Here is an 82,392-nt window from a genome sequence, read left to right as displayed (position 1 = left end):
GGTTCGGTCGGATCGGCCCGGGTCCGCGACGCCCGGATCGGCACCTCGCCACGATGTCGGACCATCCGGGTACGCCCGGTACGCGGGTGGTCCTCCGCCGTGCGACACACCGCACCGGACGCCGCGGCCCGTCCGACCCGGTCCGAACGAAACCCTCACGAAACCCTCTGGACGACTCCGCGCCCGCAGGCGGCGTTGTCGGTGGAGTGGTCCACCATGGGCCCATGAGCGATCATCGTGGATCCGGCACGGAGCCCACCCGCATCCCCGCCCCCGACGGAATGGCCCCCGCGGCCCACTGCAGCCACGTCGTCTCGGCGGCCCGCCGCCTCGTCGCCGTCTCCGGCCGGCTCCCCCTGGACGAGCACGGCGGACTGGTCGGCGCGGGTGACCCCGCGGCCCAGGCCCGCCAGGTGTTCGAGAACCTCAGGCGCTGCCTCGCCGCGGCCGGCGCCGGCTTCGAGCACGTGGTGAAGCCGACCTGCTTCGTCACCGGCACCGCCCACCTCCCGGCCATCCGCGGGGCCCGGGCCGCCCACATACCCGACGACCGCCTCCCGGCGTCCTCCGCCGTCCAGGTGGCCGCGCTGGTGGCCCCGGAGTTCCTGATGGAGATCGAGGCGCTCGCGGTGGTCGGCGCATGAGCTCCCTGACCGTCCGGGAGATGAGCCTCGCCGACTGCGACCGTGTCTCCGAGATCCGCATCCGAGGCTGGCAGCACGCCTATCGGGGGCTGATGCCGCAGGCGTACCTCGACGGCCTCGGCGTCGCGCAGGACGCCGAGCGGCGCCGGACCTGGTTCGCGCGAGGGGACGGGTCCGTGGTGAACCTGGTCGCCGAGCGGGCGGGCGAGATCCTCGGCCGGGCGGCGTACGGGCCCTACCGGGACGGTGAAGTGCGCACTGCGGACGCGGAGTTGTACGCGATCTACGCAGATCCGGCGCACCTCGGCCGCGGGGTCGGACGGGCGCTGCTGTCGGCGTCGCTCGAGCGGTGCGCCGACCGTCCCCGCATGTTCCTGTGGGTCCTCAGGGAGAACGCCGCCGCCCGACGGTTCTACGAACGCGCCGGCTTCCGCACGGACGGCGCCGAGGAGCCGTTCGACGTGGACGGGGTGCCCGTGCCGGAGGTGCGCTACGCCAAGGAGCTGAGCGGCTGACCGCCCGTCAGGTCACCTCCGTGCGCTGCTGGGGGATCCGCCAGAGTGCCCGCGCCGCCGCCCGGGCGAGGGCCGGGTGGGCCAGGGCCTCGGTGAGGACGCGGCGGGCCCGCGGATCGCCGAGGGCGCCCAGGCCCTCCACGCAGGCGAGGGCGACCCGGCGGTAGGGGTCGTGCGGGCGCAGGCGGCGTTCCAGGGTGGTGATCAGCGCGGGCACGGACTCCGGGGCGCGCAGAGCGGTCAGCAGCCGTACCGGCTGCAGGGCGTAGGCGACGCGGAGTTCGTTGGTGGCGAGGGCCGCCGCCGCGCGGGCCGTGCGGGGGTCGCCGAGGCGGGCCAGGGCGTGGGCGGCGGAGGCGCAGCGCGGGGGGTCGCGGTGGTTGAGCAGCAGCACCAGGGACTCGAAGGCCCGCCGGTCGCCGGCGCGGCCGAGCCGGAACGCGGCCAGCTCCCTGGCCCACAGCGGCTGTCCGGGCGCGGTGAGCACCTCCGCGAGTTCGTCGTGGTCCTCGGTCGCCAGCAGCCGCTCGAACGCCGCCGAGCCGCGCGACTCCTGCCGTAAGCGCTCCGTGAGTGATCGCAACTCTTCGTCCACGAAGTCCAGCGTATGCGGGTGCGGGGACCCGAGGGAGCTACATCACAAACTCCGGCCGGACTCAGGGCTGGCGCGCTCGTTACTGGCAAGTTAAGCTCAGACGAGCGAGTTACCCACTCGCATCCGCTGGCGACGGTTTGGTGACGCGGCCGTCGCGAGCTGGTCGGTTCGGTACGGACGTGTACCGCTGGTACGACCCGGCTCCGGGACAGGGCCGGTCGGAGTTCCTGCCGTTTGCCGCTCGCGGGCGATGTGCATCGCCCGTGGCATCCGGCAGCACCGGGCGTGTGCGCTCGCAGCCCGGCAACACACCCGCACCCTTTCCGCCCCGTGGTGCGCCCCTCGGCGCACCCGGCGCGCTCCTCGTCGTCACCCTCTTTCCTGGAGTCCCGCGATGGCCACTCCCCTGTCCCCCCAGTCCGGCACCCCGCAGCCCCTCAAGACGATCGCCGTCGTCGGCCTCGGCACCATGGGCACCGGTATCACCGAGGTCCTCGCCAAGGCGGGCCGCGAGGTGATCGGCATCGACATCAGCGAGGCCCAGGCCGCGAAGTGCGTCGCCACGCTGGAGACCCGCACCGCCCACTGCGTGGAGCGCGGCCGGCTCACCGAGCAGGAACGCGCCGACACCCTGGCCCGGATCCGCACCGGCACCGACCTCTCGGCGGCGGCCGAGGCCGACCTCGTCATCGAGGTGGCCCCGGAGTCGTACGAGACCAAGCACCAGATCTTCCGCGAGCTGGACGGCATCGTCCGCCCCGGGACGATCCTCGCGACCGGCACCAACGCCCTGTCCGTGACCCGCCTCGCCGCCGACTCCGCCCGCCCCGAGCGCGTGCTCGGCCTGCACTTCTTCAACCCGGCGCCGGCGATGAAGCTGGTCGAGGTCGTCTCGTCGGTGCTGACCGCGCCTGGCGCCGTCGCCGCCGTGACCGACCTCGCGATCGAGCTGGGCAAGGAGCCGGTCGCGGTCGGCGACCGCCCCGGTTTCGTCGCCGACGGCCTGCTCTTCGGCTACCTCAACCAGGCGGCCGCGATGTACGAGGCCCGCTATGCCTCCCGCGAGGACATCGACGCGGCGATGCGGCTGGGCTGCGGTCTGCCGATGGGCCCACTGGCGCTGCTGGACCTGATCGGCGTCGACACCGCGCGTACGGTCCTGGAAGCCATGTACGCCGAGTCCCACGACCGGCTGCACGCCCCGGCCCCGATCCTGAAGCAGCTCAGTGAGGCCGGCCTGACCGGCCGCAAGGCCGGACGTGGCTTCTACACCTACGCGGGGCCGAACAGCGCCACCGTCGTGCCGGACGCGCTGACCCCGGCCGAGGGCGGCTCGGCGGGCTGCGGACGCGAGGTCCGCTCGGTCGGCGTCGCCGGCTCCGGCACCATGGCCTCCGGCATCGCCGAGGTGTTCGCCAAGGCGGGCTACGACGTCGTGCTGGCCGCCCGCAGCGAGGAGAAGGCGCAGACCGCCAAGGCCCGGATCGGCAAGTCGCTTTCGCGCTCTGTCGACAAGGGGCGGCTGACCGCGGAGGCCGCCGCGCAGATCCTGGACCGGATCTCCCCGGCCGGGTCCTACGACGACTTCGCCGACGTGGACCTGGCCGTCGAGGCGATCGCCGAGGACCTGGAGGTCAAGCGGCAGCTGTTCGCCACACTGGACAAGGTCTGCAAGCCCGGCGCGGTCCTCGCCACCACCACCTCCTCGCTGCCCGTCGTCGCCTGCGCCCGCGCCACCTCGCGCCCGCAGGACGTCATCGGCATGCACTTCTTCAACCCCGCGCCCGCGATGAAGCTGGTCGAGGTCGTGCGCACCGTGCTGACGGCCGACGACGTCCATGCCACCGTCCGCGAGGTCTGCGCGAAGATCAGGAAGCACCCGGTGGACTGCGGCGACCGGGCCGGCTTCATCGTGAACGCGCTGCTGTTCCCGTACCTCAACAACGCGATCAAGATGGTCGAGGAGCACTACGCGTCCCTGGACGACATCGACGCGGCGATGAAGCTCGGCGGCGGCTACCCGATGGGCCCCTTCGAGCTGCTGGACGTGGTCGGCCTGGACGTCTCGCTGGCCATCGAGCAGGTGCTGCACCGGGAGTTCCGCGATCCGGGCCTGGCCCCGGCCCCGCTGCTGGAGCACCTGGTGGCCGCGGGCTGCCTCGGCCGCAAGACCGGCCGCGGCTTCCGCGAGTATGCCCGGCGTTGACGGCGCCGGCGACTGGTCGCACGCGGAGACGGACTGGGGCGGACTGCTCGGCCCGGCGGACACGCCCCCGCCCTCCTGGGGCGGGGCGGGCCCCCGGGCCGGGCGAAACCCCTCACCCGCGCACCGAACTGCGCACATGCAGTACGTTCGGGGCATGTCCCAGCCCGCCAAGTCCTCACGTACACCAGCCACGCCCGACGCGCCGGAAAGTGCCGCAGGCAGTCGCGCCGCCGCCCAGCGGCTCAAGATGCGCCGAGAACTGGCGGCGGCAGCGATGGAACTCTTCGCGACCAAGGGGTACGAGGCGACCACCGTCGACGAGATCGCGGCCGCCGCAGGGGTCGCCCGCCGTACCTTCTTCCGTCACTTCCGTTCCAAGGAAGAGGCGATCTTCCCGGACCACGACGACACGCTGATCCGCGTCGAGGCGGTCCTCAACGCCGCTCCCGCGCACGAGCATCCGCTCGACGCCGTGTGCCGCGGCATCAAGGAAGTCATGAAGATGTACGCGGCCGCCCCGGAGGTCTCGGTCGCCCGCTACAAGCTCACTCGCGAGGTGCCCACCCTGCGGGAGGCGGAGATCGCCTCGGTGGCCCGCTACGAGCGGCTGTTCACCCGCTACCTCCTCGGTCACTTCGACGAACGCGCGCACGCCGACGACGCCAACGACGACCCGCTGCTGGCCGAGGTGGCCGCCTCCGCCGTCGTCACCGCCCACAACCACGTGCTGCGGCGCTGGCTGCGCGCGGGTGGCCAGGGGGACGTGGAGGCGCAGCTGGACCACGCCTTCGCGATCGTCCGCAGGACGTTCGGCACCGGGATCGGCGCGGGACGCGGCACCGCGCCGAGGCCGACCGCCTCCGCGACGTTCGGGCAGGGCGAGGTGCTGGTGACGGTCGCCCGCACCGACGCGCCGCTGCACGAGGTCATGCGCACCATCGAGCAGGCGCTCAAGGAGCGCTGACCCCGGTCTCACCCCTGTGACAACGGCCACCCCCCGGGTGGCCGTTTTTGCGGCTCGGCGCACCTTTTCACCCTCTCCCGGACGCAGGCATGATCGATCATCGCTCATCTGTCAAGTAAAGAATTCATCTGAGAGCAACATCTGGCACTCAGTGCCTTGCCACCTGACACGCGGTGTCATACGTTGAAGGTGTCCGGGCGGCCGGCGAGCAGAGACCGATCGCTCGTCGGCTGTCCCCAAGGGTCATTGGCCCGAGCGCCCGGACGCCTGCGTCACAGGCAACCTCCCGCGCCACAAAGCGCTGCCGAAGCACCACCGAGCCGAACCGACGGCACACCCCGAAACCCTCAGCAGCACTCACCGCAGCACCGACGATCCCTCAGCGCTCCTCCCTCAGGGCGCTCACCGCCGGAGGCAACACCGTGACCGTGAAGGACATCCTGGACGCGATCCAGTCGCAGGACGCCACGTCCGCCGACTTCGCCGCCCTGCCGCTCCCCGAGTCGTACCGCGCGATCACCGTGCACAAGGACGAGACGGAGATGTTCGCGGGTCTGGAGACCCGCGACAAGGACCCCCGCAAGTCGATCCACCTCGACGAGGTGCCCGTGCCCGAGCTGGGCCCGGGCGAGGCCCTGGTGGCCGTCATGGCCTCCTCGGTGAACTACAACTCGGTGTGGACCTCGATCTTCGAGCCGCTCTCCACCTTCGGGTTCCTGGAGCGCTACGGCCGCACCAACGAGCTGGCCAAGCGCCACGACCTGCCGTACCACATCATCGGCTCCGACCTCGCGGGCGTCGTCCTGCGCACCGGCCCCGGCGTCAACGCCTGGAAGCCCGGCGACGAGGTCGTCGCCCACTGCCTGTCCGTCGAGCTGGAGTCCTCCGACGGCCACAACGACACGATGCTCGACCCCGAGCAGCGCATCTGGGGCTTCGAGACCAACTTCGGCGGCCTCGCGGAGATCGCCCTGGTCAAGTCGAACCAGCTGATGCCGAAGCCGGACCACCTGAGCTGGGAGGAGGCCGCGGCCCCCGGCCTGGTGAACTCCACCGCCTACCGCCAGCTGGTCTCCCGCAACGGCGCCGCCATGAAGCAGGGCGACAACGTGCTCATCTGGGGCGCGAGCGGCGGCCTCGGCTCCTACGCCACGCAGTTCGCGCTGGCCGGCGGCGCCAACCCGATCTGCGTCGTCTCCTCCCCGCAGAAGGCGGAGATCTGCCGGTCCATGGGCGCCGAGGCGATCATCGACCGCAACGCCGAGGGCTACAAGTTCTGGAAGGACGAGCAGACCCAGGACCCGAAGGAGTGGAAGCGCTTCGGCAAGCGCATCCGCGAGCTCACCGGCGGCGAGGACATCGACATCGTCTTCGAGCACCCCGGCCGCGAGACCTTCGGCGCCTCCGTCTACGTCACGCGCAAGGGCGGCACCATCACCACCTGCGCCTCGACCTCGGGCTACATGCACGAGTACGACAACCGGTACCTGTGGATGTCGCTGAAGCGGATCATCGGCTCCCACTTCGCCAACTACCGCGAGGCCTGGGAGGCCAACCGCCTCATCGCCAAGGGCAAGATCCACCCGACCCTGTCGAAGGTCTACTCCCTCGATGACACCGGCCAGGCCGCCTACGACGTCCACCGCAACCTGCACCAGGGCAAGGTCGGCGTGCTGTGCCTCTCCCCGGAGGAAGGCCTGGGCGTGCGCGACCCCGAGATGCGCGCCAAGCACATCGACGCCATCAACCGCTTCCGCAACGTCTGAGAGCCGCAGATGACAGAGCGTCAGCCTTCGGGCAGCCGGAGGGAAAAGGACCGTCCGTGGCTCATGCGGACGTACGCCGGCCACTCGACGGCGGAGGCGTCCAACGAGCTGTACCGGCGCAACCTGGCCAAGGGGCAGACCGGTCTGTCGGTGGCGTTCGACCTGCCGACGCAGACCGGTTACGACCCCGATCACGTCCTCGCCCGCGGCGAGGTCGGCCGGGTGGGCGTACCCGTGTCCCATCTGGGCGACATGCGCCGGCTGTTCCAGGACATCCCCCTGGAGCAGATGAACACCTCGATGACGATCAACGCCACCGCCATGTGGCTGCTGGCGCTCTACCAGGTCGTCGCCGAGGAGCAGGGCGCGGACATCACCGGGCTCCAGGGCACGACCCAGAACGACATCGTCAAGGAGTACCTGTCCCGGGGCACCCATGTGTTCCCCCCGGGGCCGTCGCTCCGCCTGACGACGGACATGATCGCGTACACGGTCTCCCACATGCCGAAGTGGAACCCGATCAACATCTGCAGCTACCACCTGCAGGAGGCCGGGGCCACGCCGGTGCAGGAGATCGCGTACGCGATGTCCACCGCGATCGCCGTCCTGGACGCCGTGCGCGACTCCGGCCAGGTGCCGCAGGAGCGCATGGGCGACGTGGTCGCCCGCATCTCCTTCTTCGTGAACGCGGGCGTCCGCTTCATCGAGGAGATGTGCAAGATGCGGGCGTTCGGCCGCATCTGGGACCAGGTCACGCGCGAGCGGTACGGCATCGAGAGCCCCAAGCAGCGCCGCTTCCGCTACGGCGTCCAGGTCAACTCGCTCGGCCTGACGGAGGCTCAGCCGGAGAACAACGTCCAGCGGATCGTGCTGGAGATGCTCGCCGTGACGCTCTCCAAGGACGCACGCGCGCGTGCCGTGCAGCTGCCGGCCTGGAACGAGGCGCTGGGCCTGCCCCGCCCCTGGGACCAGCAGTGGTCGCTGCGCATCCAGCAGGTGCTCGCCTACGAGAGCGACCTGCTGGAGTACGACGACCTCTTCGAGGGCTCGAAGGTGATCGAGGCGAAGGTGGACCAGCTGGTCGCGGACGCCCTCGCGGAGATCGAGCACATCCAGGAGATGGGCGGCGCGATGGCCGCCGTCGAGTCGGGCTACCTGAAGTCGCAGCTGGTCGCCTCGCACGCCGAACGCCGGGCCCGGATCGAGTCCGGCGAGGAGAAGATCGTCGGCGTCAACATCTTCGAGGGCACGGAGCCGAACCCGCTCACGGCGGACCTGGACACCGCGATCCAGACGGTCGACCCGGCGGTCGAGGCCCGCGTCATCACCTCGCTGCAGAACTGGCGCGACGCGCGCTACCAGCCGCCCTTCAACCACCCGCGCCCCTGCAAGGCCCTGGAGCGGCTGAAGGAGGCCGCCAAGGGCACCGAGAACCTGATGGAGGCCACGCTGGAGTGCGCCCGCGCCGGCGTCACCACCGGCGAGTGGGCGGCGGCCCTGCGCGAGGTGTTCGGGGAGTACCGGGCGCCCACCGGAGTGTCCTCCGCGCCGGTGGCCGTCACCGCCGAGCCGGGCTCCGCGCTCGCGGACGTGCGGGCCGGGGTGGACGCCACCGCCCGCGAGCTGGGCGTGGGCAAGCTGCGCTTCCTGGTGGGCAAGCCGGGTCTGGACGGGCACTCCAACGGTGCCGAGCAGATCGCCGTACGCGCGCGTGACGCGGGCTTCGAGGTGGTCTACCAGGGCATCCGGCTGACGCCCGAGCAGATCGTGGACGCGGCCCTCGCCGAGGACGTGCACGCGGTCGGCCTGTCGATCCTGTCCGGATCGCACGCGCAGTTGGTCCCGGACGTACTCCAGCGGCTGCGTGTGGCCGGTGCCACAGATATACCGGTGATCGCCGGTGGCATCATCCCGAATGGTGACGCCGAGCAACTGAAGGACGCCGGAGTGGCCGCCGTCTTCACCCCGAAGGACTTCGACATCACCGGAATCATCGGCCGCATCGTCGACGAGATCCGGAAAGCGAACAAGCTCGACCCTCTGGAGGTCCCCGTATGACGACCGTCAACCGCCTTCGCCCGCGGCGCTCCTGCCTGGCCGTACCGGGCAGCAACCCGCGCTTCCTCGAGAAGGCGCAGGGCCTCCCGGCGGACCAGGTCTTCCTCGACCTGGAGGACGCCTGCGCGCCGCTCGCCAAGCCCGAGGCGCGGCACACCATCGTCAAGTTCCTCAACGAGGGCGACTGGACCGGCAAGACGCGGGTCGTGCGGGTCAACGACTGGACGACCGAGTGGACGTACCGTGACGTGGTGACGGTCGTCGAGGGCGCCGGCCAGAACCTCGACTGCATCATGCTGCCGAAGGTGCAGAACGCCCAGCAGGTCGTCGCGCTGGACCTCCTGCTCACCCAGATCGAGAAGACCATGGGCTTCGAGGTCGGCCGGATCGGCATCGAGGCGCAGATCGAGAACGCGCAGGGCCTGAACAACGTCAACGAGATCGCGCAGGCCTCGCCGCGCATCGAGACGATCATCTTCGGACCGGCCGACTTCATGGCGTCCATCAACATGAAGTCCCTGGTCGTGGGCGAGCAGCCGCCCGGCTACCCGGCGGACGCCTACCACTACATCCTGATGAAGATCCTGATGGCCGCCCGCGCCAACGACCTCCAGGCGATCGACGGCCCCTACCTGCAGATCCGCAACGTCGACGGCTTCCGCGAGGTGGCCGGCCGCGCCGCCGCCCTCGGCTTCGACGGCAAGTGGGTGCTGCACCCCGGCCAGGTGGACGCCGCCAACGAGGTCTTCTCGCCCTCGCAGGAGGACTACGACCACGCCGAGCTGATCCTGGACGCGTACGAGTACTACACGTCCGAGGCCGGCGGCAAGAAGGGCTCCGCGATGCTCGGCGACGAGATGATCGACGAGGCCAGCCGCAAGATGGCCCTGGTCGTCGCGGGCAAGGGACGCGCCGCCGGCATGCAGCGCACCAGCAAGTTCGAGATCCCGGAGGCCTGAGCGCGATGCAGTTCGGACGCACCTACGAGGAGTTCGAGGTCGGTGCGACGTACAAGCACTGGCCGGGCAAGACGGTCACGGAGTACGACGACCACCTGTTCTGTCTCCTCACCATGAACCACCACCCGCTCCACATGGACACCAACTATGCGGAGAGGACGACGGACTTCGGCAAGAACGTCGTCGTCGGGAACTACATCTACTCCCTGCTGCTCGGCATGTCCGTCCCGGACATCTCCGGCAAGGCGATCGCCAACCTGGAGATCGAGTCGCTCAAGCACGTGGCGCCGACCTTCCACGGCGACACGATCTACGGCGAGACGACCGTGCTCGACAAGTGGCCGTCGAAGTCGAAGAACGACCGCGGCATCGTCCACGTCGAGACCAAGGGCTACAAGCAGGACGGCACACTCGTCTGCGTCTTCCGCCGCAAGGTCATGGTGCCCACCGAGACGTACATCAAGGAGCGCGGCGGCGAGCAGCCGGGCCGCCCGGAACTCGAGCAGCAGGAGAAGTAGGACATGGCCCGTCTCGCCCAGACCGCCGGTCTCACCGACGTCCAGCAGGAGATCCTCTCCACCGTCCGGGACTTTGTCGACAAGGAGATCATTCCTGTCGCGACCGAGCTGGAGCACCGCGACGAGTATCCGCAGCAGATCGTGGACGGCCTGAAGGAACTCGGCCTGTTCGGTCTGATGATCCCCGAGGAGTACGGCGGGCTGGGCGAGTCGCTGCTCACCTACGCGCTGTGCGTGGAGGAGATCGCCCGCGGCTGGATGTCGGTGTCCGGCATCATCAACACCCACTTCATCGTCGCGTACATGCTCAAGCAGCACGGCACGCAGGAACAGAAGGACCACTTCCTGCCGAGGATGGCGGCCGGCGACATCCGGGGCGCCTTCTCGATGTCGGAGCCCGGTCTGGGCTCCGACGTGTCGGCGATCACCTCCAAGGCGGTCAGGGACGGCGACGAGTACGTCCTGAACGGCCAGAAGATGTGGCTGACGAACGGCGGCACCTCGTCCCTGGTGGCCGTTCTCGTCCGCAGTGACGAGGGTCACCCCGAGGGCACGGCCCCGCACAAGTCCATGACGACCTTCCTGGTCGAGAAGGAGCCGGGCTTCGGCGAGGTCCGGCCGGGCCTGACCATCCCGGGCAAGATCGAGAAGATGGGCTACAAGGGCGTCGACACCACCGAGCTGATCATGGACGGGCTGCGGGTGCCGGCCGATCGGGTGCTCGGCGGCGTCACCGGCCGAGGTTTTTACCAAATGATGGACGGCGTCGAGGTCGGCCGGGTCAACGTGGCGGCGCGCGGCTGCGGCGTCGCCCAGCGCGCCTTCGAGCTGGGTGTACAGTACGCCCAGCAGCGGCACACCTTCGGCAAGCCGATCGCCCAGCACCAGGCCATCCAGTTCAAGCTGGCGGAGATGGCGACCAAGGTCGAGGCGGCCCACGCGCTGATGGTCAACGCGGCCCGCAAGAAGGACTCCGGCCAGCGCAACGACCTGGAGGCCGGCATGGCGAAGTACCTGGCCTCCGAGTACTGCAAGGAGGTCGTGGAGGACGCCTTCCGGATCCACGGCGGCTACGGCTTCTCCAAGGAGTACGAGATCGAGCGCCTGTACCGTGAGGCGCCGATGCTGCTCATCGGTGAAGGTACCGCCGAGATCCAGAAAATGATCATCGGTCGCAGACTGCTCGAAGAGTATCGATTCCAGGGCTGAATGTCCGGATACGGGGTGTTTTCTTCGAGAAGAAGATCACACCCCGTAGATACTCTTCGGCCGCCGACTCGGCTTCCCAGCTTGCCCAGTTGCGGCCCGCGACCGGTACGATCCCGGAAAGCCGCCGTCCCCCGTCCTGCGCGGCATCATCCGCTACGAAGGTCATCCATGCCCCACAGCCAAACCTCTGCACCTCGCGACAGCCGAGCCGGCGTACGCCTCGCGCGCGGAGCATCGCCGTGGCTTCTCCCGACCGTCGCCACCGCAGCCCTCAGCCTGGCCCGCGCCCGCCGCTCCGGCACGGCCAAGGCCCTGGCCGTGCCCGCCACCGCACTCGCGGCGGGCATGCTGTGGTTCTTCCGCGACCCCGAGCGCGAGATCGGCTCCGGCCGGGTGATCTCGCCCGCCGACGGCGTGGTGCAGAGCATCATGCCGTGGAAGGACGGCCGCACCCGCGTCGCGATCTTCATGAGCCCGCTGAACGTCCACGTCAACCGCGCGCCCCTCGCGGGCACGGTGACGTCCGTCGAGCACATCCCCGGCGGCTTTGTTCCAGCTTTCAACAAGGAGAGCGAGAACAACGAGCGCGTAGTCTGGCACTTCGACACCGAACTCGGCGACATCGAGATGATCCAGATCGCCGGCGCGGTGGCCCGCCGCATCGTGCCCTACATCCCCCGGGGCACGAAGGTCGAGCAGGGCGACCGAATCGGTCTGATCCGCTTCGGCTCGCGTGTCGACCTCTACCTGCCCGAGGGCGTGGAGGTCGCGGTCGAGGTCGGACAGAAGACCGTGGCTGGGGTGACTCGCATTGACCGTGATTGATCCGGAGACCCAGGCGGGCTGGGTGCCCGAGGCCGACGAGCTGGACGACGAGGAGGAGATGCCCCTCTCGCTCCGGCTGTCGATAGCGGACACGCTCACCCTGGGCAACGCCACGTGCGGGTTCATGGCGGTGTACTTCACCACCACCGGCATCCTGATCCCGCATCTGACCGGGAACGACGAGTCCGCGGGCATGGCGCGGCACAGCGCCGCCACGGCCGTCATCCTGATGCTCTGCGCGGCCGTCTTCGACCTGTTCGACGGCCTCGTGGCCCGCAAGCTTCGCTCCTCGCCGATGGGCGCGGAGCTGGACAACCTCTCCGACCTGATCAGCTTCGGGCTCGCGCCCGCCTACTTCGTGCTCGTCTACGGCATGGTCGCGGACGACGCGCACCAGAGAGTGGCGGCGCTCGGGGCGATCGTGGTGCTCCTGGCCGTCGTCCTGCGCCTGGCGCGCTTCTCGTGCGTGACGATGAAGGACGGCATGTTCCAGGGCATGCCCTCGCCGTTCGGCGCGCTGACAGTGGTCTCCATCGTCCTGCTGGAGCTGCCCTTCGTGGCGACACTGCTGGCGATTCTCGGCACTGCGTGGCTGATGGTGAGCCGCGTGGAGTACCCGAAGCCGCGGGGCCGGCTCGCCGTGGCCATGCTCACCTGGATCGTGCTCTCCATGGGCCTGCTGGCGGCCTGGGCCTTCGACGCCCCGAGCGGCCAGCTGCTTCTCCAGACGGGCTGTGCGCTGCAGCTGGTCATGGGCGCGGTGATCCCGCTGTTCGCCACGGCCCGGCGCGTGAACAACTTCCGGGACAACCGCCGCGAGGCGCGGGCGGCGCAGCTGCCGTAGCGGTGCTTGCCACGAAGGGCCCCCGGACCGTTGCCCGGTCCGGGGGCCCTTCGCTGCGATGACCGGCCCGGGGGCTCAGCCCAGGCAGTCCTCGGCGATGCGCGCGGCGACCCGTTCCAGGATGGGCCCCGCGTCAGCGATGCACGTGGCGACGTCCGGCTCGACGGACGTCAGGGGGTACGCCCGTTCGATCCCGGCCCGGATCAGCGCCTCCGGCGACAGGGCCAGCCGGCCGCACACAGCCACCACGGTCTTCCCCGCGGCGCGCGCCGCCGCGGCCACACCGGCCGGCGCCTTGCCGTGCAGCGTCTGCTCGTCCAGCGAGCCCTCGCCGGTGATCACCAGCGAGGCCCGGTCCAGCGCGGGCGCGAAGCCCAGGACGTCCAGCATGACCTCGATGCCGGGCCGGAAGCGCGCGCCGAGGAGCAGCGCGCCGTAGCCGATGCCGCCCGCCGCGCCCGCGCCCGGCGACGCGGCGTACTGCGCCGCCTCCGGCCCGACCTCGGCCTCCAGCACCTTGGCGAAGTGGGCCAGCGCCGCGTCCAGTGTGTCCACGTCGTCGGGTGAGGCGCCCTTCTGCGGCCCGTACACCGCCGGTGCGCCCTTCGGCCCGGTCAGCGGGTTGTCGACGTCGCTGGCCAGTACCAGCTCGACGGAGGACAGCCGGGGGTCGAGGCAGGACAGGTCGCACCGGGCCAGATCGGCCAGCCCGCCACCGCCCGGCGACACCGGCTCACCGTCCTCGTTCAGGAACCGGGCGCCCAGCGCGGACAGCATCCCCGCGCCGCCGTCCGTCGTGGCACTGCCGCCGACGCCGAACACGATCGTCCGCGCCCCAGCGTCGAGCGCGGCCCGCACCAACTCGCCGGACCCGTACGTGGAGGCCGTCAGGGGCGCGAAGACGCCCGCCGGAAGACGCTGGAGACCACTGGCCTCGGCCATCTCCACCACCGCGGTGTCGCCGCGCAGCGCGAACGCGGCGGTCACCTCCTGACCCAGCGGGCCGGCGACCCGTACCTCGCGCCGCTCGAAACCGGCCGCCACCGCCGCGTCCACGGTCCCGTCGCCGCCGTCGGCCACGGGCAGCGCCTCGACGTGAAGGTCCGGCGCGACCCGGCGCAGCCCGGCCGTCACCCGCTCGGCGACCTGCACGGCCGTCAGCGAGCCCTTGAACTTGTCCGCGGCGATGAGCACCCGACGGGTCTCGTTCACTGCAGCGTCCGCCACCTTGCTTTCCCCTTGCTCTCCGGGCCCCGCGCACGTCGGGGCCAGTCGCGCCGCTGCGACCCTAGCCGGAGGACACCCCTGCCGTCATGCCCCGACCGCAGGCTGGGAAGGACCTGGGAACCTGCTGGGAAAACGGGTAGACCCCAGCCATGACCACCACAGGACCGGACCTCGCCGACCGGATCCACGGCGGCTGGCTCGGCCGGATCGCGGGCAACATGCTCGGCAAGCCGGTCGAGCAGGGCGAGGTGTGGACCCCCGCGCGCATCGACCGCTACCTGCGCGCAGCCGGGGCACTGCCGCTCACCGACTACCTGCCCGAGCCCGCCGACGCGGCCGAGGCGGCCGTGCTGCGTCCCGAGTGGCGCGGCTGCGTGCGCGGCCGGATCCACGGCAGCGTCCGCGACGACGACGTCGACTACGCGATCCTCGGCCTGCACCTGCTGGAGACGCACGGCTTCGGCTTCAGCACCGAGCAGGTCGGCGACCTGTGGCTGCTCAGGCTGCCGTACCTGCAGACCTTCACGGCGGAACGGGCGGCGTACCGCAATCTCGCGAACGGGCTGAAGCCGCCGCTGACGGCGACGTACGACAACCCGTACCAGGAGTGGATCGGCGCGCTGATCCGCGCCGACGTCCACGGCTGGACCCGTCCCGGCGATCCCGTCGGCGCCGCCGCCCTCGCCCGCCGTGACGCCATGCTGTCGCACACCGGCAACGGGGTGTACGGGGCCATGTGGGCCGCCGCGCTGATCGCGGCGGCCTTCACCTCCTCCACCGCGCGCGGCGCGCTCGACGCGGCCCTCGGTGTGATCCCCGCGGGCAGCAGGCTCGCCCGTACCGTACGGCGCGTGACCAGCCTGCACGACACGCGGCTGCCCTGGGAGGAGACCCTGGCCACGCTGGCCGCGGAGACCGCCGGGTTCGGCTGGATCCACACCGTCTCCAACGCCGCCGTGCTGACCGCCGGGCTGCTCTACGGCGAGGGCGACTTCACCCGGACCATCGCGCTGACCGTGCGCGGCGGCCTGGACACCGACTCCAACGGGGCGACGGCGGGCTCCGTGGCCGGGGTGCTCACCGGCGCGGACGCGATCCCGGCCCAGTGGAGGGACCCGCTCCAGGACACGGTGAGGAGCGCGGTGTTCGGCTTCGACGGCGCACGGATCAGTGCGCTGGCCGAACGCACCCTGCGCCTGGCGACGACCGCCACCCGACCGTGCCGCCGCTGGTTACCCTTCCCCAATGACCACGACTCCTGACTTCGCCACGTACATCGCGAGCCTGCCCCGGGTCCTCGCCGGTGCCGCCGTGCTCTTCCGGGACGCCGAGGGGCGTGTGCTGCTGGTCGAGCCCAACTACCGCGAGGGCTGGGCGCTGCCGGGCGGCACGATCGAGTCGGACGACGGGGAGACTCCGCGCCAGGGCGCGCGCCGGGAGACGCTGGAGGAGATCGGCCTCGACCGGGAACCGGGCCGGCTGCTGGCCGTGGACTGGGTGCACGGCGCGGGCCGTCCGCCGCTGGTGGCGTATCTGTACGACGGCGGAGTCCTCGCCGAGGCCGACCTGAAGGCGGTCCGTCTGCAGGAGGAGGAACTGCTCTCCTGGCGCCTGGTCCCCCGCGAGGACCTCGCCGCCCACCTGCCCGAGGCCCTCGGCCGCCGCGTCCTGACCGCCCTGGACGTGCTCGCGGACGGCTCCGGCACGGCGGAACTGGAGAACGGCCACCGGGTGGCGTGACCGGCCCGGCCCCGGCCGGTGCCTCAGACCAGAACCAGGACCGCGACGATGGCGATGAGCGTGACGACCGTGCTGGCGATGACCATTCCCATGCGCGCCGGCGCGTAGAGCCCGAGGTCGAGTTGGCGACCCACGGAGCGGTAACGGACGGTGCCGTACGCACCGACGAGCAGGCCCGCCAGCAGCAGGATGGCCCCGGAGACCACGGCGCGGATGCCGCGGTCCGGAGCGAACTTGGCCACGGCGACACCCAGTGCCGCCATGCTGATGCCGGTGCGCAGCCAGGCGAGGTAGGTCCGTTCGTTGGCCAGGTGGTCCCGGGCGCGGCTGCCGGTGTTGGGAGTCGCGTCCTTGCGCGGGTCACCGCTCACGGATTCAGGCCCTGTGTACGGCCGGGGGCCGCCCGCTGCCGTCGAGGGCCTCGGGGCGGGGCGCGTGCAGGCGCATGGTGACGCCGAGCGGGCCCGAGGGGGCGGGCAGCCAGTTCGCTCGGCGGCCGGCGCCGCAACCGGCCCGGCTGACGAAGAGGTCGAGAAAACCGTCGGCGTGGTGGGTCAGCGGGTCGCGGGCCAGGCAGAGGTAGGCCTCACGGCCGAGGATTCGCAGGTCATCGGCCAGTTTCGCCATGACGCCGCTCCTGTCTCCGGACGAGCGTGAGGGGACGTGCCCCTTCTCAGGCTGGCACCGTCCCGGCTCATCGGCGACGCGAGGCACCGGCAGGAACCCGCCCCGCATCCCCGTCCCGCGGGCGATATCCGCTCGCCCCGCGGGTACCGGCGCCCTACTGTCGGTCCCATGGACAGGCCTCTCGTAGCCATTCTCAGCGGCGCAGGCATCTCGACCGATTCCGGGATCCCCGACTATCGCGGTCCGAACGGACTGTGGCGGCGGGATCCGGAGGCGGAGAAGCTGGTCACGTTCGACTACTACATGACGGACCCGGAGATCCGGCGGCGGTCCTGGCAGATGCGGCGCAAGAACCGCACGCTGAGGGCCGAGCCGAACGCCGCGCACCGGGCGGTCGCCGAGCTGGAGGGGTCCGGCGTCCCGGTGCGGGTGATCACCCAGAACGTGGACGGGCTGCACCAGTTGGCCGGCATGCCCGCGCGCAAGGTGCTCGAACTGCACGGCAGCGCACGCGGTGTCGTGTGCACGCGGTGCCATGCGCGCGGGCCGATGGAGGACGCCCTCGCCCGCGTCGAGGCCGGCGAGGAGGATCCGCCGTGCCGGGAGTGCGGCGGCATCCTCAAGTCCGCCACCGTGATGTTCGGCGAACGGCTGGATCCGGTGGTCCTCGGCGAGGCCATGGCCATCTCCAAGGCGTGCACCGTCTTCGTCGCCGTCGGCAGCAGCCTCCAGGTCCAGCCCGCCGCGGGACTGGTGGGCATCGCCGCCGACCACGGCGCCCGCCTGATCATCGTCAACGCCGAACCCACGCCGTACGACGACCGGGCCGACGAGCTCATCCGCGTACCGATCGGCACCGCGCTGCCCGCACTGCTGCGTACGCTGAGCGGCGGAGCCGACGTCCGAGAACGGTGACGGGAGTTCGTGGGGCCTGCCCCTGGCGGTGGGCGGCGCAGGGGATCACTCCCTCGGCGCCCGGCAACCCGGCTGCCCGCAACCGCTGTCCGCATGCAGGAGCGCGGACTCGGGCGCGCCGGGGCGGGTTGGCGAAAGGCTCACCCGGGGAGGGTGGAGCGGCGGCCGTCCGACCCGGATGGCCGTGGCTGGAACAGTGCCGCAGCCCGTTCGAAGTCCAGCAGGCGGCGTTTGCGGTCCAGGCCGCCGCCGTACCCCGTGAGGTCGCCGTTCGCGCCGACGACACGGTGGCAGGGGACGATGATGCCGATCGGGTTGCGGCCGTTGGCGAGGCCGACCGCACGGGACGCCCCGGGGTTGCCGAGGATGGCGGCGAGTTCGCCGTAGCTGCGGGTCTCGCCGTAGGGGATGCGGGTCAGCTGGTCCCAGACGCTGCGCCGGAACGGTGTTCCGTCCAGGCGGAGTTCGAGGGTGAACCGCGTCAACTTCCCTGCGAAGTAGGCCGACAGCTGCTCCTCGGTCTCCGCGAAGGGGGCGTCGTCGCGGCTGCCGAAGGTCTCCTGCGGCGGCCGGTGGCGCTGGTCGGTCATGTAGAGGCCGCACAGGACGCCGTCGTCGGCGACGAGGGTGAGCGGGCCGTAGGGGCTGTCGATGACGGTGTGCCGTTTCGTCGAGACATCCATGATCGAGAAAAGTCCTCACACGGGAAGGAAGTTGATCGGGTGACCGTCGGTCGCCCACAGGTACTGCACGGCGTACGCCCGCCAGGGCCGCCACGTCTCGGCGCGGGCCGTCAGCGCCGCCGGGGTGGCGGGCAGGCCCAGTTCCGCTGCCGCACGCCGGATGCCGAGATCGGTGGGGAGGAAGGCGTCGGGGTCGCCGAGGGCGCGCATGGCGATGACGTCGGCGGTCCAGGGACCGAAACCGGGCAGGGACAACAGCCGGGCACGGGCCTCGGCCCAGTCGGACTCGACCCCCAGCTGGAGGGTTCCTCCGGCCAGTTCACGGACGAGAGTGGTGAAGGTGGTGCGCCGGGTGCGGGGCATCGCCAGGGTCTCCGGGTCGACGGCGGCGAGGGACTCCGGGGACGGGAAGAGGTGGGTGAGGCCGCCCTCGGGGTCGTCGAGGGGCTTTCCGTGCGCCGTGACCAGGCGGGCGGCGTGGGTGCGGGCGGCGGCCGTGGACACCTGCTGTCCCAGGACGGCGCGGACGGCGAACTCGGCCTCGTCGACCGTGCGCGGCACCCGGCGGCCGGGCGCCTTGTCGACCAGCGGCGCGAGCAGCGGATCGGTGCGCAGACGGTCGTCCACGGCGACCGGGTCGGCATCCAGGTCGAGCGCACGGCGGCAGCGGCTGATCGCCACCGGCAGGTCGCGCAGGTCACTGAGGGTGAGGCGGCAGGCGATGTGGTCGGGGCAGGGCGTGAGGGAGACGATCCCGTGGCCGTACGGCAGGCGCAGCGTGCGCCGGTAGGCACCGTTCCGCCATTCCTCGACACCGGGTACGGCCGTGGCGGCGAGGTGCCCGAAGAGATTGGACGGGTTGAGCGGAGCGCGGAACGGCAGCCGCAGGCCGATGCCGGCCGGGGTACCGGCCCCGGACCGCGGCGCGCGGGCGCGCAGGTCGCCCGGGGTCAGGGCGAACACCTCGCGGACGGTGTCGTTGAAGGCGCGGACGGAGGCGAAGCCGGCCGCGAAGGCGATCTCCGCCATGGGCAGGACGGTGGTCTCGATGAGCAGCCGCGCGGTCTGGGCGCGCTGGGCGCGGGCGAGGGCGAGCGGGCCGGCGCCGAGTTCGGCGAGCAGTTGCCGCTCGACCTGGCGGGCGCTGTAGCCGAGGCGGGAGGCGAGTCCGGGCACGCCCTCGCGGTCCACGACCCCGTCGGCGATGAGCCGCATGGCGCGGGCCACCAGGTCGGCGCGCCGGTTCCACTCCGGGGAGCCGGGGCTGGTGTCCGGGCGGCAGCGCTTGCAGGCGCGGAACCCGGCCTGCTGGCAGGCAGCCGCGCTCGGGTGGAACGTCATGTTCTCGGGCTTGGGAGGGACGACGGGACAGCTGGGACGGCAGTAGATCCGGGTGGTCAGGACCGCCGTGAAGAACCATCCGTCGAACCGGGCGTCCTTGGACTGCACGGCACGTACACAGTGCTCCCGGTCGAGGTGCGTCGCTGTCCGCATGCGTCCAGCATCGACCGGGCGGCCCCTCGTGTGCTGGCGGGAATCCGACATCAGCGTCCCGGGGCCCGGTGAGGTTCCGTTCCGGGAGCGGCGGGCGCCCTCACCGGGTGGGCGTCCCGGCGCCGGCGCGCCGGAAGGCGGCTGCCCACTCGGCGGTGTGCTGCAGCCCGCCGAACGTGTAGAAGTGCACCTTGACCACGCCGTGCCGCTCGGGGTCGTAGCGCTGGGCGAGCGCGTGCAGGAAGCGGTCGGGGCCGGTCGTGGCGACGAGGTTGGTGAGCGAGAAGCCGTACTTGCGGGCGACTGAGGCGCCGGTCGCGACGCCGAACCGGCTGGCGTAGCCGAGCAGCCGGCGCACCCCCGCCGGTCCGGGCACACCGATGCGGACGGGCAGGTGCACGCCGCGGGTGCGGGCGGCCTCCAGCCAGCGCAGGACGGGGTCGACGTCGAAGCCGAACTGGGTGACGACGTCACCGCCGAACCGGTGCGCTCCGATCACCGCCGCCTTGTCGGTGAGCGCCGACCACAGCACGCCGTCGGCTATCGCGGGGTGGCCCTCCGGGTAGCCGCTGATGCCGATGTGGCGGACGCCGTGCCGCTGGAGCAGGCCGGAGCGCAGGACGGCGAGCGCGTCCTCGTAAGGGCCCTCGGGGCGGGCGGGGTCGCCGCCGACGACGAAGACGTTCTCGGCGGTGCCGTCCTCGGCGAGCCCGCCGAGGAACTCCTGCAGCGCGGCGCGTGAGGGCAGCCGGCGTGCGGAGATGTGCGGTACGGGCACGAAACCGAGCCGTTTGACCGCACGGGCGGCCGCCAGGCGCATGCCGAGGTCCTCGCCGGCCAGGAAGGTGATGTTGATCCGGGTGCCCAGCGGAATGATCCCCCGCGCCTCCTCCAGCCGGGACACGTCCTTGCCGGTCATCTCCAGCGAGAAGTCGTCGAGCAGTGTGGCACCGACCGCCGGGCTGACGGTGAGACCGGAATTCATCGCGCTCCTCGTACGACGGCGTGCCTGACCTCGGCCGATGATGTCACGAGGGGATACGGGCGCACGGCCGGGGGGACGCTGGCGCCGACACGGGCAAGGGGCGTTCGCAGGACGGAGGGCCGAACGGGCCGGGGCCGCTCGGCCGGACGTCGGCGTCGGTGCCGACCGGGCGGTCGCGGCGGGGCCGACCGACGAGTTCGCGGGCGAGGGGACGACGGCTCGGTGCACGCCGGACCGGCCCGACGCACCCCCACCCGGCCCCGAAAACGACACCGCACACCCCGAACGCCGACGTCCCGCCGAGCGGCCACGACACCGGACACAACGGAACACCGACACGCAGGCGGCGGTCAGCCGGTCAGCGCCGGGACAGACCGACGCGGCCCCGGGAGCGCCTGCCGCCGGGCTCGACGTCGCCGGCGGTATCGGTCTCGCCGCCGGCGTCGGCGTTCGCGCCGGAAGCTACGGCGCCGGATTCAGCGGGTCGTCCAGCATGCCGGCCAAACGGTCCGCATCGGTGGTCGCGGCGAGGGCGGGGTCAAGTCCACCGGCGGCGGTCGTCAGCGCGGTCAGGGCCGGGACCAGGCCGACGCGTTCCGCTGTGGGCAGGCGTCCCACCAGGGCCCGGATCTCGGCTCGGCGATGGCTCAGCACCCGCTCCACCAGTTCCTCCCCGGCGGGGGTGAGCCGGAGGACGACCTCGCGCCGGTTGTCCGGGTTGACCCGCCGGTCGGTGAGGCCCTGGCCCTCCAGGCGCTCGGCCATGCGTAGTGCTGTGGACGACGTGACACCGAGCGTGGCGGCCATCGCGGCGAGTTTGATCGGGCCGCAGGTGTGCAGGGCGACCAGCGAGCGCAGCTGAGGCAGGGTCAGCGGCGCGTCGACGGAGGCGAGGGCACGGGCGGAAAGGGCGACGATCAGCCGGGAGGCGGCCATCACCGCCGCGGTGACCTGCTCGGCCTCCCGGTCCAGGGCCGCCTCCGACGCCGCGTCACCCGTCCCGCCGGAGGAGTCCGCCTGCCGGTCCCACGGCTCTCGCGGCGGCGACGGACCCGCTGCCGGGGTCCGCCGTGGACCGCTGTCCTGCTCGGCCATGCGCTCCTCGTTTCCCTCTCTCCTGCGTTCTTCTGTCCACGATTCGGACACATTTCCTCACCCAAGGTGACCATTGCAGAATGCAATGATATGCTTCGGAGCACCGGGCCGAGCGGGCGCGACCGGCTCCGGTACCGAAGGTGATGTCGATGAGTTCCGAGCCGATACGCGAAGCCTATTCCTTCGTGTGCCTGCGTCGCGGGCACGCCTGGGACGGCGTCCACGAGATCCGGCACGTCCGGACGCCCGAGGATGCCTGCGTGCCGAGTACCACGTGCGCGGCGGGTTCCGGGTGCCGTCCCCGCTCACGGTGAACACCTGCCGGGTGCACCGCGGGCACCGCGTACGCATCCTGCGCCCGGGACGCGTCGCCTCGGCCCGCACCGTACCCCGGTAAGGGCAGCCGCACCCGTCCGACCTTCCTTCTCCCCTTCCCGTCCCACGGGCAGCATCGCCCGTGACCACCGCCGCTCGGGCCGTCGCCCGCGCATGCCCCGGCCTGCGCACCCCGAACGCCCGGCGGCGCCCCGCCCCCTGCCGCCTCACGCGACCCGGAGCATCCATGCCCACGTCCGCCGGTCCCTCGGCCCCCGGCCACCATCGCCCCGCTCTCAAGATCCCGCACCTGGGCGACTTCCACGTACCCCCGCGGGTCGTCATGATCACGGCGCTGGCCGTTCCGGTCGGCGCCGTCGCCGCGCTCGTGGCCGCGGGGCTGCTGAAACTGATCGCGCTGATCACCAACCTCGCCTTCCTCGGCCGCCTCGGTTTCGGCTCCGCCGTGCCCGGGGACACCCCGCACCGCTGGCTGCTGGCCGTGATTCCGGTGGTGGGCGGACTGCTCATCGGCCTGATGGCCCGCTACGGCTCGGAGAAGATACGCGGCCACGGCATGCCCGAGGCGATCGAGTCGATCCTCGTCGGCGGCAGCCGCGTGCAGCCGCGGGTGGCCGTGCTGAAGCCCGCCTCGGCCGCGATTTCCATCGGCACCGGCGGGCCGTTCGGCGCGGAGGGCCCGATCATCATGACCGGCGGCGCCGTCGGCTCGCTGCTGGCCCAGTTCCTCAAGGTCACCACCGACGAGCGCAAGGCCCTGCTGGTGGCGGGGTCCGCCGCCGGCATGGCCGCGACCTTCAACGCGCCGCTCGCCTCCATCCTGCTCGCGGTCGAGCTGCTGCTCTTCGAGTGGCGGCCCCGCTCCTACCTCCCGGTGTCCGTCGCCGCCGTGACCGCCACCCTGGTGCGCGGCCCCCTGCTCGGCACCGACCCGCTCTTCGGCGGGGCGCACGTACCCGGCCACATCGGCCTGCCGGCGTACGGGCTCTGCCTGGTCGCGGGCGCCACGGCCGGACTGCTCGCGCTGGGCGCCACCGCGCTCGTCTACCTCTCCGAGGACCTGTTCTCCCGGCTGCGCGTCCACTGGATGTGGTGCCCCGCGATCGGCGGCGCGATCATCGGCGCGGGCGGCCTCCTGGAGCCGCGCGCCCTCGGCGTCGGGTACGGCGTCATCGGCGCGCTGCTGACCGGGCACGCCACCGTCGGGCTGATCGTCGGCATCCTCGTGGTGAAGACCCTGATCTGGGGCCTGTCGCTGGGCTCGGGCACCTCCGGCGGCGTGCTCGCCCCGATGTTCATGGTCGGTGGCGCGCTGGGTGCGGCGGAGGCCCTGGTCTTCCCGCACGTCAGCCCGGGATTCTGGGCCCTGGTGTCGCTCGCCGGGGTGCTCGGCGGGGTGATGCGCTCCCCGCTCACGGGCATCGTCTTCTGCCTGGAGCTCACCCATGAGATCAACGCCCTGATCCCGATGGTGATCACCGCGTCGGCGGCCTATCTGCTGTCGGTGGTGCTGCTCAAGCGGTCGGTACTCACCGAGAAACTGGCCCGGCGCGGTCTGCACCTCACCCGCGAGTACTCCGTCGACCCCCTGGAGGTCCACCTCGTACGGCAGTTGGAGACGCCCGCCGGGGTCACCTTCGCCGCCGGCCGCGCCGCCGGCGAGGTCACCGCCCTGCTGCGCGCCGCCCACGAGGCGGGCGATCCCGACGGGCTGCTCGCCCAGCGGCTGTACCCGGTGCTGGACGCGGACGGCGGGCTGACCGGCGTGGTCACGCGCGGCGCGCTGATCCACGCCGACCCCGCCGACACGACTCCACTCGGTGAACTGGCCCGCCCGGCGGTCGTCGCGCACCCCGACGAGACCCTGCGGGCGCTCGCCAACCGGATGGCGCAGCACGATGTCACCCGGCTGCTGGTGGTCACCCGCGACCCGCGGCCCCGCGTCGAGGGCATCCTCGGCCTGCGCCATCTGCTGACGGCGCGCCGCATCGACCTGCACGAGGAACACCACGCCGAACGCGTCCTCACCCTGCGCGCCAGGCGCGCCCCGGCCCCCGCCACGAGCTGAGGACGGGCACGACGACCGGCAAAAGAGGCAGCAACCATCGCAAAGAGGGAGAAAAACTCCCGTCTAAGCACCCTCAACAGCCCATGGTCGTCCGTCTCCGGAACGCGACCGGGCCCCAAGCTGGGTGAGCGCAGGACGCCCTGACGCCTGACCGCAGCGTCGTCCTCCGCACCGGCGGGGCCCCAACGGCACGGCCCCGCCGGGAGCGTCGGGCGCACGACACAATCGTGCGCTCCACGCACGGCGTGAACCGCACCGGCTCGTGCTCGTGAAAGGTGTACGTCACGGACGGCCGCTCGCCCGGGAGCCCCGGGAGACGGACCGCCCGTGGACCGGCCCGAGCACGAGCCGCACAGCTGTGGGCGCGTCGCTCGCGGTTATGGACCGATGACATGCACCCGGTTTGGCCCTGGTGACCGGACCACGATCGCGGAAGGGTGGGACTCCCGAACCCGAGGAGGTCCCCGACCATGCGATTCCGGCACGCGGACACCATCTGGGCCACGTTCCCCGCTCTGGCCTCCGGCGCGCTGTACGCCACCGGCGTCGACGACCGTGTGGACACCGGGCCGCGCGCCGCCGCGTACACCGCCCGCGCCCTGGCCCGCCTGACCGGCGCCACCGAGGGCGAGTTCCCCGAAGTGCTCGCCTGGCGGCGGACGTTCAGCCGGCTGGGAGTGAAGCCGACGCAGTACCGGTGTGCCGCGGAGTCGCTGCTGCGGCGGCTGCGGAAGGAAGGGGCGCTGCCCCGCATTCACCCGCTGGTCGACCTGTGCAACGCGCTGTCGGTGGCGTACGCCGTCCCGGTGGCGGTCCTCGACATCGACCGGATCGCCGGGCCGCTGCTGGAGGTGCGGGCCGCCGCCGGCGAGGAGACGTACACGGCGTTCGGCGGGGCCGTCGAGCGTCCCGCACCCGGCGAGGTCACCTTCGTCGACTCCGCGGGGCGCGCGCACGCCCGGCGCTGGACCCACCGGCAGAGCGGCCACTCGGCGGTCGGCGAGCACACCCGCCGGGTGCTGGTGGTGGCGGAGGCCATGCACGACGGCGGCGCGCAGATCGTCCCCGAGCTGCTGAAGGCGGTCGAGGAGGAGGTGGCGGCGCACTGGGGGGCCGTCACGCAGCAGGCCGTCCTCAGCCGGGCGGCTCCGGACTTCGTCTTCGGCGGCTGAGCGCCCGCGCATGACAGCATGACAACGGTGGACGAGAAGCGACAGGCACGGGGCGCCGCGCAGGAACTTTCGGGCCGCGGCTCGGACTTTCTGCAACTGGCGGCCGGTGATGTACCGCCCGGCGGGAAGGCCGAGTGGCTGGCGGACCGGCTGCGGCAGGCGATAGCGGACGGCCGCCTGGCCGTGGGCAGCCGGCTGCCGCCCACCCGGGTGCTGGCCGCCGAACTGCGTGTCTCCCGCGGAGTGATCACCGAGGCCTACCGCCGGCTCGCCGAGGACGGCCACCTGGAGGGCCGCCGCCGCGGGGGCACGGTCGTGGTGGCGGCACCGTTCGCTCCGGCAGGGGGTGCCGGCGGGGGCTCGGCGAGCGGGCCGGCCACGGGCGTACCGACGGCGAGGGCCCGTGCCGCCGGCGCCCGGTGGGACGGGCCGCCGAGGGACCCCGGGCACACCGCACCCGGCAGCACCCTCGGCCACGCGCCCCGGACCGGCTCCCCCGGCACGCAGGGCACGTGCACGCCGGGCGCCGCGCCGCTCGGAACGCCGGGCACGCGCGCGTCCCTGCCCACGCCGTCGGACGCATCCGGCACACGTGCACCTGCGCCGACGCCGCCCGGGACCGCAGGCACCCGCAAACCCCCGGCCACGCCACCGGACGCACACGGCGTCCGCACGCCCATGACCACCCCGGCCGGCATCCCGGGCACGCACACGCCCCGGACCACGCCGCCCCAGACACCGGCCACCCGAACGCCCACCATCACGCCACCCGGCGCCTCGCGCACCCGCAGGCCCCGGACCGTACCTGCGGATGCGTCGGATGCGCTGCGGTACGGCGGGGCGCCCGCCCCACCGGCGCCCCGTCCGTCCCGCCACCTCTCCCCCGCCGTCCCCGCCTCCCCTTTCCTGCACGCGCCGAGCGCCGACGTCTTCGACGTGCTGCGCAACGCGCCTGCCGGTGTGGACCTCACTCCCGGGCGGCCGGATCTCGCCGCGTTCCCGCGTACCGCCTGGCTGCGGGCCGAGCGGGCCGTGCTCGCGGAGCTGTCCGCCGAGCACTTCGGCTACGGCGATCCACGGGGCGCTCCCGCGCTGCGGCGGGCCGTCGCCGACTGGCTGGCGCGGATGCGGGGCGTGCGGGTCGAGCCGGACGACGTACTGATCGTCGCCGGCACCGCGCAGGCGCTCACGTTGCTGCACCAGGTGTTGCGGGCGGACGGCATCGACGCGGTCGCGGTGGAGGACCCGGGCTCGCTCGGCGGCCGTCAGCATCTGCGCACGGGCGGCCTGGACACCCCGCCGGTGCCGGTCGACGCGGACGGGGTGCGGGTGGACGCGTTGCGGGCGACCGGAGCCCGAGCGGTGCTGCTCACGCCGGCCCACCAGTTCCCGACCGGGGTGGTGACCAGCGGCGAGCGCCGGCGGGAGCTGCTGGGCTGGGCCGGGGACGGCGGGCTGATCCTGGAGGACGACTACGACGCCGAGCACCGGTACGACCGCCCGCCGGTCCCCGCGCTGCGGGCGCTGCTGGCAGACCGGGTGTGCTACATGGGAAGCGTGTCGAAGCTGCTCGCGCCGGCCCTGCGGATCGGCTGGCTGGTGGCCCCGCCCCGGTACCGCGAGGAACTGGTCGACGCCAAGCGGTTCAACGACCTGGGCAACGCGGTGCTGCCGCAGCTGGTGCTCGCCCGGCTGATGGAGTCCGGCGGCCTGGAGCGGCAGTTGCGGCTGTTGCGGCGCCGGCACCGTGACCGCCGTGACGCCATGATCGCCGCCCTCGCCGAGCATCTGCCCGGCGGCACCGTGCACGGCGCTGCAGCGGGGCTGCATCTGACGGTCACGTACACCGCCGACGTGCCCGACACGGAGGTCGCCGCCGTCGCGCTGGGCCGGGGCGTGAAGTGCCAGCCGCTGTCCTGGCACCGGCAGTTGCCCGGCCCGCCCGGTCTCGTCCTCGGCTACGCGGCCACCGCGCCGGGAGCCATCGCGGAGGGCGTGGCGCTGCTCGGCCGGGTCCTGGGCGAACTGTCCTGACGGCCCGGCACCGACCGACCGCCTTTGATTTCAGCCGACTTGGCGGGCGAACGCGTCGTACGCCCGCTGGTCGAAGAGGACGAAGCGCACTTCCTCGACCGCCGTGTCCGCGCCGCGCACCGTCTCCACGGCGATCCGGGCCGCGTCGTCCATCGGCCACCGGTACACGCCGGTGGAGACGGCCGGGAAGGCGATGGTGCGGGCGCCGAGTTCGTCGGCCACCCGCAGGGACTCGCGGTAGCAGGAGGCGAGCAGGTCGGAGCGGTCCTCGCTCCGGCTGTGGACCGGGCCCACCGTGTGGATCACCCAGCGGGCGTCGAGATCGCCGGCCGTCGTGGCCACCGCCTGTCCGGTGGGCAGGCCCTTGCCGTACCGGGAGGCGCGCAGGGCGCGGCACTCCTCCAGAACAGCGGGGCCGCCGCGCCGGTGGATCGCGCCGTCGACGCCACCGCCACCGAGGAGGGAGGAGTTGGCGGCGTTGACGATCGCGTCGGCGCTCTGCCGGGTGATGTCTCCCTGGACGAGGGTGATGGTGGTCATGACTGCCTCAGTCTTCGCCAGACGGCCTTGGCCGCGTTGTGCCCCGACATGCCGTGCACGCCGGGCCCCGGCGGGGTGGCCGAGGAGCAGATGAAGACGGCCGGATGCGGGGTGTGGTACGGGAACAGGGACAGTCTGGGGCGCAGCAGCAGCTGGAGTCCGGACGCCGCGCCGCAGGCGATGTCCCCGCCGACGTAGTTGGCGTTGTGGGCGGCCAGTTCGGCGGGCCCGGCGACGGCGCGGGCGAGGACGCGGTCCCGGAAGCCGGGGGCGAAGCGCTCCAGTTGGCGTTCCATGGCGTCGGTGAGATCGCCGGACCAGCCGTTCGGGACATGGCCGTAGGCCCAGAAGACCTGCTTGCCCTCGGGGGCTCGGGTGGGGTCGACGATGCTCGGCTGCACGGTGATCAGAAACGGTCTGTCGGGGGCGCGGCCCTCACGGGAGGCGGCGCGCAGGGCGGTGGAGATCTCGGCCTTGCTCGCGCCGATCTGCACGGTCGTGGCGGCGCGGGCCTCGGGCGCGGTCCAGGGCACCGGGCCGTCCAGCGCGTAGTCGATCTTGAAGACGCTCGGGCCGTAGCGGTAGTGCGCGTAGGTGTCGCCGAAGCCGGCGATGCGGGCGAGTGCGGTGGGCGAGGTGTCGAACACGTACGCCCGGGCGGGCGGCAGGTCGTCCAGGCGCTTGACCTCGTAGTCGGTGTGCACGGCGCCGCCGAGGTCCTTCAGGTACCCGGCGAGGGCGTCGGAGATCGCCTGGGAGCCGCCGCGGGGCACCGGCCAGCCGCGGGCGTGCGCGGACAGGGCGAAGACCAGGCCGATGGCGCCGGTGGCCAGGCCGCCGAGCGGTGCGATCACATGCGCGACCAGACCGGCGAACAGGCCTTTGGCGCGCTCGTCCTTGAAGCGGCGCAGCAGCCAGGTGGACGGCGGCAGCCCGGCCAGGCCGAACCGGGCGAGGGTGACGGGGTCGCGCGGGAGCGCGGTCAGCGGCAGGGACATGAAGTCCCGCACGAGGGTGTCCCAGCGAGGGAGGAACGGCTCGACCAGTCTGCGGTACGCGCCCGCGTCGCGCGGGCCGAAGGAGGCGGCCGTCCGTGCCACCGAGCGGGACAGCACGGCCGCGGTGCCGTCGGGGAAGGGGTGCGCCATCGGCAGTTCGGAGTGCAGCCACTGCAGGCCGTAGCGGTCGAGGGGAAGGGCGCGGAACGCCGGTGAATTGATGCCCAGAGGGTGAGCGGCCGAGCACGGGTCGTGCCGGAAACCGGGCAGGGTCAGCTCCTCGGTGCGGGCGCCGCCGCCGACGGTGGACCTCGCCTCGAACAGCGCGACGGAGAAGCCGCGGCGGGCCAGCTCCACGGCAGCGGTCAGTCCGTTCGGTCCCGCACCCACCACGACCGCATCGAGCATCGACGGCACCTTCGGACCCCTTCGTCAGCCGATGGCCACTCAGGGTCAGGATATGCCGGAGGACTGACACCGCCCGGGCTGGGTGGCCGGGGACCCGGCGGCCGGGGGCCGGTGGGACGCAGCGGGCGCCCCGGCACGGCACGGCCGCGCAGGGCCTCTGACCGTCCGGCCACGGCGCGCCGGGGCCGTCAGGACGCCGTGCGCAGCAGGTCGGCCACGCGGCGGGCGGTCCTCGCGTCCCGGGCCGCGGTGAACGGCAGGGCGTTGCCGCCGGTCACGCGGAACGGCTCGCCGGCGCGGGTGAGGTGCGCGCCGCCCGCCTCCTCGACCAGGAGCAGGCCGGCCGCGTGGTCCCAGGCCGCCTCCCACGAGAACGCGACGGCGTCCAACTCGCCCCGGGCGATGGCCAGATACTCCAGGCCCGCCGAACCGCAGGGCCGCGGGGCGAGGCCGTCGGTCCACAGGACGCTCAGCGCCCGCTTCTCCTCGTCGGTGGTGTAGTCCGGGTGGGACGTGGCGACGGCGAGGTCCCGGCCGGGCTCGGGTGAGCCCGCGCGCAGCCGCTCTCCGTCGAGGAAGGCGCCCCGGCCGCGGATCGCGGTGGCGAACCTGTCGCGCGCCGCGGCATACGTCCAGGAGGCGAGGACGACGCCCCGGTGGGCGAGCGCGACCAGGGTGCAGAACCCGTCGTCGCCGTGCACGAACTGGCGGGTGCCGTCGACCGGGTCGACGATCCACACGGGTGCCTCGTCCTGGAGCGCCGCGTAGGTGGCCGGGTCGGCGTGCACCGCCTCCTCGCCGACCACGACCGAGCCGGGCAGCAGGGTGCCGAGGTCCTCGGTGAGCCGCAGCTCGGCGAGCCGGTCGGCGTCCGTCACCAGGTCGTGGGGGCCGTTCTTCTGGTCCACCTCGTGCGCGGCGAGGCGGCGGAAGCGGGGCAGGATCTCGGCCGCTGCGGCCCTGCGGACCGCTTCCTCCACGTGGGCCGAACAGCGGGTGAGAAACTCGTCGATGGTTTCCGTCGTTGCTTCGATCATGTCCCTATGAGAGCACGTCCCGCTGACAATCCCCGCCCGTCCGGTGCACACCGGGTGGAATCGGCATGAAGAACGGGTGCCGGAGACCGGTCAGCGGCCCACCGCGTACCCCTGCATTCCGCGCGGGTTCGCCGCGGCCGACAGGACGCCGGTCCGCGGATCCCGTGCCACCGCGCACAGCCGCCCCTCCGACCAGGCGGGGCCGAGGGTGACGTCGTGCCCGCGCCGCCGCAGCTCCTCGACCACCTCGGTGTCCATGCGCGACTCCACGGTGACGCTTCCGGGGCGGCGGCCGCGCGGGTGGAAGGAGCTGGGGAAGCTGTCGTTGTGCCAGCTCGGGGCGTCGATCGCGCCCTGCAGGTCCAGGCCGCCGCGGACCGGGGAGCGCAGGGCGGCGGCGAGGAAGAAGTGCAGCTGCCACTGGTCCTGCTGGTCGCCGCCGGGCGTGCCGAACGCCAGGACCGGCACGCCGCCCCGCAGCGCGAGGGACGGGGTGAGGGTGGTGCGGGGGCGGCGGCCCGGGGTGAGGGAGTTCGGCAGGCCCTCCTCCAGCCAGGTCATCTGCAGCCGGGTGCCCAGCGGAAAGCCGAGTTCGGGCACGACCGGGTTGGACTGCAGCCAGCCGCCGCTGGGCGTGGCCGCGATCATGTTGCCCCAGCGGTCGACGACGTCCAGGTGGCAGGTGTCGCCGCGGGTCGTGCCATCGGTGGCCACGTGCGGCTCGCCGGGGATCTCCGCGACCGTCGGTTCGCCCGCGCCCATGGGGTCGAAGGCCCGGTCACCGCTCTCCACGCGCGCGTACGCCTGCGCGGGCAGTCGCGGGACGCGCCCGCCGGGGCTGCCGGGCCGCAGCTCCCAGGAGGCCTTGGCGTCCACCAGGGCCCGCCGGCCGGCGTTGTAGTCGTCCGAGAGCAGCTCGGCCACCGGGACCTCGACGGCGTCGCCGTACCAGGCCTCGCGGTCGGCCATGGCGAGCTTGCAGCCCTCGATGAGCAGGTGGACGTACTCGGCGGAGCCGTGGGCGGGCAGCTCGTGCGGGAGCAGGGCAAGTTGCTGGAGGAGGGCGGGGCCCTGGCTCCAGGGGCCGGCCTTGCACACGGTCCAGCCGTTCCAGTCGTACGTCACCGGGGTCTCGTAGCCCGCCGACCAGTCGGCGAGGTCGGCCTCGGTGAGGGTGCCGGAGTGTCGTTCGCCGCTGGTGTCCATGGTGGACCGTCGGGACTGCCGTACCAGGGCCTCCGCGATGAAGCCGCGGCGCCACACCTCGCGCGCGGCGTCGATCCGCGCCTCCCGGTCCCCGGCGCCGGCGGTCTCGGCCAGCAGCCGCTTCCAGGTCGCGGCGAGAGCGGGGTTGCGGAACAGCTCGCCCGGCCGGGGCGCCCGGCCGCCGGGCAGATGGACCTCCGCCGACGAGGTCCACTCGGTCTCGAACAGCTTCCGTACCGTCTCCACGGTGGCACCGAGCTTCTCCACGGGCGGGTGCCCGTGCTCGGCGTATCCGACGGCGTACTTCAGGACGTCGTCCAGGGACCTGGTGCCGTGGTCGCGCAGGAGCAGCAGCCAGGCGTCGAAGGCGCCGGGCACGGCGGCCGCGAGCGGTCCGGTGCCGGGTACGAGGTCCAGTCCGAGGCCGCGGTAGTGGGCGACCGTGGCGCCGGCCGGGGCCACGCCCTGCCCGCACAGCACGCGTACCGCGCCGCCCGCCGGTGCGAGCAGGATCGGCACCTCGCCGGCCGGCCCGTTCAGGTGCGGCTCCACCACGTGCAGCACGAACGCGCCGGCCACCGCCGCGTCGAAGGCGTTGCCGCCGTCCTCCAGGACCGCCATCGCCGACTGGGAGGCCAGCCAGTGGGTGGAGGACACCATGCCGAAGGTGCCCTGCAGGGTGGGCCGGGTGGTGAACACGGGCGCCTCCTCGGCTGGGGTACGTCGTCCGGGTGATCGTACGAGCGCGATCACCGCCGGGGAACACGGCGACGGCCCGCGCCGTTGATCCCGTGCGGGAGGGCGGCAGGAACGGAGACCCAGGCAGTGCACGGTGAGTACAAGGTGCCCGGCGGCAAGCTCGTCGTCGTGGACGTGGACGTCGAGGACGGCGTGCTGCGGCACGTGCGCGTGGCGGGCGACTTCTTCCTGGAACCGGACGAGGCACTGGACGCGGTGAACCGCGCACTGGAGGGCGCCCCGGCGGACGCCGACGCCACGGGGCTGGCCACGCGGATCGAGGCGGCCCTGCCCGCGGGCACGGTCATGTACGGGCTGACGGCGGAGGGCGTGGGGATCGCGGTGCGCCGGGCCCTCGCGCACGCCACCGACTGGACCGACTACGACTGGCAGCTGATCCACGAGGGCCCGCAGCCGCCCGCGCTGCACATGGCGCTGGACGAGGTGCTGACCGCCGAGGTCGCCGCGGGCCGCAGACCGCCGACGCTGCGGGTGTGGGAGTGGGGCGCGCCTGCGGTGGTCATCGGCAGCTTCCAGTCGCTGCGCAACGAGGTGGACCCGGAGGGCGCCGCGCGGCACGGCATCGAGGTGGTGCGGCGGATCTCCGGCGGCGGCGCGATGTTCGTGGAGCCCGGCAACACCGTCACCTACTCCCTGTCAGTGCCCGAGTCCCTGGTGCAGGGCCTGTCCTTCCAGGACAGCTACGCCTATCTGGACGACTGGGTGCTGGGCGCCCTCGGCGACATGGGCATCCGGGCCTGGTACCAGCCGCTGAACGACATCGCGACCGACCAGGGCAAGATCGCGGGCGCGGCGCAGAAGCGGGTCGTCGGCCCCGGCGGTGGTCCGGGCGCCGTCCTGCACCACGTGACCATGTCGTACGACATCGACGCCGACAAGATGACCGAGGTGCTGCGCATCGGACGGGAGAAGCTGTCCGACAAGGGGACGACGTCCGCGAAGAAGCGGGTCGATCCGCTGCGCCGGCAGACCGGGCTGCCGCGTGAGGCGGTCATCGACCGGATGATCGCCTCGTTCCGCACGCGGTACGGCCTGGTGCAGGGGAAGGTCACGGACGAGGAGCTGGCGCGGGCGCGGGAGTTGGCGCAAACCAAGTTCGGCGCGTCGGACTGGACGGCGCGGGTTCCGTAGCCGCGGGTCCCTCGGGGTCCTGTTCAGCATTGGGTCAAGGGTTGCCCTGCCGTCCGTCAAGCAGCTGTATGGGTTCCGTGCACACCCGGCAACAGGTCCCGACATGGCTGGATTCGCCCTCTTGCCCGGTGGCTACGGTGGTCGGGCCCGATCGGCCACGTTGACGCACGGGGAAGAAGGTGACGGCGATGGGGGCGCCGATTCGATCACGTCTGCTGGATTTCGCTGAGCCCGGTCCGCCCGGGACGGACCTCCCGCAGCGGACTCCACAGCCGCCCCGCTCGGCGCTGCGGGACTTCGCGGAGGCCGCGCCGCCGCCACGAGCGGCCACGGACGCCCGGCCCGGCCCCAGGCCCGGGATCCCCGCGTACCACACGCCGGTGTGCGTGCCGGCGCATCCGCGGTCCGTCGCCGGTACGGGCTCGGACGGCCGCCCCGCGCGCGTGCCCTTCATCGTCCTCGAACTCTTCCGGCACCCCGAACACGGCACCGTGGCCTTTGCGTTCACCTCGCCGGCCAGGCTGGTGGAGGCGCTCGGCGAGGCACAGCCGTGGATCGCCGCCTCCCTGGGCCCGCTGGCGGAGGGCGTGCGGGAGCAGGGCGTCACGGTCCTGCTGGACCCCCGGGTCGCGCCCGGAGAACCCAACTGGCGGCCCGAGGACCTGGCCGCGTACGCGCTGGAGGTGCGCCGGTGAGCGACTTCAAGGCGGTCTACGACGACCTCGCCGCCATGACGAAGACCTTCCACGCGCAGGCCGACGACTACCGCGGACTGCGCCCCGACGTGGCACCGCCCGTGGTCAGCGGGGGCGACCCGGGCCTGGACTCGGCCATCAAGGAGGTCGCGGACCTCATCATCGCCCTGCACACCGGCATGGCCGACCGGCTGGACGACCACGGGGACAAGGTCGCGTACGCGCGGGACTCCTTCCACCGCCATGACGTGGACGTGCACGGCGTCTTCGAGGACCTGATGGGATGAGAGCCGATGGGTGACAGCTGGGTCGGCGGCGACATCGGCGGACTGCGCACGATGGCCGAGACGTACAAGAACGCCAAGGACAAACTCGACGGCGTGGTCAAGCCGCTCAGCGGCGCGGTCGACAAACTGGTCGGCGACGCGGGCTGGAAGGGCGAGGCGGCCGAGAGCTTCCGCGCCAAGTGGAGCGAGGACGCGCTGACGGCCGGCGGCTTCGCCGAACTGGTGCACGCGGCGGGCGAGATCCTCGAGACCCTCGCGAACGCGCTGTCCACGTGCGAGGCGTCCCTGCAGAACGCGCAGCACGTCGCGGCCGGCAAGGGAGTCTCCACGGACGCCAAGGGGGCGACGCTGCCGATCATGACGGCGAATCCCCCGAGCGCGGACGACCAGAAGACCATCTCCGCGATGAACGACTACGCCAAGGCGCGTGACGAGATCCTGCACACCGCGCAGCACGCGCGGCTGGTGGCGGCGAAGGATCTGCAGAGTCTGTACGACCAGGTGGCGAAGGGCGATGCGACGTCCACCGGGGACAAGGTCACCATCGCCGACTATCTGCGCGGCCTGTACGCGTACGACGCCGAGGACGCCCGGGCGGGCGGCATCGAGGCCCGCAAGCACATCGACGCGGCCAAGGCCGAGGCGCAGGCCGCCAAGAAGGAGATGCGGGCGGAGCGCAAGGCGTACCAGAAGGCGGGAAAGGCGCTGCCGAAGGACCTGCCCGCCAAGAGCGCCTACCGCGACGCGGTCACCAAGGTCGACTCGCTGGAGCAGGACCTCGCGCGGGCCGACCACGGCAGCACCGCGTTGCCCTACGACCGCGCCCTCAACGTGAAACTGGCCGACGCCGCGGACGCGTTGCGCATGGGGGAGGGCCTGGAGAAGGTCCCGGACTTCCTCAAGGAGGTGCCGGTGCTGGACGTCGCCGCGGCGGGTGCGTGCGGGCTGCTGGAGGCGTCCGACGACCATGACAAGGGCTGGTCCTGGCAGCACTCCATCGCGGTCGACGGCGGCGCGAACATCGCGGGCCTGGCGGCCGGCACCGCCGTCACGGCGGGTCTCGTCGCGCTCGCTCCGGTCGATGTGCCCGTCGCCGTGGTGGCCGGGGTCGGCGGTGGCATCGTGATCGGCGCGACCGGCATCATCGACCACTCCTTCCACGAGCACTGGAGCGAGGACATCCACGACCACGGAGTGGTCGGCGGCATTCTCCACGGCTCGGGTCACGTCCTGTCCGAGACCGGGGACGACTTCGTGCGACTGAAAGACGACGTGTGGCATGGCATCAAGAGCATCTTCTGAGGGCGCGGCTTCCACGGCCCCCGTCCGGATTCCCGCGGTGCAGGGACTCGGCACCACCTGGTACGAGCGCGGCCCGCGCTACTGGCTGCGCCGGTGCCTGACCGCCGTGCTGTGGCTCGCGGTGCTGGCCTTCTGCTGCTACATCGCGCTCGTCCTGTACGGCAGCTTCCGCAGCGAACTGCCGTCGGGCGTCCGTATGGTGTGGGACTGGGCGCAGGTCGTGGCGTCCGTCGGAGCGCTGGTGTGGGGGTGGCTGGTGCAGCGCCGGGACCATCGCAGGAAGCTCCTCGACCCGCCCGCCCCGGACGAGTTCCGTGCCGCCAAGCGTGACCAGAGCCGCCGTACCCCCGGTCTGGTCGTCGCCGGCCGTGTCCTCTGGCTGGTCGCGGCGCCCGTCGTCCCCGCGCTGGCCGCCTGGGTCGTCGGCTGGAGCGTCGCCATGCTCACCGTCCGCGAGTACCCGAGCGAAGTCGGCGCCCGCCACTGGCTGGAGGGGCAAAGCGGACAGAAGGGGGCGTCGTGAGCGTGGTGCCGTAACCGGCCGCGCACGCTGCGAGTTTCCGCTTCCGCCCCACAGGGAGTCGTGTGACACTGGCGTACCACGTCCACCTGCGGGCCCCTTCCGCACCCCCTCCCCCACGAGAAGTGCGCCGTGCGATCCCTTCCCCTGCCGCTCGCCCTCACCGCGCGGATCTCGCCGGTCGCGGTCCTCGCCTGTGCCGGCTGGGCGCTGACGTCCGGCCCGGCCGCGTCGTCGACGTCCGCCGGGCACCAGTCGGTCCAGAGTTCGTCCGGCCGGTCCTCGTCCTCCTCCTCGTCCTCCGGTCCGTCGTCCGCGGCGGCGGCGAAGGCGTACAGCACCGCGCCGTCGCCCTGCACCAGCGTGCCCGCGGCGACCGTCAAGTCCCTCGTGCCCGGGGCGAAGACGGACGGCAAGGAGATCCCGTCCACGGACGCCAAGCTGCGCCGCACCTGCTCCTGGAACGCGCTGCACGGGTACAGCTACCGCTGGCTCGACGTGTCGTTCGAGATCAGCGACTCGCAGCAGGAGGCGACACAGGAGTACCAGCAGCGCGTGAAGGAGAAGAGCGGCGGCGGGGACGTGCCGGGACTCGGGAACAGCGCCTACTCCGTCGTCAACCTCACCACGGAGGACAAGCAGCAGACCCGCGAGGGTGTCGTCGTGGTGCGGGTGTCCAACGCCCTGGTCGTCGTCACGTACAACGGAAGCGACTTCGACACCAAGAAGGCGCCCGGCACGGACGAGATCAACAAGGGCGCCATCCAGGCGGCGCGCGCCGCGGTGGGCGCGCTCGGAGGCGGGCAGTCGCAGGCCGGCTGACCACCCGCCCCCGGTGCCCTCAGACCGCGGCCCGCCGGGAGCCGGTCAGCAGGGTGAGCGCCAGGTACAGCACCAGGGAGGTGCCGAGGCCCACCGCCCAGCCGTAGTCGGCGAGGGAGGACAGGGCGGGGACGGGGCGGCCGTCGATCAGCGGCTTGAAGCTGGCGCCGCCGATCGCGAGGACGCCGCCCGCGAGGAAGGCCACGACCGCCCGCCAGTTCCAGCCGGCCGTGTACCAGTAACGGCCGCCGGTGCGGTAGAGGTCGGCAAGGTGCAGCCGGGTGCGGCGCAGCAGCCAGTAGTCGGCGACGAGGATGCCCGCGACCGTGCCGAGCAGGCCGCCGACCAGGCCGAGCCAGGTGAAGATGTAGCCCTGGGGATCGGAGTACAGCTTCCACGGGAAGATCAGCACCGCGAGGACGGCGGTGATCAGGGCGCCGGCGCGGAAACTCACCTTCCGCGGCGCCACGTTGGAGAAGTCGAATGCCGGCGAGACCAGGTTGGCCGCGATGTTCACGGACAGCGTCGCGACGAGGACGGTCACCAGCGCGTAGAGGAGGCCCACCACGTTGTCCGTCTTGGCGGCGAGCTGCACCGGGTCCCACACCGGCTCGCCGTACACCGCCTGGGAGCCGGAGGTGACCAGGACGGACAGGAAGGCGAACAGGGTCATGGTGGTGGGCAGGCCGAGGGCCTGGCCCCAGGTCTGCGCCTTCTGGCTCCTGCCGTAACGGGTGAAGTCCGGGATGTTCAGCGACAGGGTGGACCAGAAACCGATCATGCCCATCAGGGACGGCCAGAAGAGCTTCCAGAAGCCCTGGCCCCAGCCGAGCTTCGACGGCTGGTCGAACAGTGGACCGACCCCGCCCGCCTTGCTGCTCATCCACCACAGCATCACGAACGCGCCGACGAGGACGAAGGGCGCGGCCCAGTTCTCGAAGCGGCGGATGGTCTCCATGCCCCGGTAGATGACGGCGACCTGGATCGCCCAGAAGATCGCGAAGGACAGCCACATGGTCCAGGCGTAGCCACCGATGTGCGCCGCGTTCGACCAGCTGTCGCCGATGAGTTTCCCGGCGAGGAAGTAGATGGCCTCGCCGCCGATCCAGGTCTGGATCCCGAACCAGCCGCACGCCACCAACGCCCGTACGACCGCGGGCAGGTTGGCGCCGCGCACGCCGAAGGAGGCACGGGCGAAGACCGGGAAGGGAATGCCGTACTTGGGGCCGGCGTGCCCGGTCAGCAGCATCGGCACCAGCACGACGAGGTTGGCGAGGCCGATGGTGAACACGGCCTGTTTCCAGTCCATGCCGACGGCGATCAGGCCCGAGGCCAGCGTCCAGGAGGCCGTGTTGTGGGCCATGCCGACCCACAGGGCGGAGAAGTTGTACGTGGTCCAGGTGCGCTTTTCGGCCGGGACCGGGAGGAGGTCCTCGTTGGCGTACGGACCAGTGGGCGGCGGGGTGCCAGGTGCGAGTTCCACGCGCCCGTCGGGCAGGGTGACCTGGTCGGACAGGGGTATGGCCGTGGGAGCGGTGTCGGTCATGGGCTGGCCAATCGGGTGAGAGGGACCGGGGGTTGCCGTGCGGGCACCAGCCCCCTCCCCGGGGAGGAACGGCGGGGAGGGGAGACCAAGAGGGGCGTGGGGGGCTCGTGGACCGGGCAGGGACTCAGGCGTTGACGGCGGGGATCACCGTCGCGCCGTAGGCGTCGATGGTGGCCTCCTGCGCGTCGTGCATGTCGTACACCGCGAACTGGTCGACGCCCAGCGCGCGCAGTGCGGTCAGCTTCTCGATGTGCTTCTCGGCCGGTCCGATGACGCAGAACCGGTCGACGATCTCGTCGGGCACGAACCGGGTGTCCGGGTTGCCGCTGCGCCCGTGGTGGGCGTAGTCGTAGCCCTGCCGTGCCTTGATGTAGGCGGTGAGTGCGTCGGGGACCTCGGCGGAGCGCTCACCGTACTTGGCGACCAGGTCGGCCACGTGGTTGCCGACCATGCCGCCGAACCAGCGGCACTGCTCACGGGCGTGGGCGAGGGCCCCGGGCGAGTCGTCCTCGGTGACGTACGCCGGAGCCGCCACGCAGATCGTCACCTCCGCGGGGTCGCGGCCGACGGCGACGGCCGCGTCCTTGACGGCCTTCACCATGTACTCGGTCAGATACAGGTCGGACAGCTGGAGGATGAACCCGTCGGCCTCCTCGCCGGTCATCTTCAGCGCCTTCGGGCCGTACGCGGCCATCCAGACGGGCAGTCGGGCGCCCGGCCTGACCCACGGGAACTTCACGACCGTGCCGCCGCCGAGGTCGGCGGACTCGCCGCCGGCGAGCGCCCGGACGACCTTCATGGCCTCGCTGATGCGCGCGAGGGTGTTGGGTTTGCGGCCCGCGACCCGCATCGCGGAGTCGCCGCGGCCGATGCCGCAGACGGTGCGGTTGCCGAACATGTCGTTGAGAGTGGCGAAGGTGGAGGCGGTGACCTCCCAGGTGCGGGTGCCCGGGTTGGTGACCATCGGGCCGACCTTCAGTTTCGTGGTGTTCGCGAGGATCTGGCTGTAGATCACGAACGGCTCCTGCCAGAGCACGGCGGAGTCGAACGTCCAGCCGTACGTGAACCCGTTGCGCTCGGCCCGTTTCATCAGGCTGATGACGCGGGAGGCCGGCGGGTCGGTCTGCAGGACGAGTCCGAAGTCCATGGGCGCTGCTCCTAGTTGAGGTATTGACAGGTGGAGCGCGGGGTGAAGACGCCGTGGCCGGCGTGCCCGGTGTACTCCCGCTCGGTGATGACGGGTTCGCCGCGCGAGAGGACGGTCTCGACCCGGCCGGTGGTGCGCTTGCCCTCGTAGGCCGAGTAGTCGACGTTCATGTGGTGGGTCCCGGCCGACATGACCTGCTCGGCGTGCGGGTCGTAGATCACGATGTCGGCGTCGGCGCCCGGCGCGATGGTGCCCTTCTTCGGGTAGAGGCCGAACATCCGGGCCGGGGTGGCGCAGGCGATCTCGATCCAGCGGCGGCGGGAGATGTGCCCGTCGACGACGGCCTGGTGGAGCAGGTCCATGCGGTTCTCCACGCCCGGCAGGCCGTTGGGGATCTTGGAGAAGTCGCCGCGGCCCAGTTCCTTCTGGCCGGTGAAACAGAACGGGCAGTGGTCGGTGGAGACGACCTGCAGGTCGTTCGTCCTGAGCCCCTGCCACAGCTTGGCCTGGTGTTCACGCGGCCTCAGGGGCGTGCTGCACACGTACTTCGCGCCCTCGAAGTCCGGCTCGGCGAGGTTGTCGGTGGACAGGAACAGGTACTGCGGGCAGGTCTCGCCGAAGACGTTCAGCCCCTCGTCGCGGGCCCGCGCCAGCTCTGCCACGGCTTCCATCGCCGAGACGTGGACGACGTACAGGGGGGCACCGGCGACCTGGGCGAGCCGGATGGCGCGGTGGGTGGCCTCGGCCTCCAGGAGGGCCTTGCGGACCTCGCCGTGGTACCGCGGGTCGGTCTCGCCCCGGGCGAGGGCCTGCTCGACCAGGACGTCGATGGCGATGCCGTTCTCGGCGTGCATCATGATCAGCCCGCCGTTCTCGGCGGCACGCTGCATGGCGCGCAGGATCTGCCCGTCGTCCGAGTAGAAGACGCCCGGGTAGGCCATGAACTGCTTGAAGGACGTGACGCCCTCTTCGACCAGCAGGTCCATCTCCTTGAGCGTCTCCTGGTTCACGTCGGAGACGATCATGTGGAAGGCGTAGTCGATCGCGCAGTTGCCCTCGGCCTTGGCGTGCCAGGCGTCCAGGCCCTCGCGCAGGGTCCCGCCGACGCTCTGGACGGCGAAGTCCACGATCGTGGTCGTACCGCCCCAGGCGGCGGCGCGGGTGCCGGTCTCGAAGGTGTCGGCGGCGGTGGTGCCGCCGAACGGCATCTCCATGTGCGTGTGGCCGTCGACGCCGCCCGGGATCACGTACTTCCCGGTGGCGTCGATGACCCTGTGTGCGGTGAACGCCTCCGCGGCCGGGGTGCCGGAGGCGGCGAGGGCGGCGACACGGCCGTCCTCGACCAGGACGTCGGCGTGGGTCTCGTCGGACGCGGTGATGACGAGACCGCCGCGGATGATTGTTCGGCCGGTCATGGGGTCCTCTCCTTCGTGGTCCGCTGCGGGTCGTCGGTTGTCGCCACCGCCGGCGCGGCGGTAGCCGCATGGCGAGCACGGTCCCGCGCCCTTTCGGGGCGCGCGGGCGCAGTGCGTCCTTCTACGGCGCCGTCAGAGGGCCGTACGCCCCCGGCGCCCGGTCCCGGTAGAACTGCCAGCGGTCGCGGACCTCGCGGAGTTTCGCCAGGTCCAGATCGCGGACGACCAGTTCGGTCTCCTTGTCGCTCGCGACCTCGCCGACGAACTGGGCCTCCGGGTCCACGAAGTACGTCGTGCCGTAGAAGTCGTTGTCGCCCAGGTCCTCCACGCCGACCCGGTTGATCGCGCCGACGAAGTACTCGTTGGCGACGGCCGCCGCCGGCTGCTCCAGCTGCCACAGGTAGCGGGACAGGCCGCGCGAGGTGGCCGAGGGGTTGAAGACGATCTCGGCTCCGGCGAGGCCCAGCGCCCGCCAGCCCTCGGGAAAGTGCCGGTCGTAGCAGATGTACACGCCGATCCGGCCGACGGCCGTGTCGAAGACGGGCCAGCCGCCGTTGCCGGGGCGGAAGTAGAACTTCTCCCAGAAGCCCTGCACCTGGGGGATGTGGGTCTTGCGGTACTTGCCGAGGTAGGAGCCGTCCGCGTCGATCACGGCCGCGGTGTTGTACAGGACCCCCGGCTGCTCCTCCTCGTACATCGGCAGGACCAGGACGATGCCCAGTTCGCGGGCGAGGGACTGGAAGCGCCGGACGGTCGGGCCCTCGGGAATCCGTTCGGCGTACTCGTAGAAGGCCTTGTCCTGGACCTGGCAGAAGTAGGGGCCGTAGAACAGCTCCTGGAAGCACAGGACCTGGGCGCCCTGCGCGGCCGCGTCGCGGGCCGCCTGCTCGTGGACCTGGATCATGGATTCCTTGTCGCCCGTCCACGCAGTCTGGAACAGGGCGGCTCGGATCACTCGGCTCATCGGGACCTCCGGTAGCTCGGTGTGCCGTGAGCGTAGAAAGCCCGCGAGGGCCGGTTGAGTGGCAGCGTGTCACGTCTGCGGGCCATCGGCGTGTCACCGTGTCACGTGTGCGTAGTTCCATGTTTCACCGCCGTTTTCCCAGGTCGTCGCATGTTTCATCGCCGTTGCGCGTCGTGCGCGAGGAGCGCGATGTGCACGGAGGCCGCCTGTTCGAAGTCGTCCAGGTCGACGCCGAGCCGGGCCTGTATGGCCTCCAGGCGGCGGTAGAGGGCGGGCCGGGAGACATGGTGGAGCTGGGCGGTGCGTGACTTGTTGCGGCCGGTGGCGAGGTAGGTGCGCAGGACGTTCAGCAGCTCGGGCTCCGCCTCGCCCAGCAGCCCGTCCAGTTCCCGTTCGGCGAAGGACTGCACGTGCGGGTCGTCGCGCAGCAGCCGGACCAGCCCGCGCAGGTGCACGTCCTTCAGGCGGACCACGGCCGGGAGGTCGAGGACGGCCGGGGAGTCGGCGACGGCGTCGGCGACGTGGCGGGCCTCGCGCAGGCCGGCGGGCACGTCGTCCCAGGCGGTACGGGGGTCGCTGGCCGTGACCACGACCCGTGCCCCGGAGCGCAGGCGGGCCGCGAAGTGGGCGGTGAGCGCCTCGGCGTCCTGGTCGCGCGGGAGGCTGAGCAGTACGGCGGCCCGGCCGTCGGCGAGTTCGGCGACCAGCCCGGCGAGCCCCAGCAGCCGCAGGACGCGGTCGAGTTCGTCGGGGGTGCGGCCGAGGACGACGAGCGGGACGAAGGTGCGCCGGTTGACCGGCAGCCCGGCCGCCCGCGCCCGGGGCAGCAACTGCCGGGCCGGTACGGCGCCGGAGACCAGGTCGGTCAGCAGGCTCTGCGCGGACTCCTCCTCCCAGGAGTGCGCGGAGCCGCCGCCGAGCATGCGGTGCAGCACCAGGGCCTCGGCGGCCCGGTCGGCGAGCAGCCGGCCGGTGGCCGCGTCACCCCGGTAGCCGCACAGCAGCAGCCGGCCCCACCGCTCCCCGCGCCCGCCCAGCTCGGCCCGGATCCAGCCGTCGTCCGCCCGGGCCGAGGCCTGCCGGGCGATCCGCTCCCAGTCGCGCAGCACGTCGTCCACCGCGGACCGCTCCCCCGCCGTGGCGAGGACGCGGTGGGCGAGGTTGGTGAGGACGACCGGGCAGCCGCCGTGCCGGGCGACGTCGTCGAGCAGGCGTTGCAGGGGGGCGCCCGCGGTGATCAGGGCGGTGAGTTCGGTGCGTACGGTCTCCGAGAGGCTGACCGCGGCGAACTTCCGCCGCACCAGCCGGGACTGGACCTCCTCGGTCAGCTCGGCGAACGGGAAGGGCCGGTGCAGGACGACCATGGGCAGCCCGCACCGCTCGGCGGCCCGGCGCATCACCTCGGGCGGCGCCGGGAAGGCCCGCCCGAGGCCGAGCACGACGGCGGAGGCCTCCGCCCGGTGCAGCGACTGGATGTATTCGGCCTGCTTGGCCTCGTCGCCGGTCAGCAGCACGCCGGTGGTGAGCACCATCTCGCCGCCGCTGAGCATCACCCCGACGTCGGCGGCCTCGGCGACGTGCACCCAGCGCACCGGCCGGTCGAGCTGTCCGGCGCCGGCCACCACCTCGGGTTCCCCGGCGAGAACCCTTTCCAGGGTGAGCACCTGGCGGACGGAGAGGGCGGGTTCCCAGCCGTACCGGGACTCCAGGGTGGTGGTCATGGCCGTACCGCCTTCTCTAGTGCCGCGGCAGGCAACGTTTGCCCGTCAAGGAGCGGCGTCCGGTGCGTGCTCTCGGCGTGCCGGGTACAAGCCCTCGTACTGGATGTACGTGGGTTTGTGCCCGGTGCGGCGAGTGGGGGCACCTCCCACGCCCTTGAGGCAGTGGGGAAGCGTGCCGGGCGTCGCGACGGGGCGAACGTTGCCTGTTGCGGCACTAGTACGTACTCCTGAGCGCCCGTTCCAGAATGGCCGCGCCCTCCTCCGCCTCCGCGACCGTCAGCGACAGCGGCGGGGCGATCCGCAGGGCGCTGGTGTTGTGACCGCCGCCCTTGCCGATGAGCAGCCCGCCCTCGCGGGCCGCCTCCAGGACGGCGGCGGCCGCCTGGGGGTCGGCCTGGTCGGTGCCGGGCTTCACCAGCTCGACGCCGATCATCAGGCCGCGGCCGCGGATCTCGCGCACGCCGGGCAGCTGGGCGGCGACGGCGCGCAGCCGCTCGATGAGCAGGCCGCCGACCCGGCGGGCGTTGCCCTGGAGGTCGTGTTCGAGAAGGTAGGTGAGGTTGGCCAGGCCGGCGGCCATGGTGAGCTGGGTGCCGCCGAATGTGGAGATGCTGCCTGCGTCCAGGCAGTTCATGATCTCGGCGCGGGCGATCACGCCGCCGATCGAGGTGCCGTTACCGATGCCCTTGGCGAAGGTGACGATGTCCGGCGGGCCGCTGCGGGCGTGCGCCTGCCAGCCCCAGAAGTGGTCGCCGGTGCGGCCCCAGCCGGTCTGCACCTCGTCGGCGATCCACAGGATGCCGTGCTCCTTCAGCACCTCGCGGAAGGCGGCGTAGAGCCCGTCGGGCGGGGAGGTGAAGCCGCCGACGCCCTGGACCGGCTCGGCGATCAGCGCGGCGGGCGGCCGGGTGTGCCCGAGGACGTCCTTGAGGTCGGCGACACAGGCGTCGGTGAACGCGCGGTCGTCCAGGCCTGCGAACGGGCCCCGGGTGCGCACGCCGCCGTGCACGTACAGGGTCTGGAGCGGGGACAGGGAGGTCGGCGACCAGCCGCGGTTGCCGGTGATGCCGACCGTGCTGAAGGAACGCCCGTGGTAGCTGTTGCGCATCGCGAGGATCGTGTTGCTGCGCCGGTAGGAGGTGGCGAGCAGCAGGGCGGTGTCGTTGGCCTCGGTGCCGGAGGTGGTGAAGAAGACCCGGGCGTCGGGGATGCCGCTCACCTGGGCGATGCGCTCGGCGAGTTCGACCATCGGACGGTTGAGGTAGAGGGTCGAGGAGTGGATGATCCGCCCGGCCTGCTCGCCGACCGCCTTGGTCACCTCGGGCAGCGCGTGCGCGGTCATCGTGGTCAGGATGCCGCCGAAGAAGTCGAGGTACTTGTTGCCGGCGGAGTCCCAGACGTGGCGGCCCTCGCCGTGGGTGATCTCGATCGGCTCGTCGTAGTAGAGGGCGAGCCAGTCGGGCATGACCTGACGGTGGCGGGAGTAGAGGTCGTTCACGGCTGTACCAGCCCTTCGTAGGCGTCGGGGCGGCGGTCTCGGTAGAAGGCCCACTGCTGCCGCACTTCCTCGATCAGGTCGAGATCGAGGTCGCGGACGAGGAGTTCCTCGGACTTGTCGCCCGCGACCTCGCCGACGAACTGCCCGCGCGGATCGACGAAGTAACTGGTCCCGTAGAAGTCGTTGTCGCCGTACTCCTCCCGCCCGACCCGGTTGATGGCGGCGACGAAGTACTCGTTGGCGACGGCGGCGGCGGGCTGCTCCAGCTGCCACAGATGGGCGGACAGGCCGCGGTGCGTGGCCGACGGGTTGTAGACCAGCTGGGCGCCGTTGAGCCCGAGTTGCCGCCAGCCCTCCGGGAAGTGCCGGTCGTAGCAGATGTAGACCCCGACCTTGCCGACGGCGGTGTCGAAGACGGGCCAGCCGAGATTGCCCGGTTTGAAGTAGTACTTCTCCCAGAAGCCCTTGACCTGCGGGATGTGGTGCTTGCGGTACTTGCCGAGGTAGGTCCCGTCGGCGTCGATCACGGCGGCGGTGTTGTAGTAGAAGCCGGACTGCTCGACCTCGAAGACGGGGACCACGACGACCATCCCGGTCTCCCGCGCGAGGTCCTGCATCCGGCGCACCGTCGGCCCGTCGGGAACCCGTTCGGCCCAGCGGTAGTGCTCGGGCTCCTGGACCTGGCAGAAGTAGGGCGAGTTGAACACTTCCTGGAAGCCGATGACCCCGGCTCCCCGGCGGGCCGCCTCGCGGGCGTGCTCCTCGTGTTTCGCCACCATGGACTCGGTGTCCCCGGTCCAGGTGGCCTGGACCAGTGCGGCGCGTACGACGTTGGCCATGAGCTGCTCCTTCGACGGACCGTCAGAGCCTCTACGCCCGTAGAGCAGGCCGTAGAGGGACGAAAGTAAGCCTCCGGGAGGCCCTTGCCAAGACCATCGTCGTCATCCCGCGGAGTCGATCAGGTGGAGCACCCCTGCGGGTGAGCGCGGGGTCGCTCCAGGGGGGTGAACCGGAGCATACCGGGACGATACCCCCCGTGGTCGCTCACGTCGCGTGTCCGGCGACCCTCAGTGCGTGCACGAGGTCCCAGTGCCGCTCGTCGGAGACCGCCCGCGCGGCCCCGAGCAGCAACGGCACGAGCCGGTGGGGGTCGGGGGCGACAGTGCGGGCCGCCTCCTGCGCCGTACGCCCCCGCACCACGGCGTCGAGCAGCTCTCCCGCCTCCCTGCCCCGCCCCTCCTCCGCCAGCCGCAGCACGGCCGCACCGATCTGCTCCGCCGGGCGGGCGACGCCCTGCCGCAGCATCTGCCGCGCGTCAGCCTCCCGTCCGGCGGCGACGAGCGCGTCGGCGGCGGAGACCAGCCGCGCCGGGGGCAGCGAGGCGGCCTCCCACAGCAGCGTGCCCCAGTCGGCACCGAGCCCGGCGCCGTGCAGGGCGTCCGCGACCGCCGGGAACCAGGCCGCGGGCCACTGCGCGACCTCCACCAGCAGCGCGTGCGCCTCCCCGCTGCGCCCCTCGGCCCGCAACGCCGCGAGCCGCGCGACGACTTCGCCCACGACCGCGCCCGCCTCGGCGTCCACGACCTCCTCGCGCACCGCCTCGCTCTCGCCCTGCCGCCCGGCCCCGGCGAACCGCGCGCCCCGCGGCGTCCGGTCCCCAGTGGGGCTGCCGCCCCCGGTCGGCAGCGACACCACCGGTACGACGGCGGCGCCCTGCTCTTCGGCAAGGCCGGCGAACCGGGCGCTTCCACGACGGCGCTTGCGGGGCCCGGCCGACTCGGGGGTGGGGGCCTGCGCAGTGGCGGGGGCGGGCGTGGCGGCGGATGGGGCGAGGGATGCGCTGTCTGCGGCTACGGCGCCGGGAGCGTGACCGGGCACGAAGGCTCGCCCTTCCGGAGCGGGCGACTCGGCGCGGGGGCCCGCGACGGCCCCGGCGGCATGCGGCACCCGGGCGGAGCCGTCGACAGGCGGGAACTGGGCAGGCGTGCCCCGCTGCGCGGCCCGGACGGATCCCTCGCCCTGCGCGGCCGCGGCGCGCCCCTCGCCCCCGGGCCCACTCACCGCCTCCCCTCGTTCCCCCGCCGTCGAGCGGCCACCACCGTCGACGGAGCGGAAAGGCGCCGGCGCCCCGGCGGTCACCGCCTCCCCCTCGCCCCGCGAACCCCCGGCCCGCGCCGGAGCGGGCCGACCGCCGCGCGGGGCCCGGCGCGCGCCCTCCGCCTCCCGGCGGTCCAACTGGACCAGCCTGGAGCGGAGTTCGGCGTACCGGGCGGTGGCTCGGGTGTGGTCGTCGTCGGCCCAGGACAGGGCGACGCGGAGGGACTCGGCCTGTGCCGGGGAGGCCGGCGCGGTCAGCAGGCGGGTCAGTTCGGCCCGGCGTGCGGCGGCGCGCTGCTCTTCGCGGAGCATGGCTTCGAGGTGGTGGAGCAGGGCGTCCCGCGCGCCGGGGCGGGCGTCGTACGCCCTGAGCGCGGCCCGGTGCAGGGCGCGGACCCCTTCCCGCTCGGCGGCAGCGGCGGCGGGGCCGTATGCGGCCGCGAGGTCGTCCAGCAGCGCCTCCACCACGTCCCACGGCGGGACCTCGCGGCCGTCCAGGCAGGCCCGCATGCCGTCGGGGTCGCGGCGCCAGAGGATCCCGCTCCAGCCTCCGTCCCGGTCCAGGCGCGCCAGCAGGCCGTCCAGGTAGCTCGCGAACTCCCGTACTCCGCCAGGGAGTCGTTCCACCGCCATCGTTCAGCTCCCGCCCGGCCGCCGGCACTCCGCCGGTCAGGCAACACCAGTCGTGTTACGGCGCTGCTACGGAGGGTTTTCCGGCAGGGCGCGGACGGCTCCTCGTGCGGCCCCGCACGCCGTGCGGCCCCCGCGCCTCACAGCGGCACGAGCACGCACCGCGTGACCAGCTCGTCCATCGACAGCCCGAGGGCGCCGGCCAGCGCGGCCACGGTGAAGAACGCCGGCGTCGGCGCCCGGCCCGTCTCGATCTTGCGGAGCGTCTCGGCGGAGATCCCCGCCTGCGCGGCGACCTCGTTCATGCTTCGATCCCCCCGCGCGGCGCGCAGCAACCGCCCGAGCCGCTCGCCGCGTTCGCGTTCTTCAGGGGTGAGGGGGGTGCGCACCATGCGCCCATTCTAATACCGGCCCGTACGGTGCACCCCATTCAAATACCGGTATAGTAATTGGCATGGTGGAGCTGAAGACGGACACATCGATCGACGCGATGCACGCGGCCGGCCAGGTCGTCGGGCGGGCCCTGACGGCCGTACGAGACGCCGCGGCCGTCGGCGTCTGTCTGCTGGAGCTGGACGAGGTGGCACGGGAGGTGCTGCGCGCGGCCGGGGCCTTGTCGCCCTTCCTCGGCTACCGGCCGTCCTTCGCCCCGACCCCCTTCCCCGCGGTGATCTGCGCCTCCGTGAACGACGCGATCGTGCACGGCATCCCCGGCCGCTACCGGCTCCGCGACGGCGATCTCGTCTCGATCGACTGCGGCGCCGTCCTGCACGGCTGGGCCGGCGACTCGGCGATCAGCTTCACCGTGGGCCGCCCGCGCCCGGCGGACCTCCGCCTGATCGAGACCGCCGAGCGGGCACTCGCGGCGGGCATCGAGGCGGCCGTCGCCGGCAACCGCATCGGCGACATCGCCCACGCCGTCGGCCGGGTCTGCCGCGACGCCGGCTACGGCGTCCCGCACGGCTTCGGCGGCCACGGCGTGGGCCGCCGTATGCACGAGGACCCCGACGTCCCGAACGAGGGCCGCCCGGGACGGGGCCTGCCGTTGCGCCCGGGGATGGTCCTGGCCATCGAGCCGATGCTGGCCGCCGGCGGCAAGGACGCCTACTACGCGGGGCCCGACGGCTGGACCCTGCGCACCTCCGACGGCTCCCGCGCCGCCCACGTCGAGCACACGGTGGCCGTCACGGAGTCCGGCCCCCGGATCCTCACGGCCAGGGAGACTCCCTGAGGGGCGCGGGGCCGTGTCGATGTGCGGCTCCGCCGCACGGGCGCGGGAAACCACGACGCTGCCGCCGCGGCACGACAGCCCGCCGTAGGCGAACATGCCACCCCCCACGGTTCGTGTCATCGTGGGCATGAACAGCCCGCACCCGGTTACCCGGCGGAGCCAGTCGTCAGCGAAGGAAGCGCATCGCCATGACAAACGGCTACCCTCCTGACCCCTTCGGCGAATTTCTGGCCCGTTTCTTCGGGGGTCCCCCCAGCGGAGCCAAGCGCCACATCGACATCGGCCGCCTGCTCAGCCAGCCGGCCCGTGAGCTGGTCAGAGGGGCCGCCGTGTACGCGGTGGAGCACGGCAGCCGGGACCTGGACACCCAGCACCTGCTGCGTGCCGCCGTGGCGTCCGAGCCCACCCGGAGCCTGCTGAGCCGGGCGGGCGCGGACCCGGACTCCCTCGCCTCGGAGATCGACGACCGGGCCGGCCCGGTGCAGCACCCGCCGGGCGAGACGCCGCCGCCGACCTCGCTGTCGCTCACCCCGGCCGTCAAGCGGGCCCTGCTGGACGCGCACGACCTGGCGCGGGCGAGCGGTGCGGGGTACATCGGCCCGGAGCACGTGCTGAGCGCGCTGGCCGCCAACCCGGACTCCGCGGCCGGGCACATCCTGAACGCGGCCCGGTTCTCGGCCCGCTCCCTGCCGCCCGAGGCCCCGGAGAGCACCCAGGTGCGCCAGGAGCGCCCTCGTGCCACCGGCACCCCGACGCTGGACAAGTACGGCCGTGACCTGACCGACCTGGCCCGGCAGGGCCGGATCGACCCGGTGATCGGCCGGGAAACCGAGATCGAACAGACCATCGAGGTGCTGTCGCGCCGGGGCAAGAACAACCCCGTCCTGATCGGTGACGCCGGGGTCGGCAAGACGGCCATCGTCGAGGGGCTGGCCCAGCGCATCGCCGACGGGGACGTCCCGGACGTCCTCGCGGGCCGCAGGGTCGTGGCGCTGGACCTCACCGGGGTCGTGGCCGGCACCCGCTACCGCGGCGACTTCGAGGAACGTCTGAACAACATCGTGGAGGAGATCCGCGCCCACTCCGACCGGCTGATCGTGTTCATCGACGAGCTGCACACCGTCGTGGGCGCGGGCTCCGGCGCCGAGGGCGGCGCGATGGACGCCGGGAACATCCTCAAGCCCGCCCTGGCCCGTGGCGAGCTGCACATCGTGGGCGCCACCACGCTGGAGGAGTTCCGCCGGATCGAGAAGGACGCGGCGCTGGCCCGCCGGTTCCAGCCGGTGCTGGTGCCCGAGCCCACGGCCGAGGACACCATCGAGATCCTGCGCGGGCTGCGCGACCGGTACGAGGCCCACCACCAGGTCCGCTACGCCGACCAGGCCCTGGTCGCCGCGGTGGAGCTGTCCGACCGCTACCTCACCGACCGGCGGCTGCCGGACAAGGCGATCGATCTGATCGACCAGGCGGGCGCCCGGGTACGGCTCGGCGCGCGGACCAAGGGCACGGACGTGCGCGCGATGGAGCGCGAGGTGGAGCAGCTGGTCCTGGACAAGGACCAGGCGGTCGCCGGCGAGGACTACGACAAGGCCAAGGAGCTGCGCGACCGGATCGGCGAGCTGAAACAGCGGATCGCCGAGGCGAGCGGCGACGACAAGGCCGACGAGGGACTCGGCCTGGAGGTGACGGCGGAGGCCATCGCCGAGGTGGTGTCCCGGCAGACCGGCATCCCGGTCAGCCGGCTCACCCAGGAGGAGAAGGAACGGCTGCTCGGCCTGGAGGAGCACCTGCACGAGCGGGTCGTCGGCCAGGAGGAGGCCGTCGCCGTGGTCTCGGAGGCGGTGCTGCGCTCCCGCGCGGGACTCGCGAGTCCGAACCGGCCGATCGGCAGCTTCCTGTTCCTGGGTCCGACCGGCGTCGGCAAGACCGAGCTGGCCCGGGCGCTCGCCGAGGCGCTCTTCGGCAGCGAGGACCGCATGGTCCGGCTCGACATGAGCGAGTACCAGGAGCGGCACACCGTCTCCCGGCTCGTCGGCGCCCCGCCCGGATACGTCGGCCACGAGGAGGCCGGGCAGCTCACCGAGGTGGTGCGGCGGCACCCTTACTCGCTGCTCCTGCTGGACGAGGTGGAGAAGGCCCACCCGGACGTCTTCAACATCCTGCTGCAGGTCCTGGACGACGGCCGGCTGACCGACTCCCAGGGCCGGACGGTGGACTTCACCAACACGGTCATCGTGATGACGAGCAACCTCGGCTCCGAGGCGATCACCCGGCGCGGCGCCGGGATCGGGTTCGGGCCCGGCGGCCGGGAGGCGGACGAGGAGGCGCGGCGCGAGCAGATCCTGCGGCCGCTGCGCGAGCACTTCCGGCCGGAGTTCCTCAACCGCATCGACGAGATCGTGGTCTTCCGGCAGCTGACGAGCGAGCAACTGCGGCAGATCACCGACCTGTTGCTGGAGAGCACCCGGCGTCTGCTGGACGGGCAGGGCGTCGCGGTCCACTTCACGGACGCCGCCGTCGACTGGATCGCCGAGCGCGGCTACCAGCCGGAGTACGGCGCCCGGCCGCTGCGCCGCACCATTCAGCGGGAGGTGGACAACCAGCTGTCCCGGCTGCTGCTGGACGGCACGATCTCCGAGGGCAGCCGGGTGATGGTGGACGTCCACGACGGACGGCTGGACTTCCGGGCCCGGGAACCCCAGCCGTCCGCGCCGGCGGAGGAGTCGCGGCCGCCGGCACCGGAGGTGTGACACCCGCCGACCGCCGTTGCGGCCCCCGGGGCTCCCGCCCCTGGGGGACCTGCTCGCCTACGGCGCCGGATCCACCACCATCGCCGAGCCGCCGCCGCGCCGTACCTTCTCGGCGGCCGCCAGCCACCTGCCGCCCGGCAGCCGCTGCACACCGGTCGCCGCGCCGATCTCGGGGTTGAGCGAGAAGGAGTGGCCGATGCCCTCCAGTTGTTTCCTCAGATCGCTGTCGTAGAGGGCGGGTTCGAGTTCGGTTTTGGCCGTGTTGCGCTGGCTGGCCCTCGGTGCGGCGATCGCGTCGGCCAGCGGCAGATGCCGGTCGAGGAACTCGGTGAGGATCTGCAGCACGGTGGTGATGATCGAGGCTCCGCCGGGCGAACCGAGCGCCACCACAGGCCGGTTGGACGTGTCCAGCACGATCGTCGGCGAGATCGACGAGCGCGGCCGCTTGCCCGGACCCGGCAGGTTCGGGTCGTGCACGGCCGGGTTGGCCGGGGTGAAGGAGAAGTCGGTCAGCTCGTTGTTGAGCAGGAAGCCCCGGCCGGGCACGGTCATGGCGCTGCCGCCGGTCTGCTCGATGGTGAGCGTGTAGGAGACGACGTTGCCCCACCTGTCGGCCACGGTGAGGTGCGTGGTGTTCTCGCCCTCGTACGTCGTCGGGGCGGCCGTACCGCCCGTGCCGCAGGCCGCGGGGTGGCGCGGGTCACCTGGGGCGAGCGGGCTGGTGAGGACCGCGTCGTCCTTGATCAGGCACGCGCGCGAGTCGGCGTACTTCTGCGACAGCAGCTCTTTCGTCGGTACGTCCTCGAAGGCGGGGTCGCCCACCCAGCGCCCGCGGTCGGCGAAGGCGATCCGGCCGGCCTCGATGAAGTGGTGCAGGTACTGCGCCTCGCTCGCCTTCGACAGGTCGGTGTTCTCCAGGATGTTGAGGGCCTCGCCGACCGTGGTGCCGCCCGAGGAGGAGGGGGCGATGGAGTACACGTTCAGGCCGCGGTACGAGGTCCTGGTGGGCGCCTGGAGCTTGGCCCGGTAGACGGCGAGGTCCTTCTCGGCGAGCGTGCCGGGGCGGGCGTTCCAGCCGGAGGCGGGGTCGACGCGTGGGTGTTCGACCGTCTTGACGATGTCGTCGCCGATGTCGCCGCGGTAGATCGCGTCCATGCCCTTGCGGCCCAGCTCCTCGTAGGTGCGGGCGAGTTCGGGGTTCTTCAGCCGGGACCCGACGACCGGCAGCCGCCCGTTCGGCAGGAACAGCTTCGCGGTGTCCGGGAAGTAGCGGAACCGGGTCTCGTTGGACGCGGTCTGCGAGCGGAAGGTGTCGTCCACCGTGAAGCCGTCGCGGGCGATCCGCTCGGCCGGCTTCAGTACCCTGCCGAGCCGCTCGCTGCCCCACTCGTCCAGCGCCTTCTGCCAGGTAGCGGGCGTGCCCGGGGTGCCGACGCTCAGGCCGCTGCTGACGGCGTCGGCGAAGGAGAGCGGCTTGCCGTTCTCCAGGAACAGGTCCGAGCCGGCGCTCAGCGGCGCCGTCTCGCGGCCGTCGATGGTGTGCACCGTGCGGGACCTGGCGTCGTAGTAGACGAAGTAGCCGCCTCCGCCGATGCCGGCCGAGTAGGGCTCGGTGACGCCGAGCGCCGCGGCGGTGGCGACGGCCGCGTCGACCGCGTTGCCGCCGTGCCTGAGGACCTCGATGCCGGCGGCGGAGGCGTCGGCGTCGACGCTGGAGACCGCGCCGCCGTAGCCCACCGCCACGGGAACCTTGGTGGGCGTTCCGTTCGACGGCGCCGCGGGTGGCGCCGCCGCCCCCACCGACACCACGGCGGCCGACACCGCCACAACCACCAGTTTCCGCGTGCCGGGACGACCCATCCGTACCTCCCGCAGGGACAAGTCCCCGCAGCGTAACGAGATTGCCGTGGTACCGACAGTACGCCTCGGCCTCTCGCCACACGAACATCACAGATCGAACAGCGGTACGCGACCGTCGTCCCGGGCCCGCTACCATCCCCGGCCATGAACGACGACGTGCGCAACATCGTCCTCGGCCTGGTGGCCACGGGCATGTCCGCCTCGCTGGGCTGGCTCGCCCGTACGTATCTGTGGCGCCGCAAACTGCGGCGCAGGCAGGCGTTCTTCGGGCTGCCGGACCACTCGGAGTCGCTGCTCGTCGTGAACCGGGACCCGGCCGCCTCCGAACCGGCGGTGCACCGCTTCGACGTGTTCGCGCTGCTGGAACTGTCGGCGCTCATCAAGGACTGCGGCGCGCACGCCCAGGTCGTCACCCAGGACACGGTCCGGCAGGGCTTCGGTGAGCGCACCGAGTTCTGCGTGGGTGGGCCGGGCTCCAGCCGGCGGACGGCCGCGCACATGTCGGCGATGCTGCCGGGCCTGGAGGTCAGCACCGACCCGGAGCCGGGCCCCGAGCGGGGCGCCTTCCGGATCGGCGACGAACGCTACCTGATGGAGCGGGGCGTCACCGAGTACGTCCTGCTGGCACGGCTCACCGCGAGCGGCCAGGCCCGCCCGGTGTTCCTCTTCTGCGGCCAGAGCGCCATCACGAACCAGGCCGCCACGCGCTACCTCGCCCGTCACCACGAACGCCTGCACCGCAAGTACGGCACCGGGTCCTTCGTCCTGCTGCTCAAGGTGGTCAACTCCCAGGCGTACGGCCCGGATGTGGTCGAGCTGGTCGCGGACGTGACCCGGGCGGCGCGCACACCCCTGCCCGAGCCGGCCGCTGCCGAGCCGGCCGCGTGACGGCTTCAACAAACTTTACCGGCACGTAACTTACCGACGGGTTACTTACGGTAAGCGGTCCCGGTTACCGTCGGGTCACTTTGGACTGCAACAGTTGAAGGAGTGACCCATGGGACACCGCCGCGCCTCTGTGCGCACCGCCGCCCTCGGAGCCGTCTCGGCGGCGCTGCTCGCCGGGACCGCCGGCCTGGCGCCCGCAGCCCGGGCCGGCACGCCGAGCGTCCGGTTCGTCGACATCACCGGCGACGGTGGCACCGTGCTGAAGGCGAACGTCGTCACCCCCGCCGGTGCCGACGGCGCGCACGCCTACCCGCTCATCGTGTTGCCCACGAGCTGGTCGCTGCCGCAGGTGGAGTACCTCGCCCAGGCGCAGAAGCTCGCCGACGCCGGTTATGTGGTGCTCACCTACAACGTGCGCGGCTTCTGGCAGTCGGGCGGACGGATAGAAGTGGCCGGTCCGCCGGACGTGGCGGACGCCTCCAAGGTCATCGACTGGGCGCTCGCGAACACCCCGGCCGACCCTCGGCACGTCGGCATGGCGGGGGTGTCGTACGGCGCCGGGATCAGCCTGCTCGCCGCCGCGCACGACAAGCGCGTCAAGGCGGTGGCGGCGCTCAGCGGCTGGGCGGACCTGATCGACTCCATCTACTCGGGCCGCACCCAACATGTCGAGGCGGCGGCCGTGCTGGACGGGACGGCCCGCCTCACCGGCAGGGAGAGTCCCGAAGTGCGGAACGTCTTCGACCACTTCTACGCCTCCGACCTGTCCAAGGAACGGGAGATGATCGAGTGGGGGAAGAAACGTTCCGTTGCGACCTATGTCGACCGGCTGAACAAGAACGGCACGGCCCTCATGCTCGCCAACGCGTGGGGCGACACGATCTTCCCGGTGAACCAGTACGCCGACTTCTACGAGAAGCTGAAGGTGCCCAAGCGCCTCGAACTGCGGCCCGGCGACCACGCCACCCCGGAGCTGACCGGCCTGTTCGGGCTGCCCAACGACGTCTGGACGGACACCGAGCGCTGGCTCGACCACTACCTCAAGGGCGCCGACAACGGCATCGACCACGAGCCGCCGGTCGAGCTGAAGTCCCGTGGCGCGGGGGGATACGAGGGCTACCCCGACTGGAAGTCGATCGCCGCGACCCGCCAAAGGCTCGCGCTCGCCGGCTCCACCACCATCCACGCAGGCGTCGACTCCGGCGCGGACGGCGGGGTGGTCTTCCTCTCCGGCATCCTCGACCAGGTCGCTCATCTGCCGCCCATGGCCGCGATCCCGCTGCTGCCGCGCCGCTGGGCGGCCGTGTGGCAGTCGGAGCGGTACGGCGGCACCCGGAAGGTGCGCGGCACCGCCACCCTGCACACCACGCTGACCCCGACCGCGGAGAGCGGCACGTTCATCGCCTACCTGTACGACGTGGGGCCCCTCGGCATCGGCAAACTGGTCACGAACGCGCCGTACACCTGGCACGGGCGGACGCCCGGCCAGCCTTTCGCCGTGAACCTGGACCTGTTCTCCACGGCCTACGACGTCCCCGCCGGGCACCGCCTCGCGCTGGTGGTGGACACCGTCGATCCGCTCTACATCGAGCACAACCCGTCCGGCGCGCAGCTGACCTTCTCCTCACCCTCGGACGACCCGTCCTACGTGTCCGTCCCGCTCGGCGAGCAGTGATCTCCGGCTGCCGCCGGACGAGCCTGGCCCGTGAACTGCCGCCCCCCGAGAGCAGCATGCACGTCCCGGTGTGGCTCGGCGGGGTTCCCCCCTCACCACAGGGATGAACGGCACATCGTAGTCGAGGTCCGGCGTGTTGGCCCCCGCGGTCCTCGAGCGGCCGGAGCGTGAGGGGGAGCCCGGCTCACGGGCGCGGCGTCAGTTCTCCGCGATCTCGGCGTACAACTGGGAGAGTTCGGGGGCGCCGCTCTCGGCCCAGTCCCGCCCGGCGCCGACCACCCGCACCTCGCGGCCGGAGGCCAGCCGTACGACGGGCTCGCCCTCGGGGCGGATCAGCCAGGCGGCGCCGGGCACGTTGCGCACCACGACCGTGCCCAGGTACAGACCCGCGTCATTGCCCAGCCAGGGCAGGACCTCGGGATCGTCGCGCCAGCGCGGGACCAGCTGGTCCAGGGCCTCCAGGGAGCCCGGGGTGTCGTCGAGGCGGACGCCCGCCCGGGCCGCCTGCGAGCGGAGCAGTTCGCACTCGGACAGCAGCGCGGCGACGCCCTCGGGGTCGGAGGGAAGCGCCGCCTCGCCGTGCTTCTTGTGCCGGTGGCCCAGGAACGGAAGGTTCATGGACCCAGCGTGGCATCAGACGTCGAGGTCGACCACCACCGGCGCGTGATCGGAGGCACCCTTGCCCTTGCGCTCCTCGCGGTCCACGTAGGCGTCCTTGACGGCCGTGGCGAAGGGGGCGTTGCCGTACACCAGGTCGATGCGCATGCCACGGTTCTTCGGGAAGCAGAGCTGGCGGTAGTCCCAGTAGGTGAAGGGGTGGTCGTACTTCAGCGGGCGCGGCACCACGTCGCTCAGGCCCGCCTCGCGCAGGGAGGCGAGGGCGGCGCGCTCGGCGGGGGTGACATGGGTGGAGCCCTCGAAGGCGGCCGGGTCGTAGACGTCGTCGTCGGTCGGCGCCACGTTGTAGTCGCCCATCACGGCGAACGGGCGGCTGCCCCGCGCGTCGCCGTACACGGCCGCCTTCAGGGCCTCGAACCACCGGAGCTTGTACGCGTAGTGCGGGTGCTCCACCTCACGGCCGTTCGGCACGTACACCGACCAGACGCGGACCGGGCCGCAGGTCGCCGAGATGGCGCGCGGCTCGGTCACGCCGTCGAAGCCGGGGTCGCCGGGCAGGCCCTTGACGACGTCCTCGATGCCCACCCGGGAGAGCACCGCGACGCCGTTCCACCGGCCGGTGGCATGGACCGCCGACTCGTACCCCAGCTCGCGCAGCTGGTCGAACGGGAACTGCTCCTCGGTGACCTTGGCCTCCTGGAGGCACAGCACGTCGGTGCCGCTGCTCTCCAGCCAGGCCAGCAGCCTCGGAAGGCGGGCGGTGATCGAGTTCACGTTCCAGGTGGCGATGCGCATGCCTCACAACCTACCCGGCCCCACTGACAACGGGCTCAGACCTCCGTGGAGGCCCCGGGCGTCAGCCGCTGGTGGTCGGTGCCGCCCAGGGCGCCGATCTGGCGGTCGTAGATCGGACGGGCCAGGTCGGTGAGCAGGGCATCGTGCACGTCGTAGGCGCGCCGCGGCCGCACCTCCCGGACGTAGTCGATGACTTCGGAGATCTTGTTCCAGGGGGCCATCACCGGCAGCATCAGCGTCTCCACCGGGTGGTCGGGGACGGTGAGCGCGTCGCCGGGGTGGAAGATCTTGCCGCCGTCGACGAGATAGCCGACGTTGGTGATCCGCGGGATGTCGGGATGGATCACCGCGTGCAGTTCGCCGTGGACCTGTACGTCGAAGCCGGCAGCGGTGAAGGTGTCGCCGTGGCCGACGGTGTGCACCCGGCCCGGGAAGGCCGCCGCGATCCGCTCGGCGACGGACTTCAGCGTCCAGATCCGGGCCGCCGGGTTGTTCTCCATGGCGGCCCGGAGCCGGAACTCGTCGAAGTGGTCCGGGTGTTCGTGCGTGATCAGGATGGCGTCGGCGCCGAGCGCGGCGTCCTCCTCGCTGAACCCGCCGGGGTCGATGACGAGAGTCTGCCCCTCCTTGCCGAGGCGGACGCAGGCGTGCGACTTCTTCGTGAGCTTCATGTCTCCCCATCCTGCCCTGCGCAGGGCGGCGGGGCTCACCCGGCGGGCGTGGTCTCCTCCCGGATGACCTGCCGGGCCACCCGGAACGCGCTGTTCGCGGCCGGCATCCCGCAGTACACGGCCGTCTGCAGGAGCACCTCCTTGATCTCGTCAGGGGTGAGCCCGTTGCGCAGGGCGGCCCGGGTGTGGACGGCCAGCTCCTCCAGATGGCCGCCCGCGACCAGCGCGGTCAGGGTGACACAGCTGCGGGTACGGCGGTCCAGGCCCGGCCGGTCCCAGATCTCGCCCCAGGCGCAGCGGGTGAGGAACTCCTGGAACTCCCCGGAGAAGTCGTCGGCCTCGGCCAGCGTCCGGTCCACGTGCGCGTCGCCGAGTACCTCGCGGCGGATCTTCAGCCCGGTCTCGAACCGGTCGGGCGGTGCGGCCGGCTGCTCCGGTACGGCGGCCGGGGCGATCTCGGCGACCGGCACGGGCTGCGGCGGCAGGGCCGGGACCAGGGCGGCCGTCGTCGGCAGGACCGTCTGGCCGGTGTCGTAGGGCTGCTGCCAGGCGGTGGAGAAGTGGTGCACCAGCAGGTCGGTGACGGCCGCCGGCTGCTCGACCGGGACCAGGTGGGAGGCACCGGGGACCACGGCGAGCCGGGCGTCCGGGATGCCGGCGACCAGGGTGCGGGCCTCGGCGGGCCCGGTGACCTGGTCGTCCGAGCCGACGAGCACGAGCGTCGGCACGCCGACCCGGTCCAGCTCGGACCTGACGTCGAAGGAGGCGAGCGCCTCGCAGGCGGCGATGTAGCAGCCCGGGTCGGTGGTGCGGACCATCTGCACCGCCCACTCGGTGATCGCGGGCTGGGCGGCGGCGAAGGTGCCGGTGAACCAGCGGTCCGGCGAGGTGCGGGCGATCGGGTCGAGCCCGTTGGTGCGGACGACCACTCCGCGCTGGCGGAACTCGTCGGCGGTGCCGAACCGGGGGGAGGCCGCGACCAGTACGAGGGAGGCGAGCCGCTCCGGGTGGCGCAGGGCCAGCTCGATGCCGACCGCGCCGCCCAGCGCACAGCCCGCGTAGCCGAAGCGCTGCACGCCGAGCGCGTCCAGCGTGGCCAGCAGGCGGGCGGTCAGCTCGGCGACGGAACCGGCCGGGCGGGCCGGGGCGCCGCCGTGGCCGGGCAGGTCGAACCGCAGCACCCGCCACTGCTTGGTCAGCTCCGGCACCTGACGGTCCCACATGTGCCATGTGGTACCCAGTGAGGGACCCAAGATCAGGACCGGAGCGTCTTCTGGCCCGTCAAAGCGGTATTGCAGGGTGTTCGGTGGTGTCTCACTCACGCCCCAGACCCTCTCACGTCTCACGGACGCCCCTATAACGCGGGATCAGTAGATGCCGTCCTGACCAGGTTGAAGACCTCTCGGGCGGCATATCGCTTGAGGCATCGGATGATCTCACGCCGGGTCTTGCCCTCCTGGGTGCGGCGTTCGTAGTACGCCTGGGTGCGCGGGTCGTGGCGCAGGCGGGTGAACACGATGCGGTGCAGGGCCGCGTTCGCCCGGCAGTCGCCGCCGCAGTTGAGCCGGCGCGTGCTCCGAGGGCCAGAGGAGTACTCGACGGGGCTGACTCCGCAAAGGGCAGCAAAGGAAGCCTCGGTGTTCAGCCGCTCGGGGTTGTCGCCCATGGTGATCAGCAGGGTGACTGCGCTGTCCGGGCCGATGCCCACCGGTACGAGCAGCTGTGGGGCATGGTGTTCGACGAGCTGGGTCAGGCTTTGGTTCAGCTCATCGATCTGCCCGGTGAGCTGTTCGATGCGCTCGGCGAGCATTCTCAGGGTCGTGTGGGTGGCCTGGGCCACCGCGCCCTCGCCGTCCTCGCCGTCGCCTTGCCCGAGGCGTGCGCAGGGTGCGGAACAGCTCGCGGTTGCCCAGGCTGGACAGTCGTTCCCGCAGTGCGGGATCGGCGATGACCAAGACGGCTTTGAGCTGGTTGATCGCCTGGGTACGGGCCTTGACCGCGGAGTCCTTGGCGAGCTTGAACATCCGGGCGCTGTGCACCGGCCCGTCGCCGGACTTGGCCCGGGTCCGGGCACGACCGCTGAGCACGGCACCCGAACGCAGGAAACGCCGGCCGCCGGGCGGAAGCCAAGCCCTCTATCACAGCCTCGCGTGACGTTCACGGAGCAGCTTTTACAGGAGCTCGCGGAGGCCGGCGGCAGGATCGTCAAGAGCGGCAGCGGTCCCGACTTGGAGAAGTGGCCGTCCCGCGTCGCCGCCGTACGCAGATCCGGAAGGGTTCCGGAGACGAAGGAGCTGTACGGAAGCTGGTGCCGTGACGGGTACGAGATCAAGCTCGTCGACATCCCCGCCTGGCGACTTGCCGTCCTCGACCCCGTCCCGGTGCCTTCGCGGCTCACTCGGCCGCACGCCGTTATCCGGGCCATGCAGAACGAACGCCAGCCGCTCGGCCTGACCAAGTCCGTCCAAGGACGCGCTCTCCGACTCATCCAGGCACTGATCACCACCGCCGAGGCCGAAGGACACACCTGCTCGGCCGGGCAAACCGGCTTCGCACCCCCGTCTCATCGCCGCCGCAGGGCACATCCTCACTTCACCATCACCGCACAGGGCCAGCCAGTGGGGTTCCTCGTTCTCCAGGAACAGGACCGAGCCGAGCACGTCGCCACCGAGAAAGAACTCGCCGACGCCAAGAAGAACTCCTGGGTCAGAATCCCCCGCTTCGACTACACCCCGTCCGAACGCCTCCGATTCATCATCAGCGGCGGCCAGCCACACCGGGCGAGCGAATGGGCCGACGCTCCCGGCCGGCCCCTCGAAGAGCAGCCCGCCGAGATCGCACAGGAGGTCACGCTGCGCGGCGAAGCCGCCGAACACAGGCGCCAGGACGAGGCCGAAGCGGCACGCCAGAAGCGCATCCGCTGGGAAGCCGCCATGGAACAAGCCCGCATCCGGTACGCGGAGGCGTACCGCGTCAGACACCTCGAAGCCCAGCAAGCGGCATGGCGCCACGCCACCCGACTGACCGAGTACGTGAGCGCGGTACGCACACGAGTCGAGGCCATGCCACCGGGGCAGACCAGAACCGAAGCCGAAGCATGGATCAGCTGGGCAGCAGCCACCGTGGACCGCCTCGACCCACTGAACACACCGCCCCGGTTGCCCGACGTTCCCAGCCCACGGGCCGACGACCTGAAACCCTTCCTCGGGCACTGGAGCCCCTACGGCCCCAGCTACTGAACGTTCGCTCCACAAAAGCGTCCGGCCCGCCGAGTACGTGGCGCGCGACACGCGCCGCTATCAGCGGTGCCGGAACCCGACGGCCTCTCCTTCAGCTCCCGCAAGGACAACCTGCGAGGGTGCGCCCCTGAAGGTGCCGCCGATCGTGGGTTTTAACGCACCCTTGATGCCCTTCTGACGTACGGCACTGCCGACGCCGCCGACCGCGCGCCTAGCATCGCCGGTTGTGAGGCTGCTGCCCAAACGCGTGCTCGTCGGCCATCCCCTGCGGACGACCCAGCTCGGCGAGACCCTTCTGCCCAAGCGGCTCGCGATCCCGGTCTTCTGCAGCGACCCTCTCTCCTCGGTGGCGTACGCGACCGAGGAGATCCTGCTGATCCTGGCTCTGGGCGGCACGCAGCTACTGCACCTGTCCTGGTACGTCGCCGCGGCGATCATCCTGCTGCTGGTGGTGGTGATCTCCTCCTACCGGCAGACCTGCTACGCCTACCCCAACGGCGGCGGCGCGTACGCGGTCAGCACCGACAACCTCGGCCGGACCGCCGCCCTGACCGCGGCGAGCGCCCTGCTGGTCGACTACGTCCTGACGGTCGCCGTCTCCGTCGTCGCCGGCATCGCCGCCATCACCTCCGCCGCACCGTCCCTGTCGACGTACGCGGTCGAGCTGTCCGTCGGCTCCGTCGTGATGCTGACGCTGATGAACCTGCGGGGCGTGAAGGAGTCGGGGCGGGTCTTCGCCGTACCGACGTACGGGTTCGTCCTCGGTATCTACGTGATGTTCGCCTTCGCGGCCGTACGACTGGCCACCGGCGAAACGATCCGCGCCGAGTCGGCCCACCTGACCATCCACGCCACCGGCACCTTCACCGGCGTGGCGCTGGTCTTCCTGGGCATGCGGGCCTTCGCCTCGGGCTGCACCGCCCTGACCGGCGTCGAGGCGATCAGCAACGGCGTGCCCGCCTTCCGCAAGCCCAAGAGCCACAACGCCGCGACGTCCCTGGCGATCATGGGTCTGATGTCGATCACCATGTTCGCCGGCATCACCGTCCTGGCCCTGCTGTACAAGGTTCACGTCGCCGGCAATCCGACCGAGCTGGGTCTGCCGGCTGACGCATCGACGCCCACCGCGCTCGCGCAGATCGCCAAGGCATCCTTCGGCACCGCGACGTTCCTCTTCTACTACGTGCAGGCGTTCACCGCGGGCATCCTGATCCTGGCCGCCAACACCGCCTTCAACGGCTTCCCGCTGCTCGCGTCGCTGCTGGCCCAGCACCGCTTCCTGCCGCGCCAACTGCACAACCGAGGCGACCGGCTGGTGTTCTCCAACGGCATCATCCTGCTGGCGCTCGCCGCGATCGGCCTGATCATCGCCTTCGACGCGGACGTGTCCTCGATCATCCAGCTCTACATCGTCGGTGTCTTCGTCTCCTTCACCCTCTCCCAGGCCGGCATGGTCAGGCACTGGAGCAGGGAGCTGGCCGGGACGACGGACCCCGCCGTCCGGCGCCGGATCCGCCGCTCGCAGGCCATCAACGCCACCGGAGCATTCTTCACCGGGATTGTGCTGGTCATCGTGCTCGCGACGAAGTTCCTGCACGGCGCGTGGATCGTCACCATCGCCATGCCGCTTCTCTTCCTCGCAATGCAGGGCATCCGCCGCCACTACGACCGCGTCGCGCGGACACTCGCCGTGCCCGCGACCGCAGGCCCCCAACCGCCCGCCCGCAACCACGCGATCGTGCTCGTGTCCCAGATCCACGCCCCCACTCTGCGGGCCCTCGGCTACGCCCGCTCCATCCGCCCACACCGCATCGAGGCACTGAACGTGTCGATCGAGCCGAACGAGAGCGACGAGCTGAAGCGCCAGTGGGACGAGCACAACCTGGATGTGCCGCTCGTCGTACTGGACTCCCCCTACCGTGAGGTGACCCGCCCAGTCCTCGACTACGTCCGGCGGATCCGCCGTGAGAGCCCCCGCGATGTCGTCACCGTGGTGGTACCCGAGTACGTACTGGGCCGCTGGTGGGAGCAGCTTTTGCACAACCAGAGCGCTCTGCGGCTCAAGGCCCGGTTGCTGTTCATGCCCGGTGTGATGGTCACCAGCGTTCCCTACCAGCTCGACCAGGCCGCCCAGCGGCCCAGCGGGACCCGGGCAAGCTGACGGTCGGCATCCGGCGCTCGGCCGGGAGGATGTGCGTGGCACTCGGGTGAGGTCAGGACAGTCCCGACACCCGTAGGACCCCCTGCAGCGCCTCGTCGTCGATACGGTGGCCCAGCCGTTCCAGGACCTCGGCTCCCTGACGCAAGGTGCCGCGTTCCAGGGAGCGGCGGACGCCCGTGTCGAGTTCGTGCCAGAGCAGCGGGTTGGCGGTGAGGACGCGGGGGTCGAGTTCCAGCCGGTTGCCGTGGACATCCCGCAGGACCAGGTGCGAGGAGACGCCGGCGTATTGCCATACGGCCGTCAGCGCGTCCGTGCGGACCATGCGCCGGCGCCAGGGCGTGCGGACCGTCAGCCAGCCGCGGCCCGCACTCACCCGCTGGGGAAGCAGGACGGCGCACACCGCGGCCGACAGGGTGACCCAGAGCAGGGCGCGCAGAGGCGTCAGGCTCCCCGCGTCCCAGTCGACCAGGAGGCTCAGGGCGCAGAACATCAGGGCACAGCTCAGCGCGAGCCGGGCACTACCACGCCAGTGGCGATCGCCGGCCGAGCCTGGCGGTCCGCTCCGTCGCATGGCGCCGACGCTAGGCGCCCGCACCCGGTGCGGCGACCGCTGCTTACGGGCCCCTAACGCGTACGGGCGAATCTTGACGGGATTCTGACGCGGTCGCCGGAGCCGGTCCTCAGCCGGTGTGCACGCGCGGGCGGCGGACACGGTCCGGTTCTGCCTCGCGCAGCACCTCGCGGGTGACCGGGGCGACCTCGCCCTGGCCGAAGAGGAAGAAGCGCAGGAAGTTGGCGAAGGGGTTGCCCTCGGTCCACTCGAAGTAGATGTGCGGGGTGCAGCCGGTCATGTCCCGGGCGTGCAGGACGAGGGCCGCCAGGGCATTGGGGATGGAGGTGGACTCCATGGTCAGGACGCGGTAGCGGTCGTGCAGGACCTCACCGCGGACCGCCAGGCTCTCCTCCTCGAACTCGGAGGGGTCGGTGACCGTGACCTCGACGAAGACGAAGTCCTCCTGCTCGGGCATGTCGTTGTCGGCGCGGATCTGCTCGACCTTGTCGCGGTACTCGGCCTTGTCGCGCTGGTCCGGCTCGTTGGCGATGAAGCGGAGCTTGCGGCTGGCCATGTCCCGGATGAATCGTTCCGCCATCGGGTCCAGTTCGACGTGCGTGACGCGCAGCTCGAAGGCGCGGGCCAGCCGGGACAGCAGCGAGACCAGGATGATGGCGACGATGAAGCAGGCACCGATCTTCACGCCGTCCGGGCGCTCGACGATGTTGGCGCCGGTGACATAGAGCAGGACCGCGGTCACGACCGAGAAGCCGATGAGCCACCCGCGCTGGCCGGCCCGGTGGGCGGCGATGGCCACCGCGATCGAGGCCGAGGACATCAGGACCAGCACGCCCGTGGCGTAGGCGCCGCCCTGCGCGTCGACACTGGCGTTGAAGAGCCAGGTGATCAGGAAGGCGATCAGGGTGAAGACGATCACCATGGGGCGCACGGCGCGTGCCCACTGCGGCGCCATGCCGTAGCGGGGCAGGTAGCGCGGCATGAGGTTGAGCAGGCCGGCCATGGCGGAGGCGCCGGCGAACCACAGGATGGCGATGGTGGAGAGGTCGTAGATCGTGCCGAAGGTGCCACCGAGGTATTCGTGCGCCATGTAGGCGAGCGCACGGCCGTTGGCCTGGCCACCCGTCTTGAACTCCTTCGCCGGGATCAGCACCGTGGTGATGAAGCTGGTGAGGATCAGGTAGATGCTCATGATCACGGCGGCGGTGGTCAGCAGCTTCCTGGTGTCCCGGACCCGGCCCCTGGGGTTTGCCTCGGTGTCCTCGGGGTCGCCCTGGATGTGCGGCATGACCGCGACGCCGGTCTCGAAGCCGGACACGCCGAGGGCCAGCTTCGGGAAGACCAGCAGAGAGACGCCGATCATGGCGAAGATGTTCCCGTGCTCGGCGGTCAGGCCGTTCGTCCAGTCGGTGACCACATGGCCCGCCGTGACCACGTGCCACAGACCGACGGCCACCACGACCGCGTTCAGGCCCAGGTAGGCCACCACCAGGACGACCGCGACGCCGATCGCCTCCATGAAGCCCTTGAGGAACACCGCGCCCAGCAGGGCGACGAGGAACAGCGTGACCAGCATCTGCTGGTTGTGCAGCAGGCTGTTCATGTGCGGGTTCTCCACCAGGTGGGTGGAGGCGTCGGCCGCGGACAGGGTGATGGTGATGACGAAGTCGGTGGCGGCGAAGCCGAGCAGCGCCAGGACGAACAGCTTGCCCTTCCAGAAGGACAGCAGCCGCTCCAGCATCGCGATCGAGCCCTCACCCCGGGGGCTTTCCACGGCCACCCGGCGGTAGACCGGCAGAACGCCGAAGAGGGTGACCACGACGAGGACGATGGTGGCCACCGGAGACAGCAGTCCGGCCGCCAGGGCGGCGATGCCCGGCTGGTAGCCGAGGGTGGAGAAGTAGTCGACACCGGTCAGGCACATCACCCGCCACCAACGCTCTCCCGCGTGCGGCGCACCCGCCTCGGCGTACGGCCCCTGCTGGTGCCCGGCCCGGTCGGACAGACCCTCCAGCATCCACGTCCGCAGTCGGCTCGGCGGCGGGTGTTCGGTGGTGGCCATCGACGTGCTCTCCAGATGTGCGGCTCAGCGGCTCAGTTGGGATCCGGCCGTCCCCCGGACGGCGGCATCAGCTAAGCAGAGAGTGGCCCATGGGCCCGTGAGCGATCTCACGGAGCGCGTCAAGCTTCCGTTAAGACCGGCCGCGCCACAACCGGTGGCACATCAGGATCAAGAGGCAACCATTGCCAAGGCGCGGGCTGGACTGTAAGAGGGAGCGCGCCGACCAGGTCGTATCAGCGGCGGAGATCCAGTGTCGTGTCGTACGAGGTCTCGTTGCCGCCTCGCAACCAGGTGAGGCGAAGCCGCAACCTGCTCGCGTCCGGATGCAGGGACGGCTGGGCGGTGAAGCTGCCGTCGGTGTGGGTGCCGTCCGGGTGGGCGCCGTAGGCGCCTCCGCGATCGTCGTACTCGTTGCCGAGGTCGTCCATGGCCTCCAGCACCGGGAGGGCGAGGGCGCCGTCGCCGGACTCGGGCAGCGGCGGCGTGATGCGGTAGTGGAAGGTGAAGGAGTCCTCACCGCGCTTGAGCCGGGTGACGGTGAGTTCGTGGCTGCCTTCGAGGATCGGGAGAGTGAGGAGAGGGGGCTTCCTGGGCATCGGCGCTTCCTTCTCTGTGGGCTGATCGCTATGCGCTGAGCCGATCGTGTGACACCGGGCTTCCCGCCGCGTAGTGGACGTACTCGCGGACCAGGCGGAAACCGGCGTTCCAGGCCAGGAGGCGGCTGGCGCGGTTGTGGAGGGAGCAGTTCCAGCTGGGCGTGTGCCCGCGGGACGTGATGTCTGCGCAGGGCGAGGACACAGGCCAGGGCAAGGTGGTGCCCCCTGTGGTCCAGGACGGTGTAGACGGCCACGTCCTCGTAACCGGTGCCCCGGAAGTAGGTGCAGGCCACCGCCTGGATACGGCCGGTGCGACCCACCGCGGCCCAGGCGTGGCCGGAGGCGGCGAGACCGCGCGGGCCGCCCCAGCTGGCCGAGAGCCAGGAGGCGTCCGGGCCCAGGGCGTGCACGGCGTCGGTATCCGCCAGCTCCAGTCGCCGTACGGTGACCGCTTGCGGGACGGTGGTGGGCTGGGGCGTGGCCTGGAGCGTCCAGATCATGCGCTCTCAGGGGGTGAGCCGGTCGAAGGCGGCGCCGAGGGCGGGCAGGAACCCGGCCGGGGCCTCGACGCGGTTGCCGGCCAGCGGGGCGAGGACGCCTGGCATGAGCTCCTCCGGGTCGCCGCGCAGGACGACGTGGCCGGCGCAGGAGACGGCAACCGTGCTCGGCTGGACGGGCCGGCCGGCCCACCACCGGCCGATGCCCGTGGCCACCACGTGTTCGCCGATGGTGGCAGGGCCGGGTGAGTTCGTGGGGAACCAGCGCGCGAGTGCCCGGCGGTCGGGCGGAGAGATTGGGATCATCAAATGCCTCGTGGAGGGTTGGGAGATGGGACACGGATCGGGCGGGCGACCGGGGGTTACTGTTTCCCCGTCGCCCGCCCCCGTGGTGCCTCGGTCAGCTCTGGCCGGCCTTGCTGCCGTGGTTGGCCTTCTTCTTGCGGGCGCGCTTGGACATGTGTGTCAAGTCCTCTGAGAGCGGGGGTTCTTCAAGTGGTCCGTCCGCCAGCTTGTTCAGGCGCTTGACCGTGCGGTCCTCGGTCGCGGCCAGGGCCGGTTCGACACGCTCGTCGCGGTCGTAGTAGGCGCCGTTGACGATCGCGACGGCCGGGTCGCACAGCCGGACCACGTGCGCAGGGCCCTCGGCCGCAGAGACGCCCTCATGCGAGTACAGGGGCAGGAGCGCGGTGTCGCAGACGCCCGGGTGGACAGACACGGCGGTCACGCGCGGGTCGGCGGCGAACACGGTCAGCGCCAGTTGGGATTGGGCGTAGGCGGCGAGGCGGGAGTAGCGGCGGGCCCGGTTGGGGTCGGCCCACTGAATCGACCCGGTGCGGTGCAGGGAGGACGAGACGTTGACGACCCGGCCGCCCGGGTCGCTGGTGAGCGACGGCTCCAGCAGGCAGGTGAGCAGGTAGTGGGCGAGGAAGTTGACCTGGAAGGCGATCTCGTTGCCGTCGACGGTGACGGTGTGCCGCTCCGGGGCGGGCATAGCGTGCCCCCCTCGGACACGCACCGGACCGCCTTCGCGTCACCGCGGAGTAGGGACTCCGCCCGTCGTGCGGGACCAAGACGTCTATGACCCCAGCGGCGGCCGACAACGAATCTAATCTCGCTCGCCACTCCAACCGGTGCGGCGAGCACAGAATTTGCGGCACTCATACGGCGCCGCGCAGGCCCCCGTCAAAGTGCCGTCAAACAAAGCTGATTCGCCATCAGGGAACCGTCAAGACAAGTCAGGGGTGGCCGAATCCGGTCGCAGACTGATCAGCAACGGGGGACGGGCGACCGTCCGTGGCGGTGACGTTGGAGGGACCGTGGCTCTCACGGCCGGATCAGCGCAAGGTTCTCGGACCGAGCAAGGAGCACCGCCACGGACTGTGGTCGCCCAACCCGGGGGCAGCCCCGGACCGCGAAGACGAGGGTATTCGCGGACAGCCGGACCGGGTCCGGGGCTGCGCCTGGGGCAGAGAACCGTGGCCGCGCGGGCCGCTCTGCGCCGCCGCTTCTGGGCCACCGTGCCCGCCCGGCTGCGCCTTCTGCGCGCGGCCACGCTCCTGCTCGCCACCGCGGTGACGGCACTGCTGACCGTCGCCGGTCTGGCCGCGAACGGCACCTGGGACAGCGTCGCCGGGCAGGACGCGCCGCGCACCACCAGCGCCGCCGACCTCAACCTCGCCCTGAACGACATGGACGCCCAAGCCGCCAACATCCTGCTGTCCAACGGCGACGCCGGGAAGGGCCGGCTGGGCACCCCGTACGACAAAGCGGTCGGCTTCTACGGCAGCTCCCGGCGCGAGATCGGCCACGACCTGCGGACCCTCGCCGTCGCGGCCCAGGGCGACCGGTCCGACGAGAAAACCGTCGAAAACCTGACCGACGACTTCGCCGAGTACCAGGAGCTGATCGGCCGCGCCCTGGAGAACGACGGGCGCACCGGAGGCAAACCGGCCGCCCTGGCCGACTACCGCAAGGCCACCGACCTGCTGCAGGGCAAGCTGCTGCCCGAGTCCCGCACGCTCGTCGCCTCCAACAACCGAGCCTTCAACGCGGAGTACGGCGCCGCGCGGTCCGCTCTTTCCGCCCAGCTGGCGGCCACCGCCGCGCTGGGCGTGCTCCTGCTGGCCGTCCTCGGCCTTCTGCAGTGGTACCTGAGCCGGCGCTTCCATCGGATCCTGAACCCACCCCTCATCGCCGCGACCGTGTGCACGCTGCTCGCGGTGATCCTCGGCACGCAGATGCTCACCTCGTCGTCCGGGGATCTGCGCGGCGCCCGCCGCGACGCCTTCGACTCCGTCGTTGCCCTCTCCCGCGCCCGCGCCATCGCCTACGACGCCAACGCCGACGAGAGCCGCTACCTCCTCGACCCGCAGCGCCGCGACCAGTACGCGGAATCGTTCCTCACCAAGTCGCAGCAGCTGTACGGCGTCCAGGGCGCGACTCTCGACACGTACGACGCCGGGCTGGCCAGCAGCTGGCGGGTGTACCGGTCCGATCACCACGATCTGCGCTTCACCGGCGAGTTCCGGCGCGAGCTGGACAACATCACATTCCGGGGTGAGCGGGCCGCTGCGGAGAAGACCGTGGAGACGTACGCGGTCTACCAGCGTGACGACCGCCATATCCGCACGCTGGTCGCTCAGAAGAAAGAAGGACAGGCCGTGTCCTTCTGCATCAGCTGGGAGCCGGGCATGTCCAACGCGCACTTCGGCGCGTGGATGGCCGCCCTGGACCAGCTCACCGGCATCAACCGGGCACACTTCACGTCGTCGGTGAGCGACGGCCGCTCGGCGGTGAGCAACCTGCTGCCCTGGGCGGGCGGCCTGCTCCTCGCAGCGATGGCGTTCACCGCGCTGGGGTTGCGACCGCGGCTTGCGGAATTCCGCTGACCGGTCACAGGTGGCCGAGGTGGCGCTCAGGCGTCCGTGAGCCGGGCTTCTTCCAGGTCCAGGGAGCGCTGGAGACGGCGGCGAGTGGTGTCGCTGATGCGGTGGGCGTCGTACAGGCGCTGCAGCTCCTCCGTCTCCACGGCGATCAGGTCGCGGCGGAGCTGGCGGTAGACGAGGTCGGCCGACTCGGTCGCCACGGCGGTGCCGTTGTTCTCGGCGAGGCGGTCGCGGGCGTCCTCCAGGCGGGCGTTCAGACCGCGACGGAGCCGGTCGAGCACGGTGTCGGAGACGGCCTCCAGCTCGGCCAGCTCCTCCAGCCGGGCCAGCCCCGCGTGGGCCAAATGGGAGCGGGCCTCGGTCTCCTCGCGTTCGGTGTGGGCAGGCTCCAGGGCGATGCCGGAGGCGCGGACGACAGGGGCGAGGGTGAAGCCCTGCACGACCAGAGTGACCACGACCACGGAGGTGGTGAGCACGAGGACGAGGGGCCGGTCGGTCAGTGCGGTGCCGCTCCTGGTGACCTCGGGGATGGACAGGGCAGCGGCCAGCGGCATCACGCCGCGGGTGCCGGCCCAGGTGAGGACCATCGGGAGCCGCCAGTTCAGTCGGTGGATGCCGCCCTTGCGCTGCACGACCGCGGACAGCGGCGCGAGCCACAGCATCCGCACGGCGATGAGCGTGGCGGCGACGGCGAGGGCGTACAGCGGCCAGGTGCGGTCGCCGTCGGCCAGCGCCCGTACCTCGGCCGGGAGGGCCAGCCCGATGAGGCTGAACACCACGCTCTCCAGGAGGAACACGACCGTGCCGTAGACGGCGTGCAGCTGGAGCCTTATGCGGGCGTTGGTGAGCCGGTCGCCCCGGCCGCCCAGGATCACACCGGCGACCACGCACGAGGTCACTCCGGAGGTGTGCGCGGCCTCTGCCAGGAGATAGGAGGCATACGGGGTGATCAGCGCGATCACCGTCTCCAGCACCGGGTCCTCTGTACGGCGGCGGATCAACATGATCACTCCGGCGACCGCCGCCCCGATCACCGTGCCGCCGCCGGCCAGCAGCAGGAACTGTCCGCCTGCCGCGCCCCAGTTCGCCGCCGCCGAGGCGATTGCGATGCCCGCCGCCACCCGCACCAGCACCAGCGAGGTGGCGTCGTTGAACAGGCTTTCCGCCTGGACCAGCACCTGCACCTTCGGTGGCAGGGCGAGCCGGCGGCCGAGCGCGGTCACCGCGACCGGGTCGGTGCTGGCCAGCACCGCTCCCAGCACGAACGCCATCTGCCAGGACAGCGGGGTGACCGTGGCCGCCACCACGGCGACGGCCGCCGCCGACGCCAGGACCAAACCGATCGCGAGGATCCCGACCGGTTTCCACACCGCCCGCAGCTCTCGCCACGGCATGTCTTCCGCACTCGCGTACAGCAGGGGTGGCAGAACGACCAGCCCGATGATCTCGGGGCTGATCTGGATCTCGGGCGTACCGGGCAGCAGCGCGACGGCAAGACCGGCGACCACGAGCAGGGAGGGTGCGGGAATGCGCCACCGGCGTGCGAAGGTCGCCACCACGGTGGCCAGAATGACCAACGCGAGAACCGTCCCGACGCTCCGCATGCCGTGTCCCCCTAGGGCTTGGCTAGAAAGGGAGCCGCCCCGGCTCCCCTGCCGACCAGACTTCCCGGCACACCGCCTTCACCCTATCGGGCCAGCTCACGTCAGAGCAGTGTCAAGGTGACCGGGTTCGGCGCCAAGGAAGCGCTAAGACGCATCCCGCACGGCTCCGGGAGGGGCTTTCTTAGGAGCAGCCCCCTTCATGAGGGGGAAATTGATCCAGTGAGCGGAGCGCGTCGGCGGCGATGAGTGACGTACGGCCCGGACGACTGAAGGTCTACCTCGGGGCGGCCCCGGGGGTCGGCAAGACCTACCGGATGCTCGACGAGGGGCACCGCCGTGCTGCCCGCGGCGCGGACGTGGTGGTGGGCTTCGTGGAGTGCCACGGCCGCCCGCACACGGAGGCGATGCTCGACGGCCTTGAGGTCGTCCCGCGCGCCTCCTACACGTACCGAGGTGGGGGCTTTGAGGAGATGGACCTGGCCGCGGTGCTCGCCCGGCGCCCCCAGGTCACGATCGTCGACGAGTTCGCGCACACCAACGTCCCCGGGGACGGGCGCAACGCCAAGCGCTGGCAGGACATCGACGCCCTGCTCGCCGTCGGCATCGATGTGATCACCGCGCTGAACATCCAGCACCTGGAATCCCTCAACGACGTCGTCGAGAAGATCACCAACGTCCCGCAGCACGAGACCGTGCCCGACGAGGTCGTACGACGGGCCTGGCAGATCGAGCTCGTGGACATGCCCCCGGAGGGGCTGCGCCGCCGCATGGCGCACGGCAACATCTACGCGCCCGAGAAGGTCGACGCAGCCCTCGCCAACTACTTCCGGCCGGGCAATCTCACCGCGCTGCGGCAGCTGGCGCTGCTGTGGGTGGCCGACCGGGTCGACGAGGCGCTGCAGGAGTACCGCTCGCAGCACGGCATCGGTGGTGTCTGGGAGACCCGGGAACGGGTGGTCGTCGCCCTGACCGGAGGGCCGGAGGGGGACACCCTGATCCGGCGGGCCGCGCGGATCGCCGCGCGGTCGGCCGGCGGTGATCTGCTCGCGGTGCACGTGGCCCGCAGCGACGGCCTGGCGGCAGGCGGGGTCTCGGCCGCGTCCCTGGCCCGGCAGCGCAGGCTGGCGGAGGACCTCGGCGGCAGCTACCACTCGGTCATCGGCGAGGACGTGTCCACGACCCTGGTGGAGTTCGCCCGTGCCGAGAACGCCACCCAGCTCGTCCTCGGTACCAGCCGTCGCGGCCGGCTGCAGCGCTTCCTGACCGGGCCCGGCACGGGCGAGACCGTGACCGAGCTGTCCGGCGACATCGATGTCCACCGCGTCACCCACGAACGGGCCGGACGCGGCGCCCTCCTGCCCTCCCGGCGCCGCACTCTGTCCACGGCCCGGCTGATCGCCGGCCCCGTGGCCGGGCTGGTCCTGCCCGTGCTGCTGACGACCGTCCTGGCCCAGGTGCGCGGGACGCTGGACCTGACCAGCGAGGCGCTGCTGTTCCTGCTTGCCGTGGTCGGTGTGGCCTGCATAGGCGGGGTCGCGTCCGCGGTGATCGCCTCGGTGACGGCTTCGCTGCTGCTGAACTACTGGTTCATCCCGCCCATCGGCTCCTTCGCCCTGAAGGACGCCAACGCCGTTCTGGCTCCCTCCGTGTTCGCGGTCGTCGCGGCCACCGTGGCCGGCGTCGTGGACCGCTCCCTGCGGCTGTCCCGCCGCTCGGCACGTGCCACCGCCGAAGCCGAGACCATGTCCTCGCTGGCCGGCGCCATCGTGCGGGGCGAGGCGACGATCCCGGCCCTGCTGGAGCGCACCCGGGAGACGTTCGGCATGGAGTCGGCGGAACTGGCGGACGAGCCACCGGACGGCGAGGGCACCACCTTCGTATCGGCTGGGCCCGGCACTTACCTGGTGCTGCGCGGCCGTACCCTCTCCTCCTCCGAGCGGCGGGTCCTGGCCGCGTTCGCCGCACACGTCGGCTCCGCGGTGGAGCGGGCCCGGCTGGCTCAGGCGGCGGCCGAGGTGGAGCCGGTGAAGGCCGCCGACCGGCTGCGCACGGCCCTCTTGCGGGCCGTCGGCCACGACCTGCGCACTCCGCTCGCCGCGGGCTGGGCCGCCGTCGCCTCACTGCGCAGCCGCGACGTCGAGTTCTCGCCCGAGGACCGCGACGAGCTTCTCGCCACGGCCGACGAGTCCATGGCCAAGCTGAACCGTCTGGTGAAGAACCTGCTCGACCTCAGCCGTCTGGAGGCCGGCGCCCTCACCCTGAACCTGCTCCCGACCTCACTGGACGAGGTCCTGCCCATGGCGCTCACCGACATCCCGGAGGTCGAGGTGACGGACGTGGAGGGCATCCCGGCGGTGCTGGCCGACCCGCCGCTGTTGGAGCGAGTGATTGCCAACCTGGTCGGGAACGCCGCCCGCCACACCCCCCAGGGTCGAAAGGTCGTGGTTACTGCCAGTGCTCTGGCAGGGCGGGTGGAGATGCGGGTCGTGGACCGGGGGCCGGGACTGGCGCAGACGGACCGGGAGCGAATCTTCGAGCCGTTCCAGCGGCTCGGTGACACCGACAACACCACAGGACTCGGCCTCGGCCTGGCCCTCGCCCGCGGCCTGACCGAGGCGATGAACGGCACCCTCACCCCCGAGGACACCCCTGGCGGCGGACTGACCATGGTGGTCTCGCTGCCGCTCGCCGAGCAGACCGTAGGGGCCGAACCCACCCAGCAGAGCGCAGGAGGTGCGCGATGAGCACGGAGACAGGCGCCTGGAGGATGCTGCACGGCATGCATACCCCGGCCCACACCTGGCCCCTCAGGGACCGGCTGGCCCTGACGGCCGGCTTGGCCGCCCCCTTCCTGGTGGCCCTCGCGCTCGTCCCGTTGCGTACGAGCCTGTCACACACGAACGCTGCCCTGATCCTCGTCGTGGTGGTGGTCGCCGTGTCCGCGCTGGGCAATCGTACGGCGGGCGTGGTCGCGGCCCTCTCGGCGGCGGCCTGGTTCGACTTCTTCCTCACCCGGCCCTACCAGACCTTCGACATCAACGCCTCGGCGGACATCGAGACGGCGGTGCTGCTGCTGGTCGTCGGCGTGATCGTGTCGCAGCTCGCAGCGAGAGCCCGTCGGCTGGAGATCATGTCGGTGACCGACGCGGCACACCTGGCACGCATCCACCGCACGGCCGACCTCGTGCAGTCCGTCAACTCGGCGGACACCGTGGTCGACCACGTCCGCACCGAGCTGACCGACCTGCTCGGCCTGCGTGCCTGCCGCTTCGAGTACGGCACCCTCATGGGACGGCCGCCGCGCCTGGAGAAGGACGGCAGCGTAACGGTGGGCCGCCGTACCTGGAATCCCGACACGGACGGCTGGCCCGAAGGCGAGATCGAACTGCGCGCCTACGGCAACGGCCACTACCTCGGCCGCTTCATGCTCACCCCCGGCCCAGGCGCCGTCCCCCCGCTGCAGTCCCGGCTGGTCGCGATGACCCTGGCCGACCAGACGGGGGCCGCGCTGGACACGTCCGGGCCGGTACGCGGATGGTGAGACCGGACGCGACGGATTTCCTTACGCGTTCCTGACGCCTGACGGGCCATTCGGTGGAACGACGCCGCGCCTCACGCCGTTCCTCTCCGATGTGACGTCAACTCTCCATCTCCAGCCAGAAATTGGCCAGCGCTCCCAGCACATGGTGATCTGTGGCGACGACGGACTCGCGCACCGCCTCGCGCTCGAACTGGACGCTGTGTGCGGCGAGGTCGTCACCGTGGTGCTGCCCTCCCAGGAGGACGAGTTCGGTGCCGAAATCGCCGCGCTGCACGCCGACCCGCGCTCCCCCGTCGAGTTGCTCGTCTCCGCCCGCCCGGACGAGCGGACCCTGCGGGCGGCCGGGGTCGAGCGGGCCGCCGCGCTCGCCCTCACCTACCGCGACGACCAGGTCAACATGACCGCCGCCCTGCTGGCTCGCACCCTCAACCCGTCGGTACGGCTGGTGGTGCGGATGTTCCACCACGAGCGCGGCCGGCACCTGGAACGGCTGCTGGACCGCGCCGCCGGCCTGGCCCCTGAGGCGGCGCAGGACACCTCCACGACGGTGCTGTCGGACGCCGACACCGCCGTACCGGAACTCGTGGCGGCAGCCGCCGTCGGCCACGGACACACCCTCCAGGTCGAGGGCAAGGTCTTCCGCGGTGTCGTACGCGCGGCCGGGGCGCAGGCACAGGCCACGGACCTGGCCACGCTCGCCGTCCTGTCCGGCGCCCACCAGGACGACCCGGCGAGCCAGGACAGCCCGGAGACACCCGGCGAGGACGGCACCCAGCTACTGCCGGACGCCCAGACCGCGTACCACCGCCAGTTCACGCACGGCCGGCTGATGCTGGAGGAGGTCACCCACCACCACGCGCCCGACCCTGCCCAGCGACAGCGGCGCGCCCGCCCCGGTGCCTGGCTGCGGGCACGCCTGGCGCACCTGCCGTGGAAGGTGTTCCTCTCCCGCGAGCTCACCGCCGTCTTCGGCGCGCTCGGCGCCATGGTGCTGGCCCTGGCCGGCGCGACCGCGCTGTTCGCGGACGAGCACCCGTGGTGGAAGAACCTGTACCTGCCGATGCTGGACATCTTCACCATGGGCGACCCTGCCACGAACGAGTCCGTCGCCCGCCGCATCCTCCAACTCGTCGCCGGTTTCGTCGGCTTGGCCGTACTGCCACTCGTCGTGGCCGCGACGTTGAACGCCACCGACGCCTTCCGCGCCGCCTCCGCGAGCCACCCGCCCGACGAGGACACGACCGGCCACATCGTCCTAGTCGGCCTCGGCAAGATCGGCACACGGGCGCTGGCCCGGCTGCGCACCACCGACCACCAGGTGGTCGTGATCGAGCGCGACCCGCACGCGCGCGGTGTCACCCTCGCCCGTGAACTGGGCGTGCCGCTGCTCCTGCAGGACGCCACGACCCCGGACGTGCTCGACCTCGCCCGGGTCCGGCACAGCCGCTCCTTGCTCGTCCTCACCCGCGACGACGGCCAGAACCTGGACATCGTCATGGCCGCCCGGGAGCACAATCCCGCGGTCCGCGTGGTCATGCGGCTGTACGACGACGACTTCGCCGCGACCGTCCAGCGCACCCTGCGCGCCTCCTACCCCGACGCGCTCACCCGCAGCCGAAGCGTTTCCGCGCTGGCCGCACCCCCCTTCGCCGCCGCCATGATGGGCCGCCATGTGCTGGGTGTGATGCCGGTGGAACGCGGCTCGCTGCTGTTCACGTGCGTGGATGTGGCCGGGCATCCCGAACTGGAGGGGCGCTCGGTGCACGAGGCGTTCCGGGAGAACGAGTGGCGGGTACTCGCCGTCGGCGCCGCCGGCCCTTCGGCGGCCTCGTCCTCCTTGGATACCCTCACCGGGCTCCGTCCCGACCGGTCCGGCTTCGACTGGCGCCCTGCGCAGGGGCGGGTGCTGCGCGCCGGCGACCGTGTCGTCCTGGCGACCACCCGGCGCGGGCTGGACATCCTCATGACGGGCGTGCAGCCGCATCCCTCGTCGGATCCACGGTGCTGAGGGACGCCCGGGAGAATTACTCCAGTCCGGATGCCTTCAACACGGCCAGAGCGGTCTCGCGGTCGACGCGGGCAGCAAGCCGGCACAACGCGATCTGCCCGCACGACAGCAGACCCTCGGCTGCCGCTTTCCGGGCGCCCTCCTCGAAGCGGTGCCACAGGGCGGGATTGTTCACGAGCACGTCGGGGTCGATCTCGACACGCGCGCCGTAGGCGCCCCGCAGCAGGAGCCGCCGGGAGACACCGTCCAGGCAACGCACGGACACCAGTTGGTCGGTCCGTACCCGGCGTTCGCCGAGCAGCCGCCGAGAGGCCACCCAGTTCCCGCCGCCTGAGACACGGGCGGGCAGCACGAGGAAGAGCAGGAGAGCGAGCGCAAGCCACAGCAGAGCGCGCCAGGGCGTGGACCGGCCCGAGCCCCAGTCGACGAGCAGGAGCAGGGTGAGCAGTGCGCCTGCGCACCGGACGGCGTCCCTCACGTCCCGTGCCCAGCGACGGTCGTACACCACGTCCCCGGATGATGCCGCCCCGGCGCCGACCGGCGACCTGCGCACCTTCTCACCGCGTCCCATGCCGGTGACGTTAGAGACGCCGAGGACCGGAAAACATCGTTTCGACGCTGTTCTGATGAGGACCGCACAGTCCTCGGCCGCTCACCCGCCAGAGTTACCAGCCGGTAGGAATCACCAGCCGTAAGAGTTCCGTCAAAGCCGTGGGTGCGGCCGTAAGAGGGCCGTCAACGAGCGACCGAATCCGGCCAGAGACAGGGTTTCCTCTAAGCGTCCATGTTCCACCCCCGAACCTCTTCAGGAGTTCACGATGGCCGATCTGGCCTTCGTCGCCGTCACGGTCGCGGTCTTCGCGCTGGTGGCTCTCGTCGCCCGGGGGGTGACGAAGCTGTGACCGCCGAGAACATCGTCGGCCTGGTCGTGGCCGTCGCCCTCTTGGGCTATCTCGTCCTCGCCCTGATCTTCCCGGAGAGGTTCTGAGCACAGACATGGGTCCCGTACTTGCTGACGTGCTCTTCGTGACCGCGCTGATCGGCGCGCTCGCCCTCGTGCACCGTCCCCTCGGCGACTACATGGCCGCCGTCTTCCAGTCCAAGAAGCACCTGCGCGTCGAGCGGTGGATATACCGCTCCGTGGGAGCCAACCCCGACGCCGAGATGCGCTGGCCGGCCTATCTGCGCGGGGTGCTGTTCTTCTCCGCCGTGAGCGTGCTCTTCCTCTACCTGCTCCAGCGGGTCCAGGACAAGCTGCCGCTGTCGCTCGGTTTCAAGCCGATCAGCCCGGCCCAGGCGTTCAACACGGCCGCGTCGTTCGTGTCCAACACGAACTGGCAGTCCTACTCGGGCGAGGTGGCGATGAGCCACGTCACCCAGACCATGGGCCTGGCCGTGCAGAACTTCGTGTCGGCGGCCGTCGGCATCGCGGTCGCGGTTGCGCTGGTGCGCGGCTTCGCCCGGTCCCGCACCGGCGACCTGGGCAACTTCTGGGCCGACCTGGTGCGCTGCATCGTCCGGATCCTGATCCCGCTCTCCGTGATCGCGGCCGTGGTCCTGATCGCCTGCGGCGCCATCCAGAACTTCGGCGACATCCACCACATCACCACGCTCACCGGCCAGAAGCAGGCCATCAGCCCGGGCGCCGTGGCGTCGCAGGAGGCCATCAAGGACCTGGGCACCAACGGCGGCGGTTTCTTCAACGCCAACAGCGCACACCCGTTCGAGAACCCCAACGGCTTCACGAACTGGCTGGAGATTTTCCTGCTGCTGGTGATCCCGTTCTCGCTGCCGCGCACCTTCGGCAAGATGGTCGGCAGCGTGAAGCAGGGCTACGCGATCGTCGCCGCGATGGGCATCATCTGGTTCTTCGCCCTCGTCGCCGTGACCTGGCTGGAGTACGCCCACCCCGGCACCGCCTCGCACCTGGCTGGCGGCGCGATGGAGGGCAAGGAGCAGCGCTTCGGCGAGGGCAACTCGTCGGCGTTCGCCGTGTCGACCACGATGACCTCCACCGGATCGGTGGACTCCTTCCACGACTCCTTCGGCGGGCTCTCCGGTGGCGTGCTGCTGCTCGGCATGATGCTGGGCGAGATCGCGCCCGGCGGCACCGGCTCCGGCCTCTACGGCATGCTGATCATGGCGATCATCGCCGTGTTCATCGCCGGTCTGATGGTCGGCCGTACGCCCGAGTACCTGGGCAAGAAGATCGGCGCCCGCGAGATGAAGCTGGCCGCCGCCTACATCCTGGTCACCCCTGCCCTGGTGCTGGTCGGCGCGGCGCTGGCGATGGCGCTGGGCAAGGGCCAGTCGTCGATGACGAACGCGGGTGCGCACGGCTTCTCGGAGGTGCTGTACGCCTACACCTCCGCGTCGAACAACAACGGTTCGGCCTTCGCCGGTTTCGCCGCGAACACCGAGTACCACAACACGATGCTCGGCCTGTGCATGCTGCTGGGCCGCTTCGTGCCGATGGTGTTCGTGCTGGCGCTGGCCGGCTCGCTCGCCGAGCAGAAGCCGATCCCGGTCACCGCGGGCACCCTGCGGACCGAGAAGCCCCTGTTCACCGGTCTGCTGGTGGGCGCGATCCTGATCATCACCGGTCTGACGTTCTTCCCGGCCCTCGCGCTGGGCCCGCTGGCCGAAGGGTTGGCGTGATGACCACCAACACGCAGAAGACAGAGATCAAGAAGCAGGACTCGATGTCCACTCCCACCCTCGCGCCCCACCAGGACGCGCCGACCGGGCACAAGGCGCCCGAGGGCCGTGTCGGCGGCGGCCTGTTCGACCCCAAGCAGCTGGTCAAGTCGCTGCCCGACGCCTTCCGCAAGCTCGACCCGCGGGTGATGGTCAAGTCCCCCGTGATGTTCGTGGTCCTCGTCGGCTCCGTCCTGACCACGGTCTTCTCCTTCCAGCACCCGGGCGACTGGTTCGGCTGGACGATCAGCGCCTGGCTGTGGCTGACCGTGATCTTCGCCAACCTGGCGGAGGCGGTCGCCGAGGGCCGGGGCAAGGCGCAGGCGGACACCCTGCGCAAGGCCAAGACCGACACCGTCGCCCGCCGGCTGCTCACGGACGGCTCGGAAGAGAGCGTTCCGGGTACCGCGCTGACCATCGGCGACCTGGTGGTCTGCGAGGCGGGCGACATCATCCCCGGTGACGGCGACGTCGTCGAGGGCGTCGCCTCCGTGGACGAGTCGGCGATCACCGGTGAGTCCGCACCCGTCATCCGCGAGTCCGGCGGCGACCGGTGCGCCGTCACGGGCGGTACGAAGGTGCTGTCCGACCGGATCGTCATCAAGATCACGACGAAGCCCGGCGAGACGTTCATCGACCGGATGATCAACCTGGTCGAGGGCGCGGCCCGGCAGAAGACGCCCAACGAGATCGCGCTGAACATCCTGCTGGCGTCGCTGACCATCGTGTTCCTGCTGGCCGTGGCCACCCTGCCGCCGTTCGCCGACTACGCACACTCCAAGCTGAGCATGGTCGTGCTGGTGGCCCTGCTGGTCTGTCTGATCCCGACCACGATCGGCGCTCTGCTGTCCGCGATCGGTATCGCGGGCATGGACCGCCTGGTGCAGCGCAATGTGCTCGCCATGTCCGGGCGTGCGGTCGAGGCCGCCGGTGACGTCTCCACCCTGCTGCTGGACAAGACCGGCACCATCACCCTCGGCAACCGGCAGGCGGCGGAGTTCGTGCCGGTGCGCGGGACGACGGAGGCGGAGGTGGCCGACGCCGCCCAGCTGTCCTCCCTCTCGGACGAGACCCCCGAGGGCCGTTCCGTCGTCGTCCTGGCCAAGGAGAAGTACGGCCTGCGCGAGCGGCACCAGGGTGAACTGGTCGGCGCCGAGTGGATCGAGTTCACCGCCCAGACCCGGATGTCGGGCGTGGACGTCGACGGCCGCAAGGTCCGCAAGGGCGCCACGGCCTCGGTCATCGCCTGGGTCAAGGAGCAGGGCGGCGCCGTCGCCGAGGACGCTCAGGCTCTGACCGACCGGATCTCCGAGGCTGGCGGCACCCCGCTGCTGGTCGCCGTCGAAGACGACAAGGGCGCCCGGGTACTCGGTGTCATCTACCTCAAGGACGTCGTCAAGGACGGCATGCGGGAGCGGTTCGAGGAACTGCGCCGCATGGGCATCAAGACGGTCATGATCACGGGTGACAACCCGCTGACCGCCAAGGCGATCGCCGAGGAGGCGGGCGTCGACGACTTCCTCGCGGAGGCCACTCCCGAGGACAAGATGGCCCTCATCAAGCGGGAGCAGGCCGGCGGCAAACTGGTCGCCATGACCGGCGACGGCACCAACGACGCGCCCGCGCTCGCGCAGGCCGACGTCGGCGTGGCGATGAACACCGGTACGTCGGCCGCCAAGGAGGCCGGCAACATGGTCGACCTCGACTCCAACCCGACCAAGCTCATCGAGATCGTCGAGATCGGCAAGCAGTTGCTGATCACCCGCGGTGCGCTGACCACGTTCTCCATCGCCAACGACGTCGCGAAGTACTTCGCGATCATCCCCGCGTTGTTCGCG

69 protein-coding genes and 1 pseudogene (1 of these 70 only partly in view) are annotated in these 82,392 nt (G+C 71.7%); 36 read left to right on the top strand and 34 right to left on the bottom strand.

What is annotated here, in order from left to right:
* The first annotated feature begins 224 nt into the window (after positions 1-224).
* Positions 225-644, top strand: a complete 420-nt coding sequence (locus AC5WRT_RS22175) for a RidA family protein (protein WP_496095218.1) — start codon at positions 225-227, stop codon at positions 642-644.
* Positions 641-1,159 (top strand): GNAT family N-acetyltransferase, encoded by a 519-nt coding sequence (locus AC5WRT_RS22170; RefSeq protein ID WP_496095217.1) that lies wholly within the window; start codon positions 641-643, stop codon positions 1,157-1,159. The genes AC5WRT_RS22175 and AC5WRT_RS22170 overlap by 4 nt, the downstream gene beginning before the upstream one ends.
* Before the next feature lie 7 nt (positions 1,160-1,166).
* Here AC5WRT_RS22170 and AC5WRT_RS22165 read toward each other — a convergent pair whose 3' ends face one another.
* Positions 1,167-1,754, bottom strand: coding sequence for an adenylosuccinate lyase (locus tag AC5WRT_RS22165; RefSeq protein ID WP_496095216.1), 588 nt, complete (start codon positions 1,752-1,754; stop codon positions 1,167-1,169).
* A 394-nt stretch (positions 1,755-2,148) separates the two neighbouring features.
* On the opposite strand from AC5WRT_RS22165, the gene AC5WRT_RS22160 reads away from it, so the two are divergent.
* The 9 genes from AC5WRT_RS22160 (at position 2,149) to pssA (ending at position 13,103) form a co-directional block, all read left to right on the top strand.
* Positions 2,149-3,960 (top strand): 3-hydroxyacyl-CoA dehydrogenase family protein, encoded by a 1,812-nt coding sequence (locus tag AC5WRT_RS22160; protein WP_496095215.1) that lies wholly within the window; start codon positions 2,149-2,151, stop codon positions 3,958-3,960.
* 154 nt (positions 3,961-4,114) lie between these two features.
* Positions 4,115-4,924: a TetR family transcriptional regulator gene (locus tag AC5WRT_RS22155; protein WP_496095214.1), complete on the top strand. Its 810-nt coding sequence runs from the start codon at positions 4,115-4,117 to the stop codon at positions 4,922-4,924.
* A gap of 428 nt (positions 4,925-5,352) precedes the next feature.
* Positions 5,353-6,690, top strand: coding sequence for a crotonyl-CoA carboxylase/reductase (gene ccrA / locus AC5WRT_RS22150; RefSeq protein ID WP_496100533.1), 1,338 nt, complete (start codon positions 5,353-5,355; stop codon positions 6,688-6,690).
* Positions 6,691-6,699: 9 nt separating this feature from the next.
* The gene (locus AC5WRT_RS22145) at positions 6,700-8,748 is read left to right on the top strand and encodes a protein meaA (protein ID WP_496100531.1); all 2,049 of its coding nucleotides are present in this window, start codon (positions 6,700-6,702) and stop codon (positions 8,746-8,748) included.
* The gene (locus AC5WRT_RS22140) at positions 8,745-9,707 is read left to right on the top strand and encodes an HpcH/HpaI aldolase/citrate lyase family protein (RefSeq protein ID WP_496095212.1); all 963 of its coding nucleotides are present in this window, start codon (positions 8,745-8,747) and stop codon (positions 9,705-9,707) included. The genes AC5WRT_RS22145 and AC5WRT_RS22140 overlap by 4 nt, the downstream gene beginning before the upstream one ends.
* Positions 9,708-9,712: 5 nt before the next feature.
* Positions 9,713-10,225, top strand: coding sequence for a MaoC family dehydratase (locus tag AC5WRT_RS22135; RefSeq protein ID WP_496095211.1), 513 nt, complete (start codon positions 9,713-9,715; stop codon positions 10,223-10,225).
* Positions 10,226-10,228: 3 nt separating this feature from the next.
* On the top strand, positions 10,229-11,434 hold the full coding sequence (locus AC5WRT_RS22130; protein WP_496095210.1) for an acyl-CoA dehydrogenase family protein: 1,206 nt from the start codon (positions 10,229-10,231) through the stop codon (positions 11,432-11,434).
* A gap of 168 nt (positions 11,435-11,602) precedes the next feature.
* Complete coding sequence (locus AC5WRT_RS22125; protein ID WP_496095209.1) at positions 11,603-12,259, top strand: phosphatidylserine decarboxylase; 657 nt, start codon at positions 11,603-11,605, stop codon at positions 12,257-12,259.
* Positions 12,260-12,281: 22 nt separating this feature from the next.
* Entirely contained in the window at positions 12,282-13,103 is an 822-nt protein-coding gene (gene pssA, locus AC5WRT_RS22120; RefSeq protein WP_496095224.1) for a CDP-diacylglycerol--serine O-phosphatidyltransferase, read from the top strand.
* Between the two features lie 75 nt (positions 13,104-13,178).
* On the opposite strand, the gene AC5WRT_RS22115 is transcribed toward pssA, so the two are convergent.
* Positions 13,179-14,315, bottom strand: a complete 1,137-nt coding sequence (locus AC5WRT_RS22115) for a glycerate kinase (RefSeq protein ID WP_496100530.1) — start codon at positions 14,313-14,315, stop codon at positions 13,179-13,181.
* Positions 14,316-14,479: 164 nt separating this feature from the next.
* On the opposite strand from AC5WRT_RS22115, the gene AC5WRT_RS22110 reads away from it, so the two are divergent.
* Both AC5WRT_RS22110 and AC5WRT_RS22105 read left to right on the top strand, forming a co-directional pair.
* Positions 14,480-15,592 (top strand): ADP-ribosylglycohydrolase family protein, encoded by a 1,113-nt coding sequence (locus tag AC5WRT_RS22110; protein WP_496095207.1) that lies wholly within the window; start codon positions 14,480-14,482, stop codon positions 15,590-15,592.
* Positions 15,576-16,070 carry an NUDIX domain-containing protein gene (locus AC5WRT_RS22105; RefSeq protein ID WP_496095206.1) on the top strand — a complete coding sequence of 165 codons (495 nt, stop codon included), beginning with the start codon at positions 15,576-15,578 and terminating at the stop codon, positions 16,068-16,070. Before AC5WRT_RS22110 ends, AC5WRT_RS22105 begins: the two co-directional genes overlap by 17 nt.
* 23 nt (positions 16,071-16,093) lie before the next feature.
* Here the strand turns inward: AC5WRT_RS22105 and AC5WRT_RS22100 are convergent, their stop codons facing one another.
* Together AC5WRT_RS22100 and AC5WRT_RS22095 are read right to left on the bottom strand one after the other, a co-directional pair.
* A complete protein-coding gene (locus AC5WRT_RS22100; protein ID WP_496095205.1) occupies positions 16,094-16,441 on the bottom strand; it encodes a YidH family protein in 348 nt (115 codons plus the stop codon).
* Positions 16,442-16,445: 4 nt separating this feature from the next.
* Positions 16,446-16,697, bottom strand: coding sequence for a DUF1214 domain-containing protein (locus AC5WRT_RS22095; protein WP_496100529.1), 252 nt, complete (start codon positions 16,695-16,697; stop codon positions 16,446-16,448).
* Positions 16,698-16,865: 168 nt separating this feature from the next.
* On the opposite strand from AC5WRT_RS22095, the gene AC5WRT_RS22090 reads away from it, so the two are divergent.
* Complete coding sequence (locus AC5WRT_RS22090) at positions 16,866-17,612, top strand: SIR2 family NAD-dependent protein deacylase (RefSeq protein WP_496095203.1); 747 nt, start codon at positions 16,866-16,868, stop codon at positions 17,610-17,612.
* Positions 17,613-17,752: 140 nt separating this feature from the next.
* Here the strand turns inward: AC5WRT_RS22090 and AC5WRT_RS22085 are convergent, their stop codons facing one another.
* The 4 genes from AC5WRT_RS22085 to AC5WRT_RS22070 form a co-directional block, all read right to left on the bottom strand.
* The gene (locus AC5WRT_RS22085; protein ID WP_496095202.1) at positions 17,753-18,295 is read right to left on the bottom strand and encodes a methylated-DNA--[protein]-cysteine S-methyltransferase; all 543 of its coding nucleotides are present in this window, start codon (positions 18,293-18,295) and stop codon (positions 17,753-17,755) included.
* A gap of 15 nt (positions 18,296-18,310) precedes the next feature.
* Entirely contained in the window at positions 18,311-19,789 is a 1,479-nt protein-coding gene (locus AC5WRT_RS22080) for an AlkA N-terminal domain-containing protein (RefSeq protein ID WP_496095201.1), read from the bottom strand.
* 100 nt (positions 19,790-19,889) lie between these two features.
* Complete coding sequence (locus tag AC5WRT_RS22075) at positions 19,890-20,774, bottom strand: methylenetetrahydrofolate reductase (protein WP_496095200.1); 885 nt, start codon at positions 20,772-20,774, stop codon at positions 19,890-19,892.
* 462 nt (positions 20,775-21,236) lie between these two features.
* Entirely contained in the window at positions 21,237-21,869 is a 633-nt protein-coding gene (locus AC5WRT_RS22070; RefSeq protein WP_496095199.1) for a MarR family winged helix-turn-helix transcriptional regulator, read from the bottom strand.
* 562 nt (positions 21,870-22,431) lie between these two features.
* Between AC5WRT_RS22070 and AC5WRT_RS22065 the strand changes: the two genes are divergently transcribed.
* The 3 genes from AC5WRT_RS22065 (at position 22,432) to AC5WRT_RS22055 (ending at position 27,479) form a co-directional block, all read left to right on the top strand.
* Positions 22,432-24,273, top strand: coding sequence for a chloride channel protein (locus AC5WRT_RS22065; protein ID WP_496095198.1), 1,842 nt, complete (start codon positions 22,432-22,434; stop codon positions 24,271-24,273).
* Between the two features lie 470 nt (positions 24,274-24,743).
* A complete protein-coding gene (locus AC5WRT_RS22060) occupies positions 24,744-25,445 on the top strand; it encodes a B3/B4 domain-containing protein (protein WP_496095197.1) in 702 nt (233 codons plus the stop codon).
* A gap of 27 nt (positions 25,446-25,472) precedes the next feature.
* Entirely contained in the window at positions 25,473-27,479 is a 2,007-nt protein-coding gene (locus tag AC5WRT_RS22055; protein ID WP_496100528.1) for an aminotransferase-like domain-containing protein, read from the top strand.
* A gap of 30 nt (positions 27,480-27,509) precedes the next feature.
* Here the strand turns inward: AC5WRT_RS22055 and AC5WRT_RS22050 are convergent, their stop codons facing one another.
* The 4 genes from AC5WRT_RS22050 to AC5WRT_RS22035 all read right to left on the bottom strand — a co-directional run bounded on the left by AC5WRT_RS22050 (position 27,510) and on the right by AC5WRT_RS22035 (position 32,367).
* Positions 27,510-28,019, bottom strand: a complete 510-nt coding sequence (locus AC5WRT_RS22050) for an O-acetyl-ADP-ribose deacetylase (RefSeq protein ID WP_496095195.1) — start codon at positions 28,017-28,019, stop codon at positions 27,510-27,512.
* Positions 28,016-29,434, bottom strand: coding sequence for a phytoene desaturase family protein (locus AC5WRT_RS22045; RefSeq protein WP_496095194.1), 1,419 nt, complete (start codon positions 29,432-29,434; stop codon positions 28,016-28,018). Before AC5WRT_RS22045 ends, AC5WRT_RS22050 begins: the two co-directional genes overlap by 4 nt.
* A gap of 179 nt (positions 29,435-29,613) precedes the next feature.
* Positions 29,614-30,462, bottom strand: coding sequence for an inositol monophosphatase family protein (locus tag AC5WRT_RS22040; RefSeq protein ID WP_496095193.1), 849 nt, complete (start codon positions 30,460-30,462; stop codon positions 29,614-29,616).
* A gap of 90 nt (positions 30,463-30,552) precedes the next feature.
* On the bottom strand, positions 30,553-32,367 hold the full coding sequence (locus AC5WRT_RS22035) for a gamma-glutamyltransferase family protein (RefSeq protein ID WP_496095192.1): 1,815 nt from the start codon (positions 32,365-32,367) through the stop codon (positions 30,553-30,555).
* Positions 32,368-32,493: 126 nt separating this feature from the next.
* Here AC5WRT_RS22035 and lplAB point away from each other — a divergent pair, with 126 nt between their 5' ends.
* The 6 genes from lplAB to AC5WRT_RS22005 all read left to right on the top strand — a co-directional run bounded on the left by lplAB (position 32,494) and on the right by AC5WRT_RS22005 (position 37,184).
* Entirely contained in the window at positions 32,494-33,558 is a 1,065-nt protein-coding gene (gene lplAB, locus AC5WRT_RS22030; protein WP_496095191.1) for a lipoate-protein ligase LplAB, read from the top strand.
* A 188-nt stretch (positions 33,559-33,746) separates the two neighbouring features.
* Positions 33,747-34,253 carry an SAV_915 family protein gene (locus tag AC5WRT_RS22025; protein WP_496095190.1) on the top strand — a complete coding sequence of 169 codons (507 nt, stop codon included), beginning with the start codon at positions 33,747-33,749 and terminating at the stop codon, positions 34,251-34,253.
* Positions 34,250-34,540: a DUF6317 family protein gene (locus AC5WRT_RS22020; protein WP_496095189.1), complete on the top strand. Its 291-nt coding sequence runs from the start codon at positions 34,250-34,252 to the stop codon at positions 34,538-34,540. Before AC5WRT_RS22025 ends, AC5WRT_RS22020 begins: the two co-directional genes overlap by 4 nt.
* Positions 34,541-34,546: 6 nt before the next feature.
* Positions 34,547-35,842 (top strand): WXG100 family type VII secretion target, encoded by a 1,296-nt coding sequence (locus AC5WRT_RS22015; protein WP_496095188.1) that lies wholly within the window; start codon positions 34,547-34,549, stop codon positions 35,840-35,842.
* A 37-nt stretch (positions 35,843-35,879) separates the two neighbouring features.
* The gene (locus AC5WRT_RS22010) at positions 35,880-36,365 is read left to right on the top strand and encodes a hypothetical protein (protein ID WP_496095187.1); all 486 of its coding nucleotides are present in this window, start codon (positions 35,880-35,882) and stop codon (positions 36,363-36,365) included.
* 129 nt (positions 36,366-36,494) lie between these two features.
* Positions 36,495-37,184, top strand: a complete 690-nt coding sequence (locus tag AC5WRT_RS22005; RefSeq protein WP_496095186.1) for a hypothetical protein — start codon at positions 36,495-36,497, stop codon at positions 37,182-37,184.
* 19 nt (positions 37,185-37,203) lie between these two features.
* Here AC5WRT_RS22005 and AC5WRT_RS22000 read toward each other — a convergent pair whose 3' ends face one another.
* From AC5WRT_RS22000 to AC5WRT_RS21960, 9 genes are all read right to left on the bottom strand, one after another.
* Complete coding sequence (locus AC5WRT_RS22000) at positions 37,204-38,730, bottom strand: NCS1 family nucleobase:cation symporter-1 (RefSeq protein WP_496095185.1); 1,527 nt, start codon at positions 38,728-38,730, stop codon at positions 37,204-37,206.
* 124 nt (positions 38,731-38,854) lie between these two features.
* Positions 38,855-39,877, bottom strand: coding sequence for a TIGR03842 family LLM class F420-dependent oxidoreductase (locus tag AC5WRT_RS21995; RefSeq protein ID WP_496095184.1), 1,023 nt, complete (start codon positions 39,875-39,877; stop codon positions 38,855-38,857).
* Between the two features lie 11 nt (positions 39,878-39,888).
* Positions 39,889-41,292, bottom strand: coding sequence for a dihydropyrimidinase (hydA, locus tag AC5WRT_RS21990; protein ID WP_496095183.1), 1,404 nt, complete (start codon positions 41,290-41,292; stop codon positions 39,889-39,891).
* A 121-nt stretch (positions 41,293-41,413) separates the two neighbouring features.
* Entirely contained in the window at positions 41,414-42,256 is an 843-nt protein-coding gene (locus AC5WRT_RS21985; RefSeq protein ID WP_496095182.1) for a nitrilase-related carbon-nitrogen hydrolase, read from the bottom strand.
* Positions 42,257-42,411: 155 nt separating this feature from the next.
* Positions 42,412-43,977, bottom strand: a complete 1,566-nt coding sequence (locus AC5WRT_RS21980; protein ID WP_496095181.1) for a PucR family transcriptional regulator — start codon at positions 43,975-43,977, stop codon at positions 42,412-42,414.
* Between the two features lie 214 nt (positions 43,978-44,191).
* Positions 44,192-45,442 (bottom strand): aspartate aminotransferase family protein, encoded by a 1,251-nt coding sequence (locus AC5WRT_RS21975; protein ID WP_496100527.1) that lies wholly within the window; start codon positions 45,440-45,442, stop codon positions 44,192-44,194.
* A gap of 29 nt (positions 45,443-45,471) precedes the next feature.
* Entirely contained in the window at positions 45,472-46,314 is an 843-nt protein-coding gene (locus AC5WRT_RS21970; RefSeq protein WP_496095179.1) for a nitrilase-related carbon-nitrogen hydrolase, read from the bottom strand.
* Positions 46,315-46,519: 205 nt separating this feature from the next.
* Positions 46,520-48,205, bottom strand: coding sequence for a hypothetical protein (locus tag AC5WRT_RS21965; protein ID WP_496100526.1), 1,686 nt, complete (start codon positions 48,203-48,205; stop codon positions 46,520-46,522).
* 137 nt (positions 48,206-48,342) lie between these two features.
* Complete coding sequence (locus AC5WRT_RS21960) at positions 48,343-48,594, bottom strand: helix-turn-helix domain-containing protein (RefSeq protein WP_496095177.1); 252 nt, start codon at positions 48,592-48,594, stop codon at positions 48,343-48,345.
* Between the two features lie 62 nt (positions 48,595-48,656).
* Between AC5WRT_RS21960 and map the strand changes: the two genes are divergently transcribed.
* Both map and AC5WRT_RS21950 read left to right on the top strand, forming a co-directional pair.
* Complete coding sequence (map, locus tag AC5WRT_RS21955; RefSeq protein WP_496100525.1) at positions 48,657-49,433, top strand: type I methionyl aminopeptidase; 777 nt, start codon at positions 48,657-48,659, stop codon at positions 49,431-49,433.
* A gap of 188 nt (positions 49,434-49,621) precedes the next feature.
* Positions 49,622-52,183: an ATP-dependent Clp protease ATP-binding subunit gene (locus AC5WRT_RS21950; RefSeq protein WP_496095175.1), complete on the top strand. Its 2,562-nt coding sequence runs from the start codon at positions 49,622-49,624 to the stop codon at positions 52,181-52,183.
* Between the two features lie 57 nt (positions 52,184-52,240).
* Here the strand turns inward: AC5WRT_RS21950 and ggt are convergent, their stop codons facing one another.
* The gene (gene ggt, locus AC5WRT_RS21945) at positions 52,241-54,043 is read right to left on the bottom strand and encodes a gamma-glutamyltransferase (RefSeq protein WP_496095223.1); all 1,803 of its coding nucleotides are present in this window, start codon (positions 54,041-54,043) and stop codon (positions 52,241-52,243) included.
* Positions 54,044-54,187: 144 nt separating this feature from the next.
* On the opposite strand from ggt, the gene AC5WRT_RS21940 reads away from it, so the two are divergent.
* On the top strand, positions 54,188-54,931 hold the full coding sequence (locus tag AC5WRT_RS21940) for a hypothetical protein (RefSeq protein ID WP_496095174.1): 744 nt from the start codon (positions 54,188-54,190) through the stop codon (positions 54,929-54,931).
* A 109-nt stretch (positions 54,932-55,040) separates the two neighbouring features.
* On the top strand, positions 55,041-56,606 hold the full coding sequence (locus AC5WRT_RS21935) for a CocE/NonD family hydrolase (protein ID WP_496095173.1): 1,566 nt from the start codon (positions 55,041-55,043) through the stop codon (positions 56,604-56,606).
* Between the two features lie 198 nt (positions 56,607-56,804).
* Here AC5WRT_RS21935 and AC5WRT_RS21930 read toward each other — a convergent pair whose 3' ends face one another.
* From AC5WRT_RS21930 to AC5WRT_RS21910, 5 genes are read right to left on the bottom strand one after another with little or no spacing between them, the layout of a single operon-like run.
* A complete protein-coding gene (locus AC5WRT_RS21930; protein WP_496095172.1) occupies positions 56,805-57,224 on the bottom strand; it encodes a DUF6278 family protein in 420 nt (139 codons plus the stop codon).
* 15 nt (positions 57,225-57,239) lie between these two features.
* A complete protein-coding gene (locus AC5WRT_RS21925; RefSeq protein ID WP_496095171.1) occupies positions 57,240-58,019 on the bottom strand; it encodes an exodeoxyribonuclease III in 780 nt (259 codons plus the stop codon).
* Between the two features lie 35 nt (positions 58,020-58,054).
* Positions 58,055-58,690, bottom strand: a complete 636-nt coding sequence (locus tag AC5WRT_RS21920) for an MBL fold metallo-hydrolase (protein WP_496095170.1) — start codon at positions 58,688-58,690, stop codon at positions 58,055-58,057.
* A 35-nt stretch (positions 58,691-58,725) separates the two neighbouring features.
* Entirely contained in the window at positions 58,726-60,012 is a 1,287-nt protein-coding gene (gene pcaDC, locus AC5WRT_RS21915) for a bifunctional 3-oxoadipate enol-lactonase/4-carboxymuconolactone decarboxylase PcaDC (RefSeq protein ID WP_496095169.1), read from the bottom strand.
* 32 nt (positions 60,013-60,044) lie between these two features.
* The gene (locus AC5WRT_RS21910; RefSeq protein ID WP_496100524.1) at positions 60,045-60,530 is read right to left on the bottom strand and encodes a transposase; all 486 of its coding nucleotides are present in this window, start codon (positions 60,528-60,530) and stop codon (positions 60,045-60,047) included.
* 310 nt (positions 60,531-60,840) lie between these two features.
* On the opposite strand from AC5WRT_RS21910, the gene AC5WRT_RS21905 reads away from it, so the two are divergent.
* Both AC5WRT_RS21905 and AC5WRT_RS21900 read left to right on the top strand, forming a co-directional pair.
* Complete coding sequence (locus AC5WRT_RS21905) at positions 60,841-61,929, top strand: hypothetical protein (protein ID WP_496095167.1); 1,089 nt, start codon at positions 60,841-60,843, stop codon at positions 61,927-61,929.
* A 226-nt stretch (positions 61,930-62,155) separates the two neighbouring features.
* Positions 62,156-64,090: an APC family permease gene (locus tag AC5WRT_RS21900; protein ID WP_496100523.1), complete on the top strand. Its 1,935-nt coding sequence runs from the start codon at positions 62,156-62,158 to the stop codon at positions 64,088-64,090.
* Positions 64,091-64,142: 52 nt separating this feature from the next.
* On the opposite strand, the gene AC5WRT_RS21895 is transcribed toward AC5WRT_RS21900, so the two are convergent.
* From AC5WRT_RS21895 to AC5WRT_RS21875, 5 genes and pseudogenes are all read right to left on the bottom strand, one after another.
* Positions 64,143-64,661 carry a hypothetical protein gene (locus AC5WRT_RS21895; RefSeq protein WP_496100522.1) on the bottom strand — a complete coding sequence of 173 codons (519 nt, stop codon included), beginning with the start codon at positions 64,659-64,661 and terminating at the stop codon, positions 64,143-64,145.
* A 109-nt stretch (positions 64,662-64,770) separates the two neighbouring features.
* Positions 64,771-66,723 carry an APC family permease gene (locus AC5WRT_RS21890; protein WP_496100521.1) on the bottom strand — a complete coding sequence of 651 codons (1,953 nt, stop codon included), beginning with the start codon at positions 66,721-66,723 and terminating at the stop codon, positions 64,771-64,773.
* A 233-nt stretch (positions 66,724-66,956) separates the two neighbouring features.
* The gene (locus AC5WRT_RS21885) at positions 66,957-67,319 is read right to left on the bottom strand and encodes a hypothetical protein (RefSeq protein WP_496095163.1); all 363 of its coding nucleotides are present in this window, start codon (positions 67,317-67,319) and stop codon (positions 66,957-66,959) included.
* A 506-nt stretch (positions 67,320-67,825) separates the two neighbouring features.
* Complete coding sequence (locus AC5WRT_RS21880; RefSeq protein ID WP_496100520.1) at positions 67,826-68,122, bottom strand: hypothetical protein; 297 nt, start codon at positions 68,120-68,122, stop codon at positions 67,826-67,828.
* A 196-nt stretch (positions 68,123-68,318) separates the two neighbouring features.
* A pseudogene (locus AC5WRT_RS21875) lies at positions 68,319-68,810 on the bottom strand (Rossmann-fold NAD(P)-binding domain-containing protein); the annotation flags it as partial.
* Between the two features lie 484 nt (positions 68,811-69,294).
* Between AC5WRT_RS21875 and AC5WRT_RS21870 the strand changes: the two are divergent.
* Complete coding sequence (locus AC5WRT_RS21870) at positions 69,295-70,707, top strand: GlnX family signal transduction membrane protein (RefSeq protein ID WP_496095162.1); 1,413 nt, start codon at positions 69,295-69,297, stop codon at positions 70,705-70,707.
* Between the two features lie 26 nt (positions 70,708-70,733).
* On the opposite strand, the gene AC5WRT_RS21865 is transcribed toward AC5WRT_RS21870, so the two are convergent.
* On the bottom strand, positions 70,734-72,308 hold the full coding sequence (locus tag AC5WRT_RS21865) for a Na+/H+ antiporter (protein ID WP_496095161.1): 1,575 nt from the start codon (positions 72,306-72,308) through the stop codon (positions 70,734-70,736).
* A 242-nt stretch (positions 72,309-72,550) separates the two neighbouring features.
* Between AC5WRT_RS21865 and AC5WRT_RS21860 the strand changes: the two genes are divergently transcribed.
* The 3 genes from AC5WRT_RS21860 to AC5WRT_RS21850 all read left to right on the top strand — a co-directional run bounded on the left by AC5WRT_RS21860 (position 72,551) and on the right by AC5WRT_RS21850 (position 77,857).
* Positions 72,551-75,052, top strand: coding sequence for a sensor histidine kinase (locus AC5WRT_RS21860; protein WP_496100519.1), 2,502 nt, complete (start codon positions 72,551-72,553; stop codon positions 75,050-75,052).
* Positions 75,049-75,849 carry a DUF4118 domain-containing protein gene (locus tag AC5WRT_RS21855; protein WP_496095159.1) on the top strand — a complete coding sequence of 267 codons (801 nt, stop codon included), beginning with the start codon at positions 75,049-75,051 and terminating at the stop codon, positions 75,847-75,849. Before AC5WRT_RS21860 ends, AC5WRT_RS21855 begins: the two co-directional genes overlap by 4 nt.
* A gap of 91 nt (positions 75,850-75,940) precedes the next feature.
* The gene (locus AC5WRT_RS21850) at positions 75,941-77,857 is read left to right on the top strand and encodes an NAD-binding protein (protein WP_496100518.1); all 1,917 of its coding nucleotides are present in this window, start codon (positions 75,941-75,943) and stop codon (positions 77,855-77,857) included.
* 16 nt (positions 77,858-77,873) lie between these two features.
* Here the strand turns inward: AC5WRT_RS21850 and AC5WRT_RS21845 are convergent, their stop codons facing one another.
* Positions 77,874-78,428 (bottom strand): hypothetical protein, encoded by a 555-nt coding sequence (locus AC5WRT_RS21845; protein ID WP_496095157.1) that lies wholly within the window; start codon positions 78,426-78,428, stop codon positions 77,874-77,876.
* A 327-nt stretch (positions 78,429-78,755) separates the two neighbouring features.
* Here AC5WRT_RS21845 and kdpF point away from each other — a divergent pair, with 327 nt between their 5' ends.
* The 3 genes in view from kdpF to kdpB are tightly spaced (at most 8 nt apart) and all read left to right on the top strand, a layout consistent with a single transcriptional unit that may run on beyond the window.
* Positions 78,756-78,845: a K(+)-transporting ATPase subunit F gene (gene kdpF, locus AC5WRT_RS21840; protein ID WP_016434100.1), complete on the top strand. Its 90-nt coding sequence runs from the start codon at positions 78,756-78,758 to the stop codon at positions 78,843-78,845.
* Between the two features lie 8 nt (positions 78,846-78,853).
* A complete protein-coding gene (gene kdpA / locus AC5WRT_RS21835; RefSeq protein ID WP_496095156.1) occupies positions 78,854-80,515 on the top strand; it encodes a potassium-transporting ATPase subunit KdpA in 1,662 nt (553 codons plus the stop codon).
* A protein-coding gene (gene kdpB / locus AC5WRT_RS21830) for a potassium-transporting ATPase subunit KdpB (protein ID WP_496095155.1) crosses the window boundary here: on the top strand, positions 80,515-82,392 show its 5' portion. It continues 264 nt past the right edge of the window; 1,878 of the gene's 2,142 nt are visible here — the first part of the coding sequence; its start codon is at positions 80,515-80,517; its stop codon lies off the right edge, out of view. The genes kdpA and kdpB overlap by 1 nt, the downstream gene beginning before the upstream one ends.

It is taken from the genome of Streptomyces sp. NTD91 (assembly GCF_059510455.1).
The sequence above is the reverse complement of the archived record's forward strand: the minus strand, read 5'-3'. Positions and strand labels throughout refer to the sequence as shown.

Excerpts from the sequence above, each read along its gene's own strand:
- AC5WRT_RS21995 (WP_496095184.1), bottom strand. The coding sequence starts at position 39,877 with ATGGACTTCGGACTCGTCCTGCAGACCGACCCGCCGGCCTCCCGCGTC.
- AC5WRT_RS21985 (WP_496095182.1), bottom strand. The coding sequence starts at position 42,256 with ATGAGCCGAGTGATCCGAGCCGCCCTGTTCCAGACTGCGTGGACGGGC.
- AC5WRT_RS21885 (WP_496095163.1), bottom strand. The coding sequence starts at position 67,319 with ATGCCCAGGAAGCCCCCTCTCCTCACTCTCCCGATCCTCGAAGGCAGC.
- AC5WRT_RS22050 (WP_496095195.1), bottom strand. The coding sequence starts at position 28,019 with ATGACCACCATCACCCTCGTCCAGGGAGACATCACCCGGCAGAGCGCC.
- AC5WRT_RS22075 (WP_496095200.1), bottom strand. The coding sequence starts at position 20,774 with ATGAATTCCGGTCTCACCGTCAGCCCGGCGGTCGGTGCCACACTGCTC.
- AC5WRT_RS21895 (WP_496100522.1), bottom strand. The coding sequence starts at position 64,661 with ATGCGACGGAGCGGACCGCCAGGCTCGGCCGGCGATCGCCACTGGCGT.
- AC5WRT_RS21960 (WP_496095177.1), bottom strand. The coding sequence starts at position 48,594 with ATGGTGCGCACCCCCCTCACCCCTGAAGAACGCGAACGCGGCGAGCGG.
- AC5WRT_RS21965 (WP_496100526.1), bottom strand. The coding sequence starts at position 48,205 with ATGGCGGTGGAACGACTCCCTGGCGGAGTACGGGAGTTCGCGAGCTAC.
- AC5WRT_RS21940 (WP_496095174.1), top strand. The coding sequence starts at position 54,188 with ATGAACGACGACGTGCGCAACATCGTCCTCGGCCTGGTGGCCACGGGC.
- AC5WRT_RS22040 (WP_496095193.1), bottom strand. The coding sequence starts at position 30,462 with ATGATCGAAGCAACGACGGAAACCATCGACGAGTTTCTCACCCGCTGT.
- AC5WRT_RS22060 (WP_496095197.1), top strand. The coding sequence starts at position 24,744 with ATGCGATTCCGGCACGCGGACACCATCTGGGCCACGTTCCCCGCTCTG.
- hydA (WP_496095183.1), bottom strand. The coding sequence starts at position 41,292 with ATGACCGGCCGAACAATCATCCGCGGCGGTCTCGTCATCACCGCGTCC.
- AC5WRT_RS22025 (WP_496095190.1), top strand. The coding sequence starts at position 33,747 with ATGGGGGCGCCGATTCGATCACGTCTGCTGGATTTCGCTGAGCCCGGT.
- ggt (WP_496095223.1), bottom strand. The coding sequence starts at position 54,043 with ATGGGTCGTCCCGGCACGCGGAAACTGGTGGTTGTGGCGGTGTCGGCC.
- AC5WRT_RS22095 (WP_496100529.1), bottom strand. The coding sequence starts at position 16,697 with ATGGCGAAACTGGCCGATGACCTGCGAATCCTCGGCCGTGAGGCCTAC.
- AC5WRT_RS22105 (WP_496095206.1), top strand. The coding sequence starts at position 15,576 with ATGACCACGACTCCTGACTTCGCCACGTACATCGCGAGCCTGCCCCGG.
- AC5WRT_RS22080 (WP_496095201.1), bottom strand. The coding sequence starts at position 19,789 with ATGCGGACAGCGACGCACCTCGACCGGGAGCACTGTGTACGTGCCGTG.
- AC5WRT_RS21865 (WP_496095161.1), bottom strand. The coding sequence starts at position 72,308 with ATGCGGAGCGTCGGGACGGTTCTCGCGTTGGTCATTCTGGCCACCGTG.
- AC5WRT_RS22135 (WP_496095211.1), top strand. The coding sequence starts at position 9,713 with ATGCAGTTCGGACGCACCTACGAGGAGTTCGAGGTCGGTGCGACGTAC.
- AC5WRT_RS22110 (WP_496095207.1), top strand. The coding sequence starts at position 14,480 with ATGACCACCACAGGACCGGACCTCGCCGACCGGATCCACGGCGGCTGG.
- AC5WRT_RS22090 (WP_496095203.1), top strand. The coding sequence starts at position 16,866 with ATGGACAGGCCTCTCGTAGCCATTCTCAGCGGCGCAGGCATCTCGACC.
- AC5WRT_RS22085 (WP_496095202.1), bottom strand. The coding sequence starts at position 18,295 with ATGGATGTCTCGACGAAACGGCACACCGTCATCGACAGCCCCTACGGC.
- AC5WRT_RS21970 (WP_496095179.1), bottom strand. The coding sequence starts at position 46,314 with ATGGCCAACGTCGTACGCGCCGCACTGGTCCAGGCCACCTGGACCGGG.
- AC5WRT_RS22015 (WP_496095188.1), top strand. The coding sequence starts at position 34,547 with ATGGGTGACAGCTGGGTCGGCGGCGACATCGGCGGACTGCGCACGATG.
- AC5WRT_RS21845 (WP_496095157.1), bottom strand. The coding sequence starts at position 78,428 with ATGGGACGCGGTGAGAAGGTGCGCAGGTCGCCGGTCGGCGCCGGGGCG.
- AC5WRT_RS21950 (WP_496095175.1), top strand. The coding sequence starts at position 49,622 with ATGACAAACGGCTACCCTCCTGACCCCTTCGGCGAATTTCTGGCCCGT.
- AC5WRT_RS22145 (WP_496100531.1), top strand. The coding sequence starts at position 6,700 with ATGACAGAGCGTCAGCCTTCGGGCAGCCGGAGGGAAAAGGACCGTCCG.
- kdpA (WP_496095156.1), top strand. The coding sequence starts at position 78,854 with ATGGGTCCCGTACTTGCTGACGTGCTCTTCGTGACCGCGCTGATCGGC.
- AC5WRT_RS22160 (WP_496095215.1), top strand. The coding sequence starts at position 2,149 with ATGGCCACTCCCCTGTCCCCCCAGTCCGGCACCCCGCAGCCCCTCAAG.
- AC5WRT_RS21855 (WP_496095159.1), top strand. The coding sequence starts at position 75,049 with ATGAGCACGGAGACAGGCGCCTGGAGGATGCTGCACGGCATGCATACC.
- AC5WRT_RS21860 (WP_496100519.1), top strand. The coding sequence starts at position 72,551 with ATGAGTGACGTACGGCCCGGACGACTGAAGGTCTACCTCGGGGCGGCC.
- AC5WRT_RS21935 (WP_496095173.1), top strand. The coding sequence starts at position 55,041 with ATGGGACACCGCCGCGCCTCTGTGCGCACCGCCGCCCTCGGAGCCGTC.
- AC5WRT_RS21975 (WP_496100527.1), bottom strand. The coding sequence starts at position 45,442 with ATGCCCGACTGGCTCGCCCTCTACTACGACGAGCCGATCGAGATCACC.
- AC5WRT_RS21930 (WP_496095172.1), bottom strand. The coding sequence starts at position 57,224 with ATGAACCTTCCGTTCCTGGGCCACCGGCACAAGAAGCACGGCGAGGCG.
- AC5WRT_RS21980 (WP_496095181.1), bottom strand. The coding sequence starts at position 43,977 with ATGACCACCACCCTGGAGTCCCGGTACGGCTGGGAACCCGCCCTCTCC.
- AC5WRT_RS22070 (WP_496095199.1), bottom strand. The coding sequence starts at position 21,869 with ATGGCCGAGCAGGACAGCGGTCCACGGCGGACCCCGGCAGCGGGTCCG.
- AC5WRT_RS22125 (WP_496095209.1), top strand. The coding sequence starts at position 11,603 with ATGCCCCACAGCCAAACCTCTGCACCTCGCGACAGCCGAGCCGGCGTA.
- AC5WRT_RS21925 (WP_496095171.1), bottom strand. The coding sequence starts at position 58,019 with ATGCGCATCGCCACCTGGAACGTGAACTCGATCACCGCCCGCCTTCCG.
- AC5WRT_RS21880 (WP_496100520.1), bottom strand. The coding sequence starts at position 68,122 with ATGATCCCAATCTCTCCGCCCGACCGCCGGGCACTCGCGCGCTGGTTC.
- map (WP_496100525.1), top strand. The coding sequence starts at position 48,657 with ATGGTGGAGCTGAAGACGGACACATCGATCGACGCGATGCACGCGGCC.
- AC5WRT_RS22130 (WP_496095210.1), top strand. The coding sequence starts at position 10,229 with ATGGCCCGTCTCGCCCAGACCGCCGGTCTCACCGACGTCCAGCAGGAG.
- AC5WRT_RS21890 (WP_496100521.1), bottom strand. The coding sequence starts at position 66,723 with ATGGCCACCACCGAACACCCGCCGCCGAGCCGACTGCGGACGTGGATG.
- AC5WRT_RS22065 (WP_496095198.1), top strand. The coding sequence starts at position 22,432 with ATGCCCACGTCCGCCGGTCCCTCGGCCCCCGGCCACCATCGCCCCGCT.
- AC5WRT_RS22175 (WP_496095218.1), top strand. The coding sequence starts at position 225 with ATGAGCGATCATCGTGGATCCGGCACGGAGCCCACCCGCATCCCCGCC.
- AC5WRT_RS22140 (WP_496095212.1), top strand. The coding sequence starts at position 8,745 with ATGACGACCGTCAACCGCCTTCGCCCGCGGCGCTCCTGCCTGGCCGTA.
- AC5WRT_RS21920 (WP_496095170.1), bottom strand. The coding sequence starts at position 58,690 with ATGAAGCTCACGAAGAAGTCGCACGCCTGCGTCCGCCTCGGCAAGGAG.
- AC5WRT_RS22170 (WP_496095217.1), top strand. The coding sequence starts at position 641 with ATGAGCTCCCTGACCGTCCGGGAGATGAGCCTCGCCGACTGCGACCGT.
- AC5WRT_RS22000 (WP_496095185.1), bottom strand. The coding sequence starts at position 38,730 with ATGACCGACACCGCTCCCACGGCCATACCCCTGTCCGACCAGGTCACC.
- AC5WRT_RS22155 (WP_496095214.1), top strand. The coding sequence starts at position 4,115 with ATGTCCCAGCCCGCCAAGTCCTCACGTACACCAGCCACGCCCGACGCG.